The organism is Paenibacillus luteus (genome assembly GCF_006542765.1).
Lineage (GTDB): Bacteria > Bacillota > Bacilli > Paenibacillales > Paenibacillaceae > Pristimantibacillus > Pristimantibacillus luteus.
In genome coordinates this window covers 230,687-336,931 of sequence record NZ_SKCD01000066.1, presented here as the reverse complement: position 1 = coordinate 336,931, position 106,245 = coordinate 230,687, and the positions used below count along the sequence as shown (strand labels likewise).

Here is a 106,245-nt window from a genome sequence, read left to right as displayed (position 1 = left end):
GGCTGCTCGATCTTTCATGTCATCACTTAATGCGTGTACCGGCGTCCTTCCGCGATTTTTGTGGGCAATGCCTTGTTCTCCTTCTGCCTTATATTTGTTCTTTAGCCGAATGATTTGCCTAACGGAATTCCCTAGCGTCAAAGCTCCCTCGCTGTTTGTCATATGCCCATCCACTATTTTCTGCACGACGCGGATCTTCTTCAGTTCTTCTCTGGTCAATGTAATTGTCTCCTGTCCCATAGTGACATTATCTCAGAACAGTTATGGGATGACATTATCACAGAAGAACAACACCTTTTGGTTCCTACCACGTTAGGCGAATGACGGGTACCATTAGATACCGGAACAATCACCCAGTCAAAAAGCCCTACCCCATCATAATCTACAATGTACACAAGACGTAAGGAGGTGTCATGAACAATGTCCGGACACGTTGGTGGTGCTTTTTCTAATACTGGTATCATTCTGGTCCTTTTCATTCTATTGGTGATTATCGCTTGCAGCTGCGGAATTTTTGGCGGAGGCTACGGTGGAGGCTACTAAAATAAAAGCTTAAACACGTGATGCATAATCTGCAGAGTACTTCAAAACGAAGGAGGTGCAATGAATATGTCCGGTCATGTTGGCGGTGCTTTCCATAACACGGGTACCATTCTGGTCCTCTTCATTCTGTTAGTTATTATCGCTTGTAGCTGCGGGATTTTTGGCGGCCGTTACTAATAAACATCCAAACAAAACATTTATAAATACTGGCGCACAAGACCCAACGCACGGGTTTTGTGCCCCAGCTTTCCATTTTTTTCTTTTTGTTAGTTCCAATCCTATAGTATGATAGCTTCAAAAGAACGGAAATGGAGATACATAATGAAAGCCTTATTAACCGCTTTACTTACACTTGCTATCCTCCTCTCAGGCTGCGGAGCTTTATCGGTCCAATTCGAATCAAGCGACTCCACTGCAGCAAGCGCTTATGACACGAAAATTATTTTGCCAACAGACCGCTATCCCGAAACCATGGCGCATATTGCCGAAGCAATCAAGTCCGGCGCTTCCGCTGTATGCACGATTGACCGAGACGGAGCGGAAGCTAACCGAAGCGCTTCTTTGCAAGGCGTTCCGACCAAGAAAGGTTTCGACCGTGATGAATGGCCGATGGCCATGTGCAAAGAAGGCGGCGATGGCGCCGATATCGCATATGTTACGCCGAAGGATAATCGAGGTGCCGGTTCATGGATCGGCAACCAGCTCACCGACTTGAAGAACGGCACTCGTGTCTTGTTCGTCATTGATTCTGCCATTGTAGCCAATTCGAATGTAAACTCAGCAGCTTCCCCCAAGCCTGCTGTCACAGAAGCGCCGACAAAAGCACAAGCATCGACAGAAGCGACGATATACTATGCGAATTGCACAGCCGTTCGCGAGGCTGGAGCCGCTCCGCTGTACAAGGGTGATCCCGGCTATAGCCAAAAGCTCGACCGCGACGGTGACGGCATTGCGTGCAGCTCCTGATCGACACTTTCAACAGGCAGCAAGCCAAACGGCCCCTATGCTCGATAAACAAGAGCATAGGGGCCGTTTGGCTTCATGATTTGGAAGCTGCCGGTTCTTTGTTTGGCTTAATGGCGAACAGGGCCAGCAGCGCGCAAAGCAAACCACATCCCGCAAACAGAAAAAACAAAAAAGTCTCATTTTTGATAAGCAGCGACGCAATGGGTGGACCTGCCGCCACCCCAATAAAGCGAGTACTGCTATAAAGTGAGGTAATCGTCCCTCTTTGCTTCTTCTCTATGCCTTCTGTAATCAACGCGTCCAGACTGGGTAGTGCAAGCCCAATACCTGCACCGCTGATGAACATAAACGAAAGCAAAAAGAACAGACCTTTCGTATTCATGACGCCGCAAATGAACATCATCACCGCTAACACCGCGGTACCGATTACGATAAACCATTTCATTTTCGCCTTATTTTCGCCAACGATTTTCCCTGTAATGAATGAGAACAAACATATCGCGCTTAACGGAATCGCTAGGAGCAGTCCTTTCCATATTCCGTCAATATGATAATATTCCTCCAGAACCGAAGACAAGTAATACAAAAATCCAAACATAATAAACATGCCTATTCCGCCGATTGCGAACGTTACATACAGCCAGTGCCCTTTCTCGGCCAGAATGGATTTGATGGATTGAAAGAAACTCTTCAGACTATTGTCTTGCTTCTTTTTTTGCTTGGGTGCCTTGACGAGAAATATGACCCCTAAAATGGAAATCAAAGAGATTAGCGGTATGACGGCCAGCGGAAGGAACCAGATCACCAACGCAAGAGCTGATCCTGCGACCGGACTAAGCACTTTCCCGAACGTATTCGAGGTTTCAATCATGCCAAGCCCGCTGCTTACTTCCTCTTCGCTGTCAAACATATCTCCGACCAGAGGCAGTACAATGGGAAACGCGCCTGCCGCGCCTACGCCTTGAATGAAACGGCCAATTAATATGGTCACATAGACATGGTTATCCATTAGCCAGGCAGCCAGACCCGAGACTAGTCCTCCGATAGCAGCAATGGATAGCCCTATAATAATGATTATTTTTCTTCCGTAACGATCCGACAAATAACCGGCGATGGGAATACACAAGATGGAAACTGCCGCATAGACCGTAATAATCAGGCTTGACTGAACGGAGGAAATATTCAACTTCTTCTGCATTAACGGAAGCACCGGGATCAGCATTGAATTAGCTAGTGTCATGATCAAAGGAATAGATGCCAAAGCTGCTAAATCCCACTTTTTTTCCACTGTTGCACTCCTTTCTTGAGTTTAAGCGAGTAACTTGATTTCATCTTTAGCGCCGATCAAAAATCCAGCACTTTCAAAGGCTCTTCTGCCGGACCTTCAACCACATCCCCGTTAAATGCAAATCGGGAGCCATGACACGGGCAATCCCAGGTTCGGTCCCCATTGTTCCATTCCACTTCGCAGCCCATATGGGTACAGGTCGTGTCCACAAGGAACAGGTTTCCATTCACGTCCTTGTAAGCCCCTGCTCTTTTGCCATGGAGCCTCACGACGCTTCCTTCATCCGCCGCCAAATCTTCAAGCCGTTTGTGCACCATCTCGATCTTGCCTGCAACCAGGTGCTTCGCGACATCCGCATTGTCCATGACAAGCTTGGCGACCGTTCCGAGTGACATCGAGCGTGACGGGGAAAACAACGGCTCATAGGCATTCTCTTTTTCCGTAATTAGATCCCTAATAAGCAGCGCGGCTGCCGTCCCGTTCGTCATTCCCCATTTGTGATAGCCCGTAGCGATATATACATTCATGGATGATGAGGTTATCCGGCCGATATAAGGTATTTTATCCCCGGTAACCAAATCCTGCGCGGACCAGCGATAAGCAATTTCCTTGACTTGAAACTGCTTTGCCGCATATTTTTTGAGTTCCTCGTAATGATTGATCGTACATACTCCTTGCCCTGTCTTATGGCTTTGCCCACCAATCAGGAGCAGCTTGGCGGATTCCGCCGTTTCTACATACCGGATTGAGCGTTTTGGCTCTTCAGCGCTTAGATACATCCCCTCCGGAATGGCCTCATCTACGTGAACACCAAGCACATAGGAGCGGTCCGCATGCATTCTTGCAAAATAAAACCCGTGTCCATCATAAAAAGGAAAATGCGTGCAGGAGACGACATGCTTGCATTTGATCCGATACCCTTTGCTCGTTATCACTTCAGGAAGAGGCCCCTCCTCAACATCAATCGCCGTTGTCTGCTCGTAGATGAACCCACCAGCCTCTACAAACTTGACAGCCAAAGCCGATAAGTATTGCAGCGGATGAAACTGTGCCTGTTTATGCATAATAATTGCCGCTTTAGAAGCTAACTGAAGCGGGATACGATCAACATAACTTGCATTTATTCCAAGCTTCTCATAAGCCGCCATTTCCTTGTCCAATTTGCTTATGTATTCATCCGAGTTGGTATAAATATACGCATCCTGTATGGAAAAGCCGCATTCAATCTGGTGTTGCTCAATCGTTTGCTTGATGAACTGTAACGCCTCTTGGTTGGCTTGGTAATACAGTTTAGCCTTCTCGCTTCCTTGCTTATTCAACAACTCGTCATAAATCAGATCATGCTGGGCCGTGATTTTCGCTGTCGTATGCCCGGTTGTACCATGAAGAAGCTTGCCCGCTTCCAACAAAACGACCTTTAGTCCTGCCTGTGCGAGTAGATAAGCCGTAGTAATACCCGATATACCGCCTCCCACAACGGTAACGTCCGTTGCAATGCTTTCCTCAAGTACGGGATATTCATTTACGTTTGCTGATTCGGTCCAATAGGATTCCGGAAACTTTGGGATTGTGTTAGTCATCGCTCTTCTCCTTCAGTAAATCATGTAACTTAATTTGTACGAATGGTTAGCATTTCATTCTTTATGCAATAGAATCGATGCCTGCGTGCAAATTGCGGTTACTAGCATGCGGGTCCGTATAAGCGAAACATAGTTGGACATTTTATATAGGAAAATGAAGTCATTGAGGGAGGCGCTGGACGCTTGGAAGGTTCATTTGAACATACATTTATGCCGATCACGACTTTTGCCAGCGGCGAGGGGCTTGCGTATCGACCCGATATTTTTTGTTTTCCCATTCAGATTGTTAATGTTTGTTTTATCGGCGACCCCCATAAACCAGAGGATGGCTGGGTTCTTGTAGATGCAGGTATGCCAAGATCCGCCAAAAAAATTATTCAAGCGGCGGAAGAGCGATTTGGCCGTGCGCCGACGGCTATTATTTTGACACATGGGCATTTTGACCATGTCGGAGCCATCATTGAATTAATTGAGCATTGGAACGCTCCGGTGTATGCACACAAGCGGGAGCTACCCTATTTGACAGGCAAAGCGGATTACCCGCCTGCCGACCCGTCCGTTCATGGCGGGCTCATCGCTGAAATGTCGGCGTTCTTTCCCCATGATGGCATAAATCTGGATGATCGCGTTCAAGCCCTTCCTCCGGGCGGAAATGTACCTGGGCTTCCCAACTGGAAATACATCCTTACGCCAGGCCATACCCCCGGCCATATTTCGTTGTTCCGCCAAGAGGATGGCACTTTAATTGCGGGCGACGCCTTCGTCACCGTGAAGCAGGAATCGCTATATAAAGTCATGATGCAGGAACAGGAAATAAGCGGCCCTCCCAAATACTTTACAACCGATTGGCAGGCAGCGGAGAAGTCGGTGCAGAAGCTGGCTGATCTCCAACCCTATTTGGCGATTACCGGCCATGGCGAACCGATGTTCGGCGAGATGCTAAAAAGCAATTTAAAGCTGCTAACAGATAAATTCAGTGAGATTGCGGTACCAGAGCATGGGCGGTTTGTGGATCAGAAGCTGCATTGAGTGTAATTTGAAGCTGTCACTGCGTGGCAATTAAAGGAGTGGCGCGGAGCCTAAAGATTGGTTTACTTGCTGCGCAGCGTGTGCCCAATTCCAACCTGTTCGGCCCGCTGCGCTTAAAGCGATCATGCTTGTGATATTTTCATATGTCTTAGTTAACAACCATAACCATACTTATCGCACAGTATCAGCCCTGAACTTACGAAAGAAAACTCCCCTGTACGTTATACTTCCTCTAGCTCCAACCTGAATTTCTTCAAAAACGGAATGTTTCATGACGATAAGTTCCAGTTCCGAGCTGTTAACCGTTAGCACTGTTATTTTTTTTGAATGGATGTACCCGTTCATTCGTACTCATTCACAAATAGAAAGAGCCGAACAGAATCGAATTTCTGTTCAGCTCTTCTATTTTGTACCACTAAATTCCATCGCAATTTTCCGTTTTAGCTTTTATAGCTCATAAAAAGGGAATTACGTACGCTCGCGATCGCGGCTTCTTAACCCGATTAAGCCAAGCAGCCCCAGCAATCCGAGCCAGCTCCAATTAAAGGCGCGATCATTCGTCGCAGTCGCTCTGTAGTTATTAGCGGTCATATTCGTGGTGCGGTCTGCATCAAGGACGCGGGTAGTATTGTCTATCCCTCTTTCGATCCCTGAGCGCATGCCTGTATCGGGTACTGTATTCCCCATGCTTCTTGTGTTGTAATTCGACTCCATCGTGCCTGTTCTTGAATTATCTCCGAAAGCGGGTGCAGCAAATACAAATGCCATGCAAGCAATCATACAGAAAATAAGCGAAATTTTCTTCATTTACTCGTCCCCTTGCCAGATTTTTTTTAAACACTTGTATTATTTGTTAACCATAAAAAAACTATGCAGTAGATATCGAACATTCAAACGATTTTTAAAAACAAAAAAACCGTCCCCCTAGCGGACAGTTAAATGACCTCTATTCTGTTTAGCTAAATGTGAACGCATCTGTTAGTTAAGAAGGTGGCTGGCCGCCAGAACGCCCATTATACCGTTGCCTTTAATCGCTATCACATAATCCGCACCTTTCCCGTGTAGGCCAGTTCCAATCGCTAACGCCGCAATTAATAGATCCATTGTGGATTCAAGATCGGCAACGATAGGCGATTTATTCATGAGCTTCGCAATGGATTCCTTTTGCCAAGTATCCAAGCCACCAAAGCCATTCAGCTTTAGAAAAAATAAATCCCTTCTCAGCAACCCTATAGGCTGACCTTGTTTATCACACACGATGATACATGATACTTCCGGATTGCTTTGAAAGGCTCGCAACGCTTCATAACAAGTCTGCTTATTGGTCATGAGTGGAACAGGTACTACTCTTGCAGCTAACTCCTGAACAATCGTTTCCTTGGTTTCCAATGCGTTCATGACTCCATCACCATCCTTTTCTTTTGTTGCTTCATCAGCATAATCCCTTTTCATTAACTAGAGTCGCTCGGAACATTACCCCCATGTAAAATTGTACAGTTATCCCTATTCAGCTCCCTCTCCCAAGAGAAAACTTACATAATTTGAATACTTATTCGTAAAAATGAGCACTTTCCCGGCAGGATTTAGGGAATGGAATTATTGCGCTGAGATCCGTCGCGAATAATATGTACGTTTGCGCCGATTTGAACAACGGTAACGTGCTTTATGCTAATCGCGCAGCTATTGGTGGGGCTTGAGATCAGCTTGTGATCGCTCCTTAGCCCAATATTTGGAGCGGTTGTTCTTCAATAAACCGACAAAGATTTTTAATGTTGAGTTAAGGTTCATTTTTTATAATAAGAGACATCAACCCCACTGTTGATATATAGATCTAGGACACCGGCCCACAGCGATGTGGGCCATTTTTTTGTCCGTCCTCCGTTACCTTCGCAAGTTCTACAGATCATCTCGAGCTAGTTGCTGCAACTATTTGGAACCCGATCGCCTCTAAAAACGTTATATACGAATATACTCTCAAGAAGTAGCTGCTTACGGAAAGGGTTTTGCTCCGCAAAGCCGAAGCTTTAGGAGGCGATTGGCGTTGGAAACATTCGGCAGAGGCTGTTTGTACATTATTATTGGCGTTATTCTAGTTATGGCACTGGCCCTTATCGTTGGGGGCACGATTACCATTCCCTGGTACATTCTTATCCCACTTATTATACTCGCCTTCTGGGCCGCTTCCCGGAAAGGCAAATAAGCAGCATATTTGTTGCCACACAAGGAAACCGGCTTTCAGACACGCGAGGGTCTGAAAGCCGGTTTCTTTTGGCCAAATCATTTTTATCATTTCCCCTTAGGAGGCATCCCCATGAATTTGCGCACGGAGAATGACATCATCGCACTTGTTCAGAAGGACGAGTGGATGATGGAAATTTTAAGAACGGTAAGTACATTGCATTTGCCCGATTGGTGGGTATGTGCCGGCTTTATCCGCTCCAAAATATGGGACGAACTGCATGGCTTTCACGAAAGGACAGCTACGCCCGATGTGGATGTGATCTATTTCGATAAAAGCAATATAGAGGAAGACGTGGAAAAGAGACTGGAGGCGCGCTTGCGCGATCTCCAGCCTCATATCCCCTGGTCTGTCAAAAATGAAGCAAGGATGCATCTTGTCGATCAAGCGCCGCCCTATCTCTCCTCTACGGACGCCATGTCCAAGTTTCCAGAGACTGCTACTGCGCTAGGCCTTACGCTAGATGATGACTATCATGTGCGACTGGCAGCCCCTTGCGGCATTGCGGATGCCATTCAAATGAAGGTCAGGCCTACGCCGTTTTTTGCCCAGTCCGCTGAAAGGCTATCGTATTATGAACAACGAATCGCAAGGAAAAATTGGAAGCAGCGCTGGCCACTTATTCAAGTGTTCGATCAAGCTTGAATGGCGGCCAGTTATAGCGGCGCAAGCAAGATGACGCGGGCAGCCGCATCCCAGGTTGCCGCTTGCCCAAGCTCCGTGGAAAGCGCACGGATGGGAACATAACCTGTCGCTTCTGACAACATCGATTCAAGCTCTTTTCCGTTTACAGTGACCTTTGTTCCAGTCCAATCTATTTTTGCACCTAACGCTTCGCCAACCAGCCTTGCAGGAACCCAGGTCACTCCATTTAGCAAATAGCCGTCAGACAAAAATTCACCGTCAGACAAAACGGCGATCCTCTCTGCATCCTTCAGCTTCTCCGGCTTTGGCACAAATTTATTGCCTGCGGCGTCATATCGCTTCAAATTGTATTGATTGATAATCGCCTTTAGCTTCGCCGGATAAGCCGGGTCCGTCGCATAGCCGCATGCGAATAACATATTGGCTTGCACCTCTGGCGTTGCTGCTTTGCGTACGCGCTCGTAACGCGGTGTCGCGAGAAGCAGATCAAGGTCCTTATAAAAATGATAAACACTTTTATAAGCCCGAAATGCAGCACGCGTAGTCGTGTTTCGCCCGTCCACAACCTCCCAGGTGCCTTTCACGACCGCTTCTCCGTGCCAATAGGCATTCGTTTGCCCGCTGCCTACCTTGATTCCGCCCAAGTTGTACCAAGAGTGAATAACCCCTCCGGTTTCAAGCACGTTTTGCGCTAGCCGAACGGATGGAAACATGGGTGAACCTTCTTGCCTTATCCGTATAACCGTCGGTACCAATATCGCAATAAATTGATCCCTTGTCATTTGTGCCATTCGCATGGCTCCCTTCTGCCGCTTGTTAAGGCCTGTAATCTTACCTGTCCTTATTTGTGTATGCAGCAAAAGGTACAAGCGCCATGGGCAAAGCGGCAGGAATAAAGCTACTCTATGCCATAAAAACGACGTGTATTGGCAAGCAATTGTTCAGCTACCTTAGATTCCGGCAGCTTTTTTATCTGCGCGATATGCTTAGCGGCATCGGCAGCCATCGCAGGCCGTGTAGGCTGTCCGGCATATGGGCCTTCAAATGGCCAGGGACCGTCCGTTTCCACCATGAGCTGTTCAAGGGGATATTGCATAACCAGATGCCGGATCTCCTCCTCGTAGGCTACGTCCGGCGTAACCGAAACCATATAACCGCGCGCCGCCATTCGACGAACGACCTCCGCACTTCCTTTAAACCAATGAAAATGGGCTTTGCGCACGTTATATTTCTCTAGAATATCGCATGCTTTAGCAGCATCCTCGTATACCGCATGCAAGATAATCGGTAGGTCCAGCTCTGCGGCAAGTGCGGCGAAACGCTCAAGCAGCGCCAAATAAGGCCGTTCATCGAAGAGGTGCCCGTCTTGGCTTTCCTTAGCCTCTTCCGCTTCTGTTCGCGTATAATAAGGCAGACCGACCTCACCGATCGCAAACTGCTCTCCTGCTTCATAACGCTCACGAATCCAATCAAACAGCCTCATTATTTCCTCTTCGGATGGAATCGGCTGCTCTGGATGAAAGCCGTAAGCAGGATAGACCTTTCCCGGATAACGCCCAGCGATCTCCCTGTTCAAGACTGCCGATTGCAAATGCATCGAGACTGCCACCACAGCCGCCACCCCCTCGCTGAAGGCGTTCTCCAGCAACTTGTCTCGTTCCTGCTCATCATATAAATCAACGTGCACATGGGAATCGATGCAAGCTTGAGAATGAGGTGCTATTCCTGCTTTCATCTTCATCCCATTTTGCTCATCCGATTTGCCCCTCATCATTCTCGCCCTCCTTCTGTGCCAAACCTCAACAGCTCATAAATACGCTGCTTCAGCATAATAAACCTCGAATCGGACCAGATTTCTTCCTTCCGCGGACGCTCAAATGGAATATGAAACTCCTCCAGCACAGTCGCTGGCGAAGCTGAAAGCACAATGACCCGATCGGATAAATACAGGGCCTCCTCGATGCTGTGCGTCACAAGCAAGACAGACCTGCGGTTTTGCTCCCAGATGGACATAAGCCATTGCTGCATTTGCACGCGCGTAAGAGCATCCAAAGCGCCAAACGGCTCATCCAGCAGCATCAGACGCTGGGGCGCAAGCAGTGCGCGCAAAAATGAAATCCGCTGCTGCATGCCGCCAGAGAGAACATGCGGGAAGGCCTTCGCATATTCTGTCAGGCCAATGCGGTTCAGCCATTCACTCGTCTGCTCTTTGGCAATTTTGCCGTTGACCCCCGATATCGTCAAAGCCAGCTCGATATTCCCTGCAACGGTTTGCCATGGCAATAGCGACGACTGCTGTGGCATATATGAAATATGGCCGCGCTCGCCATTCGCCTTCTTTCCGTCAATCCAGATTTCGCCTTCCGATGGCCGCTCCAACCCGCCGATAACTTGAAAGAGCGTCGTTTTTCCGCTGCCTGACGGACCGATAATGGATACGAACTCTCCATCCGCTACGGAAAAGGTTAATCCTCCGAGCACCGATTTGCTCTTGTCCCCTTTGCCGAACTGTTTTCGGATATTATTTACCTGAAGCGTCATCGCTTGATTTTCGTTCCTGCTTTGCATTCGCTACCTCCCCTCTTTCTCAGGACGCCAACGGATAACAAGGCGTTCTGCCAGAGCAATAAGCCCAAATAACGTCAAGCTGAGAACGACTATAATAAAGACAGCCGCAAATACGCGATCCGGCTTAAACCCTTTGGACGAAATGAGCATAAACGCCCCAAGCCCCTTATTGGTGCCAAGCCATTCTGCCACAACCGCACTTAGTACGCTATATGAAGCTGCAATTTTGAGGCCGGAGAATAAATGGACAATAGCATGCGGAAGCTCCAGCTTCCAGAATAGCTTCCACTTGCGGATGCCGATCATTTGCAAATAATTGCGGAGCTGTTGATCCGTATTCATCAAGCCGCCGAGCATAGCTACTGTTATGGGGAAGAAACAAACCATCATGACAAGCAGGACTTTGGGCAGCAGTCCCCAACCCAGCAGCATCGTCAAAATCGGTGCAATGGCGATGACGGGCACATTTTGCGATAAGACTAGCAGCGGATAGACGGCAGTACGGACACCGGGAATTAAATGCAGCAAAGCGGCGAGCACGAAGCCCACCGCCGTTCCCCCAGCAAAACCGAGCAGCGTTAGCTGCACCGTTGCTTCTGTATGCTCCATAAGCCTTGGCCAAATGCGAATAGCCTCTTCTACGATCATGACCGGCGATGGTACCATCCATTCCTTAAGAATGCCAAGCTCGAATGCGCCCTGCCAGCACCCTAGCAGAATCATTAACAGAAGCGCTGGAGGCCAGAGCTTTGACCAAAAGCTTTTCCGCTTATTGTCCATCTGGATATTTCTCCAGCAGCCTGCCCATAGAAGCTCCCTTTGCCGGATTGTAGTATATTTTCACTTGCGAAATAACGGACGGACAGCCCATTTCCGCCATGGCCTCGCTCATCGACTGAACAACGCCTAGCAGATGGCTAAGCTCGCCCTCCATTGTCGTTTCCAGCGGAGCAACGCGATACGGCACTCCTGCTGCTTTGATGATGTCTATCGCCTTATCCACATAAGGGAGGACGCTCTCGCCGCCGGGCGTGGTCGGCAAGATTTGTATGCTTACTAATGCGTTTGCCATTTCCATACCTTCTTTCTCTTCGTTGTCAACCGATGCGGATCACGCCGCCTCATCCCTATTATCGTCGGTAACCTATGCCCTATTCGGGTAAAAACTCGTTCGTAAACGCTTTTTCCGACTCAAGCTCCTTCTCCAGCAGCTTGTGCTCATACATCCAGCTCGCATAATTTTCCCAAACGCTAAGCTTTTGCTCGCCCCACCGGGCTGCATCATCCTGATATTTCGGGCTAAGCCACTTTTGACTGGCGCGTACAAGGTCTGCATTCAAATCCGGCTCTGCCCCGATCAGAATCTCAGCCGCATCCTCCGGATTTTCGATCGCATACTCATAACCCTTCGCTGCTGCCGCTGTGAACGCTTTGACTAAGTCCGGCTTATCCTTGATCAGAGATTCGTTGGTCGTCAGAACCGGCGTATAATAATCCAGCTTGTCACTGTAGTCAGTCAAATAGACCATGTTGATCTTCTCTCCGCGCAGCTCCGCCTCCACACCGGTCCAAGCGTAATAAATCCAAGCAAAATCAATATCACGCTTCACCGCCGTAAAAAAGTCACTATCGCCAATGCTGATCAGGTTGACCTTACTGACGTCCGCGCCTTTCTCTTGCATAAGCGATTGAATGACTGCCTCTTCTACTGGAGCACCCCAGCCGCCATATGTTTTGCCTTCGAACTTCTCTGGAGAATCGATCCCCTTCGCAAGCGGCGAAGCAAAGCCAGAGGTGTTATGCTGGATTACCGCTGCGATTGATACAAGCGGAACGCCTTCAATCCTTGCCATCGTAACGGATTCCTGGTAACTTACGCCGAATTGCACTTTGCCAGAGGCGACCATTTGATCAGCGCCGCTTTGTCCTGGCTGAATGATTTCAACATCGAGGCCCTGCTCCTTGAAGAAACCTTTATCTCTAGCGACATAAAGTCCGGTATGGTTCGTATTTGGCGTCCAGTCGAGCACCACCTGCACTTTCTCAAGCGGCTTGTCCGCTGTACCTTCTTGCCCCTGCGGCTTCTCGCTTTCAGCCGGTTTATTGTTTTCCGCGCCACAGCCTGAAAGTGCCATAACGAACACTAGCATAGCCGCAATCATTTTCCACGAGCCTTGTCTGGCTTTCCTCTGATTCATGATGTGTTTGTTCCCCTCTCATTCCCTCTATTTGTACAAGCGACGAAGCCTCATTCCGGTCCGGTTGGCCAAGCGATAACGGCCCAGCTGTTCAATGTCACAGGGCAGCCGCATTTCCTGAGTGAGTCATTCTCTGCTCAACGAATGCTTATCCATGCTGGACATCAAAAAAAAGCGCCCTCCCAATCCGGAGGACGCCATATCATCGGCTGCGCAGCTGATTGTTCAGGCAACGCTTGAATCTAACCTTCAAGCCTTCCTTAAACAAGAGCTTCTGTCCCTACGCTGGCATTATCCAGATCAGGTTTAACGGGTCGGAATTGTATCGCTAATTCCCTCTCAGCCGGCCAAACCAGCTCCCCAGAACATATTCGGTTTCGTCAATCTATTTAATACTATAACAAACCGCAGCCACCATGTCAGTTTTTTTTCAAAAACCTTTCCCCTTGCAGCTCTTTTTTCTTCCGATACGCCACTACGACTACATCAATTCAGCCCTCTTCCGCTTATGGAGCGGGGTTATCTCATTCAGAATCCAACCCCATCTATACTCCACTATCCCTCAACCGCATGCGACGTCCCATCATGCTCTGCCACTTTCGTCAATCCTTCAATTTCTTCAACGCTCTCCGTCTCTTGTTCAATATCAAAAAGAGCCATCCGTCCGTACACAAGCAAAGAGGCAGAAGTAAGCTCATTATGGATAGCAGCATCCGTAACTTGCTCCAGCTGCCGGATATATTCAAGCTGCTCCGGTGGTTTATTTTTCGCCAACGTGACCTTCACAAAGGCAAAGCCAGCCCGCTCGTATAATTGGTTGACCTGCTGCATGGTGTACTGAGTGCTCACCTGACGTTGTGCTTTTGCATTCACCGGGTCTAAATATTGCCGGATATTCTCAAAATAAAAGCGATTTGCAAAACAGCCTACGAGCCAGCCTCCGGGTTTCAGCAACTGAACCAATCGCTTCAGCGCTTCCGGCGTACCATAGGCGTGGGCATCACCGATGATAATTCCGCTTAGCCCCTCGGCAGGCAGTGTCCAATCCGCTAGCTCATCCGAGCGAAACACGGTAATGTTCGAGGATTCAGCAACTCTAGCAGCAAGCTCGTTGCGCTCTACACCGTACCATTTTGCGGCGGGGAATTGGTTCTTCATACAAAGTATCGTAGCCCCGCAGCCACAGCCGATTTCCAGATAGGCTCCGCCTTCGCGTTTATAGCCGTGGGATTCACGCTGAATAACCGTGCTAATATCCGTTCGCATAGGTGTCGCTTCGCTCGGATGAAAGCCCCATTTTGCCCGAAAAATCTCGCCATTTCTCCGAAAGGCCTCACGAAACTGCTCTGGCTCGGAGCTGAACGTCATACTGCCATAATGATGAATAAACGTATCTCCGCACAACAGCAGCTTATAGCCTGCTAGCCTCAGCCGGATACTATAGTCATCATCTTCGAAGTTGCCAATTCCAAAGGTCTCATCCAGCGGGCCAACCCGCTCCCATGCCTCCCGTCTAATTAACAGGCAGAAACCCACCAGCTTCACCCGCTCCTCCCACAACGAACGGTCTGGAAAAGCATGTTTCGCGGAAGCGAACAACTCCATTTCCTCAATTGTTTTATAAGTGACCGGAATTGCCGTCCAGTAAGCCGCTGAATTAGTCACGGGACCAACGGCCCCAATGCATTCATCGCTTAGCAAGCCGCGCTTTAGTCCATCCAACCAGCCCGGTGTTACAACGGTATCATTATTGAGCAGCATAAGCTGTTCACCTGAAGCCGCAGCAATGCCGATATTGCAGCCTTTTGGAAATCCGGCGTTGTAATCGTTAGCAATAACGTGGATGCCTGGTTGGCTTTTGGCCCATTGCACCGTCTCATCCGTCGATCCATTGTCTACTATAATCAGCTCATAGCTTCCTTGCTGCGTATGGCGCTGGATGCTTTCCACACATTGCTTTGTGTAATCCAGCTGATTATAAGTCACCAAAATAATGCTTGTCATATCCCTATTGGCATCGCTCACGCGTATCCCCCTCAAGCAAGCGTAAACGGCTTACGCAGTCCTGCGGCGGCAAAAGCCCGTTTCGCGTTGAAATATAAGCAGCAAATAAAGCTCATACTTCAAGCTGTATCATAAAATATGTAGACACAACCGCTTCGGTGAGTATGGCCCAGCAGCTACCTGGCCATGTTTTTGGTTTTATATTTTTTCCGCACACCTACGACAAGCATTAATAGCGGCAGCACGAATTGAAATAACGGTACAATTTTGAGCGTAATATCAAGCCCGATCCAAAGGTGGTACGTATTGTTCGTTTCCAAAAACGATGACGCATAGATGACGAGACCGATGGGCAGCACGCAGTATCGGTAGGACATACCGGTTACAGCAGTAAATGTAAACACTGCGGCCATGTACAGCGCCGTTATTTTGACATAAAGTCCAATCAACAGAAGCAGTGTCACAACAACATCCAAACGCTCCAAAATATTGGCCAGCCTAATCAACTGCACCACCTCAAGCAGAGGCAATGCAGCAAGGGCAGAAATCTCCGGACCCAGCACGCTCAGCGTAAGGGCGTTCATCAGAATTAGAAATAGGGATACGCCTATATAAGCCCAGTAAGAAATTGCGCTGATCATTTTCTTTTCACTGACATGCTTCCAAAAAACGAAGAAAATAACCATTTGTCCAAATGGAAAGGACAGCAAATCTGGAAAAGCCGACTTTAGGACAGGCATCATGCCATGCTCCAGAAGGGGAAGTAAATGCCTAATCTTCGGAAGCCTGCTGATAAACAACAGGATCAGGAGAAATGCATAGCTAAACGCCGCAATAGGAAACAACAGCTGCACGACGCGCACAAACACCTCCAGCCCCTTGCTGACCGTGTAAGTGGCAGCGCTGAGAATAAGCAGCATGACGATCCACTTCGGAGTAAAGGAGAGCAGCGTCATGACAGTAAGCTCTCCGACATCCCGCACATTGCGCATCGATTCATAAGCGAACCACAAAGCATAGACAATGCCAACAAATCCCCCAATCCAGCGGCCAAAATGGATCTTGTAAAGCTCCGCAAGCTCCGATTCGGGCGCTCGTTTCTGAATTTGAACATACAGCGTCGTAAGCAGCAGGCCGGCGACCGCCGCAAGCGTCATCGCTATCCATGCATCCTGCTTCGCTTTAATGCCAAGCTCGAACAACGGAGTGCTGCCGATCATAAATACGACGATCAAAATCCAAAGCTGGTTTTTCCCGATTTGCTGCATACGGTCTCCTTTCTGCTTATTAGCCGTCTTTCTCCTGCTCCTGTTTAAAGCCGCTTCCGCTCATGCCCGTTGAATTCAATCTCACGTTCACCTTCACCTTTACCTCTGTGCCTGCAAAAAGTTCTGTCCAGTTATCGCTGGCTTTGGACCATTGCTTTGGATATTTCTGACGGATAACGCTGCCAAAACCGATGACGTCCGCGCCGTTCTTGCGCAAAGCCTTCCATCCATTCTCCACAATTGCTGTAATCTCACCTTCAATAAGCCGCTCGATCTTCGCCACTTGCTTCGGCTTGGAAAGATCGCCTTCGCAATTGTATTCCATTAACGTACCGTCCGCTCCCGCTTCCACGTGCATGATCCAATTGCCGTTCAAGAGCTCTGGGCGCAGCTTGGTCTTGGCATGTGTAATTCGTATCGACGAATTTTTCTGACCGCTTCTGTTCTCATCGCAAGCAAACGGGACCGTTGTTTTCTTCACATGATCAGCCAGCCACATCGCCCCTTGGCTTTCTTCGTTATTAAGCCAGCCGACCAGTTTGTCTCCTTTAATCAGACCAAGGTCATACAGCTTGACCTTGGAAGGTGTGCTTGTCCGAGTCAATTGCCCCGCCCGGTCCACACTCTCATTCGTTCCCGATACGACCAGGCCAGGAATACCTGTGGCATGCGTCGTGCCAAGCAAGTCCATCAGCACCTGGTGAATAGTCATTTGGCGAAAAGCAGAACTATTCATCTCTTCATTCGTAATCATGCGCTGAATCGCCGCACCGGGTATTTTCTCAAGCGGAATCAACTGCTCCAGCATCTTGCGGGCGCTCCCCTTCGACAAATAAACGCTGACCGTCTCACGCGAATCATGATTGCGCAAATAAGTATCCAGGAGCGAGCCGATTCCTTTCCGTGCCGCTTCCTGTCCAATAATCACGATTTGCGTATGCGAGAAATAAAGCCGGCGGGAGGTCTCTTGGCTGGCCTTGCTGACCGCGCTTCGAAAGCTCTGGCCTTTCGTCGAAAATACGTTGACCGCTGCCGAGCTGCTGGCCGCACTTTGGCTGGATATGGCCTGCGGAATAACGACCTGGTACGATAATACCCAGTTTCCTTCCTTCCAATCGATGCCGGTTGCCGAAATGACAGCGATATCGTTTAGCTCTACGCGGTTCCAGCAGCCGGCAGTCAGTAGACACGCGAGCAGTGCCAGCAGCAGCCTCCATTTCTTCATAGCCATGCCTTCCTTTCCGTTACGGTTTGCTGGAATGACGCTGCGCGGGCGGACGTTTTCCATTGGCCTGCCGCTTCGGATTACGTAAGTTCAAATCCATCGGCCGAAGCACGATAGCCCACCAAGGTAGCCTGATGAACGCGTCTCTCCAAAGGCCCTGCTTTGCCGGGCCCGGAGCTATAGGGGACATGTAAGGTACCCCGAAGGAACGCAGCGATACCAGATGGATCAACATAAACAGCACAGAAATGAATATCCCGAAAAAACCGAAAACCCCAGCCATAATCGTAAAGAGAAACCGGATAATGCGTGAGGTCGCCGCCATATTGAATTCTGGCATAACAAAGTTGGATATCGCCGTAAAAGAAACCACAATAACCATCCCGGCCGATACAATGCCCGCCTGTACCGCCGATTGTCCCAGTACGAGCGCACCGACAATAGAGATCGCAGGTCCGATGGCTCGCGGCATTCGCAGGCCTGCCTCACGCAGCACCTCGAACGTAAGCTCCATCAGCAGCGCTTCAGCAAGACCTGGGAACGGGATTCCTTCCCGCTGCGCGGCCAGACTGATTAATAACGTAGTCGGCAGCATTTCCTGATGGAAGGTTGTCACTGCGATGTAGACGGCTGGCAAAACAATGGACACCACATACGCGGCATATCGAATGATGCGGACGAAGGACGCAATATCGAATCTTTGATAATAATCCTCCGGTGACTGGAAAAAGCTAAAAAAAGTGGTCGGTGCCATCAGCGCGATGGGAGACCCATCAACCATAACGGCTACCCTACCCTCAAGCAGCGCAGCGGCCACTGTATCCGGTCGTTCTGTATTCAGCAGCGTGGGAAATAAGGTAAACGTCTCGTCTTGAATGAATTCCTCTATGTAGCCGCTCTCAAGCACACCGTCGAGATCGATGGCAGCGAGCCTGCGGTAAACCTCCTTGACGATTCCCTCGTCTACGATTCCGTTCACATACAAAACGGCTACGTTGGTATGCGTTTGCTGGCCCAGCTTATGCACCTGTACATGAAGGTCCGAAGAACGAATAATTCTCCGGACCAAGCTGATATTCGTACGAAGGTTTTCCACAAAGGCATGCTGTGGTCCCCGGATGACGGTCTGCGTCTGGGGAATAGAAACGTTACGCTGATCGCCTCCATTCACATCCGCCGTCAATGCCGCAGGGCATCCGTCAGCCAAAATGATACATAATCCGTCTGTCATATACTGAAGCGCTTGCTCCAAGGCATGGATATCCTGCACTGACCCAATGGAAACGACGCAGCTCCGAAGCGCCTCCAGCAGCTTGCTGCCCTTGACCAAGGCATGCGGAGGCAGCCTCATCGACATTAACGGCTCCATGACGCTTTCATTAATCGTTCCCGTGTCCACAATTCCATCCACATAGAGGATCGCGATCTCGCGCTCGGGTGCCGCATCGCTGCGAAACATTCGAATCACAAGATCGGTGCTTCCTCCGAAGCGGCTCTGAATCGCCTTAACGTTCGCTTGCAGCGAGGGACTAAGCGGCGTTAGCGCTCCTGCGGTTTGTTTGTTCATAGCGGCACCTTTCATTTCCATGTTGCTTCTATTTTGGCGCATTATGGGTTTAAATATGTACCGCTTGATGATAAGCGTCTACTGGATGCTTGATTTGCTTATATGAAAATAAAATGCAACTGCCTTACCTGACGTTGGACAAGTGGACTGCCGAGAAATTCCTGGAAAAACGGAACCTCGCCTAAAAACAGAAAGAGCTATCCAGAAGCAATAAAGCATTGCTCCTGAATAGCTCTTCATTGTGCTCTGTTAGGCTTCTGGATAAAGCGCGGACGATAAGTAGCGCTCTCCCGTATCCGGCAGCAGAATCACTATTTTTTTATCGTGATTGCATGGCCGTTTCGCAATTTGCATCGCCGCATACACCGCAGCGCCCGAAGAAATGCCGACAAGCAGGCCTTCGCTTCGCGCAAGCTGCCTTGCCGTTTCAAAGGCAGGCTCGCTTTTTACCAGAATGATTTCATCTACCACATCCGGATGAAAGTTTTCGGGAACAAAACCTGCGCCGATGCCTTGGATTTTATGCAGCCCTTTTTTGCCGCCGGAGAGCACCGGGGAATCCGAAGGCTCTACCGCTATGATTTGAACAGCTGGATTTTTCTCTTTAAGTGCTGCGCCGACGCCAGAAACTGTACCGCCAGTCCCTACGCCTGCAACAAAAAAATCAACCTCGCCGTCCATGTCTCTCCAAATTTCTTCTGCTGTCGTTTTCTTATGAATATCTGGATTCGCCGGATTATTGAATTGCTGGGGCATAAATGCGTTTGGCGTCGCTTCAGTGATCTCCTCTGCCTTCCTGATCGCGCCAGCCATTCCTTCGCTTGCAGGGGTTAGAATAAGCTCGGCTCCCAATGCCAGCAATAGCTTGCGGCGCTCTACGCTGAAGCTCTCCGGCAGTGTGATGATTAACCGGTACCCAAGTGCTGCTGCCGCGAACGCAAGCCCCACGCCTGTATTTCCGCTTGTAGGCTCGACGATAATAGAGTTTTGATTAATGAGCCCACGCTCTTCCGCATCCTTGATCAATGCCACGCCAATTCGATCCTTTACGCTCCCGGCAGGATTGAAATACTCCAGCTTGCCGATTAGTTTCGCTTGAATGTTGTGCTGCCCGCTAAAATTGGTAAGCTCCAGAAGCGGTGTGTTTCCGACTAGCTCCGTTAAGTTCTTCGCAATTTTGGTCAAAGTGACCCCTCCCATACATTTAATTCCAACCTTTTCAGTCGGTTATATTCTTTTACCTTATCAGCTGCACAAACTTAATACAATAGTGGGATTTTCTTTTTATCAGATTCCCACTCCAAGTTCTTTCTCCAAAGCTGCCTGCCGCGCTATTCAGCAGTAAAACCTTGTAAAAAATAACCACAATTAACCTCTAGTATAAGAACACACGTTCCGCATATAATAAGAACAAACGTTCTTACCTAAAAGGAGGAGCATCATGACATTGGAAAAATGGCTTCACATGATCGATTGTGTCGTTGATGTGATTTATATGAGCAAGAAGGGAAAATTCACCAAGCGAAGAATTCGTGTTCTGGCCGTAAAAGACGGCTACATCCGTGCTTTCTGTCTCAATTCCGGCGCGCAGCGCATCTTTCTTGCGACCAATCTATTGGCAGTAGAGCTGGTGAGTCGACATGCCTCTTAACAAAGTCATTATGCTGGCAGACTGCCAGTCATTTTATGCCTCCGTAGAGAAGGCTGATCACCCGGAATATCGTGATTTGCCCCTCGTCGTTGCAGGCGACCCTGAACGCCGCTCAGGCATCATTCTCGCCGCTTGTCCCCTTGCCAAGTCCTTTGGGGTAACAACGGCAGAGCGGCTGGGCGATTCCCTTGCCAAGTGTCCGAATTTAGTCATTATTAGGCCTCGAATGCAGCTGTACATCGATATCTCCATGAGGATTACGAACATCTATAAATCGTATACAGACCTAGTTGAGCCCTATTCCATCGATGAGCAGTTTCTAGATGTGACGGGCTCCCTGCATTTGTACGGATCACCGGAGGAGCTCGCGCATCACATTCAGACACGGATCCAGGCCGAGCTGGGGATTTACACGCGCTTTGGCATTGCCGAAAATAAAATGCTGGCGAAGATGGCCTGCGACAACTATGCCAAAAAAAATGGTTCCGGCATTTATATTTTGCGGAAGGATCGGCTTGAGGAGACGCTTTGGACTCTTCCCGTTGCCAAAATGTTCATGGTCGGCAGCCGCATGACGCGGCATTTCAATGCCATGGGCCTAGAGACGATCGGCAAGGTAGCCGCAACGCCGCTCGAGAAGCTGAAACTGATGATGCGCCGCAAATTCGGCAAAAACTCCGATATTAACGCCGAGCTTTACTCTCGCATTGCGAACGGCATCGATGATAGTCCCGTTGCGCCAGGGACGCATGAGATTGCTCCGAAGGTGATCGGGCATATGATGACGCTGCCCCGAGACTATCAAAGACTGGAGGAAATTAAGGTTGTCCTGCTTGAGCTCACCGAGCTCGTATGCCAGCGCTGCCGGGGCAAGGGCTATATGGGGCATGTCGTTTCCGTTGGCTTGATGGGGGCCAATTATGACCAGCCTACCGGCTTTAGCCGCCAAATGAAAATGGACGATCCGAGCAACGTGACCAACACGGTTTACCATGCTGCTGTGCAACTGCTGCTTCGCCACTGGGACGGCTATCCAGTAAGAAAGGTCGGCGTCAGCCTGTCGCAATTTTCCGAGGATGGCGAGTATCAGCTGTCCTTGTTTGACACGAAGCGGGAGAAGACGATGGCGCTCGAGAAAGCGACCGACGCCCTTAAGCAGAAATACGGGGACGCCATCATTTTACGGGCCGCCTCCGTAACCCTTGCCGGCCAAGCGCAGCACCGCTCAGAGAAGATCGGAGGACATTACAAATGAGGAAGAAACTTGAAGGCAACGGCATCTGGGAATCGAGCCGCATGATGCTGCCTGAACATAAGGTTGCTATCAATGAACAGGAACAGGCTTCACGGCAGAGGCAGCGGATCGAGCTTGACGAGCAGGAATGGGAAAATATAAGCCGCTTTGTGATGGAATCGCTGCAGCAGCGGCACCCCATTGCGATCCGCCTGTTCCATCCGCTGGAGGAGTTGAGCGTCATTGGCGTCGTCGATCGGGTCGATCAGTTGAAAGGACGTTTCATGGTTGATGGCGAATGGTTCTCCATTCGCGATATCGAAGGGGCATCCATTGAAGAAGGATGAAATGGCATACGAAAAGGAGCCGTCCAGCGCTTAAGCGGACAGCTCCTTTTCGTATGATCAGAGCCAATGATCCCAGTCTTCGACTATCAATATTACAATGTACTAAAGAGACATGCATTTTCAGCTTGAAAAGGTAGAATTCCTCTACAGTTTGGCATCAAGAACGAAAACGGCGGCGTTTCATCTTCCAGCATTTGATCCATAAATCCCCGTCATCATCCCGGTGCAGACGGATTCCGAGATATTTTAGCGGTGTCCAAATTTCGTTAAAATAATAATTAGGCATTTCGTACAGTCCTTTACGATCAATTGGCAAGCTGCAGACTGTAGACTGACTTTTACTTTCCGTACTCTGGCTGTTCCCACACGCTCGACATAACTGCTGCAGACTCGTTTATTTAGTATACTACTGCCCAATGACGAGAAAATGACAAATTTGGGCCTCATGCCCTATAAAGCCTTACTACAACCACAAACGGCTATCGCCGTCCTTTGACGATAAAAAGAGCAGTTCACTTGAAAAACTGATCTATTCTGATTTATATAGAATGAACTTAAGATGATAATGATTTTTTTCTAATAATTTCCTTTTTTTCTGTTGAGTTCTACATAAAGTTTAAAGAATTAAATGAAATTCCACCTGCTAAAATACCGTTATTTGCTTGATCAAAGCAATAGCGGGACAAATTCCATGTATATTAAGTTGAACTAAAAATTAACGAGTTGGCCCAATATCCTGCTCCAGGCAGCCGTTTACTTCCCCCGCTGCACCGCAATAACGGCCAGCTCAATCTTGTTCAGCATCATTCCGTATTCATTCGTCATTTCGAAGGATGACGGAAGCGGCAGCTTTTGAAAATACGGAATGACCTCTGCAGCCGAAGTGAACCAGTCTCCGGGTTCCGGCACCGGCGGTGGTTGATCCCCCCAAGCAGCACTGAGTTCAGGACTGTAGATCGGCTCCGCGCCAAGCTTCAGCCGTCCCCCAAGCAAACGCTCCGTGTAGACGCGCTGAGGGGGCTTCTGACGAACGCGGGCAAACAAATGAGGGGCATAGTCCGCCCGTGAGCCCGTGTGCTTAACAGCGGCTGCAAAGCATTTCACCCCGTCGTATACACGTGGGATGCCAAACATCATCGCATAAAGCCGTTTGCCAAACTCAATTCGCTCATGCAAATGTTCAAAGCGCTCCAGTATCAGTCCGGAAAGCCTGAGCACGACCGTCTCTTCCCCTCTCCGCTGCCCATTCCCATAAGGAAAAACAACGCCATTTAGCTGCAGCAGCGACTGCAGCCCGAAAAAGAACGTATGCAGCACTTTATCTCGGAAATAGGGATGCTGCACGACCCGCTGCTCAATATAATTTTGTTCGTTCACAATAAGAGCAACCGTTAGCGGAGCCGACTCGCCATCCCGCCAAAACTGCCTCCACACCGGAGCCATAAATGCTGATACGCCAAAAGCCGACAGCAGGTGGAACAAGCTCCTTCCTTCTCTGCGGCTCCATTCATACAAAAGCAGCTGAGGATAGGCATCCTGAAAAATCAGCGCATTGGCCTGCTCCAAAAAGCGGAATACGGCCTCGCGCTGCTCCTTGCCGAGCAGCCATGGCAGCCACTCCCCCTGTAAATCAGTCATATTCCAGCCGCCGTTGCGCGATACCATATGAGCGAGCAGCGCCCAGTGCAGCTCGGGCGTGCGATAATAAACATCACGATAGGCCTCTGTACGCGTCACATTATTGCGGTTGCCAGCCGCCGTCTCCACGCGAATGCGTTCAATCAGCTCTTGCTCTCTTTCCGTCCAGCTAGCGGCAACGCCAGAATCAGGCGCTGCTGTGGACTTGGACCAAGCATGCGTGAGCTTGGCTATCGTAGCAGCAGGCAGCTCAAGCGGAACCGCCTCTGCGATCATCTCATGCGATGCGCTGAGCGATGCCCATTTCCCGACAGCATAATCAAATGCCGCGCCCGGAAGCGCAAGCAGCTCCCGCAGCCAATAGCCGATTGACCGGCGATTTGTCCGAACTCCATCCGTTTTGCCCATCGTAAGCGCTCCTTATTCAACGTCATTGCCTCTTAGGAAATGAAGCACAGCTAACAAGCCTATAATAACCAGTATCCGCCACCAAGCAGTCCGCCATACTTTGTTAGCAACATATGCGCTGCAGTTGGCCGCAATGTATAATAAGAACAAACACAAGGAGAGGAGACAAAGAGTCATGTGCGGAAGATATACGCTAACGGTAACCTTGGAGGAGCTGTTAGTCAGATATATGATTGGAGAGACCATGGTGCCGTTTCACCGTCCGAAATACAACGTTGCACCCAGCCAGCAGGTCTTATCGATCATTCACGATGGACAAGCCAATCGATTGGGTGAGCTAAAGTGGGGACTCGTGCCGCCTTGGGCCGATGATCCGAAGATCGGCTTTCAAATGCTGAATGCGCGCTCCGAGACGGCGGCGAGCAAGCCAGCCTTCCAGACGCCGCTGCGGCGCAAGCGCTGCCTCATCCCGGCCGATGGCTTCTATGAGTGGAAGACAACGGCAACCGGCAAGCAGCCTATGCGCATCACGCTCAAAAGCCGCGCTTTGTTCAGCATGGCTGGACTGTATGAAACATGGCTCTCTCCTGACGGAACCAAAATTAATAGCTGTACGATCCTGACCACTACGCCTAACGAGCTTGTTGCCCCCATTCATGACCGAATGCCCGTCATTCTGCGTCCCGAGGATGAGCACCTTTGGCTCGATCGCACTGTGATGGATACGGCTATGCTAATGCCGTTGCTTGTGCCTTACCAAGCCAGTGAGCTGGAAGCCTATCCCGTTTCCGCAGCTGTGGGCAGCGTACGCAACGACGAGCCGTCCCTGATCGAGCCCTTTGATGCGGGTGAGCAGCTTGAGCTCTGGTAAGTCCAGCGGCCGCAGTTGCGTCCAAAAAAAAATCGCTGACCGAAAGCGGTCAGCGAAACATCCCCCACAACTTCAATAAATGAAATGTGTTGTTGGGATCGATTTTTTGCCCCATCACAAAGGCAACAATCTGGTCTTCCTGCGTGTCCGTCAGCTGCTCCTGCAAAATAACGGCGGCTGCCTTCACTAGTTTTCTTACCTTTGGCCGGTCCTGTAAATCATACTTCGTCACATTACCGAGAAGCTGCCTGATCCGGTCCTTCATGACAGGATTTTTTAATTTGTATTTCACACGCTCGACAAACTGCGGCTTAATTCCATAATTTTGGTAACTCACTGCCCTCGACACCTCCATCCGGCAATCCGATCACATCGTTAAACTATATGCCGTAGGTAGGTAATTATTGCCTAGTCCAGCTGTTCCCCTTGAAAAAATTGATCCTTTTGCAGCACCGACCGTACTCTGACATACGAATCATTGGTCCAGAAATCCTCACGCTCCGTGAGCTCCGCTGCGTCTTCGCGGGCGATCTCCAATACCTCATAATCCGCCACCATGTCCGCTAGACGAAACTCAGGCAGGCCGCTTTGCTTGGTCCCAAAAAAATCGCCCGGTCCACGAATTTCAAGATCGCGGCGCGATACCTCAAAACCATCGTCCGTATCCGTCATTACTTTCATCCGTTCGCGTCCGGTTTCAGATTTCGGATCGGCCACCAAAATACAATGCGATTGATGCTCTCCCCGCCCAACACGACCGCGCAACTGATGCAGCTGCGACAAACCGAAGCGCTCCGCATCCATAATGATCATCAGCGTCGCATTTGGAACGTCGACGCCTACTTCAACGACCGTCGTCGCCACGAGCACATGGGTTTCATTCGCGCTGAAAGCTCCCATTACGCTCTCCTTTTCTGCTGAGGAGAGCCGTCCATGCAGTAGACCAACACGTAAATCAGGAAAGGATTGCTGCGTCTGTACATAAAGATCTATGGCATTTTGAACATCAATCTTCTCGGACTCCTCAATTAAAGGACAAATAATGTAAGCCTGCCGTCCTTTGCTCACCTCTTTGCGGATGAAGCCAAGTACCCGTTCCATCATGCTATGCTTGACCCAATACGTCTTAATGGGCTTACGGCCATGAGGCCGCTCGCGTATCGTGGAAACGTCCATATCACCGAACGCAGTGATCGCCATCGTCCGTGGAATCGGCGTTGCTGTCATCGTAAGAACATCGGGGTTCATTCCTTTGCGCCGCAGCACGCTTCGTTGATTGACGCCGAACCGGTGCTGCTCGTCCACAACGACAAGGCCCAAGCTCCGAAAGAAGACGTCCTCCTGAATAAGCGCATGCGTGCCAACAACGATATCAATAATGCCCATTTGAAGTCCAGCCAGAACGTCTCTACGCTTGCGTTCGGTTAAGCTTCCGGTAAGCAAGGCTACCTGAATGCCCAAATCTGCAAACATTTTTGTCAACGAGCGCATATGCTGATCAGCCAATATTTCGGTCGGTACCATAATTGCGCCTTGATGCCCCGACTTCACCGCAACATAGAGCGCAATCGCCGATACGACCGTTTTGCCGGAGCCGACATCTCCCTGCAGCAGACGATTCATACAGGAAGGCCTTCGCATATCTACGCAAATTTCATTGACGACCTTCTTCTGCGCATCCGTCAGCTCGAACGGAAGCGTAGCGGCGAATTGGCGAATCGTCTCACTTTCAATACGATGTGCAATGCCATCGTTGCGCTTCCTGTTAAGCGCGCGATAAGCTTGCAGCTTTAACTGAAACAGAAATAACTCCTCGTAGACCAACCTTCTGCGAGCTTCTTGTCCTTCTTTCGTATCATCCGGCAAATGAATACGCTGCACCGCATCGCGTCTTGGCATCAGATCATGTCCTTGAACAAGCTCCTGCGGCAGCAATTCCTCAATCATCGTTCCGTACTGCGTCAAAGCCTGACGTATCGTCTTCCGCATCCACGTCTGCGTAATACTGCCGCCCACAGAGTAGACCGGCTGAAGCGTTCCTGATTTGGCGGCTCCACCGCTGCCTGGAAACTCCGAGTCGGATATCGTCATTTGTAGGCGTTGCTGCTCCCATTTGCCTGTCAGCATGATCTCACGGCCAATCACAAGCTGGTCTTGCAGAAAGTGTCGGTTGAACCATACCGCCGTCACCAGCCACTGGCCAACCTCCACCTTGCAGGTGAGTCTGGACTTGCTTTTGCCGTAGCGCTGCAAGACCGGGATGCCCCGGACATGCCCAAGCACCGTGACCTTTTCGCCTTCTTTAACATCTGTAAGCTCCCGGATACGATAATCCTCATAGCGATACGGAAAATAATCCAATAAATCTGCAATCGTTCTCACGCCAAAGGCGTGAAGCTCCTCTTCCTTAGGAGCGCTCACGCCTTTGATTTGCCGAACGGAAATTTGGTCCAGCGTCATCATTCAATCACATCCTGTACATAAACACGGCAGAAGTGCCTGGACCGGTATGCGTGCCAATAACAGCTCCAATGGTCGTCCAGCTAACCGCCTGAACATTGAATTGGCTCTTAAGAAGCTCGTAGAGCTCCCCCGCCGTTTCCTTATGCAGCGAATAGGCCATCGTCATACCGACCGGCTCATCCCCATACGTTTTTTTGAGAAGCTCGACAATGCGCGCCATCGCCTTCTTCGTGCCTCGAACCTTATCTACAGCAAGCACCACGCCATCAGAATCAAGCGAGAGAATCGGCTTAATATTAAGAATGGAACCGATTAGCGCTGATGCTTTTCCGATGCGGCCGCCCTTCTGCAAGTATTCCAGCGTATCCACGAGAAAATATAATTCCGTACTGTTAGCGAGGCGTTCAATCTCCTCGACAATTCGTTCCTTCGATTCGCCCGCCTGCGCCATTTCGGCCGCCTTCACCACACGCATGCCGAAGCCGTAGGAAGCAGATTTTGAATCGAGGATCGTAAGGTCAGCTTCTTCTTCCAGCATGGACTGAGCGATAACCGCCGACTGATACGTGCCGCTAAGCGCTGCCGATAAGTGAAGTGAAATAATCGGCGACTCCGCATCCTCTCCAAGTAAGCGCTGATACACATCAGAAAATTCCACTGGAGACGGCTGCGACGTTGTGGGAAGCGCAGAAGCTTGCGCAAGCTTCTCGTAGAAACCCTCTGATTTGATCGTCACCGCATCGAGAAACGTTTCTTCCCCAAACAGCACCTTTAAGGGCACCATAGAAATACCCAGCCGCTCGCGAATCTCTTCCGGTATATCTGCTGTACTGTCAGTTACAATTCTTACCTTTCCCAAAGGCAGATCCCTCCCAGCTATCAAACGATTAGAGCCTACTCCAATGCAAAAACATAAGGATACAGCGGTTGTCCGCCTTTTTGTACTTCCAGTTCGAGCTCTGGATACTGCTCCCCGATCCATTCACAAAGCGATGCCGTTTCACTCGCATCTGCTTCCTCGCCTGTAAGAATGGTCAGCAAATCCCCTCCGGCTTCCAACATGCTGGCAATAAGAGATTGACATGCACCCGGCAAATCAGCATTCGACACGACGATCTGTTTCTCCTTAATTCCAATGAAATCGCCCTCTCGAATAGCAACGCCTTCAATGGTCGTATCGCGAACGGCTTTGGTAACCTGCCCAGAAACAACCTGTTCGGCCGCATTTTTCATCCATTCGCTGTTTCGTTCCGCTGTTTCGTCTTCTTTGAACGCAAGAACGGCCGCTAAGCCCTGCGGAATCGTTTTCGTTGGAATGATCATGACCTTTCGCTCGCTAAGCTCTGCGGCCTGCTCAGCCGCCAAAATAATATTTCCGTTATTCGGTAAAATATAAATATGTTCTGCCGATAGCGCCTCTATGGCTTTCACGAAATCCTCTGTACTCGGATTCATCGTCTGGCCGCCGGACAACACAGTATCCACTTCGTTTTCCAAGAAAATATTGGTAATCCCTTCACCCAACGCAACCGCAATGATGCCAAATGGCGCCCATTCGAATACTTGGCCTGGTGGAACGCCCTGCAGACCTTCGCCAGCAAGCAGCTCTGCTGCAGAATAGTCAGCAATGCCGCCGGAATCCGCCTGCTCATGCTCCAAGAGCTCGCGGTGCTGCTCTCGCATGTTAAGAATATGAATATCCGTCAATTCACCATAAGGGAGAGACAAATTCAGTACATCGCCAGGCTTTCGCGAGTGTACGTGAACCTTTATGATATCATCTTCTGTAATAACCAGAATGGAATCGCCATCTTTGCCAAGCGCACGCTTGTAAGCGGATTCATCAAAGAACACCGTCGCATTCCCTTTCAGCTTGCGATTAATAAAAAATTCCATATCGTATAAGAACTCAATCGCATCGGTTGCCAAACGCGCTTGAGCCGAAGTCGGCTCCTGCTTCCTGACCGGAGTTGCCTTTAATGGAACCGCGACCTCTTCCGGTGGAGCGGCTTCAGATTGCATGTCATCGGGCTCCAACTGTCCGTCTAGCTCCAAAAGGCTGCGCAAGAAACCTTCATAAATAAATACGAGGCCTTGTCCGCCAGAATCTACTACGCCTACCTGCTTTAAAACAGGCAGCAGGTCAGGCGTGCGCTGCAATGCTTCATTTGCCTTCGAATGCACCTCTTGCATCAGCTCAATAACATCATTCGTTCTGCGTGCATATTGAACGGCATGCTTCGCTGCTTCTTTGGCTACCGTAAGAATGGTTCCTTCAACTGGCTTCACGACAGCTTTATAAGCGAGGTCGACACCGTATTGCAAAGCAGCTGCCAGCTGCACCGTACCTGCCTCTTCGAGATTGGCTAAAGATCTGGAAAACCCTCGGAACAGCTGTGACAAAATAACGCCAGAGTTGCCCCGTGCGCCCATCAGCAGTCCCTTCGACAAGGCTTCCGTCGCTTTCCCAACGCTCGCTGACGGCTTGCTGCGGAGCTCGCGTACACCTGAGGACATCGTTAAATTCATGTTTGTTCCCGTGTCGCCATCCGGCACAGGAAACACATTTAATGCATTAACGTGCTCTGCGTTGCGCTGCAAGTAATCCGCGCCGAGCAGTGCCATTGCGGTAAAATCAGATCCGTTTATAAAGCGCTTACTCAACGAAATTTCCCTCCCTGTTACTTAAGTACCCTAACATCTTGCACAATTATATGGACTTCTTCCACTTGTAGACCGATTACGTCATTCAGCACATATTTTACCTTGGATTGAATGTTATGAGCAACTTCCGATATTTTCGTACCATAGCTCACGATGATGTAAAGGTCGATGTGCAGCTTCTCATTTTCTCTTCTAATTTCAACGCCACGAGTCAAATTGTCTCGTCCGAGCAACTCGGCAATCCCGTCCTTCAACTGTTTGCGAGAAGCCATTCCGACCAGTCCATAACAATCCATGGCCGCAGAGCCTGCTATAATGGCTATGCAATGATCAGAGACATGTATGGAACCGAATTCGGTGCTTAGCTGCAGAGGCATGGAAAACACTCCCTTACTGTATATATTATGGACTAAGTATTATTGTACTATAAACAGCCCCGTTATAGAAGTCTGTTCAATAAATCCAGCATTTCTGCGTTCCTTCGAGCTTTCCTTGCGATAATCGACTTGATTGTCCGTATATTTAGGTTGAATAGAATAGATGTTTATGATACGATATTCAAGTGTGTTTAAATGTTATTTGTCTTACGAATGAAATTTTCCTCACGCATAACGAGCCATACTTATGGAATCACTTTTGCTCACGCAAGATTTAAAGGAGGTGTAGTCATGTCCCGCAAATGTTTTCTTACAGGTAAAGCACCTGGTAAAGGTAACAACGTTTCCCACGCAAACAACAAAACACGTCGTTCTTGGGGCGTAAACGTGCAAAAAGTTCGCATCTTGGTTGACGGTAAACCGAAACGTGTTTATGTCAGCACTCGCGCACTGAAATCCGGTAAAGTTACCCGCGTATAATGATGGCTTTGGCCATAGACAAAAGCACCTGAGAGTTCAGGTGCTTTTCTTTTACGTTTTCTACGATCACGGCCGAAGGGTGTCCTGCAGCATCCGATCTAATTTTTTTGGAAGGTATTCAAAATCGCCTTTACGAATCCGCCCAAAAATTTAGGCAGTTTGATTGTATAAAATTTCATGCCTCATCCCTCCTCAGACACGCTCATCGAATTAATCCGTGACAAACATCCTACGCTCATGTAACCATCCTATGCGTCTTCAGTTCGTCCTATTCCTTCGCAAGCGGTAGAGGAAAGCGCATTACACGCCTGATATGGCGTCCGGATTATCTCGTATATAGATAACAGCGGATACGATAACGGCAATCAGCAAATAAAATACGATCGACACGACAAAAAAAGTAATGCGCAGCCCAAGCGTTTCAAATCTGCGAAAAAAACGTATGCCTATGTATAAAGCCAGCAACGAGAAGAGATAACGATAAAACCCCTCAATTAACGAGAACGCTGTTAGCAGCCCTCCTGTAACGAAGCTGTATCCCAGCAGCCATAATGTCGTTTTCAACCGTTCATTTATCACCAGGGCACCTAACGCAATACCGCAATGGCTGCGGCACGATCTTTCTCTGCAAATACAGCATTGCCAGCAACCAGCACGTTTGCCCCCGCTTCGCGAATGACACCCGCCGTAGTCGCATTAACGCCGCCATCTACTTGGACAAACACTTCGTCAAGGCCTTGCTCCTCCAGCATCGCCCGAAGCTGACGCAGCTTTACGAGCGAATAAGGAATGAATTGTTGCCCTCCGTAGCCAGGGTTCACCGTCATAATAAGCACTAGATCAAGATCATGCAAGATCGGCTCCAAAGTCGCAACTGGTGTAGCCGGGTTAATCGCTACGCCTACCGGAAGCCCTTTTTCTTTTATGTAATGCACAGTTCTGTGCAAATGTACGCATGCCTCGGCATGTATGGTGATCCGGTCTGCCCCAGCCGAAATATAATCGGCAATGGACAGCTCAGGCCGCTCAATCATCAAATGAACGTCGAAAGGCAGCTTTGTTGCCTCTCGTACCGCCGAGATGACCGGCGGGCCAAAGGTTAGATTCGGGACAAAATGCCCGTCCATCACATCAACATGAATCCAATCCGCCCCTGCCGCTTCAACGGCTTTAATCTCTTCACCCAATCGCGAGAAATCAGCTGACAAAATGGATGGTGCAATAATCGTCATTGTTGTTAGTACCTCCTTTTTTTATCCTTCATCTCAGCTAGAAAGAGCAAATAATGATCGTGCCTGCTCTTCTCAATTTTACCGTTGTCTACTGCTGCGAGTACAGCGCAGCCTGGTTCATGAACGTGGGTACAGCCTCTAAACTTGCAATCCGGAGACAGCTCTCTCATCTCCACAAAGCAATAACCCAAATCCTCTATGCCAAGCTCCTGAAAGTCCAACTGGCTGAACCCTGGCGTATCCGCCACTAAGCCGCCTCCAATTTCAATCAACTCGACATGTCTGGTCGTGTGCTTGCCCCGGCCGAGCCTATTGCTGATTTGGTTGGTTTCGAGCTCTAACCCCGGCACAATCGCATTAAGCAAGGAAGACTTCCCTACACCAGATTGTCCAGCGAATACAGCCAAATGGCCCTTCAGCCGTTCCTGGAAAGGGGCTATGCCTTCTCCCAGCAGCGAGCTTGTCCCGTAAACCTCATACCCCAGAGGACGGTAAATACGATTAACGGAGGCAGCCGCAGCTTGCGCCTCCTCCGTCTCCAAACCGTCATTCTCCAAATCCTGTTTGCTTAAACAAAGAACAGCGGGAATGCCAGCATGCTCGATATGGACGAGAAACTTGTCCAGCAGCTGCAAATTAAGCACAGGCTCCGTCACTGAAAATACGAGAATGGCGAGATCAATGTTCGCAACCGGTGGCCTTATAAGCTCTGAGGAGCGAGGCAGCAGTTCCTCAACGGTTCCCTCCCCATTTTCGGTTAAGCTAAACATCACCACATCGCCTACAAGAGGAGTAAGCCCCTTGTTCTTAAACACGCCCCGCGCACGGCACTGGACCGTTATCGAGTCCGATGCCGCATTCTCTGCGCGTACGTAGTAATAGCCGCTTAAGGCCTTGACGATGGTACCTTTCAGATGACCTTCCTTGCTGTTATGGCTGCTGTTGTTCTTGTTGCTGCTCTTCTTCAGTTGGCTCATCGCTCTCGGTAACCTCCGCTTGTACAGGCTCTTCTGTCGCCTGCACTTCTTCACCCGGTATGATTAAGGTGGATGAATTCGTACCATTCACTAAATCCTGATACGTAATCGATTTAGAGTCAATGAATTGATTGTCACGGTAAACTGTTACGGAAGCTTCCGTATTCGGAGCGACTACGACGGTAATAGGAAAGGTCTGCATTCCCGTAATTTGCCGTTTAACCCCTTCAATCTTTTCACCGCGGGCATCGGAATACTCAATCCGAATCTCACTTGTCTTACCTGCTTCCGCTGGCGAGATCGTAATGTTGAACTGATGCTCCTTCGCGTCGGCAGGTGGGCCGGAGCTTACAATTATCGATACCTTATCCCCTTTGGTCACAGGCTCTTTCGCCTTATAAGGACTCTGGCTAATGACTACATCCTTCTCGTGCCCGTAGCTAGGCTGGTATAAGATATCATCGTTGTCCAGCGTCAGCTCTTTTTCCTTCATCAATTCCTTCGCTTCCTCCAGCGTCTTGCCGATCAGATTTGGCATCGAAACCGTCTCGCGGCCTTTGCTGATCGTGAACTGGAATTCAACCGACTCCGGATTGTACTGCTCTCCTGGCTTCGGTGACTGCTGAATGATCGTGTTCTCCGGCTCCTCACTATATACGGGTTCGGTGTAGATTTGCTCCGGCTGAACGCCAATGGCGCCAAGCTCGTCAATCGCCGTCTGAAGCGACTTGCCCACGTAATTGCCCAGTTCCTCAAGCTCCGGTCCATCACTGACAGTAATCTGGATAAAGGAACCTTCCTTCACTCTCATATTCTGCTTGGTCTGGCTCAGCACCTGATCCACAGGGATTTCCTTATTATGCTCGTGAAGAACCGGCTCTTCCACTTTAAGACCAGCTTCCACGATCATCTGCCGGGCCACTGCCTCCGTCTTGCCAACCACGTAAGGCACATCAACCTCTGCTACATCCAATACACTTAGGAGCCAAATAAAGCCCCCTACGATCAATGCAAGAATAATGAGCGTTACGCCAACGACGGTCAGCGGTTTTTTCCAACCCTTTGCTTGTCGCGCCGCGTCCCTATCGCTCGGTTTCTCGTCCGTGTTAGCTTTGGCCGCCGGCTCCCGGTCTTTAGGCATTGCGGGCGGAAAATCGCCGCGAATAGCCGGCATGACCCGGGTTTCCTCCATGTCGTTAACATGGCTGAACGTGATTTTCGGTTCCTTTAAACGCTCCGGCCGCAAGCATGTATCTAGATCAGCTAGCATTTCATGCGCCGAACTGTAACGCTCATTCGGATTTTTTCGCATCGCTTTAAGAATAACGTTCTCGACGCTTTGCGGAATATGCGGATTAACTACACGCGGTTCTTCGAAATTTTCCTGCAAATGTTTCAATGCCACGCTGATCGGGCTTTCGCCAAGAAACGGCAGCTGCGCCGTCAGCATCTGGTAGAGCACGATGCCAAGGGAATATAAATCCGATTTTTCGCCTGTATTGATTCCCTTCGCATGCTCAGGAGAAAAATAATGAACCGAACCGATAACGGAGCCGGTCTGAGTAATCGTAGACGAAGTGACCGCCCGCGCGATCCCAAAGTCCGTCACTTTCACGCGTCCGTTTTTGCCGATTAATATGTTATGAGGCTTAATATCACGATGAATAATATGATTTTGATGGGCGTGATCGAGCGCGTCTGCAATTTGCATGGCAATGCGCACCGCTTCATCAGTCTGCAGCGGCGCACGCTCTTGTATAATTTCATTTAAGTTATGGCCTTCAATATACTCCATAACGATATAGTGCGTGTCCTCTTCTTGTCCAACATCATAAATACTAACGACGTTTGGATGAGATAGCGCAGCCGCCGACTGTGCTTCACGGCGAAAACGGCGTATGAACTCCTCGTCATGTACAAATTGCTGCCGCAATACTTTCACTGCTACATTTCTGTTTAGCAGCACGTCATGCGCCTTGTACACAAGCGCCATACCGCCGCCGCCGATCCGCGTCAAAATTTCATAGCGTCCGCCTAGGTCCTGTCCAATCATCCTTGTCACCCCTCTCGATTCGTGCCGGCTGCTTCTTGCAGAAGAACGACCGTAATATTGTCGTCCCCACCAGCATGCAGCGCAAGCTGAATGAGATGATCAGCTTTAGCATCCAGCTCAAGCTTCTCAGTCATGACCGTTTGAAGGATTTGCTGGTCGCTCACCATATTGGAGAGACCGTCGCTGCACAGCAGAAGCACATCCTGAGGAGACCATTCTACCGCTTGGACTTCAATTTCAACTTGTGAATCCGTGCCGACAGCTCGGGTTAGAACATTGCGGCGCGGATGATGAGCGGCCTCCTCCTCGCTGAGCTGTCCGGATTTCACTAGTTCATTGACAAGCGTGTGATCGAATGTAATTTGCTTAATGACGCCTTCGGTAATCTTGTAAGCTCTGCTGTCGCCAACATGTCCAATAATGGCATTGTCCTTCTTGACTAATGCAGCCACAATCGTTGTTCCCATATTATGATATTTCTCGTTGCGCGAGGCCAGCTCGAATACGGCTTCATTCGCCTGAGTGATCGCCTGTCTGATCAGCATCTTGCCCTCTTGAATGGATAGATCGGCTTTAGCGGCGCTCTGCTCCAGCATGCTGCGGAATGCATCAACAGCCTTCTGGCTAGCGACGTCTCCAGCCTGATGCCCGCCCATGCCATCGGCTACGATGGCAAGCGTTATCCCATTATTCAATTGACTTACCCAAGATTGGTCTTCATTAACTTGACGAACCCGTCCAATATCACTTCGGTTTGCCGTTAACAATCAGTCATCACCTCGCCTGAGACTCCATATGTTTCGCTCTTAATTGGCCGCAAGCAGCCGCAATGTCATGCCCTTGCTCCCTGCGAATCGTAACGCTAACTTTATTACGCTCCAGGACGCGCTGGAACTCAAAAATATCCTCACGCGGCGTACGCACATAATTCCGTTCCGGCACGTGGTTAACCGGAATCAAATTGACATGGCACAGCATGCCCTGTAATACATCCGCAAGCTCCTGCGCATGCTCGGCACGATCGTTTACACCACCGATTAGCGCGTATTCGAACGTGATTCGGCGGCCAGTCTTCGCAATATAGTTATGGCAAGCGGCCATAACATCATCAAAAGGATAACGACGGTTAACCGGCATTAGCTTCGAACGCAGCGCATCATTTGGCGCATGGATCGAGAGAGCCAAATTGATTTGCGTGTTTTCTTCCGCGAATTTGTACATGCTTGGCACAATGCCGCTTGTCGATACGGTAATGTGGCGCTGCCCGATATTCAGACCTTTCTCATGGATCATAATTCGCAGAAACGCCATCGTTGCATCATAATTTTCGAACGGCTCCCCTGAGCCCATAATGACGATGCTCGAAACGCGTTCGCCCGTCGCATCTAACATTTGCTGCGCAGTGACAACCTGAGCGACGATCTCACCTGCGGTGAGATTCCGTTTCAAACCGCCCAACGTAGAAGCACAAAACGTACAGCCGATACGGCAGCCGACCTGAGTCGTCACGCAAATGCTGTTTCCATAGTTGTGGCGCATAATAACCGTCTCGATCGCATGTGCGTCATGAAGACCGAACAAAAACTTAACGGTACCGTCCTTCGATTCGAACTTAGTAATCTCACTTAGCGTTACGAACTGGAAGTTCTCTTCAAGCTTCTCACGCATCGCTTTCGAGAGATTGGACATATCTTCAAAGCTCTTAACCCGCTTCACATAAAGCCAATCAAACAGCTGGCCGCCGCGAAATGCAGGCTCACCGTTATCTATCATCCATTGCTGAAGCTGCTCGAGCGTGTAGTCATATACGCATGGTTTCATTTCATCACACCTGTACCTTATAGTAGGACGGCCCCCTCTTCGGAAAGCCGCCATCGATTTATTTTACCACAAACGCCCATGTTCAGCCATAAGCGGCAATTACAGGCGCTTGACCATCCTTGCAATGTAAAAACCGTCACTGTTAAAATGCTGCGGAAGCAGTTGTGCTTGTCCATCAAAATGCTCGCCAACGACCCCTGCGTTCCTTAGCTGCCGAACGATATCCTGCGGCCAATCGCTGCTGAGCTCGAATTCAGGATGCTCTTGCAGAAAACGGGCGACCTGCTGCTCGTTCTCTTCCTTCTCCATCGTGCACGTGCTGTAGACAAGCACGCCTCCAGGACGCACCAATCCACTTACAGCATGCAATAATCGCTGCTGAACGGCCGCGATATCGGATACGTCGCCAGCGGTTTTGGTCCATTTGATTTCCGGCTTCCGTCTAATGACGCCAAATCCAGAGCAAGGCGCATCGAGAAGCACCGCATCCATCGATTGAGGCTTGAAGCGGTCAGCCAGTTTCAGTGCATCCTCGGTAATGGCTTCCACGTTGCGGAGCTTTAACCGCTCGCTCTGCATCACGATCAAGTCGCGCTTGTGCGCGTGCAGGTCATTAGCCCATACCTTCCCTTTGCCGCCCATCAGCTCCGCCAAATGCGTACTCTTGCCGCCAGGTGCGGCGCAGCAATCCAATACCTGCATGCCAGCCTTCGGAGCTACAACTTCCGCAACCAGCATCGAGCTCTCATCCTGCAATGTCCATAAGCCTTCACGGAAACCGTCCGTATCGGCCAAATTCCCACCGCGGACGATAGCAATGCCCGCAGGAGCAATCGTGGATGGCTCCGCCTCGTATCCAGCTGCTCTCAATTGCTCAATAACTTCCTCGCGGCTGCCTCTAAGCGGATTAGCCCGAACACTGGTATGGGGATGCTCGTTGCCAGCGGCACATATGGCTTCCGCCTTGTCCACTCCATAAGATTCGACCCATCGCCTTACGAGCCATTCCGGGTAGGAATGCCGAAGTGCGATTTGCGTGACGGGATCTGCATGCTTGATTTCTGCTGCCTGCAGCTCGCCTCTGCTACGGTCAATGCTTCGGAGTACGCCGTTCACCATGCCGGAGATACCCGAATGGCCACGCTTCTTCGCAATGGTTACTGCCTCATTTACTGCAGCATGCGCCGGTATCCGGTCTAGGTATAACAACTGGTAGGCACTCATGCGAAGCAATTGATGAACCCAAGGTTCCAGCTTATGCAGACCTTTGGATACGAAGCGGCTCAGCCAATAATCCAGCGTCGCCTGACGCTGAATGGTGCCGTACACAAGCTCGGTCACAAGACCCGCATCCGCCTTCTGGAGTCCTGCATCTTGAAGCGTGCTTTTTAGCTGCAAGTTGCTGTACGCGCCCGTCTGAGATACCTTGACAAGCGCATCCATCGCCAGCTCGCGAGGAGATTTCACCTTGCGCGGCGCAGGCTGCTGCGTCTGCACGGACTGCGGAGATTTCCCCCGGCCGGCAGGTCGTTTGTGCCCTTGCTTTGCTTTAGGCTTGCCAGGAACATTTCCAGAGACAGCGCCATTGCTGCTTGACTTACGGGTGTTTTCAGTCATAGCGCACCCCCATCGCCAAGCCGTGTGCCTGTTTCAAGGCGGGCGCCCTTCAGCCAATCCGCCGCGTTCATCGCGCGTTTGCCAGCCGGCTGAATTTCTTTCAGCACCAGCGTGCCCGCACCTGTCTGCACATGAATGCCGCCGCTGTCTGCTGCAATCACCGTTCCAGGCAATGCCGCTTTGTTTCCGGAAGCTCCATCCACAGGTACGCTGCACTGCCATACTTTAAATACTTCACCATTCAAAGAAGTGAAAGCTCCAGCCATAGGCGACAAGCCCCGGACCTGGTTAAAAATAGCGCGAGCAGACTTCGTCCAATCGATACGCTCGTCCTCGCGGTTCAAATTGGGGGCATAGGTTGCCAGCTCATCCTGCTGCGGAACCGACTTGGCTTCTCCCGAAATAATTGCCGGCAACGTCTGGCCAAGCAGATCCGCTCCCGCTAGGCTCAGCTTCTCAAACATCGTACCGGAGGTGTCCTCGTCTGTAATCGGAAGCTCGACAACGCTGATCATATCGCCAGAATCGAGTCCCTCGGCCATATACATAATCGTCACGCCTGTCGAAGCTTCTCCATTTATGATCGAGCGCTGGATTGGCGCGCCGCCGCGGTATTTGGGCAGCAAGGAGCCGTGCACGTTAATGCAGCCTAGACGCGGAATGTCCAGCAGTGCTTTCGGCAAAATCTGTCCGTAGGCGGCCGTAACGATAAGGTCAGGACTAAGCTCGGCTATCGCAGCTACAGCTTCCGCGCTGCGCATGCGTTCAGGCTGCAGTACAGGCAGCCCGAACGACAAAGCCGCTTCCTTTACAGGCGGCGGCGTCAACGTTTTTTTGCGGCCCTTCGGCCGATCGGGCTGCGTTACAACAGCGACAACATTGTACTGCTGCTCAAGAAGCAGCTTTAAAGAGGGAACGGCAAAATCCGGCGTTCCCATAAATACGATACGCATGAAGCTATTCGCCGCCTTTTCTAGCTCTTTCCGAAATGTCGTAGATGTTCTCCGCCAAATCGGTAAACAAAATGCCGTTCAAATGGTCAACCTCATGCTGGAATGCTCTAGCGAAATAGCCTTGAGCTTGAACCGTAAAGGTCTTTCCAGTGCTGTCCTGACCCGTTACCACAATGCGATCGGCACGCAGCACATCGCCGTTTAAGTTAGGGATGCTTAAGCAGCCCTCGGGTCCCAGTTGTTCGCCTTCTTGCTCAATGATAACCGGATTGACCATTTCAACCAGGCCGTTTTCATCGCCAACGTCAACCACAATTACCCGCTTCGAAATGCCGATTTGAGGTGCAGCTAGGCCTACGCCCTCTGCGTCATACATAGTTTCGGCCATATCTTTCAACAGCTTTTGCAAATTTGAATTGAACTTCGTTACTTCCTTTGCTTCTTCCCGCAATACCGGGTCTGGTTCTTTCACAATGATACGGATACTCATATTATTCCCTTCCTTTACGATCATTAAAATAGTAATAGCTATTTATAATATAACTTGTGGATCCACATCAATACTGAACTGCACTAGGCGCTGCGGCGGACCGTCCGTAAATGACCCGAGCGCCTTTCGAACAAGTGCCGAAGCGTCGATGTTCCCACGATATTTTATCACACATTGAAAACGGTAGCGATCTTTCATTCTTGAAATGGGCGAAGCTACGGGTCCGAGCACCTCTAGCGCTCTTGAAAATCCGCTGTTAAGCGGCAGCAAAACGCCTTCATTCTCGGAGAGTTCACGCAAATCTGCCGCAAATCGCTCACTCGTGGAAGAGAGCAGCGGCAATTGCTCGTGCGACATGGTTACGAGGATTAATCTACAGTAAGGCGGATAACCCATCGCGCTGCGATGGCGCAGCTCCTCGGTTACGAAAGCCCCATAATCATGCTGCTGCGCTGTGATGACCGCGTAATGCTCGGGGGCGTAGGTTTGAATGACGACCTCGCCGGGCAGATGATGCCTCCCGGCACGTCCAGCCACCTGGGTCAACAATTGAAAGGTCCGTTCTGCCGCACGGAAATCCGGTAAATTCAGCGACGTATCGGCAGCAATGACTCCGACTAGTGTAACATATGGAAAATCAAGCCCCTTCGCTACCATTTGAGTGCCAAGCAGAACATCTGCTTTGCGGTCCCCGAACTGCTTCAAGAGCTTTTCATGCGAGTTTTTCTCTGTGGTTGTATCCACATCCATGCGGATGACCCTAATACCAGGGAACAGCTTGGAGAGCTCCTCCTCCACACGCTGAGTTCCTGTCCCAAAATAACGGATATGCTCGCTCTGGCATGAAGGGCATGTGGTCGGGGCTTGCTCGGCATGCCCACAATAATGGCAGCGCAGCGCACGCGATTTCTGGTGGTATGTCAGCGAAATATCGCAGTGTGGACAAGCTGCCGTATAGCCGCATGAGCGGCACATAACGAAGGTGGAATAGCCGCGCCTATTGAGCAGCAGAACCGACTGTTCGCCGCGCTCAAGCCGCTCGGCAAGCGAGCTGTGGAGCAGTCGGCTGAACATCGATCGGTTCCCCTCTTTGAGCTCCTCGCGCATGTCGATGACGGCTACCGGAGGAAGCGGTCTGCCGCCTACACGGCCGGGCATCGGCAATAGCGCTGGCTCCTTCCCCTCATCTTTGGCCGTTAACGGGCGGCTTGCCGCCGCAAAGGATTCCAAGGAAGGCGTCGCTGAGCCAAGGACGACTGCGGCCCCATGCTGCCTTGCTCTCCTAACGGCCACATCACGCGCATGGTATTTGGGGCTCTCCTCCTGCTTGTAGGAAGATTCATGCTCCTCATCGATGATAATGAGGCCAAGGCGTTCAAAAGGCGCGAATATAGCCGATCGCGCTCCGATGGCTACCTGTACTTGGCGGCTCCTGATTTTTCGCCACTCATCGTAGCGCTCCCCATTTGAGAGCCTGCTGTGAAGAACGGCAACCGCATCGCCAAATCGTCCCTTGAAGCGCTCGACCATCTGGGGCGTTAGTGAAATTTCCGGCACAAGAACGATCGCTTGCTTATCCTGCTCCAGGCAAAATTGGATCGATTGCAGATAAACTTCAGTTTTTCCGCTTCCGGTGACTCCGTGAAGCAGCATCGTCTCTGGTTCTCCTGCTGCAACAGCTCTCGCCACGCGGTCATAAACGGCCTTCTGCCCGTCGGTCAGTGCAAGCGGAGTCGTCCGCTCGAACAGCCGGCCGGCGTAAGGATCGCGCTGCTGCTCTACCTCCTGCAGGATAAGCAGCCCTTTCTCTGCCAACGAGCGCACGCTTGCAGCAGATCCGCCTGCTTCTGCAAGCAGCTGCTGAAGCGGCAACGGGCCTCCGTGTTCGAGCATATAGGCCAGTACTTCACGCTGCTTTGCCGCCCTTGATGGCAAGCTTGCCATTTCCGTGCGGACAGTAGCGACGTCGTCAGGCACGAACACGGTCAATACTTTACGTATCGCATGGCGGTCGCGGATGGAAGTCTGCTCCATAAGCACACCCTCGCGAAGAGCTGCTTTCACAGCTTTGACATGCTCCGGAAAGCGTTCAAGGAGCACTTCCAGCTTAACGAGCTGGCCGCTGGCTCCCATCCAATCGATCATGGCTTGCGGAAGATCCTCCCTTGCCGCTTCTTCATCTCCAATGCCGACAAGGCGCTCAGCTTTTCCCTTCAAAGCGGCTGGTATCATAGCCTGCAGCGCCGTTGTCCATGAGCAGCAATATTTCTCGCTCATCCACTTCGCCAGCTCAATAAGATCAGGCAGCAGCGGCGGAACATGATCCAGCAGCTCGGAAACTGGCTTAAGCCTGCTTAAGGCAACATCTGTCGTTTCGGCAAGCTGGGTCACGAAGCCCTGCAGCACACGTCCGCCAAAGGGCACGCCGACCCGGCTTCCAACCTCGATCCAGTCTTCGAAGGCGGCAGGCACCTCATAATCAAACGGCCGATCCGTCTGGCGGCTCGGCACGTCGACAATTACTTTAGCAATCATTCCCTCTTCCCTCCAGAAGAAGCAAGCCGTGCTGCAATCAAATCAAGCAGCCGAGCGGCAACCTCTCTCTTGGATAGGAGCGGCAGCGCGGCGACCAATCCTTTTTCTCCGAATACCTGAACAATGTTTGTGTCGCCGTTAAATCCCGCTCCTTCTTTGCTAACATCGTTCGCAACGATGAGGTCGCAGTTTTTACGTCTAAGCTTGTCCATCGCATATTGCTCGACCTGCTCCGTTTCAGCGGCAAAACCAACAAGAAACTGCTGCTTCTTTTTCTGTCCGAGCGTCTCCAATATATCTGTCGTACGTTCAAGCTCCAGCACAAGCTTTTCACCATTTTTTTTCAGCTTATGATCACTGATTTGAACCGCCCGATAATCGGCAACGGCTGCGGATTTCACGACGATATCCATATCATCGTACAGGCCCGTCACCGCTTCCAGCATTTGCTGCGCGGACTCCACACGGATCAGTTTGACGCCTGCTGGAGGGGCCGCTGTCGTGCGGCCTGCTACCAAGGTGACATCAGCACCCATGAGCAGAGCCGCCTCTGCTAATGCAAAACCCATCTTCCCTGACGAATCATTGGTCAAATATCGAACAGGATCCAGCCGCTCCATCGTTCCGCCTGCCGTCACGAGCAGCCGCTTCCCTTTCAGCTTGCTGCCGCTATCGAACCACGATTGAATAGCAAGCACAATATCTTCCGGCTCCGCAAGTCTTCCCTTTGCCACATAACCGCAGGCAAGTTGACCTGTGCCTGGCTCTATGAACATCGCGCCGCGCGAAGCAAGCAGCTCCAAATTATGCACGACCGCGGGATGCTCATACATATGAACATTCATCGCGGGCGCGATCAGCACAGGACAAGTTGCCGCAAGCAGCGTCGTACTAAGCATGTCATCTGCATGGCCTCCTGCCAGCTTCGCAATCGCATTGGCTGTCGCCGGAGCGATCACGATGAGATCAGCATGGTCCGCCAAATGAATATGCGATACAACCGCCGGGTCCCGCTCATCGAACGTATCGATATAAACCGGATTACGCGATAACGTTTGCAAGGTAAGCGGTGTTATGAATTTGGTTGCCGACTCGGTCATAATCACATGAACGTTAGCGCCTGCTTGCACGAGCTTGCTGCATAACGCTGCGCCTTTATAAGCGGCAATCCCGCCTGTAATGCCGAGAATAATCGATTTTCCTTTTAGCATGGTGTATCTCCTGTCAAGCTTATAAGCTAGTGTATTAGTGCATAAAGGGTTTTATATCCGATAGCAGACTTTTGCTACCAGCCCTTACGGTCTCTTAGGCTTGTAATATGAGCGACATGATGCCTGCCATGCCAAGCGACGAAGCCGAGAAAAAAGGCCAATCCGATTTGACTGCCCTTCTCGGGATGGTAAAACATTTTCTCAAAGTCCGAAGGCTGCATGGAACGCAGCAGCAGCACCCACCTGGCATATATCCCTTCAACGATCGCAAGGCTGATTTCTGGCGATGCTTGCAAGCTGTCTGCCGTCTCTGCCCAGCGTTCCTCATTAAAAGGCTTAATCGTGGGATTGGACTCTGTGAGCGCAAGCTTGAAACGCGAGTAGCTATTCATGGAAGCATCTGCCAGATGATGCGTGACCTGACGCACGGTCCAGCCACCGCTTCTGTAAGGGGTATCCCATTGTTCGTTATCTAAGTCCGCCAGCGCTTCCCTAAGCTGCGTAGGCAGCTTCTCCATGTCTGAAATCCATTGTTCCCGATGCTTTACGGTCATTCCTTCGAACGAGTACCTGCCAATCGGATAACGCAATTTGTCCATTCCGTTCCCTCCTGTTCATTCGTCACTGCAGCATACATCACTTTTTCTATCATATCATATGCCGCCTCAAAATCTAACTAGACCTAGCCGATTTTGACGCTGATCATCCACTTTTTTTATGAATAAAGATAAACCAAAATAAATAAGCGCAGCCTCGTAATAGTCAATACGGTTACAAAGCTCCGGCTCTTAACAGATGTGTCATCCGGTAAAGCTCGGCAATATCAAAACGGCCAATCTCCTCGAACCTTCTGATCGCTTCTTCAATCTCAACGACTTCAACCGCGATCACTTGCTCGCCATCTGGCGGGTTTAATGGAGCACCGACAATATTGACCTGGCCATAACCAACAAGTCTGACGAAATTAGGGTGGGGAATATGAGGCCGATAGGGCTCGCTAGCCGAAGAGTGGCACTTAAAGCAGCCAAAGAGCTTGTATGAAACCAGTTCAGCCCCCAACTCCTCCTTCACTTCTCTAGACAAGGCGTCCATATAATATTCATTAGGCTCCAAGGTTCCGCCAATCAGCTCCCACTTGCCATTATCGATTTTCATAATCACATACTTCTCGCCAACCATTGGAATGATGCTAATATTGCTTACCGAAGCCTCGTCCACTTCATAATCGAGGGTGAAGCAATTTTCAACAGGGCCCCATACGATTCCTTTAGAAAGGGCTGGAAATTCTTGTAGTATAATCGACATATCCTGAACTTCCTCTTCATTTATTTATGATACTGAAAAAACGATAGGACCCCCGAAGCCATAAGCATCCCAATAAAGACAATTAAAAAACCGATGGCAAAACGCGACCAAAACGATCTAGGCTTCCGCGCTTCCTTTTTAATCTGGACAATCTGATCCTCTAGTTGTTTGAGCGTTCTTTTTATTTCCTGAATTTCTTGCTCATTCGCCAAAGCATTCATCTCCCCAAAAATGGTTTATTCCTTCGGTTTCCGCAAGCGATCCACTTTGAACAACGTTACTCTAGTTTATCAAACTTTTGGCCTCCTTACATAAAAAAGCTGCCCAAAGCAGCAGAGCTACGTTTGGACAGCTTTTCAATTGAATGGGCATCTACTCCTATTTTTTATTTCTCTCAAGCAGCATTCCCGTAATTTCCTCTGCCTGAGCCAGCACGGACACAGGATCGAAATACCAGTACCGGTCGGCAGGAAGCTCATAAACCTGATTGTTTTTTACCGCGGGAATCGATTGCCACACATTGCTTTTCTTGAATTCGTCAGAACCTGTTTCCGAGAACAGCAAAACGTGGTCAGCAGCGTAATCGGGAATAACCTCAAGCGTAAGCTCTTTCCACTGCGCGGTCATCAGCTCGTTCTTAATAATTTCCGATGGCGTGAGCTGCAAAGCTCCGTAAATGGCTTGTCCCCCTCTTCCGAAATTGTCCCCAAACGTATAAAACGTTTTTCCGCCTGACTCAATGATGGAGAAGGTTTCCGTAGGTGCAATCACGCCTTCCAGCTTGCCTCGCAGCTCGGTGATTTTTTCATCGTAGTTCGAGAGCCATTTCTCTGCTTCCTCTTGTTTGCCAAGCAGCTCTCCTATTCCTTTAACTTCCTCATGCACGCCTTTGAACTGTGCATCGGTTCCGAAAGGGATAACGACCGTTGGGGCTATTTTCGATAGCTGCTCATACGTATTGTCATCCACTGTAGCCGTAATAATTAGATCAGGCTCGAGTGCGGTCACTTTCTCCAAATTCGTGCCGCTTCGGTCTCCTGTGCTTTCTATGCCAGCCGCCAAATCCTTCGTATATGGATTATCGATGTAATATTCACTTGCTCCTACCGGCTTAACGCCTAGAGCCAAGATAGTCTGCAAATATTGTTCAGCGATGATGCGCTTCGGTGCAACCGGAATTTCCACATCTCCCTTGACAGTGCTGTAGATTCTTGTTGTCTTTTCCGGTTCCGCTGTTGGCGCTTCGGTGCTTGCCGTATCTGTTATTGCTGGTGCATTGCTGTTTTGTCCGCTTGCTCCGCCGCATGCTGTCATGAGCAAAATAAAAATAAGAAAAATTGACCCAAATCCTAATCCTTTGTTCCATTTTTGCATCTTACTGTTCCTCTTTCCGCTAGTTATTTAATACGAATGATAATCATTCTCAAAATAACTTTACCAATTTCGCGCCATCTTCGTCCATGCCTAAATGTGATGCCGTTTTTTTAGCTGCCGTTTCCTCTGGTTAATAAAGCCACCATATCCGTCAGTTGCTTCTTAGTTGACGCTGGATCAAAACCATAAAAAGCATCCCCTTCGATCCTGTATGCTTGTTTATTTTTGACGGCCGCAAGGCTTCCCCAACTTTCTGTTTTCATAAAGGCCAATACGCGTGAGCGTTCTTCTGCGTTGTCCGGCAAATTATAAAATATAAAGTCAGCTGCATAGTCGCGTATCACTTCCAGCGTTGTTTCCTCATAGCCAATCTTGCATCGACCGCCTTGGAGCAGGCACTCGGGCGGTGCAAATTGCAGCGGATCATACAATACATGCGTACCGCGTCCCCATTTGTCGCCAAATACGTAGCATTTATCCATTCCAAGTTCAATAACAACTGCCGTACCGCGCTTCCCCATCTCAAGGTCTAGCCTTTGGTTTGCTCGCTCTATCAACGCTTGGAGCCGGTTCAAACAATTTTCCGCTTCCCTTCCTTTATCCACAACATCGGCAATATAACGAAACTGCTCATCCCACGGAAGCTCCTCGAATGGCAGATGAATCAAGGGGGCAATGGCCCGCAGCTCTGCAGCACGTTCTTCATCCAAACTATAATCCAGGATAAGATCCGGTCTAGTAGGACGGATCGTATCGTACAATTGCGCAGGTACGTTGTCGTGCCACTGCGCAGATTTATTATCAATAGAACCGCGGAAATGATTGAATACCCAGTTGGATATAACCGCCACGCTTGGCGTTATTCCGAGCGCTAATAAGCTTGCCGAATAATTGTAGGTTAAAGATGCGATTTTCTTCGGTTTTTTCAAATAGATCGTAGGTGCAGTACCGACAAATTGTTTAAACTTTCGGCTTAAATAAAAGCCGTCCTGATAACCCACTTGAAGCGCAATCTCGAATAGATCCGAGTTTGACCCCAGCAATTGCTCCTGCGCCGAACGAATGCGAAGCTCCGTTATGTAAGCTTTAAAGGTTTTCCCGCTATGCTTCATGAATTCCCTTGAGAAATGTTCCGGGCTCACGCCTGCAATCGCAGCCAGCTCCTTCCTCGTCAAGGGCTTACGGTAATTCTCTTTAATATACCGAATAGCATTTTCCATCCAAGAATGAGAAGTCGGCTGCTTTATTTTCCCATGCAGCTCCAGCAGCTTATTGAGAAGCATAACAAAAGCCGCTTCCGAGCCGCTTAGTTTGTCCAAATTCCCGCCTAAACTCCATTCCCGCTCCAAATCAACAGCCAGCTGCATCAACTGCCGGTTCAGCTTAATCTTAATACTGTTTTCTAACGGCCAAGACCACCAAGCCCTATCCTCATTTGCTTTACCATGGTCAATGACTGGTTTTTCAGAAAATTCAATTCTTAACACATGCATGGCATGAAAGGGAGCTGCATGCAACGTAACTGTATGACCTCGTTCTGCAACAATGGCCATACTGCACTTTGCTTCAAAGCTCTTATCACCAACGCCTATCGTGCCGTTTCCAGCCATAACAATACAAATCGAATGGCAGTTGCCTGCCTCGGCTATGATATCCATATTCGCAACATGCTTATGTACTTTTCCAAGATGGTAATGCATATAAACAACACCCTTTTCTTTAAGACTGCACTAAGAAAGTCATAACTCCGCATTAAATGATAATCATTCTCATTATATACAATCGGAAGGCATTTTGAAATAGCTATTTTATGTAATGGCGCAAGGTGAAAAGGACGTCGCCGTCCTCTGGCGGCGCAGCGTGTTTCATTCCGAGAAATATAGACTAGGGATAGCGAAATGATATCCTTTCCTATATTTCAAAAAAAAAAAAAAAAACGGAGCATCTGCGCTAAGCAGATACTCCGTTCCATATGTTCATTCCGCTGACTAGTCCTCTTTGGTTGCGAGGTTTTCCACTTGAAGAATATCGCCGTAGATTTCCTCCAGCGCTACGCCAACATATTTGCGGGAGCGTGGGTTCTTGAGCTCCGACTTGTCTCCGTTGCGGAGCATACGAGCGCGTCTGGAAGCAGCTACGACTAGCGTGTACTTACTGTCAACTTTTTTCACCATTTCATCAATGGACGGATATAACATCGTTCATTCTCCTCACTCATGCTTTCTCAATTGCGGCAACCATTCCTGAAACGTAAGGCAAGTATCTTTCTCTGCGGCAATGCTCGGCAATCATGATACTGCGAATACGATCGCAAGCAGCATCTATCTCATCATTCAATACCGCATAGTCATAGTGTCCGAGCAAATTCATCTCGTCTACAGCTACAGACATACGGTTATTGATCGTATCCAAAGATTCTGTACCACGGCCGGTTATCCGCTGCTTCAGCTCATCGAGGGACGGAGGCAACAAAAATACGAAGATGCCTTCGGGAAACTTTTGTTTCACCTTAAGCGCTCCTTGCACTTCAATCTCCAAAATAACGTCCTTCCCGCTCTCCAAAGTACGTTCAACGAAATCACGCGGTGTACCGTAGTAGTTACCAACATATTCGGCATGCTCCAAGAGTGCGTCTCGCGCAATCATATCCTGGAACTGCTCTCTGGTCTTAAAAAAGTAATTCACGCCATCAACTTCACCCTGACGCGGCAGACGGGTCGTTGCGGACACCGAATAGACCAGCTCAGGCACCTTATTTCGCAAAACGGAACATACCGTTCCTTTGCCTACCCCTGAAGGGCCGGACAATACAATTAACAATCCCTTATCCATATTACTCCCCGTACTATTCGTCGTTATCGTCGTCCTTCGTGGATAATCGGTGCGCAACCGTCTCTGGTTGAACTGCCGATAAAATCACATGATCGCTATCCGTAATAATTACAGCACGCGTTCGGCGTCCATATGTCGCATCTATAAGCATATGGCGGTCGCGTGCCTCTTGAATGATCCTCTTAATTGGAGCCGATTCCGGGCTAACGATTGAAATAATGCGGTTCGCTGATACAATATTACCGAATCCGATATTAATGAGTTTAATAGCCAAGCCTGGTTCCTCCTCCGCCTACGGTCTTGCTTGTGCATCTGCCTGCAAATGTTCAAATCCGATTTTTTATGTTTAGTAGATGTAAAAACGACAAGTTCGCTTCTTGCCAAATACCGACAGAACTACTGCACTATTGTTGACGAAAAAAGTGCCGGACATACGTCCCGAAGCGTGCTCAGCCTATGCTGGCGCCGCTTATGGGCAGCCTGTCCTTGCCATCTGTAATAGTTGTGGCAACTGTATCCATGCTTTATTTTAATTGATTTTTCACGAACGAACAAGCGAAAATGCGAAAACAAGCAAAAAAGCCTGTTTTTCGCATACATTCTGCCTTATTTGGCTACTTGCGGTTGGTCTTATCCCACACATATTGCGTAAGCTGTACGCCCATATCATAGAACATGAACGGCGTAATTAAATAAATCCCTTTAAAATGCGGCAGTGCGGCATCAAGCAGTTCCTTCGCAATTTGCACGCCTTCCGCACGCCCCGCTTCGCCTTCAAGCCCCGCCATTCGTTGACGGACCTCATCCGAAAGCTGAATACCCGGCACCTCATTATGCAAATATTCTGCATTGCGCCCGCTCGCAAGCGGCATAATGCCTATAAATACAGGCACAGTCAGATGCTTGGTCGCTTCTGCAATACGCTCAATAAGAGCTGGTTCGTAAACCGGCTGCGTCATAATGTAGTCAGCACCTGAAGTAATTTTTCGCTCAAGACGTTGCACCGCCTTGTCCAAATGCTTCACATTCGGATTAAAGGCGGCGCCTACGACGAATTTCGCTTTCTGCTTCAGCGGTTTGCCTGAGAATGCCGTTCCGTCGTTCAATTGCTTGATCATCCGGATCATTTCAAAGGATGTAAGGTCATATACGGAGCTCGAATCCGGCAAGTCGCCAAATCGGGCAGGATCTCCAGTAACAGCTAGCACATGATCGATATCCAGCGCATCAAGCCCCATCATATGGGACTGCGTTCCGATCAGGTTGCGGTCGCGGCAGGCAATATGCACGAGCGGACGAATGCCAACCTTCTCCTGAATAAGCGCTGCAAGCGCTATATTGCTCATTCTCGTTACAGCCAGCGAGTTGTCTGCCATGGTAACCGCGTCCGCCTTCGCTTCTTTAAGCGCGGCAGCACCATCCATAAATTTGCGGATATCCAGATCGCGCGGCGGGTCTAGCTCAACGATAACCGTATGTCTCTTTTGGACAAGATCAACGATAGACGGCTCTTGAACAACTTGCTTTTGCGACGTTACAGTCGCTTCAGCCGGCTGTTCCGCCTGCTTCACAATAATCGCTTCTCTCGGTGCAGCAATCGGAGCTGTTTGTCCAATTTGTGGAATATAGCCGTCGAGCGCCTCCGCAATGGCCTTAATATGCTCCGGCGTCGTGCCGCAGCAGCCGCCAATGAGGCGTGCGCCGCGGTCGGCAAAACGCTGAGCGGACTCCGCAAAATATTGCGGACCTGCTGAATAGGCATATTTGCCGTCAATATAATCAGGTATACCAGCATTTGGATAAACCGATAATGGCAAGCCTACAGGACCCGTAATGGAATCAATGGCTCTCATAATGCCGTTAGGACCACTGCGGCAATTAAAGCCGACAACGTCAGCACCTTCGGCTTGCAGTTGATCGAAGGCGCTCTTCATGCCATTTCCATCCTGCGTACGGCCCACGTCTTCAACAGCAAACTGGCAAATGACTGGTACGCTTGATGCCGCTCTCGCAATTCGAAGCGCCAACAACATCTCGTCTAAATCATAGAACGTTTCAAGTAGGATACCGTCTACGCCTTCATCAAGCAAAGCATGCATTTGACGCTGGTAGGCTTCAATAACTTTTGCAGTCCGAAGATTTTTCAGCTTGCCGTCACGAATGGAGCCCACAGCGCCTACAACATAAGCATCATCGCCAATGGCTGCACGCGCAACGCGGACACCCGCTCGGTTGATGGCATCCATGTCGCCTTCCAAGCCATACTTCGACAGCTTCTCCATATTGGCTGAGAACGTGTTCGTCTCTATTACTCTCGCACCTGCCTCATAATAGCGCCTGTGAATATTTTCAATGACATCGGGACGAAGCGTATTGAATTCTTCATAAGAAACGCCGACAGGGAACCCCATCTGATATAGATAGGTTCCCATCGCGCCGTCCCCGGTTAAGATGCGCTGCTGGAGCGCCTCCCTCAAATCCGGTTTCATTATATTCTCTCCACCCATCTTACTTTGCTTTAAAGAGTCCCGCGGAAGGAAACCGCAGCTGGACCCGTCATATAAACATGATTATCAGACTCGTTCCATTCGATAAGAAGATCGCCGCCTTTAAGCGATACTGTAGCCGTACGGTCAGTCGCACCCGTCAATACGGATGCCACAACTGTCGCACACGCACCAGTGCCGCAAGCAAGCGTTGGTCCTGCTCCCCGTTCCCATACGCGCATATCCGTGTGGTTGCGGGAATTCACCGTTACGAACTCTACATTGATTTTGCGAGGGAAGAGCGGATGTGTCTCCAGCTTAGGCCCCCATACGTTCAAATCAAAGTTCACAGCATCATCCACATAAATGACGCAGTGCGGATTGCCCATCGATACGGCCGTAAACCGGAACTCCTTGCCATCCACCTCAATCGGGTGCTCGATAACACGTTCAGCGTCAATCGTTGTCGGGACTGTCAAGCCATTGAGGATCGGTTCGCCCATATCAACACGGACAGAGGATACTTCCCCATTGTCCACGGTAAGCTGAACCTTTTGCGCCCCAGCGCCCAGCGTTTCAATCGTGATTTCTTCTTTATCGGTTAAGCCATTATCGTATACATATTTGGCTACGCAGCGAATAGCGTTGCCGCATTGTTCCGCTTCCGATCCGTCTGAATTAATGATGCGCATGCGGAAATCTGCGATCTCCGAAGGCAATATATAGACAAGACCGTCTGCCCCGATTCCAAAAAATCGGTTACATAACGAGACCGCGAGATCCGCCACACCCTCTGGAAGCTGCTGCTCGCCCGCGATTACTACAAAGTCATTCCCCAAGCCGTTCATTTTTGTAAAATTCATCTAATTGCCCTCTCCTTGCCACATCTCTTGGTATGATAAAGCTATGATTTATTCTCAATAGCATACCGCAAAGCAAGGAGAAAGGCTATTCATAATTTGTATCATCATTTGTATTTTTTAGTTATCTCGCCGCGCTTTGCGGTCCGATTGGCCATTTTGTTTTATTCTTCTTTTTGTTCGGCGAGCCTAGCACACTGCCTATTCCCATTAGGAAAGTAGGAATTCCCGCAGCTACGAACACCAGACACCATTCCCGGAAGCCAATTGGAACGGTTTTGAAGATCGGCTGCAGTGCATCAATATAGAGCACGCCTAGCATAAGAATGAGTGATGACAGTACGGCTAGCACCAAATATTTATTTTGAAACGGATTCCGGTGAAAAATAGAGCGGGAGCTCCGGCAATCGAATACATGGATAAGCTGCGCCATGACAAGCGTTGCGAAAGCTACAGTCTGAGCTTTCATCAGTTGTGCCGCACTGCCCGGTGCATCGTGCAGCGTAATCCAGAAAGCACCAAGTGTGCAAACGCCGATCAGAATGCCCCGGCTAATAATTTTCCACCCCAGCCTGCGGGAGAATATGCTCTCCTTAGCCGAGCGCGGCTTTTGCTGCATCAGATCCTTCTCTGCTTGGTCTACGCCTAGTGCCATAGCCGGCAAGCCGTCCGTTACCAAGTTAACCCAAAGAATCTGAATCGGTACGAGCGGCAGCGGCAGGCCTGCCATCATCGCAAGGAACATCACGAGAATTTCACCCACGTTGGATGCCAGCAAGTAACGGATAAATTTCCGGATATTCTCATAGATGCCCCGGCCTTCCTCGATCGCAGCTACGATGGTCGAGAAGTTGTCGTCACTGAGCACGAGCGCAGAAGCTTCCTTGGTGACATCCGTTCCCGTGATGCCCATGGAAATACCAATATCAGCCGCTTTGATCGCAGGCGCGTCGTTGACGCCATCACCGGTCATAGCAACTACGTGACCCTGGCGTTGAAGCGCTTTGACAATACGCAATTTGTGCTCCGGCGAAACCCGCGCGTAAACATAAACATTCTCGACAAGCCGATCAAGCTGTTCATCTTCCATAGCTTCCAGTTGCTTGCCGCTCATGGCAATGCCACCACGCGGCATAATGCCAAGCTGACCTGCAATCGCCTCTGCCGTTAATTGATGATCACCTGTAATCATCACCGTCTTGATGCCTGCACGGCGGCAGGTTGCTATGGCTTCCTTCACCTCGCGGCGCGGAGGATCAATCATCCCTGTCAAACCAACGAATACCAGTTGACATTCCGCATCACTTTCGGTCTCGCAAGCGTCGCTAGCACGCAAATCACGGTAGGCAAGCCCGAGCACGCGAAGCGCACTTTGAGCCATAAGCTCGCCTGCCTCCGCGCATTTGCGCTTAAGCGTAGCCGTGAAAGGCACAACCTTGCCTTCCCAAAGCACGTAGGAGCAATGATCCATAAGCAAGTCGGGCGCACCCTTGGTACAAATTAGCTTGCCGCCTTGATGCGCAACAACGACGGACATCCGCTTGCGCTCGGAATCAAACGGAAACTCCTTTTCCCGCTTGTACAGCTGTTCCAATGATTTTGCGGAAGAACCGAGCTTAGCTGCCAGCACAGCAAGCGCTCCCTCAGTCGGGTCCCCCTTGAGCACCCATTCCTGCTGGATCTCCTTGCTTTTTCGCTTGCTGGTATCCTCGCTCTCCACCTTGACGATTTGGGCGTTATTGCACAATGCGCTCACTTGCAGCAAACGCTTGATGGACTGATCATGCTTGATATCCAGCGCATTGCCCTCTTCGTAAATAGCCCCGGTCGGATCATAGCCTTCGCCGCTGACCTCTAGCTGCCTGCCGCCAACCCAAACGTGGGTAACCGTCATTTTATTTTGGGTCAGCGTTCCCGTTTTATCTGAACAAATGATCGAAGCGCAGCCAAGCGTCTCTACTGACGGAAGCTTGCGCACGATAGCCTTGCGTTTGATCATCCGCTGAACGCCAAGCGCAAGCGCAATGGTCACAATAGCAGGCAGTCCTTCGGGAATGGCTGCTACGGCCAGACTCACACCAGCAAGGAACATGCCATACGCCGGCTGTCCATGCAAAATACCGGCAACAACAACCATAACCGTCAGCGCGATCGCCACGACAATCAAAATTTTACCCAACTGCTCCAGCCTGTGCTGCAGAGGCGTCTCCATCGATTCGGTTTGCTGGATCAGACCGGCGATTTTGCCCATTTCCGTATCCATCCCTGTTCGAATAACGACTGCCTTAGCTGTACCCCTGGTGAGCATTGTACCCATGAAACCGATATTTTTCTGGTCGCCAAGCGGCAAATTGTCTTCAGCAATCGCTGCTGAATGCTTGCCAACCGGGACAGATTCACCCGTCAGCGCCGATTCCTCCACATAACAGCTGTTCGCCTCAAGGAGTCGTACATCCGCTGGTATGCGGTCCCCGCTCTCCAGATAGATGAGATCACCTGCAACCAGTTCCTTAGCAGCCACGGTGAGCAGCTCACCGCCCCTGATCACCTTCGCGGTAGGAGCTGATAATTCTTTAAGAGCCCGCAGCGAGCGCTCCGCTCTAAACTCCTGAACGAAGCCGAGAACGGCATTAAGCGCAATAATTGCCACAATCGTAATGGCGTCCAGGTACTCGCCCAGCAAGCCAGAGATCAACGTCGCTCCCATTAGAATAAGCACCATAAAATCTTTAAATTGATTAAGGAAAAGCAAGATTGGCGAGACACGCTTTCCTTCCGTCAATTCATTCTGTCCATTTTGCTCTAAGCGCTGCGCCGCTTCCAACGTCGCCAGACCTTGTTCAGGGGAGCTGACTAAAGCGTCCACCAGCTCACTTGTCCCCATTTGATGCCATTTCATTTGTTCCATGGTATAACTCCCTCCCATAATATGCCGAGCCATGCAGTAACGACGCCGGCCCTTCGGACAGCCTATATAGGGTAAATGTATTCGGACAGCCCATAAAATATCCCACCAGGGACTTAAGTTTTTGTCTCAACTATGGCATGATAGAGATAGACTGACCAAGGAAGCGAGGAACCACACCATGGCATTAGACGGCATCGTCACCCATGCGATCACGCATGACCTGCAGCGCTGCGTTGGCGCGCGTATACATAAAATTCACCAACCGACCGATCACGAGCTTGTTTTCTCCATTCGCGGAGGAGGCGCGCATGGCAAGCTGCTCTTGTCTGCCAACCCAACCTACCCCCGCGTCCACTGGACGACAGGCACCTACGTCAATCCGATGGAAGCGCCTATGTTCTGCATGCTTCTTAGGAAGCACTGCGAAGGCGGACAGATCGAATCCATCCGCCAAGTGGGAAATGAGCGGATCATTCACATTGAAGTCAAGCACCGGGACGAGCTAGGCGATTTGTCCAATAAAACAATCATTGTCGAGATTATGGGACGGCATAGCAATATTATTTTGATGGACCCCTCTACGGGAATGATTCATGACGGCATACACCATGTCACGCCTGCAATCAGCAGTCACCGGATCGTTATGCCCGGCAGCAGCTACACATCGCCGCCTGAGCAAGGCAAGCTTGATCCACTTGCCATAACGAGCGAGCAGCAACTCAATGAGGCACTTAACGACACTGATGAGACAGCCCCACTACATAAGCGGCTTGTTGACCGGTTCAGCGGATTCAGCCCACTGCTTGCCAGAGAGCTCGTTTACCGTGCACAAGGCGGCGCAGATTCAGTGAAAGCCACAGAAGAAGCTGCACAGCCAACCCTTGAGGCATTATGGAGTGCCTTCTCGCAATTCAGCGAGCAGGTCAGAAATAACCGCTACACGCCAACCATAAAAACCAACACCGAAACTGGAAAATCTTTTTTTTCCAGCACGGAGCTAACGCATATCGAAGGAGAAGCTGTGATTTTCCCGGATATTAGCGCTTGTCTCGAAGCCTTCTATGGCAATAAAGCCGAACGGGATACGGTGAAGCAGCGTGCGGCGGATCTCATCCGGTTCGTCCAAAATGAAAAAGCAAAAAACATTACAAAAATCAAAAAGCTGGAAGATACGCTCGTGGAGGCTAGGGACGCCGAGAAATACCGTGTGCTTGGGGAGCTGCTGACCGCCTACATGCATCAAATCAAACGGGGCGACACCTCCATTGAGCTCGTTAATTTCTATGATGAAGAACAAGCCGTCGTCAAAATCGATCTGGACCCTCAGCTTACACCGTCGGATAACGCACAGCGCTATTTCCGTCGATACACGAAGCATAAGAACAGCTTGTCTATTGTGGCTGAGCAAATGGACATCGCCCGTACCGAGATCCTCTATTTTGAATCGCTTCTGCAGCAAGTTGATAACGCTTCGCTTGGGGATATTGGCGAAATACGCGACGAGCTCGTCGAACAAGGGTATATGAAAGAGCGCGGAAAACGGGGCCAAAAAAAGAAAAAAACGCTCAAGCCAACGCTGCTGTGCTATACCTCCTCAGAAGGCGTAGCCATGTATGTCGGCAAAAACAATACGCAAAATGAATATTTAACGAACCGGCTGGCTTCCTCCTCGGATACCTGGCTTCACACCAAAGATATTCCAGGCTCCCATGTTGTCATCAGGGGCGGTGAGTATGGCAACGCAACGTTGGAAGAGGCAGCCATGCTGTCTGCGCATTATAGCCAAGCTCGTGACTCCAGCTCGATTCCTGTTGATTACACCTATATTCGCCATGTTCGCAAGCCAAGCGGCGCAAAGCCTGGCTTTGTCATCTACGATAACCAAAAAACGTTATTCATTACGCCTGACGAGCAGCGAATCAAATCACTTTCATGCGAGACGAAATAAAAACATCCATACGCAAAAAAGGCAGAGCAGGAGCAACTCCCCTGTTCTGCCTTTTTTCATTGGATTGGTCTAATGCAGAATTACTTTCATTTTCTCAATACAGCTTTTTCCGTCACCGGCAATGAGATACACCTGCTCTGTCCCTTGAAGCAGAGCATCCTCATGAATGGCTCTTCCGCCAATAAAAACCTTCGTCCGAAAATGATTTTCCGTAATTCGACGATCCAGCTCTAGTAAAAAAGGAACTGCGGACTCAAGCCTCTCCTCAATAGAGAAGCTGAAGGTAAACGCAGTCGGCTGCACATCCGCTAAGCAATCAAAAATCCCTTTCTCTGCGGGAGAGCTTCCGAGGTAAATGACCCGAAAGCCCTCCTGCTGAGCGAAAAATCCAAAAAAAAGAATCCCGAGCTCATGACGTTCGCCCGGTCCGCATGCCGTTACGAGCAAGGGACTTTCATCGTTAGGACGAAATAAGCTGCGGATGGCAAGCATCTTGTCCCGAATAAAATGACTTCCAAAATGCTCCTGGTATTCCGAGATCTCGCCTCGCTCCCAGCGTTCTCCAAGCTCGACCAGTGTTGGCTCTAAAATATTTAACAGCAAATGCTCAAGGTTATGAATAGCAAGCAGCTGCTCATAAAAACGCTGTGCGTTGCTAAGATCGAGCTGAATAAAAAATTGCAGCAGTTGCTCGATCGGTTGGTTCCAGTCCATAGCCGTAGGCATATAAAATTGTTGCAGCTTCACAATAGCGTCTTCGGATGCCAACTCTATTTCTTCCCGTTCCAGCTCCTTTGCAGCAGCCTCCTGTTCATTTTTCCATTCCAGCACAGCCATTCCAATTGGAACGCCTTCGTCCACCTGCCCTTTTAGCCAAACCAGCGTTTCCATATCCTGCTTCGTGTAGCCACGATACCCATTCTGCATCCTTTGCGGCATCACAGCCTCATAACGCTCTTCCCACTTACGGATAAGCTGCGTAGATACGCCTGACCGCAATGAAACTTCTTTAATCGTATACAGCCTAGGCGTCATACCGCTCTCTCCTCCATGAAGGCTCCAGCTGTTTTAACACTTCTATATCGACTGTCCGGCTGCCAATGGCACCATGAAATACAATACCTTGACGCGAGCCATGAAAATCCGAACCGCCCGTGACAATTAAGTTTTTACTCTCTGCAAACTGTGCATAACGGATTTCTTCTTCCGGGCCATGATCAGAATGAAACACTTCAATTCCTTGTACACCGTAGTTTATAATCTCTTGCACTACTTTATCATTGGCATACAACCCGGGATGGGCGATTACGCTTGTCCCGCCCGCTTCTCTAATCCAATCCACAGCTTCAAAGGGAGTGATTCTTGGCGGATTGACGTACGCTGAAGCACCTGAAGCCAGATAACGGTCAAAAGCCTCCTTCATGCTGGCGACAAAACCCTTCCGCAGTAAAACCGCAGCAATATGCGGTCTTCCGATACTGTTCGCAGAGGACTGTTGCGTCTGCTTAGCACTCTCATGATGGGCGGCAGCTAAAACCTCATCCATCGTTATGGACAGCCCCAGTTCGTTTAGCTTCTCAACAATCATTTCGTTGCGTCTGTCCCTTATCCCGCGAAGACTAGCTAAACGCGCCAGCCATTTATCATCGTCATTGTTGGTATAATAACCGAGAATATGAATATCCGTCCCGTCTGCCACCGTGCTCACTTCCACTCCAGGCACGATCGTTACGCCGAGTCGATCCCCTTCACGGATGGCTTCTGCCACGCCAGCAACCGTATCATGATCCGTAATGGCTAGAGCCGCAAGTTCAGCCGCTTTTGCCAACCGGACGTTTTCAGCAGGGGATTGCATACCATCCGAAGCCGTAGTGTGCGTATGTAAGTCAGCAAGTCCCTGTATTAAAGCCATTGCTGCAGATCCCTCTCTCTCAGAAAAGATAAAAAAGTAACGGCTGATATGGGCAAAATGGCTGATTTTAGATAGATCGAATAAAATTGCCGTTGAAATTTGGAATCCGACACTTTGATCATTCGAATTAAATCAAGGGCCACCTCATGCTTAACAGAGGACGAGGAAATAAAGGAAATGCCTAAACCAGCTTCAACTGCTGACTTAACTGCTCCTGTGCTGCCCAGCTCCATCACAATTTTCATCGTTGCAGGATCAATATTTTTTTTCCGCAACTGCTCTTCCATCACAAGCCGAGTTCCCGAGCCTTGTTCACGCAGCACGAAGGGATATTCCATAACCTCTTCCAATGTAACGGATGCGCAGTCAGCAAGCGGATGTGATTTGGACACGATTAGCCGAAGCTCGTCACTCATAACGGCCTCCATATGCATATCAGGGTGATTAACTGGAGCTTCAATCAATCCAAAATTAAGCTGATGATTAAGTATATCTTCCATGATTTGCGACGTATTCATCACCTTCATGCTAATTGAAATATGCGGATATTCCTGTCCGAACGGGCCCAGCAGACGCGGCAATATATATTCGCCTATCGTTAAGCTTGAGCCTAGTTGAAGCCTTCCCTTGAGCTGCTTCGTAAATGCAGACATCGCCTGGTCCGTATCCCGAATTAAATCAATGCTTCGCTGAGCATAGGGCATAAGCGCCCTGCCTGCTTCCGTCAATTCAATCCGTTTTGTAGAGCGCTGCAGCAGCTTTGTTCCGAAATAATCTTCCAGTGACTGTACTTGCATAGTCACGGCAGGCTGAGTCATATGTAAAGATTGCGCAGCAGCCGAAAAACTGCCTCGTTCCGCAACCGTGCAAAAAATATGTAATTGGTGAAAATTAAGCGCCATATTCCAATCATCCTTTCTTCTGCTGAATATTATACTACAAAGCTTGTACAGAGTCTTATAACCAAAGCAAAAAGCATGCAATCTTTTTTAGATGCACGCTCTGTATCATTATTTTATGTTATTATTTCTTATTTTCTTTTTCTGCTGCTCTTAACAAGGGTCATGCGACGGGAGTGCCTAAGCCATGAATAATAGGACTTTAGGTCCCTTAGCTCAATCGTCTCTGACATGCGGCCGAGGAAGGTTACGATAATCATCTTCTGGAGAGGAACTCCGGTAATGTCCGTTTCTGTTAAAGAGTCCGCAAATTCAGCTACAAACACGAGGTCATCATCGATTAAGTATACATCCTGCTCGTTGCGGTAATATGGCTCAATACGCCCTTGCTTCAAGCATTCCCACAAAAATTCGGCAATGTCTTCGAAGCCGGTTTTTTCACTTTCAATCCGGTCGAGCCAGCGTACTTTCGCATGGTTCGTAATGACGATGTCCGCTACTTTCTTATCACCTAGATCGATATAAAACGACTCGTATGTGCTCCATCTTCTCGTCATTTTATCTTTCATTGCGCAACCAACTCCTCCCAAGGAACCGGGTCTTTTTTACTATGAATTTAATTCCATTTTACCACGATTGTCCGAGATTACAACAATAAATTAAAGTCAGACCATATTTGTAAGTTATTGGATGATTATGTATAAAAAAGACGCTTCTCAGCATTTTTTGTCGCTGAGAAGCGCCCGTTACAAACATGTTTATATTATTTTCCATTAAAACAACTGACCATCCGCTTGAACGAAGTCATCGCGCGCTTAGCTGTCAAAACAGAGCATTACGTCAGAACTACAAGCTATAAAACCTCGTTTTGTCTTCACTATCCTTGCTGTATTCCGTCTTGATTTCGTTACGGTAAGACCGTTCGATCTTGCGAACATATGAAAGCTTCCCCATCTGCCGCACAGCCTCTTCCGATCGCTCTGCGTTCATGTACATCACAACGTAATGCATCTTGCGCGACATATAATGAACCGTTCCGAAACGCTCCAGCGATCTAGCCGCTTTCAAATCGCTAACCCATACTATATAACCCGTTCGTTCCGGCAGCATCCTATTCCTCCTTAAAGGTTTGCGTAGCAAACCTACTTCGTAAGCATCCGCTAAGGTTTGCGTAGCAAACCTACTTCGTAAGCATCCGCTAAGGTTTGCGTAGCAAACCTACTTCGTAAGCATCCGCTAAGGTTTGCGTAGCAAACCTACTTCGTAAGCACTCGCTAAGGTTTGCGTAGCAAACCTCTTCGCAAGCATAGCTTCCGCGCTTCATGAACAGCACCTAGCCGCAGCCACCGCTTCCGCAGCTGCATGATCCGCCGCTTCCGCAGCTGCCGCCGCCCCCAGCCTTCTCATTTCCAGGCACTTTAATATTATCAGAAACGGATTCAGCTATAGTGCGGGATACATCATAAAGCATTTCATCGACAACCTGCTCGGCTAATTTAAAGCGCCTAACGCTTTCAATTTCGCTTAGCTCGCGTTCGATTTTTTTCACCTTGTCTTTCGCTTCGTTATAATCGGGATGAAAACGTCCGAAGCGCTCGCACTCGACAAACAGCTCTTTCGCTTTCGCGAACCGCTTAGCCGTTTGCTTCACTACCTCGTCCTCATTCACAGCCGACTTCCAATATAAATATTCGGCGACTTCCGCCGATTGATTGATCCAATCCCCTAGTTCATAAGCACAAAGCAGCAGAGACGCCATATCGAGAGAAGAAACGCCGCCTTGCGGTTGCTCCAACTGAACAGTCGTTAAACCTTCAGCAGTTGGCATTCATCCACCTCATTTCAATTTACATAAATACTACACTATCATATCATAATCGCTTAGTTAATTGATAGAGATTATATTGTAGCGTCTTGCCCAGGAATAACCAAACGCATTTCCTCCCACATATCCGGCGTAAGACGAATCAGAGAACTCCCTGGCTGGTCACGCAGCAGCCCGATGACGGCCCACCCGTCATCCTGCTGCTCCAGCTTCTCAGGGACAAAGGAGCGCAGCTCCCGCTCGATTCGCAGCTGTACTGGCGTTTGCCATTGCAGGGCTTGCTCAATAAGCTCTCTTCTTGTCGAATGATGATACGCTCGAAATTGCTTGATCCACATCGCCGGAACTCTGTCTCTTTCAGCGAGTGCTGGCACTTCCCCTTTCAGACAAGGCCCATTAAGCTCGAAATGCTGGAGGGGAAAAGCTTCATAGATGAACGCTGGCGTTGATCGTCTCCATTCTTCTGTATGAATGGTGCCTCGTAATTGATTTTCCCACTCTGCTAGAGAAAACTGAGGATAAGCGGTGCTTATCGCTCCAACCTCTAATTGTACAGCTTTGCGGGGCTCATAGCCTGCTTTCTTCAAGGCTTGCCGGATCTCAGCGATTTGAGTTCGCTCAACAATGTAATCCATTTTCCCCAGCTTCTGAATTAGATAAGCTTTCATGGACGGGATTTGCTCCACCAGCGCAGCCATCTCCTCATTGTCGCAGCGGAGCAGCGTAACCTCCGCAAATGCCGTACGGCATGCCCGGGCCGTCCACACATCCAGCAAATACTCGGCGGCAGTCGGGAGCGGCTCTCCGCCCGAAACGAAAACAAGAAACGCTTTGATGTCCGAGGAAGTTCTCCCTAGCTCTATTGCTTGGGCAACCGATGCAGCTTCCAGCCGATATACCGCCACCTGCTCATCTGACTTTAATTCTGCAAGCAGCGCAAGCTCCCACCTTACCCAGAATGGACACTCCGGTTCGACCATTAATTCACCATTAGGAGATACCGTGACAAACGGAGGTTCGTATCTGACCATACTTGTAGAAATAAGGTCATGAAGCGGTGCTTCCGCCTTCCATCTGACAAACCACTCCCGGTCACCATTGCCTTCGCGATCAACAATTTCCAACCAGCCTAAGCTATGCCATAATTCAAACCAGCGCCGATTAAAACAATCCAATCGCTGTTCGGACTCTGTATATTCAGATACTATATTAACCTCTAGCGCTGCCTGTATTTTCTTCCTTGAGTACCATGTTCCCGCTTGCAGCCCAGCCATCGCCGCTGCCAGATGTGCACTTCCGCCGCTAGCCGGCAAAAATAACGCGAGTACCCAAGCCATAAGCTGGCGCTCCCGATCGCGCTCTTCAAGCATTAGCCATCTGCTGAGCATTTCCTCATTCCATCTCAATGTACCCTCATCCTGCTCAAGCAAACCAAAAGCAAAACCTGCTTCCAATATAAAGGCAACCGTCAGCGGATATTTGTCTGGGAAAGGCCATTTCAAACCAAACGACGCAAGCGCGCCCTCGTCTATATCAACGGCTTGCATGAGCTTGGCAATCGTTTTTTTGGAAAGCGTACCGCTTGTAGTAAGGGCAAGCCCGCAGCGACCTAAGATCGAAAAGGCTGCAAGTAATTGTCTCCCGAATGGTTTGCAATAACCCCTCATAGCACCATTCATCAAATATTCTCTCTCCTGTGTAGTGATCGGCTCTACCTTGCATGGGAATAAAGCTCTTTGCCAGCCACCAAAACTGTCCAACGGCATAAAATACAAACGTTCCCCCCATACCTTCCGAACTGAAAACAACACGCCAGCTCCCTCAAGCTCCGCTAGACCAAGCTGGCTTTCCGCACCGGATAACTCCGAATGCTTGCGTATTTCTTTGAGCAGCCTATCGCTCTCAACAGGAACAGCCGCAAAGCTGCGCAGCAGCATTCTCAATACCTCAGCTGCATAAGGGGGCAGCAAACGGGAAGCTGCTTGAATCTCCTCGTCCTTTATCGCCGCTTCTTCCCATCGCATTCCCCTCTCCCTAGCCCGAAGCCATATGGGCGAATGATCTAAGCTTGCCCTGTGCTCGTTAGAGAGCTTGCCAAGAAGCATATTTATTCTCACTGAGCCGCAGCCTCCTCCGCCAAAACGTGATCAGCTGTCGGAACAGTCACACGCTCGTACTTGTAGCCCTGTTCCAGCATAAACAGCTGTCGCTTCATCGCGAACTCTGCTTCCTTTGTTTCGTCCGTAACGATCGTATAGAACCATGCTCGATTATGACCAGCTTTCGGTCTGAGCAGCCTCCCTATGCGCTGCGCTTCTTCCTGCCTCGAGCCAAAGCTGCCTGAGAGCTGTATAGCCACAGCAGCATCCGGCAGATCAACCGCAAAATTTGCAACCTTTGAAACAATCAACACCGAAATGTGTCCCGCTTTAAACTTCTCATAAAGCTGTTGTCGCTCTGCATGTGATACCTCGCCTGTCAATACTGGCGCCCCAAGCGTTACAGCCAGCTCATGCAATTGGCTCAAATATTGCCCAATAATTAAAGTAGGCTTCCCCAAATGTTCCTTCAGCAGCTTCTCAACAACAGGTGTTTTCCCCGGGTTTTCAGCTGCGATTCTAATTTGGGCACGTATACTTGCTTGCGCGTAAAGCACTCTGCTGCTCTTATGGAGCGGAACTCTGATTTCCGTGCAAGATACAGCGGCGATATGCGAACCAGCTTCAGCCATTTTCCACAGCATGTCATATTGCTTTGGTCCGATCAAGGAATAGACATCCTCTGCACAGCCATCCTCACGAACGAGAGTAGCCGTCAAGCCCAGACGCCTCGTCGCTTGAATGTCAGCAGTCATCCGGAACACCGGAGCAGGCAGCAAATGGACCTCATCATAGATAATGAGTCCCCAGTCCCGTTCAGTGAACAGCTTCATATGAGTGAAAGGCGCCTCTTTTGATCTTCGATGTGTCAAAATATTATAAGTGGCAATCGTTACTGGACGTACCTGCTTAAGCGTACCGCAGTACTGGCCAACCTGCTCCTCCGCCAATGATGTCTTATCCAAAAGTTCGTCCTTCCATTGCTTGACCGAGGTGCTGTTTGAGGTAAGAATTAGGGTCGCCCTTCCAAGTCGGGCCAACGCGGCAATGCCGACGATCGTTTTCCCCGCACCGCAAGGAAGTACGATTACGCCACTGCCGCCCTGCACCGTACCTTCCTTATAGAATTGATCGACAGCCGCTTGCTGATAACTTCTTAATTCAAATTTACGGCTGCTGCGGGTCATATCCGTCAACTGAATAGCCAGTGTCTCTCCGGCATGATAACCTGCCAAATCAATGATGGGATAACCTAGCCTGGTCAGCTCCTGCTTCAAAATCCCTCTGTACTTTTCGTTCATCTCCCATGCAATGGCCGAATGCTTTAGGACAACCGCGTCCATTATTGTCGTAATATGCTCCAGTTCTTCCATCAAGATCGGATCGCCATGTAATAGCAATCTACCAGAATCTGATGACAACCAAAGCTTTCCGTATCTTCCCATCAGCTTTCTAAGCGTCGCCTCCGCTTGAAAGGGAACCTCATACCGCCCGTACCCCGTCAGCCAGCTCATAATGTCGTCGGATGATATCCCGGCAGCGGCAGCATTCCAAAGCGTTAACGGCGTCATTTGATACGTATGTATGTTACCCGCCCTTCGAACCGCATCCATGAAGAGAACGAGCTTGTCTCTGGCTTGCTGTGCCGCTGGCTTGCGTTCATCAAGCAGCACCACTAAATCTGATTGGACAATTAAAGGCCTCTCACTAAGATCGTGCATGGTTCTCCTCCTCAAAGATTAGGACTTGCAGATTACTTCTGCAAGGCAAACGAAAGTGGCCACAGGATGCCCCTTCTCTCAGTATGAAGAAATTGGCACTTTTTTATGCTTGAATCCGACAGCGTCTTTACGCGATTTTTATATACAAGATGTGTTATAGTAAATGAGTAAGCTCTCATTTTGACCGCACGTCGGGCTGGAGGTACTACATCAATGAAAAGAATGTTTATAATTCTCCTCATGCTCGCATGCTTGCCGCTTGCCGCCTGTTCGGCCATTTCCGAGCTTAATTCGAACGTTATTCAAACGAACCAATGGTACCAAGTCGCCGGTTACATTGACGGAGACACCTTCAAGATCAAGACAGGTTCCGATGAAACGACGATTCGCTTACTTTATGTGGATACGCCGGAAACCAAAAAACAGGATAGCCCGGTAGAGCCATTCGGTCCTGAGGCATCCGCTTATACGAAGGAGCTTCTGACTGAGTCACAGGAGGTCAGACTGACCTTTGATAAAGAGCTGAACGACCAATATGACCGTACACTTGCCATGGTCGAGCTCAAGGACGGACGGATTTTGAACGAGCTTTTGCTAGAGGAAGGGCTCGCTAAGGTACTAATCGTAGAGCCCAATGTCAAGATGGAGAACGCGTACAAGCAGCTAGAGCAGCAGGCCAAGGTCGCGAAGAAAGGCCTCTGGAGCAATACGGACGAGAGTACGCATACCGAATTTCCCGTTAAGAAAGCAGCACGAACCGGCATTACCATGGATGTCGACAAGGTCGCAGAGCTCGTGACAATTACAAATACGACAAACGATGCCATTCCGATGAACGGTTGGAAACTCGTCAGCGTACGCGGCAATCAAACTTTCCCATTTGGGCCTTATATTTTAGAAGCAAAGCAAATAGTAATCGTTTCCTCAGCAGATGAGACTGTTACTTCTGACTCTGATATTTTGCAATGGGGCGCAACGAATATTTGGAACAACAAAGAATCAGACCCCGCTGAGCTTTATAATCAATATAATGAATTAGTGTCCGTCTGGGAGGATAACTAGCGATCTTTTGCTTGTTATCAACGTTAATGGCGATCACATTCCTCTGAGTCACGAAACCTAGCTCGGAACAATAAAAAGTAATCTCTGTTCAAAAAAAGACTGCCGAGACGTGTTAACACGCCTCGGCAGCCTTTTTTTTTGGGTGACCATATATTATTCTAAATACGATGTTTACAGCTCAAAGCATGTCCTACTAAAGTGCCAATCAGGCTTTAGACGGTACCTAAGTCACCCTCTGCATAATCATCCGCCATTCCGATCAACAGCCTAGCGGCTCGCAGCATAGCGTTCTCATCGAAATTAAACTTCGGGTGGTGATGTGAATAGCTTGCTCCTATGCTCTCATTGCCAGCCCCTACAAACATAAAACAGCCCGGTACCCTCTCCAAATAGTAAGAGAAATCCTCTGCTACGGTTATGGCTTCAGATCGCACGACAGAAGCTTCGCCGAATAATTTCCCTCCTACCTTGAAAAACCGCTCAGCTTCTACTTCGTCATTCACCACTGGAGGATATCCAATTCGCATCTGGTACTCAAACTCTGCTCCATGCATCTGACAAACGTGAGTCACTAAAGCCTCAAGGCGATCATGAATCATCATTCTCGTCTGCTCATCGAACGATCTGACGGTTCCTTTCAGCCTGCAGCGCTCTGCGATAATATTGTTTGTTGACCCTGCTTGAAAGGAACCGATAGAAACGACAGCAGGCTGCAGCGGGTTGACATTCCGGCTGACGATGGATTGGACGGACTGAACGAGTGTCGAGCCAATCATGATCGCATCAATGGCTTGATGAGGCAGTCCGCCGTGGCCTCCGCGCCCGATAATATCAATAACAAATTCATCCGCAGCAGACATAAAAGGTCCCGGCTTGGATGCAACCAAGCCATGGGCCAGCGGTGTCCATAAATGCACGCCATAAATGGAATCCACGCCCTCCAGTGCCCCGTCTTCGATCATGGGCTTTGCTCCGCCCGGAGTTACCTCCTCTGCAGGCTGAAACAGAAGCCTGCGTTCCCCTTTGAGCGACGGCCGATTAGCAGAATAATAAGCCGCAATCGCAAGCAGCGTAGACGTATGACCATCATGTCCGCAGGCATGCATGACATTGGGTACCTTCGATGCATAATCGCATGTTTTCTCATCCTGGATCGGAAGCGCGTCTATATCCGCCCGCAGCGCGACCACCGGTCCCGGAAGCTCCCCTTGAATGACTGCAATGAGTCCGTGCCCGCCGACGCCTGTCCGAACGTCGCAGCCAAGCTCCGCCAGTTGGCTTGCAATCCAGCTTGACGTTACTCGCTCATGAAAGGATAGCTCGGGGTACTGATGAAGATGCCTGCGCCAACGCACCATTTTCGGAAACAACTGCTGAAGCTCCAGATCTACGATATCCTCTGTCTGCAAATCGCAAACCTCCTAACATTTTTACAAAACAATTCCTTAACTCTTGTTTGCTTTTCTTTCACAATTCTACTCGGAAGCCCCTGCTTTCGAACGATTGAGAACATTTTATCTAGTTTAACAGAAGTAAGCCTTATTAAGGAAGCTTATCCCCCATCGAATCGATGAGAAGGATACATTTCTTCAAAATGTCACGATTGTTCGCTTGAAGTGATGGGAGTAAGGGTTGCGCTTGCTGGGGAAACATACTATCATGAGAAAAGAATGTACAACTCTGTCTTTAGAAATGGAAGCATATGCTTAAGAAGCCAGTTTTGCTTCACAAAACCTTTGGGAGGAACTACCATGATTATTGAAAATACCGGCTTAAACGGTGTTAAAAGCGAACTAGACCATTTAGACGAATCTGCCGAAAAGGTTGGCTTTGTCCGTTGGCAATGGGAATATTATCGCGCTACATACGATTTGAAACTTGAGGATCGTGCAAGCGGCTCCGATTACTACTTAAGAATTACAACGCGCGCGATCGAGGGCAAGCTGGAATCTCCTCACGCCGTGCTGCTAATTGAATCCGTCTACATCGGACGCTCCACATTCCCGCATGGCCTTGAATATGAATCTCCGGTCCCTCAGCCTATCATGAACACAGCTACACAAAGACTTCAACAACTGAAGCAATTGCTGGCGTAACGGTGAAAACATGAAAGCCACACAGAGCGGTAGCCGTGGAAGACCGGACTTTCTGCTTCTCATTTTAACGCTTCTTCTCGTCGGCTTCGGACTTGTAATGGTATTCAGCGCAAGTTCAAGCGTTGCTGTTGTGACGAAAGAGGATGCCTTGTATTTTACCAAGCGCCAGTTCATGTGGGCTGGTCTTGGTGTTATGGTTATGTTAGTTATGATGAATCTTCGTTACCAGGTATTTAAACGATTATATATCCTTTTTTTCATTCCAGTCGTCATTATGCTGTTTCTCGTTCCGTTCATCGGACAAAACATTAATGGCGCACGCAGCTGGTTTGGCGTAGGTTCACTTGGCATTCAGCCGACAGAACCTGCGAAGCTGGCCATCATTTTGTACCTTGGCGCGCTGATTACGAAGAAGGGCGATAAATTTCGCAGCTTCAAAAAAGGACTTCTCCCTGTAATCTTGATCGTCGGCTTCGTTTGCGGCCTGATCATGCTTCAGCCCGATTTAGGCTCATGCTTGGTTCTTGCTGCGAGTGCGACGATTATGATTTTGGCTGGCGGGGCGAATTTAAAGCAAGTTTTCATGTCTGGAACGATTGTCTCCATGATTATGGCCGTTGTATTTAGCATCTCGATGGCGGTTAATCCTACAGCATGGAAATACCGGATTGATCGGCTTACCATCTTTAGAGACCCGCTTAGCGACTCGCAAGAAAGCGGCTGGCATCTCGTCTCGTCCCTTCAGGCTTTTGGACATGGAGGCTTAACCGGCGCAGGCTTCGGTGAAAGCGTGCAGAAGCTGCACTACCTGAAATACCCGTATAACGATTTTATTTTTGCCATTATCGGTGAAGAATTCGGTTTTATCGGCAGTGCTCTTTTCCTGCTCTTTTATCTCGTTTTCTTATGGCGCGGACTCATCGTTGCGCTTCGTTGTCCGGATCAATACGGCACGGTAGTCGGAGTAGGCATTGTAGGCTTGATCGCTATTCAGGCATTCGTCAACATTGGCGGCGTTACAGCTACGATTCCGCTTACGGGGGTCACACTCCCTTTTATTAGCTACGGCGGATCGTCCCTTCTGTTTTGTCTAATGTCCATAGGCGTTCTGCTTAGCATCTCCCGGGAGTCCAACCGCATTGAGAGTCAAGGCGACAATCGGAAACAAAAAAACGGTACCTCTGCTAGATAAGAGATACCGTTTTTTTTAATTTTGTAGTGCTGGCTTATTTCAGCCGTTGCTGCTGCGCTTCTTCAATATCGTCTTCTTTGAAGGCAACACCTTCTACCTTCACATTCACTTCCACAACATGAAGCCCTGTCATGTTCTCAACCGATTCTCTTACATTCAGCTGGAGTTGACGACAAACTTCTTGAATAGGTATGCCGTAATGGACAATGATACGAAGATCAATAGCCGCTTCCGTCTGTCCAACTTCGACAGAAACCCCTTTTTGCACGTTTTTGCCGCTGAGGCGTTTCGCAAGTCCTTCGGAAATTCCGCCTGACATTGCCGCTATGCCTGGTGTTTCAAGCGCTGCGAGTCCAGCTATCGTTGCTACTACGTCATCAGAGATTCGAATAAGACCCGTTTGAAGATCTTCGGTCATGTGACTCACTCCTCAATTTGCCATATAGGCTTATTATAGCAGACGGACATTGCGACGGCAAAGCAGAGTCGTAAAAAGCTTTTGTTAATCCGGTTACTAGAGATTTGAACATTAAAGGTCAATAATTCGTCCGCTCTGCGCGGCAGCCAAACTTTTATTCACTCTTAAAATAAAGGGAGCTACACCAAAACTGCCTGCCTCTGCGCGAAACAACACTCTCCGCAGCTCGCCTGCTCCACTCTCATAATTTATAATGATGTAAAGGAACATATTTTTCTTCGATGCCTTCAACGCCTCTGGTCCGCCAAGGAGCATATGCGATCGTAATGTGGTATCCATTTCGATTAGCTGTTTGCTGTTTTTCAGTAAGACAGACCTGATTCTGTCGACAGGTACATGGAACGCCATTTGTGTCCCCTTAGATTCGATTTGAATTTCTTGCTCCAAAGCAAAGATTTTGCACCATTCCTTATTAATTCCAAGCCCTTCGAAATGCTCAGCAGTAATAACAGCGTAAGCTCCCCTAGCCCTAGCCTCATCTCTTAAACTATTTCTGCCCTTAATGGATAGGATAATAAGATAAACAAGAAGCATAAGCAAGCCAATCACCATAAGAATAGTAATAATAATAACTCCTAACAATCCATTCACTCCTTTCAAAAAAAGAAATCCCTCTTACCCACACTCATTATCTACACTCTACCAAATTCCACCAAAATGTGACAATCTTTTTTTAAACAATCACCCTCAATTAAGATGGATTTTGGTTAAAAAATTCAGCCTTTGGGAATGTTTACTTAGGTAACGATATCCTATATAGTATTGTCAGGTTTTCAGCATATTGCGAAGAGGTGCTCGGTTTGAATCAAAAACTGTTTTTCTCTGGATTGATTATTATGTTTGCGCTCAGTGGAATCGGTCATTATGCTCACTGGGACAACACGCTGCAATTCATTATCTCCGCAATCGCCATTATTTTTGTGGCAGGCTTCTTAGGTAAAGCTACCGAAAGCGTTGCCCACTATGCCGGCCAACGGCTGGGCGGTTTTCTTAATGCGACCTTTGGCAATGCCGCTGAGCTGATTATAGCGATATTCTTGATCAAAGCGCAGCAATTTGACATGGTAAAAGCTAGCTTGACTGGCGCCATCATCGGGAACCTTTTGCTTGTGCTGGGGCTCAGCATCCTGCTCGGAGGGCTCAAATACAAAGAGCAGCGCTTTAACGCCCGGCTAGCCGATCACAATTCTACCTTAATGATTATGGCTGTCATCGGCTTGTTCGTACCCGCCGTGTTCGTCGTATCGGAGAAGTTTACGTTTGAGAAAGATCAATTCCTCAGCCTCGCTGTTGCGGGTATCTTGATCGTCTCCTATATTCTATGGCTAATTTTCTCTATGATTACGCACAAGGACATGCTCTCCGACGAAACCATGAACGCCGACCATGGCGAGGAGCCTGCCTGGACCAAAGGCAGGTCCATTCTATTTCTCGTCCTGGCTACGGTTATGGTGGCCTTTGTCAGCGAATGGCTGGTTCATACGCTTGATGCCTTCAGCGAGAAATTTGGCCTATCTGAGCTGTTTATAGGGGCCTTCGTCATCGCGATCGTCGGCAACGCCGCAGAGCACAGCGCAGCCGTCATGCTCGCCTTGAAAAACAAAATCGGCGCAGCTGTCGAAATTGCCATCGGAAGCAGTCTGCAGATCGCTTTGTTCGTAGCACCGGTACTCATTCTTGTCAGCGCATTGTTTGGCAACACGATGGATATCGTCTTCACGCCTATCGAGTTAACCGCTATTGGCGTTTCAGTATTCATCGCTAAATCCGTCTCACGTGATGGACAAACAAATTGGTATGAAGGTTTCCTGCTGATTATGGTTTATATCATCCTCGGCATAGCTTTCTATCTTGTTTAATTCCTGTACGACATCGTCACTCGCTTCGTCGTACGCCAGAAAGAGCCATGCAGCAGCATGGCTCTTTCTTCCTGTTTGTTAAGCTTGCAAAAAAAACAGCCTCCGTTAAGAGGCTATCCTTTTCTTTCCAAAGCTTCATATAACATCGCCAAATTACGTTCTAGTCTACTTACGATTTCCTTGCCTGCAAGCTCCGCAATCAAGCCAGCCCGAACAGCAAAATCAACCTCTCGCGAGAAGCCATACATCTGCGTATCCAGCACTTCTTCATACAGTGGACATTGACGGGTTGTCAAATTTTCCATCTGGACTTCGATTAGCTTTTCTATTTTACTCGCATCTTCCTGAAGGAGACGAAGTGCTTTCTCATGCAATTGTACCGTAATTTCCGGTGAAGACATCGTTTTCCCCCCTGTGCGCGTATCCGCCGTCTTCTATACCTTTTATATTAGACGAAAAAGAGGGATTATACAAGGTCAAAACAGAAAAGCGCCCCTCCAAAATATGAAGGGACGCTTATTCAATAATTATATAATGCTACTAATCCGTAATAACCGTAACGTTAAGGTTATGCTTGGCGAATACATTATTCATTGCTGTCTTAGCTTCCTCGGCATCAGGGCCGTGTACATGCAATTCATAGGCGTGGCCGCCTACCAGTGTTGTAAATAGTCCGAGAATGCTTTTTACATCGATATATTTGCTCTCGGCTTGCAGAACGATGGATGAAGTGAATTGGCTAGCCGTTTGGGAAATTTCTACAATAGCTGCATTGTTGGACATGGGAGATCCCTCCAGTTAAATTAGTAAAGCTTACCTTTGTCACCATGATAACCTGAATTTTCACATCGAGCAAGGGGAAAAATGAAAAACGCTTTATTTTCCATTTATTACATAAGAATACGAGGTCAAAATCAACGCTTATTTTAAGTTCTCCGCATTCAAGCCTTCCAGCTCTGCGATTACAAATGCACCGTCTTTGCGGATAAGGACTTCGTCAAAGTAAATTTCTCCGCCACCGTATTCCGGGCGCTGAATAAGCACCAGATCCCAATGGATGGAGGAACGATTGCTATTATCCGTTTCCTCATATGCCTGGCCAGGCGTGAAGTGCAGGCTGCCCGCAATCTTCTCGTCAAACAGGATGTCATTCATAGGGTGCAAAATATGAGGATTAAACCCAATCGCAAACTCCCCAATGTAGCGAGCACCCTCATCCGTATCGAGAATCTCGTTCAAACGGGCAGTATCGTTGCTCTCTGCCTTGATGATTTTGCCATTCTCGAATGTAAGGGAAATGTTTTGAAAGGTTACGCCGGAGTACACGCTCGGTGCGTTATAGGAAATCGTTCCGTTCACCGAGTCGCGGACAGGGGCTGAGAAGACTTCACCGTCCGGAATATTCCGATGTCCTGAGCATTTTTTGGAGCCGATATTTTTAATGGAAAAGCTTATATCGGTTCCTGGTGAAACAATGCGGACACGATCCGTCCTGTTCATTAATGCCTGCAGCGGGTCCATCGCCCTGTCCATTTTCGCATAATCCAAATTACAAACATCAAAATAAAAATCCTCAAATGCTTCAGTGCTCATGTTCGCAAGCTGAGCCATTGACGGATTCGGATAACGACAGATGACCCATTTTGTTTTTTTGACGCGCTGCTCCATATGTACTGGATTACGATATAGTTGATCATAAAGACGCATGTTTGCCTCGGGAATGCCTGCGAGCTCATTGACGTTGTCCCCCGAGCGGACTGCGATATAGCCTTGCATGTTTTTCATGCGCTCCAAATCCAGCGACGACCAAAGCTCCATTTGCTCCTTTGTCGCATATTTCAATAAGGTGCGGAGCACGGAACGATCGCTCGACTCCACAAAGGGTCTCCCGCCGCGCTTCGCAACCTCCTCTATTAAGCATTTGGTCAACTCTTTCTCTGAACCGATCATGTCAAGCAGTACATTTTCTCCAGGCTGAACGTCGATTGAATACTCAACTAAATTTTGTGCCAACTTTTGCAATCGTGGATCACGCATGGTTATAACCTCACTTTCCATCTTTCACAAATAACCTGCACTTGTTAACTAATTTATGGTACCACGTTTCAACGATTGTTGAACAGTGCTGCTGGAAGCACCATTAAAGGACTGAAACCGGACGGTCGTATATCTTTCCTCCGTTACCGCTTGCTTCGCATACTTGTAGATGAACGTGGTCTTCTCCTCCATTTTTAGCGGGAGCAGCCGATCTCTATCGATCGTCAGCTCATATTGCGTAGCAGCCTGCATCGTAGATAACATCGTTTCCAATTGCTGCCGGGACCGCTCAAGTTCCTTGCTCCACTCCACTCTACCAGGATGATCCTGAGCAGGACCATTTGTCCCAAGCTGGTCAACCTGAAGCCGAAGCCGCTTTTCCCATCTCGCTTTAGAGACACGAGGAGGCTCTGTAACCAGCAGCATCATCGTGCCGGGCTCGTGGGGACCTTCAGATATCGCAACCGCGTCATTCTCATTATTCAGCGCCTCCAGCACTTGTACAGGATTCCAATGAAGCGGGTCCTCGCCATCGGACTGTAAGGTCAACTGCTGATGGTCCACCACCTTGCCTTCAAATATTTCAGGTTTGAACTCAAGCCCCGCTGCTGTCTTAATGCTCATAGACCCTGTAAACGCATATTGGTCCGTAGCAGCAAGCCCTGAGTAGGACAAGGAAAGCCATTCTTCTGGTGACCGCTTCTCACCTACTTTACCGCAGCCCGCCATTGCCAGCATAACGACTAATACAAGAACGGTTGTTGCCTTGGCTCGTTTTCGTGTCATCTTTAGACCTCCCGCGCAACCTTTTTCTATACTATCGTCCCTATCCTCACAGCTCCTTATTCTTGGTTGGTACAAAAAAGAAAAGGATGCCGATGGGCATCCTTTTCTTCAAGGGATATGGCTATATTAGGTTTGTCCGACAAAAATGCAGTTTCTTCCGTTGTGCTTGGCTTCATACAAGGCCATGTCAGCGCGGTAAAATAACGACTCAACGCTAATTTTCTCATCCTCAAAGGTCCACTCCGAGACGCCGCAGGATACCGTAACAACAGGATCTGTCTCCTTCTCCACATGTACCCGGATGCGCTCTGCGATACGATAAGCCTGCTCTGCCCTGATACCAGGCAAATAAACCGCAAGCTCCTCGCCGCCCCACCGAGCTGCAATATCGCCTTGTCTAATTGAAGCACGAATGATCTCGCTCACTTGAATTAGAATCCGGTCGCCTACTTGATGCCCATAAGTGTCGTTTACCCGTTTGAACAAGTCAATATCCACAAGAATAAGTGAACCAAATGGGTCCTTGCGCTGCTTGTTCTGGATTTGCTCATTTAGATAGTGACGCGCGTGCAGACCCGTTAAATTATCAGTAATCACCATGCGGCGCACCTCCGCGTGCAAGGAAGCGTTCGTGACGGCAAGTCCAATGTGTGTACTCATGACCTGAAGCAGCTTGTAGTTCTCGTATGAGAAAAAATTAGGCGCCTTGTGCGTCACCAGAATAACACCTACCGCTTCCCCATCCACCATGATCGGTGCTGCAATCAGCGACCTTGAGCTGGTATTGTCCATCAGCTTAGAAGTGACGACACGTGTATGCCAGTAGTCGGAAATAATAAGCGGTTCCTGCGTGCGGAAGACCATACCGCAAAAACCATAATCAGGCGAAAATTCCTCGCTCGTAAGGGCAGGGAAGTTGCTCGACATGACGACAAATTGATTTTTCACTTTGTTAAGCTGCAGAACGCAGCAATAATCCGCATCAAATATGGTCAAAAGCTCACTCGTTGCAAATTGAAAAATTTCCTTCAGCCTTAACGATTGATTCAGACGCTTCGTGAGCTCATTTATTAAACGAAGCTCGTTAATGAGCAAGTTTGACTGCTCGTAGAGCTTGGCATTCTCAAAGGCTGAGCCTGATGTGTCCGCCAGCAGCAAAAACGCCGGTAAGTCTGCCTCATCCCATTTGCCGGGACCGATAGACATGCACAACACGCCATAAGCAGCTTGCTTGCCTGTCATAGGTACAGCAAGGCGCAGTGTTCCATCCCTGTCGTGCTCAGTGACAGACTTTCCGTTTAAGAATGCCTTGGCCACAAGATCGTGCTCCGCGTTTTTGAAAATAAGTGGCTTTACGCGCGGATCGCCATTCAGATGATCCTGCGACAAGTACAAGTGTACCTCAGAGCTAGGATATAAATCCTCCATGCTGCGAAGCAGTTCCGAGAGTACGGAGGAAACGTCGATTTGATCGTACAACCGTTTGGCTGCTTTGAACAAAGCATCGCGTCTGTCAGCCTCCTTCTCTGCGCGCTCCTGCTGAAGGAGTAGATCCTTCACATAAATTTGTTCGAATTGGTGATAAAAGCAGGATTTAAAATGCAGAGCGCACATTTCCAGGATCGGCAGTTCAATAGAAGACTCCACCCGCGTTACATAGACGAATATGCAAAATACAGCCTTATCTTTTCTTCTATAGAGTGGATATGCTGTTAGTGACATATTCGCAGCAGTTTCTGAACGCGCCTCTCCACTGCTCGTTACCTCATGGATCAGTGCAGCAAGCGAATCGGTGTATGCGCTTCGTTTGTCTTCATTCAACGCGCCTGCTGCAGCAATCTCTTCCCCAGCTCTATTGAATAACGCAAACTCGCCAGCCTCGAACAAGGGTAGACCGGTTTCATTCACCCATTGATTAAAGCCTTCCATAAGCAAAGGTTTCAGCATGGGCTCGTCTGCATCGCTAATATCTTCATTACCAAACCAAACTGGTTGTGATTCTGCTGATGTATCCACAATTGATGACGTTTTACGATATGCAAAATTGCTTTTCATTCGATCAACCATGCAGCCCCAACCCTTCCATCTGTCAACCATGGAGATGAGCTTCCCATTTTCGCTTAATATTTAAAAACATCATACTTCATTTTTGAGAATTTTGCACTACCAACTCTATAAAATATAGGACTTTAGATGCTAATGGTATTGGATTAATTTTCGTGTATGAACCTTGACAACGCCTATCGATTTCATATATTATTTATTGATGAATAGATGGGCGTACGGTTTTGTGTCACCCTCATGAAATACGTTCGCTGCAGGCCAGCGGCTGACTAGCCTTGCAGGGACGAGCATGCTCGGACGTTGAACGTATTCGGCGAAACACAACCCCATTCACAAATTTATTTGATGAAGGAGTTAATATTACGTATGTCACGTTATACAGGACCTAAATTTAAACTAAGCCGTCGCCTTGGAATCTCTTTGAGCGGCACAGGTAAAGAACTTGCAAAACGCGCATTTCCACCAGGTCAACACGGACCTAACCAACGCAAAAAACTGAGCGGCTATGGCGTTCAATTGCAAGAGAAACAAAAGCTTCGTCATATGTACGGTTTGAATGAAAAACAATTCCGCAACTTGTTTGACAAAGCGGCAAAAATGAAAGGTAAAGCCGGTGAAAACTTCATGGGCCTCCTTGAAAGCCGTCTTGACAACCTTGTTTACCGTCTTGGCCTTTCCAACTCACGTGCAGGAGCACGTCAATTGGTATCACACGGTCACGTAACTGTAAACGGCAAGAAAGTGGATATCGCTTCTTACAGCGTTTCGCTAGGCGATGTAATCGGTTTGCGCGAGCGCAGCCGCAGCCTTAGAACAATTAAAGAAGCTATGGAAGGCCGTCATCACCTTCCGAACTACCTTGAGTTCAACGATCAAGCACTAGAAGGTAAATTCCTTCGCCTGCCTGACCGCGGTGAGCTTTCCCAAGATATCGACGAGAAACAAATCGTCGAATTCTACAGCCGTTAATATTGAAAAACCCCTTGAACCGGCCGGTTCGAGGGGTTTTTTTTATAAGAATTTACAGGTTCTTCATATAAGGAGAGTCATATATTTCACAGTGTAACGAACTGTTGCCGCCAGAAGACGGTAACAGTCGTATACGCTTGTGAACAAGAGTTACGATAGGTCAGGGAGCTTAGGTGCAACCGAATGAATTGGGGTGACTGGGGCTGCAACGATATCTAATGCTTTATTGCTAACCGCAGGCGCGCTTATTGCTTTTGTCGTTAAACCTTTAATAAGGGCATTAACATCAATTCCCGATACGCTCTTCAGCATTTCCGGTGCCGTGGACATTAGTGAAGTTACATAATTGCTTAACCTTGCAGCGCCCTCCCCGTTTCCGGTGTCCACAACCGTAATTTTATCGATATTGCTAAGCGGTTCCGAAATCTTGCCCGCAAGCTCCGGTAGCATCTTCACGATAATATCCAGTATCGCAGCCTCTCCGAATTTTTCGAAAGCTTCCGCGAGCTTCTCCTTCGCCTCCGCTTCCGCTAAACCTCTCAGGCGGATAACCTCAGCCTCGGCCGTACCCTTCGCTTTCTCCGCCTCTGCTACAGCAAGACCATCCAGCCTCTTCTGTGCCGCATGCGCCTTTGCTTCGGCTTCAATCCGGTACTGCAAAGCATCTGCTTCCAGGAGGAGCTTCGCTTTGTTCGCTTCTGCCGCTTGTTCAATCGAGTAACGGTCCGCATCCGCTTTTTTCTTCACCTCTGCGTCATACTGCTTCTCTCTACGTAAAATTTCTTTTCCTTCGAGATCAATCTCACGCTCTTTGCGCACGAGCTCTACCTTCATCTGCTCCTCAACCACGCTTTGCTTGGCACGGGCTTCCTGAATCGAATAAGCCTGATCCGCTTCGGCTTTCGCCGTATCCTGATCGCGTTTGAAGGAAGCAACCTTCATTTCTTTCTCTTTCTCTGCTTCGGCGATATTCGTATCGCGTACGAGCTCAGCTTTCTGTCCCGCCTCTGAAGCAAGCGCTTTCTGAATACGGGCGTCACGCACAGCCTCAGCTTCTGCGATCTCGGCATCACGCTTTACTGCAGCAATACGAGGCTTACCTAACGCATCTAAGTATCCATGCTTGTCACGTAAATCCTTGATGGTAAAGGAAACGATCTGCAGCCCCATTTTTTTCAAATCCTTAGCGGCTACTCCCTGCACCTCTTGCGCAAACTTATCTCGGTTACGGTATACCTCTTCCACGGTCATGGAACCGAGAATGGCCCGCAAATGGCCTTCAAGTACCTCCTGCGCTTCGCCCTTCAGCGCTTCTGTTGGCTTGCCTAGGAATTGCTCTGCAGCAGTCGCGACATCTTCAACGGCTCCGCCTATTTTGATAATCGCGACCCCGTCTGCCATAACCGGTACGCCCTGCTCTGTGTAAACCTCCGGCGTGGATACATCCAGCTTATGGGATAACAGTGAAAGAAACTCTGCTTTTTGGAAAATCGGAAGAATGAACGCCCCTCCGCCTCGAATAATTTTGACTTTGCGTCCTGATTCGTCCGTGCTTGCATTCCGTGTGCCTAGAAACGAGCCTGTGACGAGCATCGCCTCATCAGGACTAACGGTCTTATAGCGTGCCCAAAAGGCAAGACCAAGGACAATAAGCACCCCAACTACGATCGTAGGTATAATTAGATATTCCGGCATAGACATTTCTCCTCTCGGCTGCATGTATTAGGATAGATTGATCTCTGAAACATAAAGCGTACTATCTTTGACCTCCACGACGACGACCTTTGATCCGCCAGCGATATCCACACCATCGAAGCTAGCCGCGATTTGATTCGTGAAGCCTGCTCCGACCTTGACCATCACTTCCCCATAGCCTGCGGCAGGAATGGGCGTAAGCACATCCGCCATCATCCCCGATAGTCCATGCATGGAGAAAGCAATGGAATTCTCGCTCTGCTCCATCGGCTTAATATAGAGAAAAAATACTGCAGTTCCCGCAATAAGCGCAATGAGCAAAGCCATAATGAGAACGGGCAGCACGCCGAAGCTTGTGTACCGCTGAAGCATAAGGCCAGCACCGCCAAAGACGGTAATCCCCCCCACAAGGGCAGTCGGTGACAGCCATGAATGACCGTCTAACGATAGAAAATCGAGCGCACCGTCCAGCGCCTGCCCCAGCCAATCCCCAAAAATCACACTCACGAGCGCGTAAAGAATTCCTCCGACTAGACATGACATAAATAGTGTCTCCAACTTCATCCTCCTCTCATAGTATCCAGAACCTGTTAGTGCTTCCGTTATTTAATACGTTTGAATTGGGATTTTGTTTCCAAAAAAAGAAAACTTGTTGAATGATATTAATTCAACAAGTTTATTTAGAGCGACTATGCCAATATAAGTTTTACAAATTTGCGCTTGCCTACCTGAAGGACATCCCCGTCCTTTGGAGCAACTTCCGCATTAACATCCGTTATTTTTTCTTCATTAATACGCACAGCACCCTGCTGAACGCTTCGCCTTGCTTCACTGCTCGTCGGCTGCAAGCCTAGCAAAGTAAGAAGCCTTACAATGCGTATTTGTCCGTGATTAAGCTCACCTTGCGGCACTGCGACCTCTTCAATGTCTTCAGGAAGCGCACGCTGCTGAAAAACGGTAATAAAATGGTTTTCGGCTGCTTTCGCAGCTTCTTCCCCGTGATACATCCGAACGAATGTTGCGGCCAGCTGCATTTTGGCATCCCTCGGGTGAACGCTGCCGTCTTCCAGGCCGAATTTCAATCCGGCAAGCTCTTCATTGCTCAAATCGGTGGCCAGCTCGTAGTACTTGAACATAAGCTCATCAGGAATGGACATCGACTTCCCATAGATCTGATTCGGTTCCTCATCGATGCCAATGTAATTACCTAGGCTCTTGCTCATTTTATTGACGCCGTCCAAGCCTTCTATCAGCGGTGTCATAATAGCAACTTGTGCCGGTTTGCCGTATTCCTTCTGCAGGGTTCTGCCCATAAGCAGGTTGAACTTCTGATCCGTTCCTCCGAGCTCTACGTCCGATTCCAGTGCAACGGAATCGTAGCCCTGCATAAGCGGGTAGAAAAATTCATGAACGCTGATCGGCAAGCCGGTCGTATAGCGCTTGGTAAAATCGTCACGCTCCATCATGCGTGCGACCGTTAATTTCGCAGCCAGGTTGACGACATCCGCAAAATTAAGAGGTGCCAGCCATTCCGAATTGTAGTAAAGTTTTGTTTTGTTCGGGTCCAATATTTTGTAAATTTGCGTCTGGTAGGTTTCCGCGTTCCGTTTCACATCTTCTTCCGTCAGCTGCTTCCGCGTCTCTGACTTCCCTGTCGGATCACCGATCCTTCCGGTAAAATCACCGATCAAAAGCTGCACCTCATGGCCAAACTCCTGAAATTGCCGCAGCTTATGCAAGACAACGGTATGCCCGATATGAATATCCGGCGCTGAAGGATCAAGACCCAGCTTGACCTTAAGAGGCTTTCCTGTTGCAACAGCATTCGCTATTTTATTTTTCAATTCTTCCTCCGGTACGATCTCCACAACGCCGCGCCGAATAACCGATAGCTGGCGTTCCACCTCTGACTGCTGCTCCTGCGATAAACTTTCCCACTTCACCATAAAACTTTTCCTCCTCCGTATGCGTCTATATAGACATAAAAAATCCTTCCAGCCCCAAGGGACGAGAAGGATTAGCTCGCGGTACCACCCTCGTTAGAGCACGCCTGCCTTTTAGACAAAAAAGACGTCGCTCTCACTTCGTTGTTGATAACGGAGACGGTCTCCGAAGTGAACTACTACGGCTCATTCAGCGGTCCACTGGCTTCTAGCCATGGCTGGACTACAACTGATAAACAGAGCATACGGTTCCTTCACTTAGCTCCAGGCGGTAATTCAACAAGCGGCGCATACCGGTTCTCAGCAACCACCGGCTCTCTGCAATGACGATTCGCTGTCTACTCGTGCCCTTCATAGCTTTGATTAGATGAAACATTAATTGAAGTTATACCATAGGGTTCTATCGAAGTCAATTGTTGTTAAACAATGCGTTACTTTGGCGATTTATGTTATAATAGGTGTGCTATTTGGAGGAGGAGTCATGAACATGCAAGAAGAACAAAAACCGACGCCAGTCAAACGAAGCAAGTGGCGTACTTTCGGAATTGTAACTTTTATAACAGTAAAATGGATGGTATATTTCGGAATCTTCATCGGTTTGCTTGCCGGAGGCGCTGTGACCGGCTATGTGGCAGCACTCGTGAAAAACGAAGAAATAAGACCACGAACCGTTATTGAAGAAAAAGTTGGGGAAAATGCAATAACCGGCTTTGTATACTTCAATGACGATTCTCTTGTCGGGCAGCTAAGAACCTCTGAAGACCGGATGATCATTACATATGATGATCTACCGCCACAAGTCATCAATGCCGTGCTTGGTATTGAAGACAACAATTTTTTCGAGCATAAAGGCGTAGACATCAACGGGCTTGGCCGTGCCGTCAAGCAGAAGCTGCTAAATGAAGATACGCAGACCGGGGGCAGCACACTGACGCAGCAGCTCGCACGGCGCGTGTTTCTCAGTTTGGACAAAACCGATAGCCGCAAAATCAAGGAGATTTTCTTATCGCTGCGGATGGAACGGTATTTGACGAAAAAAGAGATTTTGGCCGCTTATTTGAATAAAGTGCCGTTTGGCAACGGTTCAACCGGCTATAATCTGTTCGGAATTAAAGCTGCTGCCAAAGGCATATTTAACATTTCCGATCTTAACCAACTGAATTTAGCCCAATCCGCCTATTTAGCGGGGCTTCCGCAGCGTCCTTCTGCGTATACCGCGTTTACGGGCAAAGGACAATTCAATCAAGCTGGCTTTGACCTTGCTTTAGGCCGTCAGCGGACGGTCCTGAAGAGAATGTTCGAGACTGGCCGTATCACTCAGCTAGAATACGACGAAGCTCTCAAATTCGATATTCGTAAAACGCTTGCCGAGCCGTCTGAGAAGGCCTATACTACTTATCCTTATTTAATGCTCGAATCTGAGCGGCAAGCAGCGGAAATTATGCTGATGCAGCAAGATAGCACTTTAACGAAAGCCGATCTACGAAAAAAAGAAAACGCTCCTCTCATCGAAGAGGCTCGCGAGCATCTGCTTCGCGGCGGTTATCATGTCTATACGACGATCGACAAGGATATTTATCAGCTGATGCGCGAAATCGGGACCAATGCCGATAACTTCTCCCCTTTCAGCGAGAAGAAAGGCTTAGAACAGATTGCAGCCGTTATGCTGGATCACAAAACCGGCGCGATCGTCGGAATGCTAGAAGGGCGCGACTTCTATGAGGAGCAGCTTAATTACGCGACCCAGATGACGAGACAGCCAGGTTCAACCATGAAAACATTGGCCGCTTATCTTCCAGCGATCGACATGGGCATCATCCAGCCAGCCAGCATCATCGATGATGCGCCAATGGTACTGAAGGATGGTCAAAAGGGCTTCCATATTCCAATGAACGTCAACCGAAAATTCGCTGGTCTTGTAACTGCCCGTGAAGCTTTAAATCGTTCATTGAATCTTCCAGCTCTGAAAATATTCAATGAAGAGGTTAAAATTGAAAATGCCTGGAGCTTTGTCAAAAAGCTTGGCATTACGACCCTTCAACCCGAGGATGCTTATGCGCAAACTGGCGTAATTGGCGGATTAAGCATCGGGGTATCCGTAGAGGAACTTACGAATGCTTACGGAGCTATTCCTAACAAAGGTGTTTTCAATGATGCCTATATGATATCTAAAATTACGGATGCCAACGGCAAGATCGTATACGAGCATAAAGTAGAGCCAAAGCAAGTATTTTCGGAGCAAACGGCTTTCCTAATGACCGATATGCTTTCAACGGTTATTTCCGCCAGCAACGGTTCCGCCAACAAGCTGAAGAAGCAATTCGACAAGTATGGCGAAATTCCAATTGCAGGAAAAACGGGATCAACGCAAAGCTATGGTGATGTTTGGTTTATGGGCTTCTCGCCGGACGTGACACTGGGTGTGTGGGCAGGTTATGAGGAGCAAGTCAACTCCTTGTCCGAGGAAGGTAAAGCAAGAGCGCGTTCCATATGGGCCCTTATTATGAACAAATTGGTCGAGACAAAGCCGGAGATGTTCGTCACTGACAAATTCGAGCGCCCTGAAGGCATCGTTAAAGCAACAGTCTCCAGTGCCAGCGGTTTACTTCCAAGCAAGTTGACCAAAGAGGCCGGTATGATGGTAACCGACTGGTTCAATAAAAAATATATTCCGAAGAAAGCCGATGATGCCCTTGTTAAGATGGCATATATCACCTACGAAGGCGTCAATTATGTACCAAATCCTGCGACGCCAAGTGACATGGTGAAAGAAAAAATCGTGATTAAGCGGAAGAAGCCGCTTGATGAACTGATGGATGAGATTAAGACAGCACAGTCGAAGCTTCCTGCAAGCAGCCGCCGAGCACTTGAGGTCTACTTGCCAGCAGATGCAGAGAACAATGCCCCTTCGAAAAATGATCCAAGGGTCGATGACGGAGCAGCACCGCCGCCTCCTTCCATTGTGAAGCTGCAATCAACAGATGGAGCGCTCATCTTAACCTTTAATGACAGTTCGGCCAAAGACGTTGTCGGATACCGCGTCTACAAGTCGACAAGTCAGGGAACCTATGAGAAGCAAGGCGAATCCATTATTTTAGGTGCTGAGAAGCGTATGAAACTATACGCATCGGGCTCCCAAACCTTTTATGTAACTGCTGTCGACGTGGCCGGCAAGGAATCGGCGCCAAGCCAATTGATGCAGTATGGCAGCACTCCAGTCGTGCCAGATCCACCAGCGGGTGGCGATAATGGTAATAACGGCAACGGAGGCGGGAATAACGGTAGCGGAAATGGCAGTGGGAACGGATCAGGCAATGAGACTGGAGCAACGTCAGCTCCCTCTGCACCAACTGGCGTAAAAGCAGCGAAATCCGATCTCAGCGTACGCTTAACCTGGTCGTCTAATAGCGTATCTGATCAGGTAACCCAATATCATGTGTACTACAGCCAAAATAACGATGGCAAATATACAAAAATCGGGTCCACTTCCGAAACAAGCTTTGAGTATGTGGCTCCATTGATCACAGGAGCCTTCTATGTGACATCGGAGAACGTAAACGGCGAGTCAGCTCCATCTTCAAAGCAAACCGTGAGTTAATCCGCATTAGGTAAAATATTAATCAAAAAGGCAGCAGCCTCTTCCGAGGCTGCTGCCTTTTTTTTGAACCCAAGCCTTATATCACATAAGAGGAATCCGTCTCAAATAATCGACTCACTTGCTCATAATCCTCTCTAGACAGCTTCCACTTTATGGAAGCGGCGTTTTCCTCCACCTGTTTAGCCGTTTTGGCTCCTGCAATCACCGTAGAAATTTCATTTCTGTACAGCAGCCAATTAATCGCAACCTGGCTCAGCGGCTTGCCAATGGCACGGGCAATGCCGGTAAAGGTTTCAACAATAACAAGATTTTTAACAAATTGCTTTTCGGAAAATAACGGATTCAACTGTGCTCGGACATCCGTTTCCGGGAGCCTGGTTAAATAATTGAATTTGCCGGTCAACAGCCCTTGCGCCAACGGACTATAAGGAATAAACCCTATTTTCTGCTGCTTGGCGTACGGCAAAGCCGCATGCTCCACATCCCGCTGGAACAAATTATAGGGTGATTGCAGCGATACAACATGGCTAACAGTTTGTGCAGCTACTAGCTGCTGCACATTAAAATTCGATACGCCTATATAACGGATTTTCCCTTGTTTCACCAATTCATTTAACGTATCAAACGTTTCTTCGACTGTTGTTTTCCCACTGGAATCCGGGAAATTAAGCTGATACAAATCAATATAATCCGTATTTAAGCGCCGCAAGCTCTCTTCTACCTCGCGAACGATATTCTGCTTCGTTACGTTTATACTAAATCGGCCTTGCTCATTCCATACCAATCCTGCTTTGGTTGCAATAATAATATGCTCTCGGAAAGGCTGTAACGCCTTGCCAAGCACTTCCTCGGAACGTCCAAGCCCATAAGCAGGAGCTGTATCAAAAAAGGTTATCCCTAATTCATAAGCGCGCTGAACGACTTTCTCAATTTGGTTATGATCAACTTCTCCCCAGCCAGACAAGCCGGCTGCCCAAGAACCGAACCCAATAACGGAAGGATATAGCTCACTATTGCCTAATTGACGCTTTTCCAATAAGTAAACCTCCTTTATCCAATAATTCCTACCAAAATACTCGGAACTATTCCCATTATAAATCCGTATCGACAATTGTCAACCCATTTTTTCCAGAAATCAATGAAGTGCTCTAGATAATCCGATAATTCCTACTTGACAGCTAATTTCCTTCTCCTTATGATAGAAAACATTGATAAACAACAAATAAACGTTAATAAACCTAGTAGAGAAAGGACTATCCTTCAATGACAAGAAAGCGTATTGATCACGTGGGCATTATGGTTCAAGATATGGAGGCTTCCATCGCCTTCTACACCAATATCATCGGATTTGAGTTGAAAGGGCGAATTCCTCATACGAACGGCATCATCGAGCTTGCCTTCTTAGGCTTTGGACATTCTGACGAAACCGAGCTGGAACTGATCGGAGGTTATAACGACAACCTTCCAACAGAAGGAAAGGTTCATCATTTTGCGGTTTCTGTTAGTGATATTGAAGCTGAATTTAGTCGATTGAAACAGCTTGAGGTTGTATTCTTGGATGATGAAATTACAACGCTTCCGAATGGGTATCGTTATTTTTTTGTAAGCGGGCCGGAAGGTGAATGGGTTGAATTGTTTCAGCGTTAAGCCCTGTTGTCAAAAAAGAGAGGATGACTCCCACGGGAGCCATCCTCTCTTCTACTATTTTTTGCTTATTCATGAGTTCATTAATCTTCAATCGTAGACAAATCTCCCGTTGGCAGATTCAGCTCCCATGCTTTAAGTACTCGTCGCATGATTTTTCCGCTGCGCGTCTTCGGAAGCTTATCCTTGAATTCGATTTCTCTAGGAGCCGCATGAGCGGATAAGCCCACTTTTACAAACTGGGAAATTTCCTGCTTCAGTTCATCGGATGCTTCATAGCCTTCACGAAGCGCAATAAACGCTTTAATGATTTCTCCGCGCATCGGATCTGGCTTACCGATTACGCCTGCCTCTGCCACTGCTGGATGCTCAACAAGCTTGCTCTCGACCTCAAACGGCCCTACGCGCTCTCCTGCTGTGTTAATGACATCATCTATGCGCCCCTGGAACCAGAAATATCCGTCCTCATCCATATACGCTGAATCTCCTGAGATATACCAGCCTTTGAGATAAAAATACTCCTCATACTTGGACGGGTTATTCCACACCTTGCGCATCATCGATGGCCAAGGAGTCTGAATGGCCAGATTCCCCATACGATAAGGCGGTACTTCATTACCGCTGTCATCGATAATGGCTGCTTTTATGCCAGGTAAAGGTTTTCCCATAGATCCAGGTTTAATATCCATGCTAGGGTAGTTGCAGATGAGTTGGCCTCCGGTTTCCGTCATCCACCATGTATCGTGAATTCGTTGACCATACACCTTCAAGCCCCAACGTACAACCTCCGGATTCAGAGGCTCGCCGACGCTTAATACATGCCGCAAGCTGGACAGGTTGAACTGCTGGGAGATATCGTCACCCGCACCCATAAGCATGCGGAACGCGGTTGGTGCGCTGTACCAAACGGTTACACTGTATTTTTGAATGACGCTGTACCAGTCGCTAGGACTGAAACGTCCCCCGCGTATGACATTCGTTGCGCCATTTAGCCATGGACCAAAAATACCATATGAAGTACCCGTAACCCAGCCTGGGTCAGCTGTACACCAGTAAATATCATTCTCTTTCAGGTCGAGCACAACCTGGCCTGTGTACAAATGCTGTACCATTGCATTTTGCACATGGTAGACACCCTTTGGCTTCCCCGTAGAACCTGATGTATAGTGTAAAATAAGACCGTCTTCACGATCGAGCCATTCAATATCCGCTTCATCCGATGAAGCAGCCATCTCTTCCGCAAAATTGATCACGCCTGCTTCGTCAGGCACGTCCTTGCCAAATACAATCACATGTTTCAAATTCGGAAGCTCATCTCGCTTAATCCGTTTGAACAATGCTGGTGTCGTAATAATGGCAGTTGCCTCACTATCTTGCAACCTGTCCTTCACAGCAGTCTCCATAAACGCTTCAAATAAAGGCCCAACAACCGCCCCTACCTTCAATGCGCCAAGGGCGCTAAAATAAAGCTCTGGCGTTCGAGGCATAAAAATAAATACCCGCTCGCCCTTCGTAATGCCTAATTTGCGTAAAACGTTGGCGAACCGATTGGATTGCTTGCTTAGATCGGCAAAAGTGTAGGATTCATCCCGTTCACTGTCACTGTAGTACAAGGCCACTTTGTCGCCTTTGCCAAGTTCAACATGACGATCGATGGCTTCATAAGCCATATTCACTTTCCCGGTTGTATGCCAGCTAAACTGACTCTCGATTTGTTGCCAGTCAAACGATTCCACTGCTTCTTCATAATTAGGTAAATTCGGGTTTGTTGCCGTAGCTGGAATTCTTTCTTGATGTAGGTTGATCATACTATCACTCTCCCATCAAATCTGTATGTCGCATATTTTTAGAATACGCTTACAAAAAAGAGTCGTCGTTTGAGGCAAACAAGCCGACATCCCTCTTGCGCATCCCATGGTTTTAAACCGCCAAACACATTATAGCATAACTCTTTTCTATTCGACTACGCTTTTCATTTTCTCAAATGTTTGATATAAAGAGTAATAGAGGTTCGAGTGCAGGCAGCAGTCGAACAGCAAAGGAGGTTCAGCCTTGGAACATCGAAAGCGCTTGCAGCGAGAGCAGCTTTCCCTAGACGCAAGTCGTGAGCTTATTTTAGAAGGCCCCGTCCCTCCCGAAAGACTAGCGCAAATGACCATGAACAAAGCACTGGACGCCTTCCGCAGGCCCCCTGAGCAGCATGAAGCGCTTGTAGAAATCGCCGGATTGCCGGAAGGCAGAATTATTTTGGCACGCGATGGAGACATCATTGTTGGTTATGTTACCTTTCACTATGCCGATGAGCTTGAACGCTGGTCGGAAGGCGGCATGACAGACTTAATTGAGCTTGGTGCTATTGAGGTAGCCGATGAGTATCGCGGTTGTGGTCTCGGCAAGCGGATGATTGAGCTCGCATTTGCAGATGAGCAATTAGAGAACATGATTGTCTTTACGACGGAATATTATTGGCACTGGGATTTGGAAGGCACGAAGCTTAATGTATGGGAGTATCGCAAAATGATGGAGCGGTTAATGGAAGCTGTCGGCATGGTCTGGTTTGCCACGGATGATCCTGAAATCTGCTCCCACCCAGCAAATTGCCTTATGGTTCGCATTGGCAAGGAAGTTCCGCTGAGCTCGGTAGAGTATTTCGACACTGTACGCTTCCGGCAGCGCTTTATGTATTAGAGTTATTTGGGTTCGCTTGGCAAACCCAAGCTTATGCTTACGAAGTTGGTTTGCTTCGCAAACCTAAGCTCATGCTTACGAAGATGGTTTGCTTCGCAAACCTAAGCACATGCTTACGAAGATGGTTTGCTTCGCAAACCTTTAGGAGGATAGGGATGGCTTCAGATGCTATTTTTATACATCATAACGGTTCCAGCGGTTATAAATTTGGTGAGGAGCACCCTTTTGATCCTCTCCGAATTACGCTTACCGTTGACTTGCTTAAGGAAGTCAACGCACTAACTGACGAGCAGATCGAGGATCCCTCCTCTTTTACGGAAGAAGAATTGCTCTCACTCGTACATCGAACCGACTATTTATCAGCGGTCAAGCAACTAAGCGAAGACGTGAATGCTGATGATAACAGTATACTCGCCCAACAGTTCGGTCTTCATACAGAGGATACTCCTTACTTTGCGGGCATGCACCAAGCAGCAATGACCATTGTCAGCGGCTCTGTGGCCGCCGCCGACGCCGTTATGACAGGACGTGCCCATCATGCCTACCATATTGCCGGTGGACTCCACCATGCCTTTCCTGATCGCGCATCTGGTTTTTGTGTGTATAACGATGCTGCAGTAGCTATTAAGCATATTCGCCAATCATATGGCGCCAAGGTGCTCTATATTGATACGGATGTGCATCATGGAGACGGTGTTCAATGGATTTTTTACGATGATCCAAACGTGTGCACGTATTCCATTCATGAAACTGGAAAATTTCTATTTCCAGGTACCGGATACGTCCATGAAAAAGGCGTAGATCACGGTTTTGGCGCATGCTTTAATATGCCGTTAGAGCCCTATACAGAAGATGATTCTTGGCTGGAGAGCTTCAACGTCACGCTGCGCAAAGTGATTGCCTCTTTTCAGCCGGATGTCATCATAAGCCAACATGGCTGCGACGCGCACGCCTACGATCCATTATCCCACATTCATTGTAGCATGAAGATTTATGCTGAAATCCCTGCCATTCTCCATGAGCTCGCTCATCAGTATACGAATGGACGGTGGGTTGCGCTTGGAGGCGGCGGCTATGATATTTTCAGAGTTGTGCCTAGAGCCTGGTCACTGGTATGGCTTACAATGACTGACCATCCACTTGCAAAGGCTATTGCCAAAGGAGAAGAAGCGATGCTTCCCGATCGTTGGCTCAGCCGCTGGTCGACAAAGAGCCCACATCAGCTACCCTTGAAATGGATGGACGATCCGGCGGACATCGAGCCGATGCCCAGACGCACCGAAATAACGAATAAAAATAGAGCCATGCAGCATATTGTCATACAAGATTTATAGCTCGAAAGTAAAAAGAGAACCAGCTGCGATGAAAGCATCGCAGCTGGTTCTCTTCATTCCTAACAACAATCAAATATGCTGAACAATATCATCAATAATTTGGTACGAATGGTTCGATGCCGTTACGGTAAACTCCGAGAAGTTCACGTGCGCTGATCCGTCTGCCTTATCTGACATTGAACGAATAATCACAAACGGAATTTCATTCATATCACATACATGAGCGACCGAAGCGCCTTCCATTTCGGCACATGCGCCCTCCAGCGTTTCATGAAGGAGCTTTACCGTATCGCGGCTCGCGATGAATTGGTCTCCCGACAGCACTTTACCTTTCAAACTTCGTCCGGAAAAAAGTCTTGTGCTAGCATCAGAGGCAAGCTCGACTAGACGCTCATCAGCAAAAAATTCGGATTTCGGATGAAAAGGAATCGTTCCACGCGCAAATCCAAGCGGTGAACAATCCATATCATGCTGAATGCAGCTTGTAGACACGACAATATCTCCAATGTTCAACTGTGGATCTACCGCACCCGCAACACCGGTAAACAACACAGAATCTGCACCAAGATCAATTAGAATTTGTGTACAGACTGCAGCGTTGACTTTGCCTACGCCCGATTTGCAATAGATGACTGACTTGCCATGAAGCGTACCTTCAAAATAGGTAATGCCTGCCTTTGTCGTCTCCGACGCTACTTCAACATGCTCATGCAGCAGTTCAATTTCTTCCGCCATAGCGCCAATAATTCCTATTTTGTTAAACGACATATCCTTTATACTCCTCCAACCGATTGACGCATAACAATTTCATGCGGCAGTACTACTTTGGATTGTTCTACATTTTCTTTTTTCATCAGCTTTGTCAGCAAACGCATAGAAACGGCACCGATATCATACATAGGCTGAGCAACAGCTGTAAGCTGTGGACGAACCATCGAGGCCATACGGCTGTTATCTACGCTTATTACCGAAATATCCTCAGGTACCTTCAACCCGGAATCCTGAATGCTGTGAATCGCGCCAATCGCCATTTCATCGGTTGCAGAAAAGACTGCTGAAGGACGCTCGTCCAGCTCAATAAAGTATTTCATCGCTTCGGCACCAGACTCATAGCGATAGTTGCCGATTCGTACTAATGACTCATCGTAAGGTATGCCTGCGCTCTCTAGCGCACGCTTGTAGCCTTGGAACCGAGCAAATCCATTGGAAGGGTCCTGCAGCGTTCCGCTGATCATAGCAATCCGTTTGTGGCCTTGGACAAGCAGCTTCTGCACAGCATCGAAAGCCGCATCCTCGTGATTGATATCAACAGATGGGATTTGTCCGCTCTCATCAGAAGTCGCGCAAAGCACGATTGGAACATTCGCTGTTTTAAAAGCCTGCAAATGCTCTTCGGTTACGGCACCGCCCATGAATAGCAAACCATCGACTTGTTTCTCCAAAAGCGTGTTAATAACGCGGATTTCTTTGTCTTTTTTCTTATCCGCGTTACACAAAATGATATTATAATGATACATATTCGCAATATCTTCAATGCCCCGCGCTACTTCTGCAAAAATAGCATTTGAAATATCGGGGATGACTACGCCTACCGTTGTTGTTTTCTTACTTGCCAAGCCTCTTGCTACAGCATTCGGACGATACCCTAGTCGCTCTATTGCTTCATATACTTTCTTGCGCGTTGCTGGTTTCACGTTAGGATTGTTGTTTACAACCCGGGAAACCGTAGCCATCGACACTCCTGCTTCTCTTGCTACATCATAAATGGTTACCGTCACAGTGGTTCTCTCCATTAGCTCAGATTTTTTAAATTACGAACGCCACATATTAACGTAATCATAGCATAAAGGGGGAGGCAACGCAAAGCTTAACAGAGCACAAACCCAGAACTATCAAGGTTTTCATTCGTTTTCATAAATGCTGAACAATCAAGCAAATAAATGCACTGTCAGCTGATTTCGCTTGTTGAAGCAAGCCTTATCCCGTTAGTTCGATGCAACATAAAGGCTGGAATTATCGATGGAAACTATTTTTGCATTTCCCCATTTAACCGCAGAACGCAGTGGTATATAATAGGATCCCTCAATCTTAATCGCTTTCACGTCAGTAAAGCTACCATCCAAATAGATCTTATTGCTGGAATGTTCGATTTTAATTGCCTTTTTATCTTTTTTCAAAATAATGTTCTCTGCTTGGTCCGTCTCCAGCCCGAATCCAAAAATCGTCGAAAAATCCCGCACGGAAACGTAAGTCGTATCCTTTAAACTGACAAGCTTTTTGTTAAGCTTCTGCTGCTTGTCATTATAGTAGAAATTAAGATTGAGAAATTTATGTGCCGGTGCACTTGGTACCGCTTTGGCAGCAGAGCTGGACGAGCTGGAGCTTGATGAACTAGAAGAGCCCGAGGAGCTAGAGGAAGAGCTGGAAGAACCGGAACTGCTAGAGCCTCCATTGTGATAGTGATAGCCTGTGCACAATCCCTTTGCCTTCGATTTCTCAGAGCAGTTATGCCCCCCGCTGCTGTCCGTGCGCCCGGAATGAGCAAGTGCGGATGCTGGCAAAATTGATGATAAGATAAGTACAGAACAAAGGAAAGATACAACCTGTTTTTTCATATAAGCCTCCTGATTTACATTTCTATGTCTATCTCGTTGATTAACCTAGCATATCTTACCTCCTAATACAACGCTATCTTTTTATGTTACTTATCGACCATAGAGTAGGAAAAATGAACTATTTTTAAAAAATTTCGAAACGCATAAGTAGTACGCCTGACGGCGTCCTTTCTGTACACGCCATCGTTTCTGCGAAATATGTAGAGAAAGTGTGAGCAAACTCCTATACTTTCCTATACGTGAAGGTGAAACGGCTTCCTCGTCCTCTTCAAGAGGAGGGGATCCGTTTCTTGTAATAATAGAAGAATACCTTATCACGTCAAACATATAAAGTCCTATGTTTGAAAAAAAGCGACCGCTCCCGGTATACACCCTCGGAACGATCGCTTTGCTTTAATTCCTAGCCCTATTGCTCCCCCACTAATCCTTAAAAAGAGATAAGTCATGCCATAAAACAAGGCAAGCATCCAACTTACTTGCTTCCTTCTGCTGCCGTTTAATGATTGCTAGTGTCTGGGCAGCTATGTAAGCAGCGTACGTCGGCTGATTTGCTCCAGCCTCTTTTTCAAATCCAAAATCCAAGCCTCATCGTTAAGCGTTTGAGCAAGCAAATAGAGATCAAGCAGTTGGTTAATTCTCTGCTCAATCATACTCTCAAAAGCAGGTTGATCTGTCTTCAGCTTCTCTGCCTTCGCTTCAACCAGCAAGTTGGCCCATTCATTGCATTCGTTAAAAAGAAATGTCTGTTTATCCGGCTTTGCTCCTAGCTGAGCAATTAATCCGGTTAAATCCGGCTTCACTTCCGGGAACACTTCGCTTCTATTGCAGGATGTGCAGGAAAAAATAGGTACGTTGTCGATTTCGACCTTACCCGAATAAATGACTGTGCGCAGTTTCATCTTCATGATGTCACCACAATGACACCGTTTATGCAAAGTGGTCCACTCCTTCTTAGTAGCAGCCAACGCCGCTAAGCATTGCTTTCAGAGTTACAATGTAATAATGATTCGACCAATTTCGCGAAAAATCCTGCTTTCCTCACTATGTAATTTTTACTACTATTTTTAAATTTTCAAAATGTCAAATAACCGTATTTAAGGCGCTATTTTTCTCCATGCTTTTCGAATGGGCGGTACGGCTGCTAATGCTACCCAGAGCGCTGCCCCTATCATATCATTGCGCACATCCAGTGGATCCGGCATTCTGCCGCCTACGAATGATTGGTGGTATTCATCTGAAATCCCATAAAGTCCGCAAAAGAGGACTATACTCACTTTGATCCAAAAGCGGTCGCCCTTCCTGCCTATGCCATAATCAATCATAAGCGCCAGAATAAAATAGGCTAGAAAATGACCCCAATTGAAGTCTTCCATAAACGGTAGAAACTTTTGAAAAAAAGGCAACATGGTATTGATCTCGTCACCTGTTCTTGCAGATAATACAAAAATAACAGCCATCCAGGCTACTGCCGGCAAAAATCTTACTACTCTAGGAAAAGAAAAAATAGCGGTTTTCGAATCTGTTTGCTTCATTGTTTCTCCTTCGTTACAATAATAGAGATCTTTAATAGATGGAGGGGAAATCATGACATTGCAAAATAAAACCGTCATCTGCTTGCTTGACGACGAATTTGAAGATTTAGAGCTATGGTATCCTGTATACCGGGCTCGCGAGGCCGGAGCAACCGTTCTATACGCAGGGCCTGAGAAAGGCAAAAAGCATATTGGGAAATATGGCGTGCCTGCAGTAGCCGACTTGTCTTTTGATGAAGTCAATAGCGAAGATATCATCGGTCTGTTGGTTCCAGGCGGCTGGGCTCCCGATAAGCTTCGCCGCTACCCAAAGGTGTTGCAGCTTGTGCAGGAGTTAAATGCAGCAGACAAGCCTATCGGACAAATCTGCCATGCCGGCTGGGTTCTCATTTCGGCGAAAATTTTAGAAGGCCGCAAAGTAACCTCCACCCCAGGCATTCGTGATGATATGGAAAATGCAGGCGCAACCTGGTACGATGAAGCGGTTGTCGTCGACGGCAATCTTATCTCCGCTCGCCGTCCGCCAGATCTCCCGCCATATGCCAAAGCTTTCGTAGATGCACTTGTACAGCGAATGGTTTAACCATTCGCTGTTTTTTTGTCGACGCGCTCCATAAAGCCGTTAAGCTGCGCCAATATTTCAGTGCTCGTGCGACAGCCATGCAATTGCTCGAATACCTCTTTGCTTTCTTCCTGGGAGGTGCAGAGCAATCTCTCCTTCACCTGCAAAATGGAATGAGAAGACATGCTCAGCTCATCCACGTCAAGGCTCAGCCATATCGGCAGCGCTCTTAAATCCCCTGCAAGCTCGCCGCATACCCCAACAGTAATTCCACGCCGCTTAGCAGCTTCCACCGTCATCCGGAGCATTCGGATCAGCGCAGGATGATAAGGCTCATACAGATGCGAGATCTCCTCATTCATGCGATCAACCGCGAGCGTGAACTGAACAAGATCATTCGTCCCGATGCTGAAAAAATCCACCTCTTCCGCCAGCAAGTCAGCAATCATGACAGCAGCAGGCACCTCAATCATAATGCCTATCTTCATGCCTTTGTCATAAGGCAACCCGGCTTCCTCGAGCTCGCGCTTTGCTTCGTTCAGCACAGCGTTGGCGGCGCGCACCTCATCGACCGATGAAATCAGTGGATACATGAGCTTCACTTGCCCATAATGACTCGCACGCAGGATCGCACGAAGCTGCGTCTTAAACAAATCCTGGCGATCCAATGAAATCCTTATCGCTCGGTAACCCAGAAATGGATTATCTTCCTCCGGCAGCTCAAAATAATCTAGCTGCTTGTCACCGCCCACATCAAGTGTGCGTATGACGAGCGGTTCTCCGCCCAGCCTCTCTGCCACACTCCGGTACACCTCGAATTGCTCTTCTTCTTTGGGAAAACGATTCCGGTCCATGTATAGAAACTCGGTACGAAACAAACCTACGCCATGTGCTCCACTGGAAAGGGCAATTTCAAGCTCTTTAAATGAGCTGATATTGGCCGCAAGCTCCAATCGCTTCCCGTCTGGCGTAACCGGACGATAACCCGCAATGCCATGCAGCCTCTTTTTCGCTTCGGCTTGGTGACTGTGCAGTGCCGTAAAAGAATCGATGATCGATTGCACGGGATCAATAAACACTGTGCCTTCGCTTCCATCGATGATGATTGTTTGCCCGGTTTGAATTGGTTCCTCCAGCTTAGCCTCCACACCGACAACAAGCGGAACACCCAGTGCGCGCGCCATAATTGCGGAATGCGATGTTGTACTACCTGCGAGGGTAACAATGCCAAGTACATGCTGCGGATTAATATGAGCAAGCTGGGAAGGCGACAGCTCCTTCGCGATCAAGATAAACGGCTGCGTATCTGAGGGCAGCGTAATTTCAGGCGCGCCAAGCAGATGCTTCAGCAGCCGATTGCCTACGTCTTTAATATCGAGTGCGCGCTCCTTCATATATTCGTCATCGAGCAAATCAAACATGGTCACAAAATGATCGATCGCTTCTTTAACAGCAACTTCCGCCGCTTTATATTGACGTTGAATGATGCCTTGAATTTCATTCATGAAGACAGGATCGTCCAAAATGGCGATATGAGCATCGAATATATGGGTTTCCTCCGACCCGACAACGTCTCGCAGCTCATCCTTGATCTGCTCGATTTCCGACTTTGACGTACGTATGCCCTCATACACACGCTCAAACTCGCGGGCAAAATCCGCGACATCGATCTTTTGCTCCGGAAGCTCCCATTCCCAATTCGGAAGCACAAACGATCTCCCAATCGCTATGCCTGCTGACGCCCCTATTCCTTGAATCATTGTGTTTCCCCTCCACCGTTTCTCTCTTTAAGCACAACGGACATAACCGAAGACTGCCCCTTTTTAACCGCTTTGAACGGCGCATACCGCCACGATTGTACAAGATCGGAATTCGTAATCACCATCGGAGTAGCAAGCGACTTGCTCTCCTTTCGCACACGCTGCAAGTCAAACTTGATAAGCAGCATCCCTGGCGTAACCTCATCGCCCTCTTTAACCACTGCATTAAAATAGCCCTTGCCTGCTAGCCCCGAAGTATCTATTCCAATGTGGAGCAGCACCTCTAACCCTTCAGGCGTAAGAATGCCTATGGCATGCATTGTCGGATAAATATGCATGATTTTCCCTTTTACCGGAGAAACGAGTTCGCCCTTGTCAGGAATAAAAGCAACCCCTTGTCCCACAAGCTTCCCTGCGAAAATGGGATCCGGCACCTCTTCAAGCGGAATCATCCGACCTTGCATAGGAGAATGGAACAGAATTTGCGCTTGATCGCGATGAATCGTTTTGATCATTTCTTCACGGATTAGCTCAGAATAAGTTCCGAATACGACTTGAACATGCCCTCCACCCAGCTTGATGACACCTGCAGCTCCAAGATTGCGAAGCGCATTGATATCAAGCAGCTTGTCGTTAGAAACCTTCAGCCGCAATCGTGTGATGCATGACTCCATTTTCACAATATTTTGCTTGCCGCCAATGGCTTGCAAGATAAGCGGGGCCCGGTAAGGAATGTCGCCCGCCCATTCATCCAGTTGCGAACCTTCCTCACGACCTGGAGTAGGAATCCGGAATCTCCGAATGGCCCAGCGGAACAAGAAGTAATAAATAAATCCAACCACAATGCCTATGGGGATAATCAGCCAGCCACGAGTTGCCAAATGCTCATTAATGACAAAGTCGATTGCGCCTGCCGAAAATGAAAAACCGTGCTTTATGCCCAGCTCATAAGTGACCCACATAATAATGCCTGACAAAATGGCATGAACGACGTACAAGTAAGGCGCCACGAATAAAAATGCGAATTCGACCGGTTCCGTTACGCCCGTAAGAAACGAAGCAAGTGCTGCATATAAAAAGGTTTTTCGTATTTTCGGCTTCAAATCCTCGCGTGCTTCATGAATGATGGCGAGCGCAATAGCCGGCAAAGCAAACATCATCGTCGGGTACAAACCAGCCATAAATACGCCTGCCGATGGATCTCCTGCAAAAAACCGCGGCAAATCCCCAAACACCATTTGCCCCGAGGTTGTCTCATAGCTGCCAATCTGGAACCAGAATACATGGCTTACCAAATGATGCAGCCCGAATACGACCAAAATACGATGAACAAAACCGTATAAAAATACACCGAAGCCCCCGCCTGAAGCAACAACCTCCCCAAGCTCAATCAACAAGTTTTGCAAATAAGGGGCAATATTAATCATCCCGATCGAGAAAATCAAGCAAACAAAGCTCACGAACAGCGGGACAAATCGCGGTCCCCCAAAAAATTGTATGTATTCCGGCAGCCGAAGACTTTTGAACCGTTCATGGCTAAAGCCAGCAACCATACCAATTAAAGTACCAATCAGAACGGTCGGCTCAATCTGCACCTCTGCGGTGCCCGTCACGCCGCTGTAAATAATCATGCCCACAAGAGCTGCCATCCCTGCTGCAAGCGCATTTCCAGTTAACCCAAGCGATATGCCAAGCGCAAAGATATAAGGTAAAAACGTAAAAATCGTATCACTTGCTGCAAGCAAGTATCCTTCCATTCCTGGCAAGCCAATGTACGACCAAGGCAGCTTGCTCAAGCTCAAAAAGATAGCTGCACCCGGCAGTACAATCATCGGTAGCATAAACGCTCTACCGAGCTGCTGCAGGCTTCCCATAAAAGCCATCACGCACCTCCTCAAAGTTTTGCGAAGCAAAACTATCTTCGTAAGCATTATCTTCGTTTTGCGAAGCAAAACTGACTTCGTAAGCATCTAGTCCTACACATCTATTTCGATGTTAAGCGTTTGCTTCGTTTTTGTCAAAGTAAAACGGCGAGCCTAATTAGGCCCGCCGGTGTCGATGATTCTTTTCTTTAATTTTTAAAACTGATTAGCGCATACCACCGGAATATGGAGAATTAGCGGCACTTTGCGACTGCCAACCTACATGCGAAATAACCGGTCCGGATTGTTGATATGCATTTGTCGCCTCATAAACCGGGTGGATCGAGGTGTTTGAATGCGTCGTTGTCATGCCACCGTAATTGTTTTGCGCATTACCTTGGGCATAGCCTCCATAATTGGATGAAGTATGCTGAGCATACTGGTTGCCAATGTTGGAAGTAGGCTGATAATATGAATGCTGCTGCTCAGCGCCAGCTTGATAGCCAACGTGTGCGATTACCGGACCTACATTGCCAAATGCCGTTGCCGGCGATTGCGCATAGCTTTGAACCGGCTGATGCGATATGAATGAATTGTTCGTTCCCACCGGATGGGTCATGTTCGTGTAACCATTAGATGCAAAATGCTGCGCACCTTGGTTATACGAATTAGACGATTGATAACCGTTTGGCGCAATTGAACCGTTAAAATTCGATTGTCTGCCAAAAGTCGGCTGGCTGAGCTGCCCTTGATAGTGCGATTGCACATAACCACTTGGCTCAAATGAAGTCCCTTGGTTCAGGTAGCTCTGTTGACCTTGAAAATGACCCGGTTGTTGCGAAAATTGATTCACGTCGTGTCCTCCTTGGATTACAATCATAAAGTCTTCGTGACGCCGATGCCGTGTTTATTCGGCGCGCACATCCGAAGCCTTCTTATTGTGCAGGAGTACCGCGTTTTTTATTACAGTCAGGTTTTGGGTTTTCCGTTAGGCAGCAAAATCGAATCCTCTACCTTGATACAACGGTCCATAATGACCTCTAAGCCGCCTGAGGCCGCAATCTCTGCCGCTTCTTCATTGGCGATGCCAAGTTGAAGCCAAAGTGTTTTCGCACCGATGGCAACGGCCTCCGAAGCGACAGGAGGCGTGTGCTCGCTGCGTCTAAATACATTCACAATATCAACAGGTACAGGAATATCTTTCAGGGAAGCATAACTGGTTTGCCCTAAAATGGTATCGGCATTAGGATTGACTGGAATAATCGTATAACCTTTAGCTTGCATCGCTTCCGATACCATATAAGATACGCGGTCAGGTTTATCAGACAAGCCAACTACGGCTACTGTGGTGCTTTTCTCCAAAATGCCTTTGATATGCTCACGATTCGGATTCTCAAATGCCATCTTAACGCCTCCATCCGTTATGTTAAAAAACGTCCGAGTTTTTAGCCTTCAATCCATTCAACGTTTGCGCCTAAAGCTTTCATATGGTCAAAGAAAATAGGGTAAGACTTTGCCACATGATGGGCATCGCGTATGCGGATCGGCTCTTTCGCACGAAGACCAACAACTGACAACGCCATAATGACACGGTGATCATAATGAGCGTTAATTTCTACGCCGCCTTCAACGCCTTCCGGCCGACCATGCACAATGATTTCGGCCTGACGCTCTTCCACGTTAGCGCCTGCTTTGCGAAGCTCATTCAAATAATCGGTAATTCGATCACATTCTTTATACCTTAGGTTCTCTACATTATAGAAACGCGACGTGCCCTCAGCAAAGACAGCTGCGGCAACCATGGCAAGTACGGCATCTGTTGCATGATCCCCATCGAACTCCACTGCCTTCAGCTTTTTGTTTCCTTTAACGTGAACAATCCCATTTTCATGCGTAAGTGGAACTTCCATCATTTTCAGTACATCTACGACGGCACGTTCTCCTTGCTTGCTGTTCTCGACGAGACGGTGCACGATGACATCGGATTCCGTAACAGCTGCAGCAGCCAAGATCGCCGCGGAGCCCGGGTAATCTCCTTGTACGGAATACGTTTTTGCCGCATAGCTTTGATTGCCAGGAACACGGAAACGCATATAATCCTCATCAGCATGAATGACGATGCCCGCTTGCTCAAGCACCTCAAGCGTCTGGCCAACGACTACCTTCGATTTCAAATCATGCAGCACTTCGATTTCACTGTCTTCTGGCAGCAGCGGTGTCAAGAATAGAAGCGCGCTCAAAAACTGGGAGCTGATATTGCCTGACACTTGTATTTTTCCGCCCTTAGGCGCTCCACCTTGAATGCGAATCGGGAGCTTGCCGTCATTATGCTCAATAGATACGCCCATGGCAGTCAAAGATTCAATCAAGTCGCTATGTGGACGTTTGCCCAGCGAATCCGGATAACGATTAATAAAGGTAACATCCGGGCATAACGCAGCGATAGCCATCAGAAAACGCAAAACCGCCCCAGCATTGCCCACATCAAGCTGTTCAACCGGTTTTGGGTTGCGGCCAAAGCCTGTGATGACAATTTTCTCTTCATCCTCTTCCACGATTGCTCCAAGATCACGTATACAGCGACGCATAGCATCGCTATCCTCGCTATGAGCCGGAAAATAGATGGTGCTCGTTCCTTCTGCAAGTGCCGCTACCAACAGGTAACGAGTCGTGTAATTTTTTGAAGAAAGCGCTTGAAGCTCACCTTCAAGTCTTGGCGTTGGTGTCACTAAAACGTCCATAGTTCGTATGATCTCCCTTTACAATAATATATACACCATAACCGGCTCGAAAGCTGGTCAACGTGATGGTAAAGTCATTTATTGCTCCAAGCTCCACTGGGCCAAAATTGCCTCGACAACCTCTTCTGCAGATAGATCGGTCGTATCGATTGAAATATGTGCAAAGTCGTAGGCATGTTTGCGCTGCTCCAGCAGTTGATGGACTCTCTCTGCCGCATCCCCATGCAGCAGCGGTCTTGCACTATCTGTTTTCACGCGCGCAATAATTTGTTCTGGGCTCGCCTTTAAAGCTACAACTAGTCCATGATTTAACATCAGGTCTCGATTATAAGCGCTTAGAACCGCCCCACCGCCCGTTGCCAAAACACAAGACTCCTCATTGGTCAAAATCGTCTCAAGCATTTGCGTTTCGATTACGCGGAAACCCGCTTCGCCGTCTGCGGCAAAGATGTCCGAAATCCGCTTGTTTTCAAGTCTCTCAATCTCCTCGTCACCGTCAACGCGCTTCCAGCCTAGCTTCTCGGTGAGCAGCTTGCTTACGGTTGATTTGCCGGTTCCCATAAAGCCAATGAGCACTAATTTCTTATGCTGCTGCCTCTCCATCGTAGCCGTTTCACCCTTTTCGTGCTTCTAAAGCAATTTTTCTACAATATCATATCATTTTTTTGCAATTCTAGGGTATAAAAAAGTTGCATATGCCGTATGGATGATAATGATGTATATTCAAAAAACAGGAGTGATGCCAGCAATGAACAGTGATCTCCATTTGCCTGATACCCATCCTACCAAAAAACGCATCAGTCGTATTCTTGATCCTGATCATCCTCTGCGCCGCGAAGATGTCATCTGGATGCTTGAATATATTAAAAAAAAGGTGGCTGACGAAGATCCCGCCTTAATGGATCTGTCGCAGCCACGCTTATTGCAAAACTTTCATTTTTTTGCCGAAGCGGCCATGTCGCTCATTCACCGCAGACATTACTGCGATCAAGAAGCTGATCGGCTGCGTGATTGGCTGCGTCAAGCAGCCTACGGATTAAATAAGGACAATCCTCACGAGCCGAAGCTTTAGCCAGCCCTTCGATTAAGATTGCATCCAGTTAAAGTGGAAGCTGCCTTCTTTGTCCAACCGTTTGAACGTGTGGGCACCGAAGTAATCGCGCTGCGCTTGAAGCAGGTTAGCAGGCAAGCGTTCTGTACGGTAGCTATCAAAGTACGCGATTGCGCTTGAGAAAGCAGGTACCGGTACGCCGTTAGTAACAGCCGTTCCAATAACTTCACGCCATGCGCCTTGGTAGGACTCAACGATGTTTTGGAAGTATGAATCAAGCAATAGGTTGCGCAGGTTAGGATCACGATCATAAGCATCCTTGATGTTTTGCAGGAAGCGTGCACGGATGATGCAGCCGCCGCGGAAAATCATTGCGATTTCGCCGTAGCTAAGATCCCAGTTATATTCTTCAGAAGCTGCGCGCATTTGAGCAAAGCCTTGTGCGTACGAGCAAATTTTACTTGCGAACAGCGCTTTGCGTACAGATTCGATAAATGCTGCACGATCGCCCTCGAAAGGTTTTTTGGCTGGTCCGTTAAGCACTTTGCTTGCAGCTACGCGCTCTTCTTTCATTGCGGACAAGAAGCGTGTGAATACGGATTCTGTAATGATGGAAAGTGGCACACCAAGATCCAGCGAGCTTTGGCTTGTCCATTTGCCTGTACCTTTTTGACCAGCGGAATCAAGAATAACATCAACCATTGGCTTGCCTGTTTCTGGATCGTATTTCGAGAAAATATCTCTAGTGATTTCGATCAGGTAGCTGTCCAGCTCACCTTTATTCCACTCGGAGAAAATTTCATGAAGCTCTTCTGCGCTAACGTCAAGCACGTTTTTGAGCAGGTCATAGGCTTCGCAAATGAGCTGCATATCGCCATACTCAATGCCGTTATGTACCATTTTCACATAATGTCCAGCACCATCTGGTCCGATATACGTACAGCAAGCGTCGTCGCCTACTTTAGCGGAGATTGCAGTCAGGATCGGCTCGACAAGCTCATAAGCTGATCTTTGGCCACCCGGCATAATGGAAGGACCTTTCAAAGCGCCTTCTTCACCGCCGGAAACGCCTGTACCGATAAAGCGGAAGCCTTTTGCTTCAAGATCTTTGCTGCGACGTACCGTGTCAGGGAAATAAGCGTTACCGCCATCGATGATAATATCGCCTTCCGCCAAATGCGGTACAAGTGAATCGATTGTTGCGTCAGTACCTGCTCCTGCTTGTACCATGATCAAAATTTTGCGTGGCACTTCAAGCGATTGCACGAACTCTTCAATCGTATAGGTAGGAACAAGGTTTTTGCCAACCGCTTCTTGAACGAGATCATCTGTCTTCTCACGCGAGCGGTTAAATACAGAAACGGTAAAGCCTCTGCTTTCAATGTTAAGGGCAAGGTTTTTACCCATTACGGCCAATCCAATAACGCCAATTTGCTGTTTAGACATCTGGTTCTTCCATCCTTCATCATCTATTTTGGGTCACAATAGTTTTATTTTACTCCTTTTGCGCCAATAAGAAAACTATTTAGGAGGAAAAATGTCGCAAACCAAACATCAGAATTATTGACCGATTCAAAAAGTTTAGCTTATATATGGCGTAATCAGCCGCTTTTACGCCCCAAAGCACCTCTCAAAAATCCAGTTCATAACCGACCTAAAAACGATCAAACGCTGCGTGAAACTAACAGCATTCGATCGCTTTAGGTTTGCATACAGGGACCAGCATCCCTCATTTATAGCTCCAGTTGCAGCATTTCCGTACGGAGGACCATCAGCCGCTCTTTGGATTCAGCAATGGCATCCTCATCCGTGCCTTGCAGCGCATCATGCAGCATCGACAACTCGTAATCCAGCTCGTAACGAAGTACGACTGCTCTTTCTTCTGCACGCTTGGATTGAAAGGCTCTAATCATTTCTTCTATTGTTACGAAAGGCTTCTTCTGATAAATAATCCGATGTTCCATACCGGACACCTCCACGAGTCGTATAATCTCACCGAACATAATACTCTCAATGACGATTTGACGATCTTTAATGCGCTTCACAACCGCATGTCCACGTGTGTCATTAATCAGCTTTTCAATCAATTCCGATAGCTTCTCGTCTTTAATGATGTAATCTCCAACAATCTTGTAACGACTCTTCATTCGTTGAAATTGGAGCTTAACGAGCTTGCGCCCAGTCCGAATGGATACAAGAAACTGCCCTTCGGTTTCGCTCCAATACAAGGAGTAACCTTCCTGAATAAGATCGCGGATGAGATTTTGGATTTGCCGGCGGTCAAATCGCAGCTCCAAATTGCAATATTCGACTTCGTGGCTTTTGTTCACGGCAATCCCTCCCTTACCTCAGTATAGTTGACGAAA

At 48.6% G+C, this 106,245-nt stretch carries 102 protein-coding genes, 1 pseudogene, 1 riboswitch and 1 other annotated feature; of the genes and pseudogenes, 24 read left to right on the top strand and 79 right to left on the bottom strand.

All coding sequences use genetic code 11. The features are described 5' to 3' along the window. Positions 1–219: helix-turn-helix domain-containing protein (locus E0496_RS31870; RefSeq protein WP_141505959.1), on the bottom strand; the 219-nt coding region annotated here is incomplete at its 3' end. Positions 220–420: 201 nt separating this feature from the next. Here E0496_RS31870 and E0496_RS31865 point away from each other — a divergent pair. The 4 genes and pseudogenes from E0496_RS31865 (at position 421) to E0496_RS36765 (ending at position 1,509) form a co-directional block, all read left to right on the top strand. Next, on the top strand, positions 421–543 hold the full coding sequence (locus E0496_RS31865; protein WP_139998246.1) for a sporulation protein YjcZ: 123 nt from the start codon (positions 421–423) through the stop codon (positions 541–543). A gap of 66 nt (positions 544–609) precedes the next feature. Continuing rightward, positions 610–720 (top strand): sporulation protein YjcZ, encoded by a 111-nt coding sequence (locus E0496_RS31860; RefSeq protein WP_139998244.1) that lies wholly within the window; start codon positions 610–612, stop codon positions 718–720. Between the two features lie 144 nt (positions 721–864). Next, a pseudogene (locus E0496_RS36770) lies at positions 865–1,287 on the top strand (NucA/NucB deoxyribonuclease domain-containing protein); the annotation flags it as partial. Then, the gene (locus E0496_RS36765; RefSeq protein WP_421924800.1) at positions 1,276–1,509 is read left to right on the top strand and encodes an excalibur calcium-binding domain-containing protein; all 234 of its coding nucleotides are present in this window, start codon (positions 1,276–1,278) and stop codon (positions 1,507–1,509) included. The pseudogene E0496_RS36770 and the gene E0496_RS36765, both read left to right, overlap by 12 nt. Positions 1,510–1,582: 73 nt before the next feature. On the opposite strand, the gene E0496_RS31850 is transcribed toward E0496_RS36765, so the two are convergent. Next, complete coding sequence (locus E0496_RS31850) at positions 1,583–2,797, bottom strand: MFS transporter (RefSeq protein WP_241675055.1); 1,215 nt, start codon at positions 2,795–2,797, stop codon at positions 1,583–1,585. Positions 2,798–2,853: 56 nt separating this feature from the next. After that, positions 2,854–4,377, bottom strand: coding sequence for an FAD-dependent oxidoreductase (locus E0496_RS31845; protein ID WP_141505957.1), 1,524 nt, complete (start codon positions 4,375–4,377; stop codon positions 2,854–2,856). Positions 4,378–4,587: 210 nt separating this feature from the next. Between E0496_RS31845 and E0496_RS31840 the strand changes: the two genes are divergently transcribed. Beyond that, complete coding sequence (locus E0496_RS31840) at positions 4,588–5,406, top strand: MBL fold metallo-hydrolase (RefSeq protein ID WP_141505987.1); 819 nt, start codon at positions 4,588–4,590, stop codon at positions 5,404–5,406. Between the two features lie 468 nt (positions 5,407–5,874). On the opposite strand, the gene E0496_RS36760 is transcribed toward E0496_RS31840, so the two are convergent. Further along, the gene (locus E0496_RS36760) at positions 5,875–6,213 is read right to left on the bottom strand and encodes a WGxxGxxG family protein (RefSeq protein WP_141505956.1); all 339 of its coding nucleotides are present in this window, start codon (positions 6,211–6,213) and stop codon (positions 5,875–5,877) included. A gap of 171 nt (positions 6,214–6,384) precedes the next feature. Next, on the bottom strand, positions 6,385–6,858 hold the full coding sequence (locus E0496_RS31830) for a CBS domain-containing protein (RefSeq protein WP_141505955.1): 474 nt from the start codon (positions 6,856–6,858) through the stop codon (positions 6,385–6,387). Positions 6,859–7,447: 589 nt separating this feature from the next. On the opposite strand from E0496_RS31830, the gene E0496_RS35960 reads away from it, so the two are divergent. Continuing rightward, entirely contained in the window at positions 7,448–7,606 is a 159-nt protein-coding gene (locus tag E0496_RS35960; RefSeq protein ID WP_175598142.1) for a hypothetical protein, read from the top strand. 111 nt (positions 7,607–7,717) lie between these two features. Continuing rightward, positions 7,718–8,290, top strand: coding sequence for a nucleotidyltransferase family protein (locus E0496_RS31825; protein WP_141505954.1), 573 nt, complete (start codon positions 7,718–7,720; stop codon positions 8,288–8,290). A gap of 11 nt (positions 8,291–8,301) precedes the next feature. Here the strand turns inward: E0496_RS31825 and E0496_RS35775 are convergent, their stop codons facing one another. The 11 genes from E0496_RS35775 to cysK all read right to left on the bottom strand — a co-directional run bounded on the left by E0496_RS35775 (position 8,302) and on the right by cysK (position 20,305). After that, positions 8,302–9,081, bottom strand: a complete 780-nt coding sequence (locus E0496_RS35775; RefSeq protein WP_161601653.1) for a glucosaminidase domain-containing protein — start codon at positions 9,079–9,081, stop codon at positions 8,302–8,304. Positions 9,082–9,188: 107 nt separating this feature from the next. Continuing rightward, positions 9,189–10,061 carry a TatD family hydrolase gene (locus E0496_RS31815; RefSeq protein ID WP_338325889.1) on the bottom strand — a complete coding sequence of 291 codons (873 nt, stop codon included), beginning with the start codon at positions 10,059–10,061 and terminating at the stop codon, positions 9,189–9,191. Further along, entirely contained in the window at positions 10,061–10,858 is a 798-nt protein-coding gene (locus E0496_RS31810; protein WP_175598141.1) for an ABC transporter ATP-binding protein, read from the bottom strand. The genes E0496_RS31815 and E0496_RS31810 overlap by 1 nt, the downstream gene beginning before the upstream one ends. 3 nt (positions 10,859–10,861) lie before the next feature. Continuing rightward, positions 10,862–11,638, bottom strand: a complete 777-nt coding sequence (locus tag E0496_RS31805) for an ABC transporter permease (protein ID WP_141505953.1) — start codon at positions 11,636–11,638, stop codon at positions 10,862–10,864. Then, positions 11,628–11,930 carry a thiamine-binding protein gene (locus tag E0496_RS31800; RefSeq protein WP_139998222.1) on the bottom strand — a complete coding sequence of 101 codons (303 nt, stop codon included), beginning with the start codon at positions 11,928–11,930 and terminating at the stop codon, positions 11,628–11,630. Before E0496_RS31800 ends, E0496_RS31805 begins: the two co-directional genes overlap by 11 nt. A gap of 79 nt (positions 11,931–12,009) precedes the next feature. Next, positions 12,010–13,056, bottom strand: a complete 1,047-nt coding sequence (locus E0496_RS31795) for an ABC transporter substrate-binding protein (RefSeq protein ID WP_241675054.1) — start codon at positions 13,054–13,056, stop codon at positions 12,010–12,012. 260 nt (positions 13,057–13,316) lie between these two features. After that, positions 13,317–13,429, bottom strand: a riboswitch (TPP riboswitch). Between the two features lie 182 nt (positions 13,430–13,611). Next, positions 13,612–15,081, bottom strand: coding sequence for a glycosyltransferase (locus E0496_RS31790; protein WP_141505952.1), 1,470 nt, complete (start codon positions 15,079–15,081; stop codon positions 13,612–13,614). A 155-nt stretch (positions 15,082–15,236) separates the two neighbouring features. Further along, on the bottom strand, positions 15,237–16,328 hold the full coding sequence (locus tag E0496_RS31785) for a GerAB/ArcD/ProY family transporter (RefSeq protein WP_141505951.1): 1,092 nt from the start codon (positions 16,326–16,328) through the stop codon (positions 15,237–15,239). Positions 16,329–16,347: 19 nt separating this feature from the next. Then, the gene (locus E0496_RS31780; protein ID WP_141505950.1) at positions 16,348–17,616 is read right to left on the bottom strand and encodes a Ger(x)C family spore germination protein; all 1,269 of its coding nucleotides are present in this window, start codon (positions 17,614–17,616) and stop codon (positions 16,348–16,350) included. After that, the gene (locus tag E0496_RS31775) at positions 17,573–19,120 is read right to left on the bottom strand and encodes a spore germination protein (RefSeq protein WP_141505949.1); all 1,548 of its coding nucleotides are present in this window, start codon (positions 19,118–19,120) and stop codon (positions 17,573–17,575) included. The genes E0496_RS31780 and E0496_RS31775 overlap by 44 nt, the downstream gene beginning before the upstream one ends. A gap of 249 nt (positions 19,121–19,369) precedes the next feature. After that, a complete protein-coding gene (cysK, locus tag E0496_RS31770; protein ID WP_141505948.1) occupies positions 19,370–20,305 on the bottom strand; it encodes a cysteine synthase A in 936 nt (311 codons plus the stop codon). A gap of 256 nt (positions 20,306–20,561) precedes the next feature. Here cysK and E0496_RS31765 point away from each other — a divergent pair, with 256 nt between their 5' ends. From E0496_RS31765 to E0496_RS31755, 3 genes are read left to right on the top strand one after another with little or no spacing between them, the layout of a single operon-like run. Then, positions 20,562–20,771, top strand: coding sequence for a hypothetical protein (locus tag E0496_RS31765; protein WP_141505947.1), 210 nt, complete (start codon positions 20,562–20,564; stop codon positions 20,769–20,771). Next, positions 20,761–22,026, top strand: coding sequence for a DNA polymerase IV (locus tag E0496_RS31760; RefSeq protein WP_141505946.1), 1,266 nt, complete (start codon positions 20,761–20,763; stop codon positions 22,024–22,026). Before E0496_RS31765 ends, E0496_RS31760 begins: the two co-directional genes overlap by 11 nt. Beyond that, positions 22,023–22,352, top strand: a complete 330-nt coding sequence (locus tag E0496_RS31755) for a YolD-like family protein (protein WP_141505945.1) — start codon at positions 22,023–22,025, stop codon at positions 22,350–22,352. Before E0496_RS31760 ends, E0496_RS31755 begins: the two co-directional genes overlap by 4 nt. 753 nt (positions 22,353–23,105) lie before the next feature. Here the strand turns inward: E0496_RS31755 and E0496_RS31750 are convergent. Beyond that, positions 23,106–24,398 carry a DUF2515 domain-containing protein gene (locus E0496_RS31750; protein ID WP_141505944.1) on the bottom strand — a complete coding sequence of 431 codons (1,293 nt, stop codon included), beginning with the start codon at positions 24,396–24,398 and terminating at the stop codon, positions 23,106–23,108. 175 nt (positions 24,399–24,573) lie between these two features. Here E0496_RS31750 and E0496_RS31745 point away from each other — a divergent pair, with 175 nt between their 5' ends. After that, a complete protein-coding gene (locus tag E0496_RS31745) occupies positions 24,574–25,269 on the top strand; it encodes an SOS response-associated peptidase (protein ID WP_141505943.1) in 696 nt (231 codons plus the stop codon). 49 nt (positions 25,270–25,318) lie between these two features. Here the strand turns inward: E0496_RS31745 and E0496_RS31740 are convergent, their stop codons facing one another. The 5 genes from E0496_RS31740 to E0496_RS31720 form a co-directional block, all read right to left on the bottom strand. Further along, the gene (locus tag E0496_RS31740) at positions 25,319–25,606 is read right to left on the bottom strand and encodes a stage VI sporulation protein F (RefSeq protein WP_139998201.1); all 288 of its coding nucleotides are present in this window, start codon (positions 25,604–25,606) and stop codon (positions 25,319–25,321) included. A gap of 71 nt (positions 25,607–25,677) precedes the next feature. After that, entirely contained in the window at positions 25,678–27,729 is a 2,052-nt protein-coding gene (gene recG / locus E0496_RS31735; protein WP_141505983.1) for an ATP-dependent DNA helicase RecG, read from the bottom strand. Positions 27,730–27,736: 7 nt separating this feature from the next. Further along, positions 27,737–28,591, bottom strand: a complete 855-nt coding sequence (locus E0496_RS31730) for a DegV family protein (RefSeq protein WP_141505942.1) — start codon at positions 28,589–28,591, stop codon at positions 27,737–27,739. A gap of 35 nt (positions 28,592–28,626) precedes the next feature. Continuing rightward, the gene (locus E0496_RS31725) at positions 28,627–30,357 is read right to left on the bottom strand and encodes a DAK2 domain-containing protein (protein WP_141505982.1); all 1,731 of its coding nucleotides are present in this window, start codon (positions 30,355–30,357) and stop codon (positions 28,627–28,629) included. Between the two features lie 56 nt (positions 30,358–30,413). Then, positions 30,414–30,773, bottom strand: coding sequence for an Asp23/Gls24 family envelope stress response protein (locus E0496_RS31720; protein ID WP_139998197.1), 360 nt, complete (start codon positions 30,771–30,773; stop codon positions 30,414–30,416). Positions 30,774–31,064: 291 nt separating this feature from the next. Here E0496_RS31720 and rpmB point away from each other — a divergent pair, with 291 nt between their 5' ends. Beyond that, on the top strand, positions 31,065–31,253 hold the full coding sequence (gene rpmB, locus E0496_RS31715; RefSeq protein WP_114378912.1) for a 50S ribosomal protein L28: 189 nt from the start codon (positions 31,065–31,067) through the stop codon (positions 31,251–31,253). A 98-nt stretch (positions 31,254–31,351) separates the two neighbouring features. Here rpmB and spoVM read toward each other — a convergent pair whose 3' ends face one another. The 23 genes from spoVM to E0496_RS31600 all read right to left on the bottom strand — a co-directional run bounded on the left by spoVM (position 31,352) and on the right by E0496_RS31600 (position 55,907). Continuing rightward, a complete protein-coding gene (gene spoVM / locus E0496_RS31710) occupies positions 31,352–31,432 on the bottom strand; it encodes a stage V sporulation protein SpoVM (protein ID WP_010345573.1) in 81 nt (26 codons plus the stop codon). A gap of 121 nt (positions 31,433–31,553) precedes the next feature. Next, complete coding sequence (locus E0496_RS31705; protein ID WP_175598140.1) at positions 31,554–31,817, bottom strand: hypothetical protein; 264 nt, start codon at positions 31,815–31,817, stop codon at positions 31,554–31,556. A gap of 23 nt (positions 31,818–31,840) precedes the next feature. Beyond that, a complete protein-coding gene (rpe, locus tag E0496_RS31700) occupies positions 31,841–32,485 on the bottom strand; it encodes a ribulose-phosphate 3-epimerase (RefSeq protein ID WP_141505941.1) in 645 nt (214 codons plus the stop codon). A 5-nt stretch (positions 32,486–32,490) separates the two neighbouring features. Next, positions 32,491–33,462: a ribosome small subunit-dependent GTPase A gene (rsgA, locus tag E0496_RS31695; RefSeq protein WP_141505940.1), complete on the bottom strand. Its 972-nt coding sequence runs from the start codon at positions 33,460–33,462 to the stop codon at positions 32,491–32,493. Further along, positions 33,416–35,515, bottom strand: a complete 2,100-nt coding sequence (gene pknB, locus E0496_RS31690) for a Stk1 family PASTA domain-containing Ser/Thr kinase (RefSeq protein WP_141505939.1) — start codon at positions 35,513–35,515, stop codon at positions 33,416–33,418. Before pknB ends, rsgA begins: the two co-directional genes overlap by 47 nt. Positions 35,516–35,520: 5 nt before the next feature. After that, positions 35,521–36,282, bottom strand: a complete 762-nt coding sequence (locus E0496_RS31685; RefSeq protein WP_141505938.1) for a Stp1/IreP family PP2C-type Ser/Thr phosphatase — start codon at positions 36,280–36,282, stop codon at positions 35,521–35,523. 7 nt (positions 36,283–36,289) lie between these two features. Next, complete coding sequence (gene rlmN, locus E0496_RS31680) at positions 36,290–37,336, bottom strand: dual-specificity RNA methyltransferase RlmN (protein ID WP_141505937.1); 1,047 nt, start codon at positions 37,334–37,336, stop codon at positions 36,290–36,292. Positions 37,337–37,435: 99 nt separating this feature from the next. After that, positions 37,436–38,953, bottom strand: a complete 1,518-nt coding sequence (gene rsmB / locus E0496_RS31675; RefSeq protein ID WP_141505936.1) for a 16S rRNA (cytosine(967)-C(5))-methyltransferase RsmB — start codon at positions 38,951–38,953, stop codon at positions 37,436–37,438. Further along, complete coding sequence (gene fmt, locus E0496_RS31670) at positions 38,950–39,906, bottom strand: methionyl-tRNA formyltransferase (protein WP_141505935.1); 957 nt, start codon at positions 39,904–39,906, stop codon at positions 38,950–38,952. The genes rsmB and fmt overlap by 4 nt, the downstream gene beginning before the upstream one ends. 4 nt (positions 39,907–39,910) lie before the next feature. Then, positions 39,911–40,396 (bottom strand): peptide deformylase, encoded by a 486-nt coding sequence (gene def, locus E0496_RS31665; protein ID WP_206669924.1) that lies wholly within the window; start codon positions 40,394–40,396, stop codon positions 39,911–39,913. Between the two features lie 42 nt (positions 40,397–40,438). Next, the gene (gene priA, locus E0496_RS31660; protein WP_141505933.1) at positions 40,439–42,931 is read right to left on the bottom strand and encodes a primosomal protein N'; all 2,493 of its coding nucleotides are present in this window, start codon (positions 42,929–42,931) and stop codon (positions 40,439–40,441) included. Beyond that, positions 42,928–44,142 (bottom strand): bifunctional phosphopantothenoylcysteine decarboxylase/phosphopantothenate--cysteine ligase CoaBC, encoded by a 1,215-nt coding sequence (gene coaBC, locus E0496_RS31655; RefSeq protein WP_141505932.1) that lies wholly within the window; start codon positions 44,140–44,142, stop codon positions 42,928–42,930. The genes priA and coaBC overlap by 4 nt, the downstream gene beginning before the upstream one ends. Positions 44,143–44,216: 74 nt before the next feature. Continuing rightward, complete coding sequence (locus tag E0496_RS31650; protein ID WP_141505931.1) at positions 44,217–44,741, bottom strand: YfiT family bacillithiol transferase; 525 nt, start codon at positions 44,739–44,741, stop codon at positions 44,217–44,219. 172 nt (positions 44,742–44,913) lie between these two features. Further along, positions 44,914–45,447 (bottom strand): NUDIX hydrolase, encoded by a 534-nt coding sequence (locus E0496_RS31645; RefSeq protein WP_141505930.1) that lies wholly within the window; start codon positions 45,445–45,447, stop codon positions 44,914–44,916. Between the two features lie 20 nt (positions 45,448–45,467). Further along, positions 45,468–45,668: a hypothetical protein gene (locus E0496_RS31640; RefSeq protein WP_206669923.1), complete on the bottom strand. Its 201-nt coding sequence runs from the start codon at positions 45,666–45,668 to the stop codon at positions 45,468–45,470. A 157-nt stretch (positions 45,669–45,825) separates the two neighbouring features. Next, complete coding sequence (locus E0496_RS31635; RefSeq protein WP_141505928.1) at positions 45,826–46,821, bottom strand: iron-hydroxamate ABC transporter substrate-binding protein; 996 nt, start codon at positions 46,819–46,821, stop codon at positions 45,826–45,828. A gap of 110 nt (positions 46,822–46,931) precedes the next feature. Further along, positions 46,932–48,521 carry a helix-turn-helix domain-containing protein gene (locus E0496_RS31630; protein WP_141505927.1) on the bottom strand — a complete coding sequence of 530 codons (1,590 nt, stop codon included), beginning with the start codon at positions 48,519–48,521 and terminating at the stop codon, positions 46,932–46,934. A gap of 288 nt (positions 48,522–48,809) precedes the next feature. Further along, complete coding sequence (rpoZ, locus tag E0496_RS31625) at positions 48,810–49,019, bottom strand: DNA-directed RNA polymerase subunit omega (RefSeq protein ID WP_053375625.1); 210 nt, start codon at positions 49,017–49,019, stop codon at positions 48,810–48,812. Positions 49,020–49,035: 16 nt separating this feature from the next. Then, a complete protein-coding gene (gene gmk, locus E0496_RS31620; RefSeq protein WP_141505926.1) occupies positions 49,036–49,653 on the bottom strand; it encodes a guanylate kinase in 618 nt (205 codons plus the stop codon). A gap of 13 nt (positions 49,654–49,666) precedes the next feature. Beyond that, on the bottom strand, positions 49,667–49,927 hold the full coding sequence (gene remA / locus E0496_RS31615; protein ID WP_005548256.1) for an extracellular matrix/biofilm regulator RemA: 261 nt from the start codon (positions 49,925–49,927) through the stop codon (positions 49,667–49,669). Positions 49,928–50,267: 340 nt separating this feature from the next. Beyond that, positions 50,268–52,142, bottom strand: a complete 1,875-nt coding sequence (locus tag E0496_RS31610; RefSeq protein ID WP_141505925.1) for a bifunctional homocysteine S-methyltransferase/methylenetetrahydrofolate reductase — start codon at positions 52,140–52,142, stop codon at positions 50,268–50,270. A 29-nt stretch (positions 52,143–52,171) separates the two neighbouring features. After that, positions 52,172–53,002, bottom strand: a complete 831-nt coding sequence (gene dapF / locus E0496_RS31605) for a diaminopimelate epimerase (protein WP_141505924.1) — start codon at positions 53,000–53,002, stop codon at positions 52,172–52,174. A 121-nt stretch (positions 53,003–53,123) separates the two neighbouring features. Then, positions 53,124–55,907 carry a calcium-translocating P-type ATPase, SERCA-type gene (locus tag E0496_RS31600; RefSeq protein WP_141505923.1) on the bottom strand — a complete coding sequence of 928 codons (2,784 nt, stop codon included), beginning with the start codon at positions 55,905–55,907 and terminating at the stop codon, positions 53,124–53,126. A gap of 178 nt (positions 55,908–56,085) precedes the next feature. Between E0496_RS31600 and E0496_RS31595 the strand changes: the two genes are divergently transcribed. After that, positions 56,086–57,855, top strand: coding sequence for an Rqc2 family fibronectin-binding protein (locus E0496_RS31595; protein WP_141505922.1), 1,770 nt, complete (start codon positions 56,086–56,088; stop codon positions 57,853–57,855). Between the two features lie 69 nt (positions 57,856–57,924). Here the strand turns inward: E0496_RS31595 and E0496_RS31590 are convergent, their stop codons facing one another. From E0496_RS31590 to E0496_RS31555, 8 genes are all read right to left on the bottom strand, one after another. Further along, positions 57,925–58,890, bottom strand: coding sequence for a MerR family transcriptional regulator (locus tag E0496_RS31590; RefSeq protein WP_141505921.1), 966 nt, complete (start codon positions 58,888–58,890; stop codon positions 57,925–57,927). Beyond that, positions 58,880–59,767: a PHP domain-containing protein gene (locus E0496_RS31585; protein ID WP_175598139.1), complete on the bottom strand. Its 888-nt coding sequence runs from the start codon at positions 59,765–59,767 to the stop codon at positions 58,880–58,882. The genes E0496_RS31590 and E0496_RS31585 overlap by 11 nt, the downstream gene beginning before the upstream one ends. Then, positions 59,758–60,669, bottom strand: a complete 912-nt coding sequence (locus tag E0496_RS31580) for a selenium metabolism-associated LysR family transcriptional regulator (RefSeq protein ID WP_141505920.1) — start codon at positions 60,667–60,669, stop codon at positions 59,758–59,760. Before E0496_RS31580 ends, E0496_RS31585 begins: the two co-directional genes overlap by 10 nt. A gap of 128 nt (positions 60,670–60,797) precedes the next feature. Further along, entirely contained in the window at positions 60,798–61,235 is a 438-nt protein-coding gene (locus tag E0496_RS31575) for a hypothetical protein (RefSeq protein WP_139998151.1), read from the bottom strand. A 277-nt stretch (positions 61,236–61,512) separates the two neighbouring features. Beyond that, on the bottom strand, positions 61,513–61,776 hold the full coding sequence (locus tag E0496_RS31570; protein ID WP_138751699.1) for a YlbG family protein: 264 nt from the start codon (positions 61,774–61,776) through the stop codon (positions 61,513–61,515). A gap of 223 nt (positions 61,777–61,999) precedes the next feature. After that, entirely contained in the window at positions 62,000–62,494 is a 495-nt protein-coding gene (locus E0496_RS31565; protein WP_141505919.1) for a YlbF/YmcA family competence regulator, read from the bottom strand. A gap of 71 nt (positions 62,495–62,565) precedes the next feature. Further along, entirely contained in the window at positions 62,566–64,608 is a 2,043-nt protein-coding gene (locus E0496_RS31560) for a helicase-associated domain-containing protein (RefSeq protein WP_141505918.1), read from the bottom strand. Further along, on the bottom strand, positions 64,605–66,311 hold the full coding sequence (locus tag E0496_RS31555) for a DNA repair helicase XPB (RefSeq protein ID WP_141505917.1): 1,707 nt from the start codon (positions 66,309–66,311) through the stop codon (positions 64,605–64,607). The genes E0496_RS31560 and E0496_RS31555 overlap by 4 nt, the downstream gene beginning before the upstream one ends. A 213-nt stretch (positions 66,312–66,524) precedes the next feature. On the opposite strand from E0496_RS31555, the gene E0496_RS31550 reads away from it, so the two are divergent. After that, positions 66,525–67,373 (top strand): thermonuclease family protein, encoded by an 849-nt coding sequence (locus tag E0496_RS31550; RefSeq protein ID WP_141505916.1) that lies wholly within the window; start codon positions 66,525–66,527, stop codon positions 67,371–67,373. 212 nt (positions 67,374–67,585) lie between these two features. On the opposite strand, the gene E0496_RS31545 is transcribed toward E0496_RS31550, so the two are convergent. Next, entirely contained in the window at positions 67,586–68,731 is a 1,146-nt protein-coding gene (locus tag E0496_RS31545) for an amidohydrolase (RefSeq protein WP_141505980.1), read from the bottom strand. 393 nt (positions 68,732–69,124) lie between these two features. On the opposite strand from E0496_RS31545, the gene E0496_RS31540 reads away from it, so the two are divergent. Together E0496_RS31540 and ftsW are read left to right on the top strand one after the other, a co-directional pair. Then, positions 69,125–69,469 (top strand): YugN family protein, encoded by a 345-nt coding sequence (locus E0496_RS31540; RefSeq protein ID WP_139998139.1) that lies wholly within the window; start codon positions 69,125–69,127, stop codon positions 69,467–69,469. A 10-nt stretch (positions 69,470–69,479) separates the two neighbouring features. Continuing rightward, positions 69,480–70,661 carry a putative lipid II flippase FtsW gene (ftsW, locus tag E0496_RS31535; protein ID WP_141505915.1) on the top strand — a complete coding sequence of 394 codons (1,182 nt, stop codon included), beginning with the start codon at positions 69,480–69,482 and terminating at the stop codon, positions 70,659–70,661. Between the two features lie 34 nt (positions 70,662–70,695). Here ftsW and E0496_RS31530 read toward each other — a convergent pair whose 3' ends face one another. Both E0496_RS31530 and E0496_RS31525 read right to left on the bottom strand, forming a co-directional pair. Further along, positions 70,696–71,079 carry an Asp23/Gls24 family envelope stress response protein gene (locus E0496_RS31530; protein ID WP_139998135.1) on the bottom strand — a complete coding sequence of 128 codons (384 nt, stop codon included), beginning with the start codon at positions 71,077–71,079 and terminating at the stop codon, positions 70,696–70,698. Between the two features lie 111 nt (positions 71,080–71,190). Next, entirely contained in the window at positions 71,191–71,721 is a 531-nt protein-coding gene (locus E0496_RS31525; protein WP_141505914.1) for a hypothetical protein, read from the bottom strand. Between the two features lie 218 nt (positions 71,722–71,939). Between E0496_RS31525 and cax the strand changes: the two genes are divergently transcribed. Further along, positions 71,940–72,998, top strand: a complete 1,059-nt coding sequence (gene cax / locus E0496_RS31520; RefSeq protein WP_141505913.1) for a calcium/proton exchanger — start codon at positions 71,940–71,942, stop codon at positions 72,996–72,998. Between the two features lie 113 nt (positions 72,999–73,111). On the opposite strand, the gene E0496_RS31515 is transcribed toward cax, so the two are convergent. The 5 genes from E0496_RS31515 to E0496_RS31495 all read right to left on the bottom strand — a co-directional run bounded on the left by E0496_RS31515 (position 73,112) and on the right by E0496_RS31495 (position 77,918). Beyond that, the gene (locus tag E0496_RS31515) at positions 73,112–73,399 is read right to left on the bottom strand and encodes an Fpa/YlaN family protein (protein WP_141505912.1); all 288 of its coding nucleotides are present in this window, start codon (positions 73,397–73,399) and stop codon (positions 73,112–73,114) included. 139 nt (positions 73,400–73,538) lie between these two features. After that, complete coding sequence (locus tag E0496_RS31510) at positions 73,539–73,781, bottom strand: HPr family phosphocarrier protein (RefSeq protein WP_139998126.1); 243 nt, start codon at positions 73,779–73,781, stop codon at positions 73,539–73,541. 138 nt (positions 73,782–73,919) lie between these two features. Next, complete coding sequence (locus E0496_RS31505; protein ID WP_141505911.1) at positions 73,920–75,035, bottom strand: aminopeptidase; 1,116 nt, start codon at positions 75,033–75,035, stop codon at positions 73,920–73,922. A 48-nt stretch (positions 75,036–75,083) separates the two neighbouring features. After that, positions 75,084–75,821, bottom strand: coding sequence for a hypothetical protein (locus tag E0496_RS31500; RefSeq protein WP_141505910.1), 738 nt, complete (start codon positions 75,819–75,821; stop codon positions 75,084–75,086). A 126-nt stretch (positions 75,822–75,947) separates the two neighbouring features. Further along, positions 75,948–77,918, bottom strand: a complete 1,971-nt coding sequence (locus E0496_RS31495; RefSeq protein ID WP_241675053.1) for a sensor domain-containing diguanylate cyclase — start codon at positions 77,916–77,918, stop codon at positions 75,948–75,950. Between the two features lie 333 nt (positions 77,919–78,251). Between E0496_RS31495 and rpsD the strand changes: the two genes are divergently transcribed. Further along, positions 78,252–78,854, top strand: coding sequence for a 30S ribosomal protein S4 (gene rpsD / locus E0496_RS31490; RefSeq protein WP_139998120.1), 603 nt, complete (start codon positions 78,252–78,254; stop codon positions 78,852–78,854). Positions 78,855–79,004: 150 nt separating this feature from the next. Here the strand turns inward: rpsD and E0496_RS31485 are convergent, their stop codons facing one another. From E0496_RS31485 to tyrS, 3 genes are all read right to left on the bottom strand, one after another. Next, entirely contained in the window at positions 79,005–80,549 is a 1,545-nt protein-coding gene (locus E0496_RS31485) for a flotillin family protein (protein ID WP_141505909.1), read from the bottom strand. Positions 80,550–80,576: 27 nt separating this feature from the next. Beyond that, positions 80,577–81,107 (bottom strand): NfeD family membrane protein, encoded by a 531-nt coding sequence (locus E0496_RS31480; protein ID WP_175598137.1) that lies wholly within the window; start codon positions 81,105–81,107, stop codon positions 80,577–80,579. A gap of 131 nt (positions 81,108–81,238) precedes the next feature. Next, positions 81,239–82,492, bottom strand: coding sequence for a tyrosine--tRNA ligase (gene tyrS, locus E0496_RS31475; protein WP_175598147.1), 1,254 nt, complete (start codon positions 82,490–82,492; stop codon positions 81,239–81,241). Between the two features lie 57 nt (positions 82,493–82,549). Then, positions 82,550–82,856, bottom strand: a binding site (T-box leader). 117 nt (positions 82,857–82,973) lie between these two features. On the opposite strand from tyrS, the gene E0496_RS31470 reads away from it, so the two are divergent. After that, positions 82,974–86,090, top strand: a complete 3,117-nt coding sequence (locus E0496_RS31470) for a transglycosylase domain-containing protein (protein WP_241675052.1) — start codon at positions 82,974–82,976, stop codon at positions 86,088–86,090. A gap of 76 nt (positions 86,091–86,166) precedes the next feature. On the opposite strand, the gene E0496_RS31465 is transcribed toward E0496_RS31470, so the two are convergent. Continuing rightward, positions 86,167–87,126 carry an aldo/keto reductase gene (locus E0496_RS31465; RefSeq protein WP_141505906.1) on the bottom strand — a complete coding sequence of 320 codons (960 nt, stop codon included), beginning with the start codon at positions 87,124–87,126 and terminating at the stop codon, positions 86,167–86,169. A gap of 227 nt (positions 87,127–87,353) precedes the next feature. On the opposite strand from E0496_RS31465, the gene E0496_RS31460 reads away from it, so the two are divergent. After that, positions 87,354–87,737: a VOC family protein gene (locus tag E0496_RS31460; RefSeq protein ID WP_141505905.1), complete on the top strand. Its 384-nt coding sequence runs from the start codon at positions 87,354–87,356 to the stop codon at positions 87,735–87,737. Between the two features lie 80 nt (positions 87,738–87,817). Here the strand turns inward: E0496_RS31460 and acsA are convergent, their stop codons facing one another. After that, complete coding sequence (gene acsA / locus E0496_RS31455) at positions 87,818–89,542, bottom strand: acetate--CoA ligase (RefSeq protein ID WP_141505904.1); 1,725 nt, start codon at positions 89,540–89,542, stop codon at positions 87,818–87,820. Between the two features lie 244 nt (positions 89,543–89,786). On the opposite strand from acsA, the gene E0496_RS31450 reads away from it, so the two are divergent. Beyond that, positions 89,787–90,422: a GNAT family N-acetyltransferase gene (locus E0496_RS31450; RefSeq protein ID WP_277755899.1), complete on the top strand. Its 636-nt coding sequence runs from the start codon at positions 89,787–89,789 to the stop codon at positions 90,420–90,422. Between the two features lie 155 nt (positions 90,423–90,577). Continuing rightward, positions 90,578–91,756 (top strand): acetoin utilization protein AcuC, encoded by a 1,179-nt coding sequence (locus E0496_RS31445; RefSeq protein ID WP_141505903.1) that lies wholly within the window; start codon positions 90,578–90,580, stop codon positions 91,754–91,756. Between the two features lie 69 nt (positions 91,757–91,825). Here E0496_RS31445 and E0496_RS31440 read toward each other — a convergent pair whose 3' ends face one another. From E0496_RS31440 to E0496_RS31420, 5 genes are all read right to left on the bottom strand, one after another. Beyond that, complete coding sequence (locus E0496_RS31440; RefSeq protein WP_141505902.1) at positions 91,826–92,524, bottom strand: 5'-methylthioadenosine/adenosylhomocysteine nucleosidase; 699 nt, start codon at positions 92,522–92,524, stop codon at positions 91,826–91,828. 5 nt (positions 92,525–92,529) lie between these two features. Further along, positions 92,530–93,534, bottom strand: a complete 1,005-nt coding sequence (gene ccpA, locus E0496_RS31435) for a catabolite control protein A (RefSeq protein WP_141505901.1) — start codon at positions 93,532–93,534, stop codon at positions 92,530–92,532. A gap of 207 nt (positions 93,535–93,741) precedes the next feature. After that, positions 93,742–94,371 (bottom strand): YHYH domain-containing protein, encoded by a 630-nt coding sequence (locus E0496_RS31430; RefSeq protein ID WP_141505900.1) that lies wholly within the window; start codon positions 94,369–94,371, stop codon positions 93,742–93,744. A gap of 521 nt (positions 94,372–94,892) precedes the next feature. Next, positions 94,893–95,276 (bottom strand): hypothetical protein, encoded by a 384-nt coding sequence (locus tag E0496_RS31425; RefSeq protein WP_338325888.1) that lies wholly within the window; start codon positions 95,274–95,276, stop codon positions 94,893–94,895. Positions 95,277–95,465: 189 nt separating this feature from the next. Beyond that, positions 95,466–95,903, bottom strand: a complete 438-nt coding sequence (locus E0496_RS31420; RefSeq protein WP_141505898.1) for a VanZ family protein — start codon at positions 95,901–95,903, stop codon at positions 95,466–95,468. 52 nt (positions 95,904–95,955) lie between these two features. Here E0496_RS31420 and E0496_RS31415 point away from each other — a divergent pair, with 52 nt between their 5' ends. Then, positions 95,956–96,486: a type 1 glutamine amidotransferase domain-containing protein gene (locus E0496_RS31415; RefSeq protein ID WP_141505897.1), complete on the top strand. Its 531-nt coding sequence runs from the start codon at positions 95,956–95,958 to the stop codon at positions 96,484–96,486. Here the strand turns inward: E0496_RS31415 and ptsP are convergent. The 6 genes from ptsP to E0496_RS31385 form a co-directional block, all read right to left on the bottom strand. Then, complete coding sequence (ptsP, locus tag E0496_RS31410; protein WP_141505896.1) at positions 96,483–98,225, bottom strand: phosphoenolpyruvate--protein phosphotransferase; 1,743 nt, start codon at positions 98,223–98,225, stop codon at positions 96,483–96,485. The genes E0496_RS31415 and ptsP overlap by 4 nt on opposite strands. Further along, positions 98,222–100,108 carry a glucose PTS transporter subunit IIA gene (locus tag E0496_RS31405; protein ID WP_141505895.1) on the bottom strand — a complete coding sequence of 629 codons (1,887 nt, stop codon included), beginning with the start codon at positions 100,106–100,108 and terminating at the stop codon, positions 98,222–98,224. Before E0496_RS31405 ends, ptsP begins: the two co-directional genes overlap by 4 nt. A gap of 205 nt (positions 100,109–100,313) precedes the next feature. Next, positions 100,314–100,940 carry a hypothetical protein gene (locus E0496_RS31400; protein ID WP_141505894.1) on the bottom strand — a complete coding sequence of 209 codons (627 nt, stop codon included), beginning with the start codon at positions 100,938–100,940 and terminating at the stop codon, positions 100,314–100,316. Between the two features lie 116 nt (positions 100,941–101,056). Beyond that, entirely contained in the window at positions 101,057–101,491 is a 435-nt protein-coding gene (locus E0496_RS31395; RefSeq protein WP_141505893.1) for a CoA-binding protein, read from the bottom strand. Positions 101,492–101,532: 41 nt separating this feature from the next. After that, a complete protein-coding gene (gene aroA, locus E0496_RS31390) occupies positions 101,533–102,828 on the bottom strand; it encodes a 3-phosphoshikimate 1-carboxyvinyltransferase (protein ID WP_141505892.1) in 1,296 nt (431 codons plus the stop codon). Between the two features lie 78 nt (positions 102,829–102,906). Next, positions 102,907–103,431, bottom strand: coding sequence for a shikimate kinase (locus tag E0496_RS31385; protein ID WP_141505891.1), 525 nt, complete (start codon positions 103,429–103,431; stop codon positions 102,907–102,909). Between the two features lie 145 nt (positions 103,432–103,576). Between E0496_RS31385 and E0496_RS31380 the strand changes: the two genes are divergently transcribed. Continuing rightward, positions 103,577–103,900, top strand: coding sequence for a hypothetical protein (locus E0496_RS31380; protein WP_141505890.1), 324 nt, complete (start codon positions 103,577–103,579; stop codon positions 103,898–103,900). Between the two features lie 12 nt (positions 103,901–103,912). Here the strand turns inward: E0496_RS31380 and gndA are convergent, their stop codons facing one another. Both gndA and E0496_RS31370 read right to left on the bottom strand, forming a co-directional pair. After that, positions 103,913–105,325, bottom strand: coding sequence for an NADP-dependent phosphogluconate dehydrogenase (gene gndA, locus E0496_RS31375; protein ID WP_141505889.1), 1,413 nt, complete (start codon positions 105,323–105,325; stop codon positions 103,913–103,915). Positions 105,326–105,612: 287 nt separating this feature from the next. Then, positions 105,613–106,209, bottom strand: a complete 597-nt coding sequence (locus E0496_RS31370) for a hypothetical protein (RefSeq protein ID WP_141505888.1) — start codon at positions 106,207–106,209, stop codon at positions 105,613–105,615. Positions 106,210–106,245 lie beyond the last annotated feature (36 nt).

Excerpts from the sequence above, each read along its gene's own strand:
- E0496_RS31500 (WP_141505910.1), bottom strand. The coding sequence starts at position 75,821 with ATGACACGAAAACGAGCCAAGGCAACAACCGTTCTTGTATTAGTCGTT.
- E0496_RS31515 (WP_141505912.1), bottom strand. The coding sequence starts at position 73,399 with ATGTCTTCACCGGAAATTACGGTACAATTGCATGAGAAAGCACTTCGT.
- E0496_RS31760 (WP_141505946.1), top strand. The coding sequence starts at position 20,761 with ATGCCTCTTAACAAAGTCATTATGCTGGCAGACTGCCAGTCATTTTAT.
- E0496_RS31430 (WP_141505900.1), bottom strand. The coding sequence starts at position 94,371 with ATGAAAAAACAGGTTGTATCTTTCCTTTGTTCTGTACTTATCTTATCA.
- E0496_RS31860 (WP_139998244.1), top strand. The coding sequence starts at position 610 with ATGTCCGGTCATGTTGGCGGTGCTTTCCATAACACGGGTACCATTCTG.
- E0496_RS31725 (WP_141505982.1), bottom strand. The coding sequence starts at position 30,357 with ATGGCACTGCTCGGCGCGGATTACTTGCAGCGCAACGCAGAGCACGTT.
- E0496_RS31825 (WP_141505954.1), top strand. The coding sequence starts at position 7,718 with ATGAATTTGCGCACGGAGAATGACATCATCGCACTTGTTCAGAAGGAC.
- E0496_RS31815 (WP_338325889.1), bottom strand. The coding sequence starts at position 10,061 with ATGAGGGGCAAATCGGATGAGCAAAATGGGATGAAGATGAAAGCAGGA.
- ptsP (WP_141505896.1), bottom strand. The coding sequence starts at position 98,225 with ATGATTCAAGGAATAGGGGCGTCAGCAGGCATAGCGATTGGGAGATCG.
- rpsD (WP_139998120.1), top strand. The coding sequence starts at position 78,252 with ATGTCACGTTATACAGGACCTAAATTTAAACTAAGCCGTCGCCTTGGA.
- E0496_RS31440 (WP_141505902.1), bottom strand. The coding sequence starts at position 92,524 with ATGTCGTTTAACAAAATAGGAATTATTGGCGCTATGGCGGAAGAAATT.
- E0496_RS31810 (WP_175598141.1), bottom strand. The coding sequence starts at position 10,858 with ATGCAAAGCAGGAACGAAAATCAAGCGATGACGCTTCAGGTAAATAAT.
- E0496_RS31775 (WP_141505949.1), bottom strand. The coding sequence starts at position 19,120 with ATGAACAAACAAACCGCAGGAGCGCTAACGCCGCTTAGTCCCTCGCTG.
- E0496_RS31755 (WP_141505945.1), top strand. The coding sequence starts at position 22,023 with ATGAGGAAGAAACTTGAAGGCAACGGCATCTGGGAATCGAGCCGCATG.
- ftsW (WP_141505915.1), top strand. The coding sequence starts at position 69,480 with ATGAAAGCCACACAGAGCGGTAGCCGTGGAAGACCGGACTTTCTGCTT.
- E0496_RS31420 (WP_141505898.1), bottom strand. The coding sequence starts at position 95,903 with ATGAAGCAAACAGATTCGAAAACCGCTATTTTTTCTTTTCCTAGAGTA.
- E0496_RS31595 (WP_141505922.1), top strand. The coding sequence starts at position 56,086 with ATGGCATTAGACGGCATCGTCACCCATGCGATCACGCATGACCTGCAG.
- recG (WP_141505983.1), bottom strand. The coding sequence starts at position 27,729 with ATGACGCTGGACCAAATTTCCGTTCGGCAAATCAAAGGCGTGAGCGCT.
- E0496_RS31385 (WP_141505891.1), bottom strand. The coding sequence starts at position 103,431 with ATGGAGAGGCAGCAGCATAAGAAATTAGTGCTCATTGGCTTTATGGGA.
- E0496_RS31425 (WP_338325888.1), bottom strand. The coding sequence starts at position 95,276 with ATGAAGATGAAACTGCGCACAGTCATTTATTCGGGTAAGGTCGAAATC.
- E0496_RS31745 (WP_141505943.1), top strand. The coding sequence starts at position 24,574 with ATGTGCGGAAGATATACGCTAACGGTAACCTTGGAGGAGCTGTTAGTC.
- E0496_RS31485 (WP_141505909.1), bottom strand. The coding sequence starts at position 80,549 with ATGCCGGAATATCTAATTATACCTACGATCGTAGTTGGGGTGCTTATT.
- E0496_RS31805 (WP_141505953.1), bottom strand. The coding sequence starts at position 11,638 with ATGGACAATAAGCGGAAAAGCTTTTGGTCAAAGCTCTGGCCTCCAGCG.
- E0496_RS31540 (WP_139998139.1), top strand. The coding sequence starts at position 69,125 with ATGATTATTGAAAATACCGGCTTAAACGGTGTTAAAAGCGAACTAGAC.
- rsgA (WP_141505940.1), bottom strand. The coding sequence starts at position 33,462 with ATGAGCCAACTGAAGAAGAGCAGCAACAAGAACAACAGCAGCCATAAC.
- dapF (WP_141505924.1), bottom strand. The coding sequence starts at position 53,002 with ATGAATTTTACAAAAATGAACGGCTTGGGGAATGACTTTGTAGTAATC.
- E0496_RS31395 (WP_141505893.1), bottom strand. The coding sequence starts at position 101,491 with ATGGCATTTGAGAATCCGAATCGTGAGCATATCAAAGGCATTTTGGAG.
- E0496_RS31600 (WP_141505923.1), bottom strand. The coding sequence starts at position 55,907 with ATGGAACAAATGAAATGGCATCAAATGGGGACAAGTGAGCTGGTGGAC.
- E0496_RS31795 (WP_241675054.1), bottom strand. The coding sequence starts at position 13,056 with ATGAATCAGAGGAAAGCCAGACAAGGCTCGTGGAAAATGATTGCGGCT.
- E0496_RS31380 (WP_141505890.1), top strand. The coding sequence starts at position 103,577 with ATGAACAGTGATCTCCATTTGCCTGATACCCATCCTACCAAAAAACGC.
- E0496_RS31750 (WP_141505944.1), bottom strand. The coding sequence starts at position 24,398 with ATGGGCAAAACGGATGGAGTTCGGACAAATCGCCGGTCAATCGGCTAT.
- def (WP_206669924.1), bottom strand. The coding sequence starts at position 40,396 with ATGAGTATCCGTATCATTGTGAAAGAACCAGACCCGGTATTGCGGGAA.
- E0496_RS31585 (WP_175598139.1), bottom strand. The coding sequence starts at position 59,767 with ATGGCTTTAATACAGGGACTTGCTGACTTACATACGCACACTACGGCT.
- E0496_RS31635 (WP_141505928.1), bottom strand. The coding sequence starts at position 46,821 with ATGCAAAAATGGAACAAAGGATTAGGATTTGGGTCAATTTTTCTTATT.
- E0496_RS31720 (WP_139998197.1), bottom strand. The coding sequence starts at position 30,773 with ATGCCTCTGCAGCTAAGCACCGAATTCGGTTCCATACATGTCTCTGAT.
- rpe (WP_141505941.1), bottom strand. The coding sequence starts at position 32,485 with ATGACGATTATTGCACCATCCATTTTGTCAGCTGATTTCTCGCGATTG.
- rlmN (WP_141505937.1), bottom strand. The coding sequence starts at position 37,336 with ATGAAACCATGCGTATATGACTACACGCTCGAGCAGCTTCAGCAATGG.
- acsA (WP_141505904.1), bottom strand. The coding sequence starts at position 89,542 with ATGATCAACCTACATCAAGAAAGAATTCCAGCTACGGCAACAAACCCG.
- pknB (WP_141505939.1), bottom strand. The coding sequence starts at position 35,515 with ATGATTGGACAGGACCTAGGCGGACGCTATGAAATTTTGACGCGGATC.
- E0496_RS31610 (WP_141505925.1), bottom strand. The coding sequence starts at position 52,142 with ATGAAACCGGATTTGAGGGAGGCGCTCCAGCAGCGCATCTTAACCGGG.
- E0496_RS31765 (WP_141505947.1), top strand. The coding sequence starts at position 20,562 with ATGACATTGGAAAAATGGCTTCACATGATCGATTGTGTCGTTGATGTG.
- E0496_RS31505 (WP_141505911.1), bottom strand. The coding sequence starts at position 75,035 with ATGCGTGATCCACGATTGCAAAAGTTGGCACAAAATTTAGTTGAGTAT.
- E0496_RS31845 (WP_141505957.1), bottom strand. The coding sequence starts at position 4,377 with ATGACTAACACAATCCCAAAGTTTCCGGAATCCTATTGGACCGAATCA.
- E0496_RS31460 (WP_141505905.1), top strand. The coding sequence starts at position 87,354 with ATGACAAGAAAGCGTATTGATCACGTGGGCATTATGGTTCAAGATATG.
- priA (WP_141505933.1), bottom strand. The coding sequence starts at position 42,931 with ATGATTGCTAAAGTAATTGTCGACGTGCCGAGCCGCCAGACGGATCGG.
- gndA (WP_141505889.1), bottom strand. The coding sequence starts at position 105,325 with ATGTCTAAACAGCAAATTGGCGTTATTGGATTGGCCGTAATGGGTAAA.
- E0496_RS31570 (WP_138751699.1), bottom strand. The coding sequence starts at position 61,776 with ATGCTGCCGGAACGAACGGGTTATATAGTATGGGTTAGCGATTTGAAA.
- E0496_RS31580 (WP_141505920.1), bottom strand. The coding sequence starts at position 60,669 with ATGGCGCTTAATTTTCACCAATTACATATTTTTTGCACGGTTGCGGAA.
- E0496_RS31545 (WP_141505980.1), bottom strand. The coding sequence starts at position 68,731 with ATGGTGCGTTGGCGCAGGCATCTTCATCAGTACCCCGAGCTATCCTTT.
- E0496_RS35775 (WP_161601653.1), bottom strand. The coding sequence starts at position 9,081 with ATGGCACAAATGACAAGGGATCAATTTATTGCGATATTGGTACCGACG.
- E0496_RS31865 (WP_139998246.1), top strand. The coding sequence starts at position 421 with ATGTCCGGACACGTTGGTGGTGCTTTTTCTAATACTGGTATCATTCTG.
- spoVM (WP_010345573.1), bottom strand. The coding sequence starts at position 31,432 with ATGAAATTTTATACAATCAAACTGCCTAAATTTTTGGGCGGATTCGTA.
- E0496_RS31640 (WP_206669923.1), bottom strand. The coding sequence starts at position 45,668 with ATGAATGCTTTGGCGAATGAGCAAGAAATTCAGGAAATAAAAAGAACG.
- E0496_RS31405 (WP_141505895.1), bottom strand. The coding sequence starts at position 100,108 with ATGGCTTTTATGGGAAGCCTGCAGCAGCTCGGTAGAGCGTTTATGCTA.
- E0496_RS31780 (WP_141505950.1), bottom strand. The coding sequence starts at position 17,616 with ATGGAAAACGTCCGCCCGCGCAGCGTCATTCCAGCAAACCGTAACGGA.
- E0496_RS31530 (WP_139998135.1), bottom strand. The coding sequence starts at position 71,079 with ATGACCGAAGATCTTCAAACGGGTCTTATTCGAATCTCTGATGACGTA.
- E0496_RS31650 (WP_141505931.1), bottom strand. The coding sequence starts at position 44,741 with ATGGACAAATTGCGTTATCCGATTGGCAGGTACTCGTTCGAAGGAATG.
- E0496_RS31510 (WP_139998126.1), bottom strand. The coding sequence starts at position 73,781 with ATGTCCAACAATGCAGCTATTGTAGAAATTTCCCAAACGGCTAGCCAA.
- E0496_RS31445 (WP_141505903.1), top strand. The coding sequence starts at position 90,578 with ATGGCTTCAGATGCTATTTTTATACATCATAACGGTTCCAGCGGTTAT.
- E0496_RS31575 (WP_139998151.1), bottom strand. The coding sequence starts at position 61,235 with ATGAAAGATAAAATGACGAGAAGATGGAGCACATACGAGTCGTTTTAT.
- E0496_RS31555 (WP_141505917.1), bottom strand. The coding sequence starts at position 66,311 with ATGCACGATCTTAGTGAGAGGCCTTTAATTGTCCAATCAGATTTAGTG.
- E0496_RS36760 (WP_141505956.1), bottom strand. The coding sequence starts at position 6,213 with ATGAAGAAAATTTCGCTTATTTTCTGTATGATTGCTTGCATGGCATTT.
- E0496_RS31840 (WP_141505987.1), top strand. The coding sequence starts at position 4,588 with ATGCCGATCACGACTTTTGCCAGCGGCGAGGGGCTTGCGTATCGACCC.
- E0496_RS31630 (WP_141505927.1), bottom strand. The coding sequence starts at position 48,521 with ATGCATTACCATCTTGGAAAAGTACATAAGCATGTTGCGAATATGGAT.
- coaBC (WP_141505932.1), bottom strand. The coding sequence starts at position 44,142 with ATGCTAAAAGGAAAATCGATTATTCTCGGCATTACAGGCGGGATTGCC.
- E0496_RS31415 (WP_141505897.1), top strand. The coding sequence starts at position 95,956 with ATGACATTGCAAAATAAAACCGTCATCTGCTTGCTTGACGACGAATTT.
- rpmB (WP_114378912.1), top strand. The coding sequence starts at position 31,065 with ATGTCCCGCAAATGTTTTCTTACAGGTAAAGCACCTGGTAAAGGTAAC.
- gmk (WP_141505926.1), bottom strand. The coding sequence starts at position 49,653 with ATGGATAAGGGATTGTTAATTGTATTGTCCGGCCCTTCAGGGGTAGGC.
- E0496_RS31565 (WP_141505919.1), bottom strand. The coding sequence starts at position 62,494 with ATGCCAACTGCTGAAGGTTTAACGACTGTTCAGTTGGAGCAACCGCAA.
- E0496_RS31800 (WP_139998222.1), bottom strand. The coding sequence starts at position 11,930 with ATGGCAAACGCATTAGTAAGCATACAAATCTTGCCGACCACGCCCGGC.
- E0496_RS31495 (WP_241675053.1), bottom strand. The coding sequence starts at position 77,918 with ATGGTTGACAGATGGAAGGGTTGGGGCTGCATGGTTGATCGAATGAAA.
- E0496_RS31645 (WP_141505930.1), bottom strand. The coding sequence starts at position 45,447 with ATGTCGATTATACTACAAGAATTTCCAGCCCTTTCTAAAGGAATCGTA.
- aroA (WP_141505892.1), bottom strand. The coding sequence starts at position 102,828 with ATGGACGTTTTAGTGACACCAACGCCAAGACTTGAAGGTGAGCTTCAA.
- E0496_RS31470 (WP_241675052.1), top strand. The coding sequence starts at position 82,974 with ATGAACATGCAAGAAGAACAAAAACCGACGCCAGTCAAACGAAGCAAG.
- E0496_RS31590 (WP_141505921.1), bottom strand. The coding sequence starts at position 58,890 with ATGACGCCTAGGCTGTATACGATTAAAGAAGTTTCATTGCGGTCAGGC.
- fmt (WP_141505935.1), bottom strand. The coding sequence starts at position 39,906 with ATGCGTATCGTATTTATGGGAACGCCGGATTTTGCCGTTCCCTCTTTA.
- E0496_RS31830 (WP_141505955.1), bottom strand. The coding sequence starts at position 6,858 with ATGAAAAGGGATTATGCTGATGAAGCAACAAAAGAAAAGGATGGTGAT.
- rpoZ (WP_053375625.1), bottom strand. The coding sequence starts at position 49,019 with ATGTTATATCCGTCCATTGATGAAATGGTGAAAAAAGTTGACAGTAAG.
- rsmB (WP_141505936.1), bottom strand. The coding sequence starts at position 38,953 with ATGACTGAAAACACCCGTAAGTCAAGCAGCAATGGCGCTGTCTCTGGA.
- E0496_RS31785 (WP_141505951.1), bottom strand. The coding sequence starts at position 16,328 with ATGCAGCAAATCGGGAAAAACCAGCTTTGGATTTTGATCGTCGTATTT.
- E0496_RS31550 (WP_141505916.1), top strand. The coding sequence starts at position 66,525 with ATGAAAAGAATGTTTATAATTCTCCTCATGCTCGCATGCTTGCCGCTT.